At 70.2% G+C, this 114,878-nt stretch carries 113 protein-coding genes, 3 rRNA genes and 1 riboswitch (2 of these 117 cut by a window edge); of the genes, 108 read left to right on the forward strand and 8 right to left on the reverse strand.

Annotation, left to right across the window (positions count from 1 at the left end):
* The 20 genes from pgsA to Q9R13_RS01440 form a co-directional block, all read left to right on the forward strand.
* On the forward strand, positions 1–676 hold the 3' portion of the coding sequence (gene pgsA / locus Q9R13_RS01345; protein WP_310963239.1) for a phosphatidylinositol phosphate synthase. 11 nt of this gene lie to the left of the window's left edge; the window shows 676 of its 687 coding nt (coding positions 12–687); its start codon lies off the left edge, out of view; it ends in the stop codon at positions 674–676.
* Between the two features lie 32 nt (positions 677–708).
* Positions 709–1,626, forward strand: coding sequence for a pyridoxal 5'-phosphate synthase lyase subunit PdxS (gene pdxS / locus Q9R13_RS01350; protein WP_310963240.1), 918 nt, complete (start codon positions 709–711; stop codon positions 1,624–1,626).
* Positions 1,627–1,635: 9 nt separating this feature from the next.
* Entirely contained in the window at positions 1,636–2,175 is a 540-nt protein-coding gene (locus Q9R13_RS01355) for a DUF6891 domain-containing protein (RefSeq protein WP_310963241.1), read from the forward strand.
* Positions 2,176–2,293: 118 nt separating this feature from the next.
* Positions 2,294–3,274, forward strand: a complete 981-nt coding sequence (locus tag Q9R13_RS01360) for an AurF N-oxygenase family protein (protein ID WP_310963242.1) — start codon at positions 2,294–2,296, stop codon at positions 3,272–3,274.
* Positions 3,275–3,287: 13 nt separating this feature from the next.
* Positions 3,288–4,949 (forward strand): FAD-dependent oxidoreductase, encoded by a 1,662-nt coding sequence (locus tag Q9R13_RS01365; RefSeq protein WP_310963244.1) that lies wholly within the window; start codon positions 3,288–3,290, stop codon positions 4,947–4,949.
* A gap of 10 nt (positions 4,950–4,959) precedes the next feature.
* Positions 4,960–5,685, forward strand: a complete 726-nt coding sequence (locus Q9R13_RS01370) for a TetR/AcrR family transcriptional regulator (RefSeq protein ID WP_310963245.1) — start codon at positions 4,960–4,962, stop codon at positions 5,683–5,685.
* 162 nt (positions 5,686–5,847) lie between these two features.
* Positions 5,848–6,567 carry a COG1361 family protein gene (locus tag Q9R13_RS01375; protein WP_310963246.1) on the forward strand — a complete coding sequence of 240 codons (720 nt, stop codon included), beginning with the start codon at positions 5,848–5,850 and terminating at the stop codon, positions 6,565–6,567.
* Positions 6,568–6,648: 81 nt separating this feature from the next.
* Positions 6,649–7,350, forward strand: a complete 702-nt coding sequence (locus Q9R13_RS01380; RefSeq protein ID WP_310963247.1) for a hypothetical protein — start codon at positions 6,649–6,651, stop codon at positions 7,348–7,350.
* Between the two features lie 297 nt (positions 7,351–7,647).
* Positions 7,648–8,736: a hypothetical protein gene (locus Q9R13_RS01385; RefSeq protein WP_310963248.1), complete on the forward strand. Its 1,089-nt coding sequence runs from the start codon at positions 7,648–7,650 to the stop codon at positions 8,734–8,736.
* Positions 8,733–9,596 carry a S24/S26 family peptidase gene (locus Q9R13_RS01390; protein ID WP_310963249.1) on the forward strand — a complete coding sequence of 288 codons (864 nt, stop codon included), beginning with the start codon at positions 8,733–8,735 and terminating at the stop codon, positions 9,594–9,596. The genes Q9R13_RS01385 and Q9R13_RS01390 overlap by 4 nt, the downstream gene beginning before the upstream one ends.
* Before the next feature lie 76 nt (positions 9,597–9,672).
* Positions 9,673–10,278 carry a pyridoxal 5'-phosphate synthase glutaminase subunit PdxT gene (pdxT, locus tag Q9R13_RS01395; RefSeq protein WP_310963250.1) on the forward strand — a complete coding sequence of 202 codons (606 nt, stop codon included), beginning with the start codon at positions 9,673–9,675 and terminating at the stop codon, positions 10,276–10,278.
* Between the two features lie 34 nt (positions 10,279–10,312).
* Entirely contained in the window at positions 10,313–11,080 is a 768-nt protein-coding gene (locus Q9R13_RS01400) for a YebC/PmpR family DNA-binding transcriptional regulator (protein ID WP_310963251.1), read from the forward strand.
* Positions 11,081–11,171: 91 nt separating this feature from the next.
* On the forward strand, positions 11,172–11,690 hold the full coding sequence (gene ruvC / locus Q9R13_RS01405; protein ID WP_310963252.1) for a crossover junction endodeoxyribonuclease RuvC: 519 nt from the start codon (positions 11,172–11,174) through the stop codon (positions 11,688–11,690).
* On the forward strand, positions 11,690–12,292 hold the full coding sequence (gene ruvA / locus Q9R13_RS01410; RefSeq protein ID WP_310963253.1) for a Holliday junction branch migration protein RuvA: 603 nt from the start codon (positions 11,690–11,692) through the stop codon (positions 12,290–12,292). Before ruvC ends, ruvA begins: the two co-directional genes overlap by 1 nt.
* Positions 12,293–12,329: 37 nt before the next feature.
* Complete coding sequence (ruvB, locus tag Q9R13_RS01415; protein WP_310965006.1) at positions 12,330–13,436, forward strand: Holliday junction branch migration DNA helicase RuvB; 1,107 nt, start codon at positions 12,330–12,332, stop codon at positions 13,434–13,436.
* Positions 13,437–13,528: 92 nt separating this feature from the next.
* Complete coding sequence (yajC, locus tag Q9R13_RS01420) at positions 13,529–13,861, forward strand: preprotein translocase subunit YajC (protein WP_310963254.1); 333 nt, start codon at positions 13,529–13,531, stop codon at positions 13,859–13,861.
* Positions 13,858–15,777 carry a protein translocase subunit SecD gene (secD, locus tag Q9R13_RS01425; RefSeq protein ID WP_310963255.1) on the forward strand — a complete coding sequence of 640 codons (1,920 nt, stop codon included), beginning with the start codon at positions 13,858–13,860 and terminating at the stop codon, positions 15,775–15,777. The genes yajC and secD overlap by 4 nt, the downstream gene beginning before the upstream one ends.
* Positions 15,777–17,036 carry a protein translocase subunit SecF gene (secF, locus tag Q9R13_RS01430; protein WP_310963256.1) on the forward strand — a complete coding sequence of 420 codons (1,260 nt, stop codon included), beginning with the start codon at positions 15,777–15,779 and terminating at the stop codon, positions 17,034–17,036. The genes secD and secF overlap by 1 nt, the downstream gene beginning before the upstream one ends.
* A 7-nt stretch (positions 17,037–17,043) precedes the next feature.
* On the forward strand, positions 17,044–17,583 hold the full coding sequence (locus Q9R13_RS01435; RefSeq protein ID WP_310963257.1) for an adenine phosphoribosyltransferase: 540 nt from the start codon (positions 17,044–17,046) through the stop codon (positions 17,581–17,583).
* Positions 17,584–17,755: 172 nt separating this feature from the next.
* Positions 17,756–19,996: a RelA/SpoT family protein gene (locus Q9R13_RS01440; protein ID WP_310965008.1), complete on the forward strand. Its 2,241-nt coding sequence runs from the start codon at positions 17,756–17,758 to the stop codon at positions 19,994–19,996.
* A 132-nt stretch (positions 19,997–20,128) separates the two neighbouring features.
* Here Q9R13_RS01440 and Q9R13_RS01445 read toward each other — a convergent pair whose 3' ends face one another.
* A complete protein-coding gene (locus tag Q9R13_RS01445; RefSeq protein WP_310963258.1) occupies positions 20,129–21,391 on the reverse strand; it encodes a DUF349 domain-containing protein in 1,263 nt (420 codons plus the stop codon).
* Positions 21,392–21,539: 148 nt separating this feature from the next.
* Between Q9R13_RS01445 and Q9R13_RS01450 the strand changes: the two genes are divergently transcribed.
* The 8 genes from Q9R13_RS01450 to Q9R13_RS01485 all read left to right on the forward strand — a co-directional run bounded on the left by Q9R13_RS01450 (position 21,540) and on the right by Q9R13_RS01485 (position 31,799).
* The gene (locus Q9R13_RS01450; protein ID WP_310963259.1) at positions 21,540–22,250 is read left to right on the forward strand and encodes an MBL fold metallo-hydrolase; all 711 of its coding nucleotides are present in this window, start codon (positions 21,540–21,542) and stop codon (positions 22,248–22,250) included.
* Positions 22,251–22,261: 11 nt separating this feature from the next.
* On the forward strand, positions 22,262–23,533 hold the full coding sequence (hisS, locus tag Q9R13_RS01455; RefSeq protein ID WP_310963260.1) for a histidine--tRNA ligase: 1,272 nt from the start codon (positions 22,262–22,264) through the stop codon (positions 23,531–23,533).
* A complete protein-coding gene (gene aspS, locus Q9R13_RS01460; protein WP_310963261.1) occupies positions 23,530–25,338 on the forward strand; it encodes an aspartate--tRNA ligase in 1,809 nt (602 codons plus the stop codon). Before hisS ends, aspS begins: the two co-directional genes overlap by 4 nt.
* A 158-nt stretch (positions 25,339–25,496) precedes the next feature.
* Positions 25,497–26,498, forward strand: coding sequence for an ABC transporter permease (locus Q9R13_RS01465; protein ID WP_310963262.1), 1,002 nt, complete (start codon positions 25,497–25,499; stop codon positions 26,496–26,498).
* A gap of 91 nt (positions 26,499–26,589) precedes the next feature.
* Complete coding sequence (locus tag Q9R13_RS01470) at positions 26,590–28,335, forward strand: ABC transporter substrate-binding protein (RefSeq protein ID WP_310963263.1); 1,746 nt, start codon at positions 26,590–26,592, stop codon at positions 28,333–28,335.
* Between the two features lie 190 nt (positions 28,336–28,525).
* Entirely contained in the window at positions 28,526–29,542 is a 1,017-nt protein-coding gene (locus tag Q9R13_RS01475; protein WP_310963264.1) for an ABC transporter permease, read from the forward strand.
* 14 nt (positions 29,543–29,556) lie between these two features.
* Positions 29,557–30,609, forward strand: a complete 1,053-nt coding sequence (locus Q9R13_RS01480; RefSeq protein WP_310963265.1) for an ABC transporter ATP-binding protein — start codon at positions 29,557–29,559, stop codon at positions 30,607–30,609.
* Positions 30,606–31,799, forward strand: a complete 1,194-nt coding sequence (locus Q9R13_RS01485) for an ABC transporter ATP-binding protein (protein ID WP_310963266.1) — start codon at positions 30,606–30,608, stop codon at positions 31,797–31,799. Before Q9R13_RS01480 ends, Q9R13_RS01485 begins: the two co-directional genes overlap by 4 nt.
* A 69-nt stretch (positions 31,800–31,868) precedes the next feature.
* Here Q9R13_RS01485 and Q9R13_RS01490 read toward each other — a convergent pair whose 3' ends face one another.
* Positions 31,869–32,153 (reverse strand): GIY-YIG nuclease family protein, encoded by a 285-nt coding sequence (locus Q9R13_RS01490; RefSeq protein ID WP_310963267.1) that lies wholly within the window; start codon positions 32,151–32,153, stop codon positions 31,869–31,871.
* 143 nt (positions 32,154–32,296) lie between these two features.
* Here Q9R13_RS01490 and Q9R13_RS01495 point away from each other — a divergent pair, with 143 nt between their 5' ends.
* From Q9R13_RS01495 to Q9R13_RS01615, 25 genes are all read left to right on the forward strand, one after another.
* Positions 32,297–33,670 (forward strand): replication-associated recombination protein A, encoded by a 1,374-nt coding sequence (locus Q9R13_RS01495; RefSeq protein ID WP_310963268.1) that lies wholly within the window; start codon positions 32,297–32,299, stop codon positions 33,668–33,670.
* Positions 33,671–33,681: 11 nt separating this feature from the next.
* A complete protein-coding gene (locus Q9R13_RS01500) occupies positions 33,682–34,170 on the forward strand; it encodes a hypothetical protein (protein ID WP_310963269.1) in 489 nt (162 codons plus the stop codon).
* Between the two features lie 46 nt (positions 34,171–34,216).
* Positions 34,217–34,498 carry a DUF6167 family protein gene (locus tag Q9R13_RS01505; protein ID WP_310963270.1) on the forward strand — a complete coding sequence of 94 codons (282 nt, stop codon included), beginning with the start codon at positions 34,217–34,219 and terminating at the stop codon, positions 34,496–34,498.
* Positions 34,498–37,215: an alanine--tRNA ligase gene (gene alaS / locus Q9R13_RS01510; RefSeq protein ID WP_310963271.1), complete on the forward strand. Its 2,718-nt coding sequence runs from the start codon at positions 34,498–34,500 to the stop codon at positions 37,213–37,215. The genes Q9R13_RS01505 and alaS overlap by 1 nt, the downstream gene beginning before the upstream one ends.
* A 29-nt stretch (positions 37,216–37,244) precedes the next feature.
* Positions 37,245–37,718 (forward strand): Holliday junction resolvase RuvX, encoded by a 474-nt coding sequence (gene ruvX / locus Q9R13_RS01515; protein WP_310963273.1) that lies wholly within the window; start codon positions 37,245–37,247, stop codon positions 37,716–37,718.
* Positions 37,715–38,863, forward strand: coding sequence for an endolytic transglycosylase MltG (gene mltG / locus Q9R13_RS01520; RefSeq protein ID WP_310963274.1), 1,149 nt, complete (start codon positions 37,715–37,717; stop codon positions 38,861–38,863). The genes ruvX and mltG overlap by 4 nt, the downstream gene beginning before the upstream one ends.
* 11 nt (positions 38,864–38,874) lie before the next feature.
* Positions 38,875–39,696 carry a shikimate dehydrogenase gene (locus Q9R13_RS01525; protein ID WP_310963275.1) on the forward strand — a complete coding sequence of 274 codons (822 nt, stop codon included), beginning with the start codon at positions 38,875–38,877 and terminating at the stop codon, positions 39,694–39,696.
* 1 nt (position 39,697) lies between these two features.
* Complete coding sequence (locus Q9R13_RS01530; RefSeq protein WP_310963276.1) at positions 39,698–40,489, forward strand: A24 family peptidase; 792 nt, start codon at positions 39,698–39,700, stop codon at positions 40,487–40,489.
* Between the two features lie 44 nt (positions 40,490–40,533).
* The gene (gene aroC, locus Q9R13_RS01535; protein WP_310963277.1) at positions 40,534–41,712 is read left to right on the forward strand and encodes a chorismate synthase; all 1,179 of its coding nucleotides are present in this window, start codon (positions 40,534–40,536) and stop codon (positions 41,710–41,712) included.
* Positions 41,709–42,242 carry a shikimate kinase gene (locus tag Q9R13_RS01540; protein ID WP_310963278.1) on the forward strand — a complete coding sequence of 178 codons (534 nt, stop codon included), beginning with the start codon at positions 41,709–41,711 and terminating at the stop codon, positions 42,240–42,242. The genes aroC and Q9R13_RS01540 overlap by 4 nt, the downstream gene beginning before the upstream one ends.
* A complete protein-coding gene (aroB, locus tag Q9R13_RS01545; protein ID WP_310963279.1) occupies positions 42,235–43,383 on the forward strand; it encodes a 3-dehydroquinate synthase in 1,149 nt (382 codons plus the stop codon). Before Q9R13_RS01540 ends, aroB begins: the two co-directional genes overlap by 8 nt.
* Positions 43,380–43,826, forward strand: a complete 447-nt coding sequence (locus tag Q9R13_RS01550; RefSeq protein WP_310963281.1) for a type II 3-dehydroquinate dehydratase — start codon at positions 43,380–43,382, stop codon at positions 43,824–43,826. Before aroB ends, Q9R13_RS01550 begins: the two co-directional genes overlap by 4 nt.
* Before the next feature lie 93 nt (positions 43,827–43,919).
* The gene (locus Q9R13_RS01555) at positions 43,920–44,300 is read left to right on the forward strand and encodes a hypothetical protein (RefSeq protein ID WP_310963282.1); all 381 of its coding nucleotides are present in this window, start codon (positions 43,920–43,922) and stop codon (positions 44,298–44,300) included.
* Between the two features lie 10 nt (positions 44,301–44,310).
* Complete coding sequence (locus tag Q9R13_RS01560) at positions 44,311–44,874, forward strand: hypothetical protein (protein WP_310963284.1); 564 nt, start codon at positions 44,311–44,313, stop codon at positions 44,872–44,874.
* Between the two features lie 10 nt (positions 44,875–44,884).
* Positions 44,885–45,685 carry an SIMPL domain-containing protein gene (locus Q9R13_RS01565; RefSeq protein ID WP_310963285.1) on the forward strand — a complete coding sequence of 267 codons (801 nt, stop codon included), beginning with the start codon at positions 44,885–44,887 and terminating at the stop codon, positions 45,683–45,685.
* Positions 45,686–45,820: 135 nt separating this feature from the next.
* Complete coding sequence (efp, locus tag Q9R13_RS01570; RefSeq protein ID WP_310963286.1) at positions 45,821–46,384, forward strand: elongation factor P; 564 nt, start codon at positions 45,821–45,823, stop codon at positions 46,382–46,384.
* A gap of 11 nt (positions 46,385–46,395) precedes the next feature.
* Positions 46,396–46,815 carry a transcription antitermination factor NusB gene (gene nusB / locus Q9R13_RS01575; RefSeq protein ID WP_310963287.1) on the forward strand — a complete coding sequence of 140 codons (420 nt, stop codon included), beginning with the start codon at positions 46,396–46,398 and terminating at the stop codon, positions 46,813–46,815.
* 137 nt (positions 46,816–46,952) lie between these two features.
* On the forward strand, positions 46,953–47,123 hold the full coding sequence (locus Q9R13_RS01580) for a CsbD family protein (RefSeq protein WP_310963288.1): 171 nt from the start codon (positions 46,953–46,955) through the stop codon (positions 47,121–47,123).
* A 103-nt stretch (positions 47,124–47,226) separates the two neighbouring features.
* The gene (locus tag Q9R13_RS01585; protein ID WP_310963289.1) at positions 47,227–48,585 is read left to right on the forward strand and encodes a dihydrolipoyl dehydrogenase family protein; all 1,359 of its coding nucleotides are present in this window, start codon (positions 47,227–47,229) and stop codon (positions 48,583–48,585) included.
* 110 nt (positions 48,586–48,695) lie between these two features.
* The gene (pyrR, locus tag Q9R13_RS01590; protein WP_310963290.1) at positions 48,696–49,262 is read left to right on the forward strand and encodes a bifunctional pyr operon transcriptional regulator/uracil phosphoribosyltransferase PyrR; all 567 of its coding nucleotides are present in this window, start codon (positions 48,696–48,698) and stop codon (positions 49,260–49,262) included.
* Positions 49,259–50,236: an aspartate carbamoyltransferase catalytic subunit gene (locus Q9R13_RS01595; protein ID WP_310963291.1), complete on the forward strand. Its 978-nt coding sequence runs from the start codon at positions 49,259–49,261 to the stop codon at positions 50,234–50,236. Before pyrR ends, Q9R13_RS01595 begins: the two co-directional genes overlap by 4 nt.
* Positions 50,233–51,552 carry a dihydroorotase gene (locus tag Q9R13_RS01600; protein WP_310963292.1) on the forward strand — a complete coding sequence of 440 codons (1,320 nt, stop codon included), beginning with the start codon at positions 50,233–50,235 and terminating at the stop codon, positions 51,550–51,552. Before Q9R13_RS01595 ends, Q9R13_RS01600 begins: the two co-directional genes overlap by 4 nt.
* A 78-nt stretch (positions 51,553–51,630) precedes the next feature.
* The gene (locus Q9R13_RS01605) at positions 51,631–52,896 is read left to right on the forward strand and encodes an MFS transporter (protein ID WP_310963293.1); all 1,266 of its coding nucleotides are present in this window, start codon (positions 51,631–51,633) and stop codon (positions 52,894–52,896) included.
* A 36-nt stretch (positions 52,897–52,932) separates the two neighbouring features.
* Positions 52,933–54,513 carry a phospholipase D-like domain-containing protein gene (locus Q9R13_RS01610; RefSeq protein ID WP_310963294.1) on the forward strand — a complete coding sequence of 527 codons (1,581 nt, stop codon included), beginning with the start codon at positions 52,933–52,935 and terminating at the stop codon, positions 54,511–54,513.
* A 101-nt stretch (positions 54,514–54,614) separates the two neighbouring features.
* Positions 54,615–55,427, forward strand: a complete 813-nt coding sequence (locus tag Q9R13_RS01615; protein WP_310963295.1) for an alpha/beta fold hydrolase — start codon at positions 54,615–54,617, stop codon at positions 55,425–55,427.
* Here the strand turns inward: Q9R13_RS01615 and Q9R13_RS01620 are convergent.
* On the reverse strand, positions 55,405–56,496 hold the full coding sequence (locus tag Q9R13_RS01620) for a DNA glycosylase AlkZ-like family protein (protein WP_310963296.1): 1,092 nt from the start codon (positions 56,494–56,496) through the stop codon (positions 55,405–55,407). The two genes, Q9R13_RS01615 and Q9R13_RS01620, sit on opposite strands and share 23 nt — an antisense overlap.
* Positions 56,497–56,627: 131 nt before the next feature.
* Between Q9R13_RS01620 and carA the strand changes: the two genes are divergently transcribed.
* The 24 genes from carA (at position 56,628) to Q9R13_RS01740 (ending at position 80,873) form a co-directional block, all read left to right on the forward strand.
* Positions 56,628–57,824 carry a glutamine-hydrolyzing carbamoyl-phosphate synthase small subunit gene (gene carA, locus Q9R13_RS01625; protein WP_310963297.1) on the forward strand — a complete coding sequence of 399 codons (1,197 nt, stop codon included), beginning with the start codon at positions 56,628–56,630 and terminating at the stop codon, positions 57,822–57,824.
* Positions 57,824–61,135 carry a carbamoyl-phosphate synthase large subunit gene (carB, locus tag Q9R13_RS01630; RefSeq protein WP_310963299.1) on the forward strand — a complete coding sequence of 1,104 codons (3,312 nt, stop codon included), beginning with the start codon at positions 57,824–57,826 and terminating at the stop codon, positions 61,133–61,135. Before carA ends, carB begins: the two co-directional genes overlap by 1 nt.
* Positions 61,128–62,282, forward strand: coding sequence for a quinone-dependent dihydroorotate dehydrogenase (locus tag Q9R13_RS01635; RefSeq protein WP_310963300.1), 1,155 nt, complete (start codon positions 61,128–61,130; stop codon positions 62,280–62,282). The genes carB and Q9R13_RS01635 overlap by 8 nt, the downstream gene beginning before the upstream one ends.
* Positions 62,279–63,115 carry an orotidine-5'-phosphate decarboxylase gene (pyrF, locus tag Q9R13_RS01640; protein WP_458295160.1) on the forward strand — a complete coding sequence of 279 codons (837 nt, stop codon included), beginning with the start codon at positions 62,279–62,281 and terminating at the stop codon, positions 63,113–63,115. Before Q9R13_RS01635 ends, pyrF begins: the two co-directional genes overlap by 4 nt.
* Before the next feature lie 2 nt (positions 63,116–63,117).
* Complete coding sequence (locus Q9R13_RS01645; RefSeq protein WP_310963302.1) at positions 63,118–63,585, forward strand: hypothetical protein; 468 nt, start codon at positions 63,118–63,120, stop codon at positions 63,583–63,585.
* A 72-nt stretch (positions 63,586–63,657) separates the two neighbouring features.
* Positions 63,658–63,975 carry an integration host factor, actinobacterial type gene (gene mihF, locus Q9R13_RS01650; protein WP_310963303.1) on the forward strand — a complete coding sequence of 106 codons (318 nt, stop codon included), beginning with the start codon at positions 63,658–63,660 and terminating at the stop codon, positions 63,973–63,975.
* Positions 63,976–63,981: 6 nt separating this feature from the next.
* A complete protein-coding gene (gene gmk, locus Q9R13_RS01655; protein WP_310963304.1) occupies positions 63,982–64,530 on the forward strand; it encodes a guanylate kinase in 549 nt (182 codons plus the stop codon).
* Positions 64,531–64,602: 72 nt separating this feature from the next.
* On the forward strand, positions 64,603–64,944 hold the full coding sequence (gene rpoZ / locus Q9R13_RS01660; RefSeq protein WP_397218789.1) for a DNA-directed RNA polymerase subunit omega: 342 nt from the start codon (positions 64,603–64,605) through the stop codon (positions 64,942–64,944).
* A gap of 73 nt (positions 64,945–65,017) precedes the next feature.
* Entirely contained in the window at positions 65,018–66,259 is a 1,242-nt protein-coding gene (coaBC, locus tag Q9R13_RS01665; protein WP_310963305.1) for a bifunctional phosphopantothenoylcysteine decarboxylase/phosphopantothenate--cysteine ligase CoaBC, read from the forward strand.
* 132 nt (positions 66,260–66,391) lie between these two features.
* Complete coding sequence (metK, locus tag Q9R13_RS01670; RefSeq protein WP_310963306.1) at positions 66,392–67,588, forward strand: methionine adenosyltransferase; 1,197 nt, start codon at positions 66,392–66,394, stop codon at positions 67,586–67,588.
* Between the two features lie 93 nt (positions 67,589–67,681).
* A complete protein-coding gene (locus Q9R13_RS01675; RefSeq protein WP_310963307.1) occupies positions 67,682–69,769 on the forward strand; it encodes a primosomal protein N' in 2,088 nt (695 codons plus the stop codon).
* A gap of 48 nt (positions 69,770–69,817) precedes the next feature.
* Complete coding sequence (locus tag Q9R13_RS01680; protein ID WP_310963308.1) at positions 69,818–71,275, forward strand: flavin-containing monooxygenase; 1,458 nt, start codon at positions 69,818–69,820, stop codon at positions 71,273–71,275.
* A gap of 76 nt (positions 71,276–71,351) precedes the next feature.
* Complete coding sequence (def, locus tag Q9R13_RS01685) at positions 71,352–71,897, forward strand: peptide deformylase (RefSeq protein WP_310963309.1); 546 nt, start codon at positions 71,352–71,354, stop codon at positions 71,895–71,897.
* Between the two features lie 13 nt (positions 71,898–71,910).
* Positions 71,911–72,846 (forward strand): methionyl-tRNA formyltransferase, encoded by a 936-nt coding sequence (gene fmt, locus Q9R13_RS01690; RefSeq protein WP_310963311.1) that lies wholly within the window; start codon positions 71,911–71,913, stop codon positions 72,844–72,846.
* Positions 72,847–72,855: 9 nt separating this feature from the next.
* Positions 72,856–73,284 carry a hypothetical protein gene (locus Q9R13_RS01695; protein WP_310963312.1) on the forward strand — a complete coding sequence of 143 codons (429 nt, stop codon included), beginning with the start codon at positions 72,856–72,858 and terminating at the stop codon, positions 73,282–73,284.
* Positions 73,274–74,584 (forward strand): RsmB/NOP family class I SAM-dependent RNA methyltransferase, encoded by a 1,311-nt coding sequence (locus Q9R13_RS01700; RefSeq protein WP_310963313.1) that lies wholly within the window; start codon positions 73,274–73,276, stop codon positions 74,582–74,584. Before Q9R13_RS01695 ends, Q9R13_RS01700 begins: the two co-directional genes overlap by 11 nt.
* A gap of 76 nt (positions 74,585–74,660) precedes the next feature.
* Positions 74,661–75,323, forward strand: coding sequence for a ribulose-phosphate 3-epimerase (rpe, locus tag Q9R13_RS01705; protein WP_310963314.1), 663 nt, complete (start codon positions 74,661–74,663; stop codon positions 75,321–75,323).
* A gap of 107 nt (positions 75,324–75,430) precedes the next feature.
* A riboswitch (FMN riboswitch) is annotated at positions 75,431–75,576 on the forward strand.
* 80 nt (positions 75,577–75,656) lie between these two features.
* Complete coding sequence (gene ribD, locus Q9R13_RS01710; protein WP_310963315.1) at positions 75,657–76,721, forward strand: bifunctional diaminohydroxyphosphoribosylaminopyrimidine deaminase/5-amino-6-(5-phosphoribosylamino)uracil reductase RibD; 1,065 nt, start codon at positions 75,657–75,659, stop codon at positions 76,719–76,721.
* Position 76,722: 1 nt separating this feature from the next.
* Positions 76,723–77,313: a riboflavin synthase gene (locus Q9R13_RS01715; RefSeq protein ID WP_310963316.1), complete on the forward strand. Its 591-nt coding sequence runs from the start codon at positions 76,723–76,725 to the stop codon at positions 77,311–77,313.
* On the forward strand, positions 77,310–78,683 hold the full coding sequence (locus Q9R13_RS01720) for a bifunctional 3,4-dihydroxy-2-butanone-4-phosphate synthase/GTP cyclohydrolase II (RefSeq protein ID WP_310963317.1): 1,374 nt from the start codon (positions 77,310–77,312) through the stop codon (positions 78,681–78,683). Before Q9R13_RS01715 ends, Q9R13_RS01720 begins: the two co-directional genes overlap by 4 nt.
* On the forward strand, positions 78,680–79,171 hold the full coding sequence (gene ribH, locus Q9R13_RS01725) for a 6,7-dimethyl-8-ribityllumazine synthase (RefSeq protein WP_310963318.1): 492 nt from the start codon (positions 78,680–78,682) through the stop codon (positions 79,169–79,171). The genes Q9R13_RS01720 and ribH overlap by 4 nt, the downstream gene beginning before the upstream one ends.
* Positions 79,172–79,176: 5 nt before the next feature.
* A complete protein-coding gene (locus Q9R13_RS01730; RefSeq protein ID WP_310963319.1) occupies positions 79,177–79,440 on the forward strand; it encodes a phosphoribosyl-ATP diphosphatase in 264 nt (87 codons plus the stop codon).
* Positions 79,441–79,485: 45 nt separating this feature from the next.
* A complete protein-coding gene (gene hisG / locus Q9R13_RS01735; RefSeq protein ID WP_310965010.1) occupies positions 79,486–80,340 on the forward strand; it encodes an ATP phosphoribosyltransferase in 855 nt (284 codons plus the stop codon).
* A complete protein-coding gene (locus Q9R13_RS01740) occupies positions 80,337–80,873 on the forward strand; it encodes a PH domain-containing protein (RefSeq protein WP_310963320.1) in 537 nt (178 codons plus the stop codon). Before hisG ends, Q9R13_RS01740 begins: the two co-directional genes overlap by 4 nt.
* Here Q9R13_RS01740 and Q9R13_RS01745 read toward each other — a convergent pair.
* Genes Q9R13_RS01745 through Q9R13_RS01760 form a run of 4 tightly spaced genes read right to left on the reverse strand, consistent with a single transcriptional unit; the run spans position 80,845 to position 83,946 of the window.
* Complete coding sequence (locus Q9R13_RS01745) at positions 80,845–81,735, reverse strand: aldose 1-epimerase family protein (RefSeq protein ID WP_310963321.1); 891 nt, start codon at positions 81,733–81,735, stop codon at positions 80,845–80,847. The two genes, Q9R13_RS01740 and Q9R13_RS01745, sit on opposite strands and share 29 nt — an antisense overlap.
* Positions 81,732–82,259 (reverse strand): uridine kinase family protein, encoded by a 528-nt coding sequence (locus tag Q9R13_RS01750; RefSeq protein ID WP_310963322.1) that lies wholly within the window; start codon positions 82,257–82,259, stop codon positions 81,732–81,734. The genes Q9R13_RS01745 and Q9R13_RS01750 overlap by 4 nt, the downstream gene beginning before the upstream one ends.
* Positions 82,256–83,506 carry an alanine racemase gene (locus Q9R13_RS01755; RefSeq protein ID WP_310963324.1) on the reverse strand — a complete coding sequence of 417 codons (1,251 nt, stop codon included), beginning with the start codon at positions 83,504–83,506 and terminating at the stop codon, positions 82,256–82,258. The genes Q9R13_RS01750 and Q9R13_RS01755 overlap by 4 nt, the downstream gene beginning before the upstream one ends.
* On the reverse strand, positions 83,503–83,946 hold the full coding sequence (locus tag Q9R13_RS01760; RefSeq protein ID WP_310963325.1) for a hypothetical protein: 444 nt from the start codon (positions 83,944–83,946) through the stop codon (positions 83,503–83,505). The genes Q9R13_RS01755 and Q9R13_RS01760 overlap by 4 nt, the downstream gene beginning before the upstream one ends.
* A 20-nt stretch (positions 83,947–83,966) precedes the next feature.
* On the opposite strand from Q9R13_RS01760, the gene Q9R13_RS01765 reads away from it, so the two are divergent.
* From Q9R13_RS01765 to pheT, 8 genes are all read left to right on the forward strand, one after another.
* On the forward strand, positions 83,967–84,488 hold the full coding sequence (locus Q9R13_RS01765) for an SseB family protein (RefSeq protein WP_310963326.1): 522 nt from the start codon (positions 83,967–83,969) through the stop codon (positions 84,486–84,488).
* A 302-nt stretch (positions 84,489–84,790) separates the two neighbouring features.
* Positions 84,791–85,486 (forward strand): translation initiation factor IF-3, encoded by a 696-nt coding sequence (gene infC / locus Q9R13_RS01770; RefSeq protein ID WP_310965011.1) that lies wholly within the window; start codon positions 84,791–84,793, stop codon positions 85,484–85,486.
* Between the two features lie 86 nt (positions 85,487–85,572).
* Positions 85,573–85,767 (forward strand): 50S ribosomal protein L35, encoded by a 195-nt coding sequence (gene rpmI / locus Q9R13_RS01775; RefSeq protein WP_310963327.1) that lies wholly within the window; start codon positions 85,573–85,575, stop codon positions 85,765–85,767.
* Between the two features lie 73 nt (positions 85,768–85,840).
* Positions 85,841–86,224 (forward strand): 50S ribosomal protein L20, encoded by a 384-nt coding sequence (gene rplT, locus Q9R13_RS01780; protein WP_310963329.1) that lies wholly within the window; start codon positions 85,841–85,843, stop codon positions 86,222–86,224.
* A gap of 96 nt (positions 86,225–86,320) precedes the next feature.
* Positions 86,321–87,196 carry a TrmH family RNA methyltransferase gene (locus tag Q9R13_RS01785; protein ID WP_310963330.1) on the forward strand — a complete coding sequence of 292 codons (876 nt, stop codon included), beginning with the start codon at positions 86,321–86,323 and terminating at the stop codon, positions 87,194–87,196.
* Between the two features lie 10 nt (positions 87,197–87,206).
* The gene (locus Q9R13_RS01790) at positions 87,207–88,292 is read left to right on the forward strand and encodes a sensor histidine kinase (protein ID WP_310963332.1); all 1,086 of its coding nucleotides are present in this window, start codon (positions 87,207–87,209) and stop codon (positions 88,290–88,292) included.
* A gap of 59 nt (positions 88,293–88,351) precedes the next feature.
* Positions 88,352–89,455 (forward strand): phenylalanine--tRNA ligase subunit alpha, encoded by a 1,104-nt coding sequence (gene pheS / locus Q9R13_RS01795; RefSeq protein ID WP_310963334.1) that lies wholly within the window; start codon positions 88,352–88,354, stop codon positions 89,453–89,455.
* On the forward strand, positions 89,455–91,956 hold the full coding sequence (gene pheT, locus Q9R13_RS01800; protein WP_310963335.1) for a phenylalanine--tRNA ligase subunit beta: 2,502 nt from the start codon (positions 89,455–89,457) through the stop codon (positions 91,954–91,956). The genes pheS and pheT overlap by 1 nt, the downstream gene beginning before the upstream one ends.
* 9 nt (positions 91,957–91,965) lie before the next feature.
* On the opposite strand, the gene Q9R13_RS01805 is transcribed toward pheT, so the two are convergent.
* On the reverse strand, positions 91,966–92,703 hold the full coding sequence (locus Q9R13_RS01805) for a class F sortase (RefSeq protein WP_310963336.1): 738 nt from the start codon (positions 92,701–92,703) through the stop codon (positions 91,966–91,968).
* A 64-nt stretch (positions 92,704–92,767) separates the two neighbouring features.
* Here Q9R13_RS01805 and argC point away from each other — a divergent pair, with 64 nt between their 5' ends.
* From argC to recN, 23 genes are all read left to right on the forward strand, one after another.
* On the forward strand, positions 92,768–93,808 hold the full coding sequence (argC, locus tag Q9R13_RS01810) for an N-acetyl-gamma-glutamyl-phosphate reductase (protein WP_310963337.1): 1,041 nt from the start codon (positions 92,768–92,770) through the stop codon (positions 93,806–93,808).
* Positions 93,805–94,212, forward strand: coding sequence for an ACT domain-containing protein (locus Q9R13_RS01815; protein WP_310963339.1), 408 nt, complete (start codon positions 93,805–93,807; stop codon positions 94,210–94,212). The genes argC and Q9R13_RS01815 overlap by 4 nt, the downstream gene beginning before the upstream one ends.
* A 16-nt stretch (positions 94,213–94,228) precedes the next feature.
* A complete protein-coding gene (gene argJ / locus Q9R13_RS01820) occupies positions 94,229–95,380 on the forward strand; it encodes a bifunctional glutamate N-acetyltransferase/amino-acid acetyltransferase ArgJ (RefSeq protein WP_310963340.1) in 1,152 nt (383 codons plus the stop codon).
* The gene (gene argB, locus Q9R13_RS01825) at positions 95,377–96,321 is read left to right on the forward strand and encodes an acetylglutamate kinase (protein ID WP_310963341.1); all 945 of its coding nucleotides are present in this window, start codon (positions 95,377–95,379) and stop codon (positions 96,319–96,321) included. The genes argJ and argB overlap by 4 nt, the downstream gene beginning before the upstream one ends.
* Positions 96,314–97,492: an acetylornithine transaminase gene (locus Q9R13_RS01830; protein WP_310963342.1), complete on the forward strand. Its 1,179-nt coding sequence runs from the start codon at positions 96,314–96,316 to the stop codon at positions 97,490–97,492. Before argB ends, Q9R13_RS01830 begins: the two co-directional genes overlap by 8 nt.
* Positions 97,489–98,412, forward strand: coding sequence for an ornithine carbamoyltransferase (gene argF, locus Q9R13_RS01835; protein ID WP_310963343.1), 924 nt, complete (start codon positions 97,489–97,491; stop codon positions 98,410–98,412). The genes Q9R13_RS01830 and argF overlap by 4 nt, the downstream gene beginning before the upstream one ends.
* On the forward strand, positions 98,409–98,933 hold the full coding sequence (locus Q9R13_RS01840) for an arginine repressor (RefSeq protein WP_310963344.1): 525 nt from the start codon (positions 98,409–98,411) through the stop codon (positions 98,931–98,933). The genes argF and Q9R13_RS01840 overlap by 4 nt, the downstream gene beginning before the upstream one ends.
* Entirely contained in the window at positions 98,930–100,345 is a 1,416-nt protein-coding gene (gene argH / locus Q9R13_RS01845; protein WP_310963345.1) for an argininosuccinate lyase, read from the forward strand. The genes Q9R13_RS01840 and argH overlap by 4 nt, the downstream gene beginning before the upstream one ends.
* On the forward strand, positions 100,329–100,889 hold the full coding sequence (locus tag Q9R13_RS01850; RefSeq protein WP_310963346.1) for a DNA-3-methyladenine glycosylase: 561 nt from the start codon (positions 100,329–100,331) through the stop codon (positions 100,887–100,889). Before argH ends, Q9R13_RS01850 begins: the two co-directional genes overlap by 17 nt.
* Positions 100,890–100,979: 90 nt before the next feature.
* A complete protein-coding gene (locus tag Q9R13_RS01855) occupies positions 100,980–101,276 on the forward strand; it encodes an EthD family reductase (protein ID WP_310963347.1) in 297 nt (98 codons plus the stop codon).
* Positions 101,277–101,283: 7 nt separating this feature from the next.
* Positions 101,284–101,688 (forward strand): PaaI family thioesterase, encoded by a 405-nt coding sequence (locus Q9R13_RS01860; protein WP_310963348.1) that lies wholly within the window; start codon positions 101,284–101,286, stop codon positions 101,686–101,688.
* 68 nt (positions 101,689–101,756) lie between these two features.
* On the forward strand, positions 101,757–103,016 hold the full coding sequence (gene tyrS, locus Q9R13_RS01865; RefSeq protein WP_310963349.1) for a tyrosine--tRNA ligase: 1,260 nt from the start codon (positions 101,757–101,759) through the stop codon (positions 103,014–103,016).
* Between the two features lie 75 nt (positions 103,017–103,091).
* The gene (locus Q9R13_RS01870; RefSeq protein ID WP_397218807.1) at positions 103,092–104,081 is read left to right on the forward strand and encodes an alpha-hydroxy acid oxidase; all 990 of its coding nucleotides are present in this window, start codon (positions 103,092–103,094) and stop codon (positions 104,079–104,081) included.
* A gap of 535 nt (positions 104,082–104,616) precedes the next feature.
* Positions 104,617–106,138, forward strand: a 16S ribosomal RNA gene (locus tag Q9R13_RS01875).
* Positions 106,139–106,508: 370 nt separating this feature from the next.
* A 23S ribosomal RNA gene (locus tag Q9R13_RS01880) occupies positions 106,509–109,613 on the forward strand.
* 81 nt (positions 109,614–109,694) lie between these two features.
* Positions 109,695–109,811: ribosomal RNA gene (gene rrf / locus Q9R13_RS01885) — 5S ribosomal RNA — on the forward strand.
* The 16S, 23S and 5S rRNA genes sit together here, the layout of an rRNA operon.
* A 193-nt stretch (positions 109,812–110,004) precedes the next feature.
* Complete coding sequence (locus Q9R13_RS01890; RefSeq protein ID WP_310963350.1) at positions 110,005–110,856, forward strand: tetratricopeptide repeat protein; 852 nt, start codon at positions 110,005–110,007, stop codon at positions 110,854–110,856.
* 141 nt (positions 110,857–110,997) lie between these two features.
* Positions 110,998–111,411, forward strand: a complete 414-nt coding sequence (locus tag Q9R13_RS01895; RefSeq protein ID WP_310963351.1) for a single-stranded DNA-binding protein — start codon at positions 110,998–111,000, stop codon at positions 111,409–111,411.
* Positions 111,395–112,405 (forward strand): HAD-IIA family hydrolase, encoded by a 1,011-nt coding sequence (locus tag Q9R13_RS01900; RefSeq protein ID WP_310963352.1) that lies wholly within the window; start codon positions 111,395–111,397, stop codon positions 112,403–112,405. Before Q9R13_RS01895 ends, Q9R13_RS01900 begins: the two co-directional genes overlap by 17 nt.
* A 10-nt stretch (positions 112,406–112,415) precedes the next feature.
* Complete coding sequence (locus Q9R13_RS01905; RefSeq protein WP_310963353.1) at positions 112,416–112,727, forward strand: hypothetical protein; 312 nt, start codon at positions 112,416–112,418, stop codon at positions 112,725–112,727.
* Position 112,728: 1 nt separating this feature from the next.
* Positions 112,729–113,565, forward strand: coding sequence for a TlyA family RNA methyltransferase (locus tag Q9R13_RS01910; RefSeq protein ID WP_310963354.1), 837 nt, complete (start codon positions 112,729–112,731; stop codon positions 113,563–113,565).
* The gene (locus Q9R13_RS01915; protein ID WP_310963355.1) at positions 113,562–114,497 is read left to right on the forward strand and encodes an NAD kinase; all 936 of its coding nucleotides are present in this window, start codon (positions 113,562–113,564) and stop codon (positions 114,495–114,497) included. Before Q9R13_RS01910 ends, Q9R13_RS01915 begins: the two co-directional genes overlap by 4 nt.
* Positions 114,494–114,878, forward strand: partial view of a DNA repair protein RecN gene (gene recN, locus Q9R13_RS01920; RefSeq protein WP_310963356.1) — the start only. It continues 1,292 nt past the right edge of the window; 385 of the gene's 1,677 nt are visible here — the first part of the coding sequence; it begins with the start codon at positions 114,494–114,496; the stop codon falls past the right edge of the window. Before Q9R13_RS01915 ends, recN begins: the two co-directional genes overlap by 4 nt.

Genomic DNA, 114,878 nt, shown 5'->3' on the forward strand with positions numbered 1-114,878 from the left:
ATTCCGCCAGTTCTGGACCCGCTTCTGGGCCCCCGTCGCGCACCTGTTCATCAGGGCGGGGATCAGCCCCAACACGGTCACCTTCGTCGGCACCGTCGGCGTGGTCGCCGGTGCGCTGATCTTCTTCCCCCGCGGTGGCCTGATCTGGGGTGTCCTGGTCATCACTGCCTTCGTCTTCAGCGACATCATCGACGGCTACATGGCGCGGACGACCGGCCAGGTCTCGCCGTTCGGGGCCTTCTGGGACTCGACCCTGGATCGGATCGGGGACGCCGCGATCTTCGGTGGCCTGGCGATGTACTACGTCGGTCCCGGCGACAACCATTGGTTCGCGGCGCTGGCGATCTACTGCCTGAGCATGGGCTCGGTCACCTCCTATGCCCGGGCTCGGGCCGAGTCGCTGGGGATGCAGGCCAAGGTCGGGATCGCCGAGCGGGCCGACCGGCTGGTGTCGATCCTGGTCATCACCGGTCTGGCCGACATCGTCAACCGCGCCGGGGTGGGCAGGGACGCGCTCTACGCCATCCCGGTCACCCTCGGGGTACTCGCCATCGCCAGCACGATCACCGTGTTCCAGCGGGTCGTGGTCGTGCACCAGCAGGCCCTGGCGCTCGTCGCGCAGGTCCCCGATGACGGCGCCGCTCCGTCGACGTCCCGCGACGGTTCCCCCGGCTGAACGATCCGGCCGCACACCGTAGAATCGGGGATATGGCACAGACCCAGGAACAGACCCCCACCTCCACCCCCGGAACCGGCACCTCGCGCGTCAAGCGCGGCATGGCCGAGATGCTCAAGGGCGGTGTGATCATGGACGTGGTCACCTCCGAGCAGGCGAAGATCGCCGAGGACGCCGGTGCGGTCGCGGTGATGGCGCTGGAGCGGGTGCCCGCGGACATTCGGGCGCAGGGTGGCGTGTCCCGGATGAGCGACCCGGACATGATCGACTCGATCATCGAGGCGGTCTCGATCCCGGTGATGGCCAAGGCCCGGATCGGGCACTTCGCCGAGGCCCAGGTGCTGCAGAGCCTGGGCGTGGACTACATCGACGAGTCCGAGGTGCTGACTCCGGCCGACTATGTCAACCACATCGACAAGTGGGCGTTCACGGTGCCGTTCGTGTGCGGGGCCACCAACCTTGGTGAGGCCCTGCGGCGGATCTCCGAGGGCGCCGCGATGATCCGCTCCAAGGGCGAGGCGGGCACCGGTGACGTGTCCAACGCGGTCACCCACATGCGCACGATCCGCCGGGAGATCCGTCGGCTGACGGTGCTCAGCGAGGACGAGCTGTTCGTGGCGGCCAAGGAGCTGGCGGCGCCGTACGACCTGGTCAAGGAGGTCGCTGCGGCCGGGAAGCTGCCCGTGGTGCTGTTCACCGCGGGCGGGATCGCGACGCCGGCGGATGCGGCGATGATGATGCAACTGGGGGCCGAGGGTGTCTTCGTCGGCTCGGGCATCTTCAAGTCCGGCAATCCCGCACAGCGTGCCGAGGCGATCGTCAAGGCGACCACCTTCCACGACGACCCCGACGTGGTCGCCAAGGTGTCCCGCGGGCTGGGCGAGGCGATGGTCGGCATCAACGTCGACGAGATCCCGGCCCCGCACCGCCTCGCCGAGCGCGGCTGGTGACCCAGCTCCGTGACTGACCTCGCGCACACCCGTGGGTGGGTGCGCGACCTGGTGCGGTCGGGACTGATGTCTGCGCAGCAGCAGTACGACGAGGTCCGCGCCGCGATCGCCGAGGACCACCCCGACCTGCCCGCCGACGAGACCGCGCGCGCCTGGATCGCAGAGGCCGAGGCTGACTGGGCGTCCGACGCCTCGGCCTGGCCGGATCGCACCGACTTCGACCTGTTGCAGCGTGCCCTGACGCAGGTCCAGGCGCGCGGCCTCATGGTCCTGCAGGGCTGCCCCGACCACTGGTCGGCGAAGGCGGCGCTGGAGCACGCTCCGGAGTGCCGGGGGATCGTCTGGTTCACCCCGCCGGACGTCTGGCACGCGATCGACGAGGCGATGCTCGAGGTCAACCTCTGGCACCCGACCACCGCCAACGCGGCGCCCGGCGACGCCCTGCTGGACGAGGTCCTGGAGGTGTTCGCGGTCCAGGGGCTGCCGGCGCGCTTCGACGAGGGGCGGATCGAGGTGACCGCGCGGTGGCAACGCCGTCCCGGCGAGTGAGTCGGGTCACAGCCGCACGGTTGGTGTGACGCGGCGTCGCGGTTACCTATTTACATGTGACTGCGAGTCGCACTAACTTTGGTGACTTCAGGCAGACGACTCACCCGAGGGGTGCGAGATGACCGCGATCGAGACCGAACGACTCACCGCCGACAAGCTCACGTACGACGAGAAGCTCCGCACGCTGTCGGAGGGCTCGGTCCACCAGCACTTCGACCCGTGGACCGACATCGACTGGGATGCCGCCGGCTTCGTCGTCGACGCCAGCGACCCGCGCTGGGTGCTGCCGGAGACCGACGCGCTCGGCCGGCACCCTTGGTACCGGGCCCTCCCGCTCGAGCGACAGATCGAGGTCGGACTCTGGCGTCAGGCCAACGTCGCGAAGGTCGGGCTGCAGTTCGAGAACGTGCTGATCCGCGGGCTGATGGAGCACGTGATGACGCTGCCCAACGGGTCGGCCGAGTTCCGCTACTGCACCCATGAGGCCACCGAGGAGACCCACCACACCCAGATGTTCCAGGAGTTCGTCAACCGCACCGGGGCCGACGTACCCGGCGGGCCGGCGTACTTCCGTGCGCTGGCGACGTTCCTGCCGCTCGCCGCCCGCTACCTGCCGTCGGTGTTCTTCATCGGCGTGCTCGCCGGCGAGGAGCCGATCGACCACGTGCAGAAGGCGATCCTGCGCGCCGGGGACGAGATGCATCCGCTGCTGCAGCGGATCATGCAGATCCACGTCGCCGAGGAGGCCCGCCACATCTCCTTCGCCCACGAGTACCTCAAGCGTCGGGTGCCCCGCCAGGGCCGGCTCCAGCGTGCCGCGCTATCGGTGGTGTTCCCGGTGGTGATGCGGGTGCTGTGTGACGTGATCATGGTGCCGGGCAAGGAGATGACCCGCGACGTCGGCGTCCCGAAGGACGTCCTCGACGAGGTGTTCTGGGACAGCCCCGACGGGCACCGGCTGCTCCGTGAGCTGTTCTCCGACGTGCGGATGCTCGCCGAGGAGCTCGACCTGATGAACCCGGTCTCGCGCCGGGTGTGGCGGCTGCTGCGGATCGACGGGCGTCCGGCGCGCTACCGCAGCGAGCCCGCTGCGGCCTGAGGCGGGCTCCGTCGTGCCCTACGTCGTCACCCAGTCGTGCTGTGCGGACGCCTCCTGCGTGCTGGCCTGCCCGGTCAACTGCATCCATCCCGCGCCCGGTGAGCCCGGCTTCGGGTCCTCGGAGATGGTCTACGTCGACCCACGGTCATGCGTCGACTGCGGTGCGTGCACGACCGCGTGTCCGGTCGGCGCCATCAAGCCGCACACCAAGTTGACCGAGGAGGAGCTGCCGTTCCTGGCGCTCAACTCCGACTACTTCGTCGCCGAGCCGCACGCCGACCGCACGCCCCTCGCCGTCGTGCAGCGGCGCGAGCGGGTGCCCGAGGCCGCCGAGGTCCGGGTGGCGGTGGTGGGCGCCGGTCCTGCCGGGATGTACGCCGCGGACGAGCTGCTGCGCCACCCGGGTGTCCGCGTCGACGTGTTCGACCGACTGCCCACGCCGTACGGTCTGGTGCGCGCGGGCGTGGCGCCGGACCACCTGCGCACCAAGCAGGTCACGGACCTGTTCGCCAAGGTGGAGGCGGAGGACGGCTTTCGCTACTTCCTCAACGTCGAGGTCGGTCGACACGTGCGCCTCGATGAGCTGCGTCGGCACTACCACGGCGTGATCTTCGCCAGCGGGGCGGCGAGCGACCGGCTGCTGGGCATCCCGGGCGAGGATCTGCCCGGAAGCCAGTCCGCGACGGCGGTGGTCGGTTGGTACAACGGGCATCCCGACCATCAGGACGCCTACGTCGACCTCGGCGGCGAACGGGTCGTCGTCGTGGGCAATGGCAACGTGGCCCTCGACGTCGCGCGGATCCTGACCGCCGACCCGCACTCCCTGGCGGACACCGACGTCGCCGACCTGCCGCTGGCCACGCTGCGCGGGAGCAGGGTGCGCGAGGTCGTAGTCCTCGGTCGGCGGGGTCCTGCCGAGGCGGCCTTCACCGTGCCCGAGCTGATCGGGCTTGCCGGACTGCCCGACGTCGACGTGGTCATCGACAACGGCGGGGAGCCGATCGTGGCCGACGGGCCGCGGACGACGTTGCTCGCCGAGCTGGCAGAGCGTGCGCCGCGGCCGGGGCGTCGGCGGATCGTGCTGCGTTTCCGGACCGCACCCGTGCGGGTGCTGGGCGAGACCTGCGTGTCGGGGGTGGAGGTCGAGCGGACCGAGCTGCGCGTGGTCGACGGCGTACCTCGTGCCTTCCCGACGGGGCAGCGCGAGGTGCTGCCGGCGACGATGGTGCTGCGCTCGGTCGGGTATCGCGGTGTGCCCGTGCCCGACCTACCCTTCGACGAGGTGACAGGGACGGTGCCCCACCTCCGGGGTCGCGTGGAACCGGGGGTGTACGTCGCCGGATGGATCAAGCGCGGCCCGACGGGATTCATCGGCACCAACAAGTGGTGCGCCGAGGAGACCGTCGATGCGCTTCTCGAGGACCTGCGGGCTGGGATTCTCGACGAGCCGGGGGGCACCGTGGAGTCGTTCGACGCCGTACTCCGTGCCGCGCAGCCACACCTCGTCGACCTGGCTGGCTGGCGGGCCATCGACCGCACCGAGCGGGAGGCAGGCGCGATGGCGGGGCGGCCTCGGGCCAAGATCGTGGAGGTCGACTCCTTGCTCGCTGCGGCCCGGCCTCCAGAGGCTCCCCGACGGCGTCGCTTCGACGGAATGCCGCTCGTGCGCGGTTAGAGTGCTGCGCGTGAGCGAGCAGCGTGACAGTGGCCGACCTGACGGTCGCCAGTCGCGCTGGGAGGAGCACAACCTCGAGCGCCGGCGTCAGATCCTCGATGCCGCCGTGGTGGTGATCGAGCGAGAGCCTGTCGGGGCCGAGGTGCACGTGCGCCAGATCGCCGACGAGGCGGGCATCGGGCGGTCCGTGATCTACCGGCACTTCGCCGACCGTGCCGACCTCGATCGGGCTGTCCAGGCGCACGTCCTTGCAGGGCTGCGCGACCGACTTGTCCCGCAGGTCACGTTGAGCGGGACGGCGGAAGAGATCATCCTGCGCATCGTCGGCGCCTATGTTGACTGGGCGGCAGACCATCCGGCGCTGCACCGGCTCTCCGAGCGAGAGCTCGGTGGCCAGGGGGAGGCATCCTCGCTCGAGGTCGTGGTCAAGGAGATCGCTGACCAGATCGGCGAGGTCATCACGATGGCGGCGGCCGTCTTCGGGCTCGAGCTCTCCGACGACGACCGTGCCGCCCTGGACCCGCTCGTCTTCGGGTTGGTCGGACTGGTCTTCGGAGCGGTACGACGGTGGCTCTGGCGCCGAGACCGCGACCCCGCCCCCCGTGCCCTGGCGGCGCTGCTCGCCCAGTCGATCTGGTTCGCCATCGACGGCCACGCCCGCGCGCGGGGGTTGGAGCTGGATCCGGACGTGCCCCTCGAGGACCTCATCGCCCGCGCCCTGACGCCTGTGGACTAGACCAGTATGGGGCCGTTCGGCCCCTTCCGGTAGTCCGAACGGGTCATTTCAGCGTTCGCGCTGTCATGTTCCGCGCGTACCCGCGTCACCATGACATTGGAGGGCTGCGCGTGGAGGGCTCGCGCACGGTCATGAGACCGATGCTTGTGAGGAGCAAAGGACATGGAAAAGACGACGAAGGCTGCCGGGAAGCGGCGGCGCAAGGCCCCACTGCTGTGGGCCGGGGGCGCGCTCGGCGCGGCGATCCTCGTGCTGGGCGTGAACGGCACGCTGTCCAGCTGGACCAGCGCGATCATCAACAACGATCACAACTCCGTCGCTTCGGCCAAGGCGGTGGCGTTGGTCGAGACGGGGACCCAGTCCGACGGCACTGCGGTGACGACGCAGTGCGATACCGCGTCCGTCGCCGACGGAACCAACACCGTGACCTGTTCGCAGCTGAACAAGTATGGCGGCGTCACCGGCGGAACGTCAGAACTCGGTACGGCGGCTACGGACAACATCACCGCATTGTCGCCCGGGGATACCCGGGACTCGGCGGTGACGCTCACGAACGACGGCACCGGCACAGGCAATCTAACCCTTGCCGCAGGGTCCTGCGGGCACGTTGTCAACGACGCCGCTGGCGGAGACACCACGGGCAACTACGACCTCTGCACCCAGATCACGGTCTCGGTTGCCTGCACGGGTGATGCGACCTTGGCTGCCACGACCCCGGTCACTCTGTCGAATTTCAACGGTTCGGGCTTCGGCTCGTTGAGCCTGGCTCCGGGCAAGTCGAGTGCGTGCACCTTCACCGTCGCGCTTCCGGCGGACACCCCCGCAGGGTTTTCGAACCAGCTGGCCTCGCAGGCCCTGACCTGGACCCTGGCCGCGGCATGACGTTCTGACGGGGTGGCTCCAGACGCGTGAGCATCCGGAGCCGCCCCGCCCCCATAACACGACCAAGTTGGAGGGAGCGTCATGAGCCGGGTCTCGGGAAGGGCCCACCGGGCGGCACGACGTCGGGTCAAGCCGACCACGCCGCTGTGGGCAGCGTGCGGTGCGGCAGCGCTGGTGCTGACCCTTGGCGTCAGCGGCACCCTGTCCACCTGGACGACTGCGATCATCGGCAACACCAACAACACGGTGGCGACCGCAACTGCCGTGGTGCTGTCGGAGACCGACGGCAGCGCGACCTGCACGTCGGCCGATGGCGCCCAAGCCACGGTCAACAGCTCCAGCTGCACCACGATCAACAAGTACGGCGGGACGGCCATCCCACTGGTTCCCGGATCGACCCAGACTGCCGACGTCACCTTCAAGAACATCGGCGGTGCCAATGCGTCGAGCTTCCAGCTCTCGCCGGGATCCTGCGCGCAGACGCCCACGGCCGGATCGGGCACACCCGCTGCAGCGAACCTGTGCAGCATCGGTGACCTGACCGTCGCGGTGAGCTGCTCGCCCGGTTCTTCCTACAACTCCGGCACTGCATGGAGCGACCTGGCCTATCCGGCGGCTGCTCCGCCATCGACGAATAAGAGCCACGTCGCCGCGAGCGGAGACCTCAACGCGGGTTCGTCGTGGACCTGCCGCTTCAAGGTCGCCCTGGCAAGCACGGCCGGCGTCACGGATCAAGGGATCACGGTGACCCAGCCGCTGACCTGGACCCTCAACGGGGCGTAAGTGTCCCGCCACCGACGACCTACCTCACCACTGCGGCACGCCTTTGTCGCCGCGGTGGTCGTGCTCGGGGTCCTGGTGATGGGCAGCACGGGCACGCTTTCGAGCTGGACCACTGCATCGATCGAGAATGCGCCACCATCGCCAAGTGGCTCCGAGCTGCCGGCGGGGAGTTCGACGGTGACGGGCGCGCTGGAATTCACTCACAACTACGCCACTGAGAGTTGTGTCGGCGCCGTTCGCGTCACCTCGGTGGACTGTTCACCGAGTCTGGCACCGCAGTCCACACCGCCTGCCTCCGTGGCCGACGCGATCATCAACAACAGCACGGTCGGGGCAACCCAGACGGTGTCGGGTGCGTCCTGCGCTCCGGTTCGGCTGGCGAACTCCAACCAGTCCGGCGACCCGATGCTGCCGCGTTTCAGCGCCGAGTTCGCCCCCGAGGGGGGACCGGGGAGCGGGAATGGCGCAATCACGTTCGGCTCTGGCGGCTATGCGGCGGGGGTCACGAGTGAGACCCTCGGTGGTTCGCCTGGCGGCGTCAGCCTGGGAAAGACCTACTCCTACGGATATGGGGTGTGGTTCAGCACCACGGGGTCGACTGGGCGCCTCTTCGGCCTGGGGAGCGTCCCGACGAACTCTCCCGCCAGCGGCGGAGTCACCTTCGACCGAACGCTGAGCCTGGCGGCCGGGAAGTTGCAGTTCAGTGCAGCCGGCGCTGCCACGGCTACGACTACCCACACGTGGAACGACGGCGCGTGGCACTACGCCTATGTGTCCCTCACCTCCCAGAGCGTCAGCATCATCTTGCTCGGGGTCTCCACAACAACCAAGGTGACCATCTATGTGGATGGCGGGGCGGATGGGAGCAGCACGAACGGAGGACTGCTCGGCAGTCCGCTGGCCACGCCCGCCGGCTACTGGTACCTCGGGCCCACCTTCACCGGTTCACTGAGCAACTTCATGGTGTACAACGGCACCAGCTCGCCCACCAGCCCGCCGCCGGCGCCGTACTCCGGTGCGACGGAGTTGTGGCCGTTGAACGACGACGGCGTGACGACCTATGCCGGTTCGCTGCCGAGCGCGATTGCGACGCCGTGCGCGAAGGTCAATATCAGCCTGACCTTCACCAACCCGGCGGACACCAGCATCTCGAACATGCCCTTGTCCACGTTCGCGGATGGTTCGGCGCGGATCTTGGCTGCCCCCGCGACGGGACAGACGCAGGGTCTGACGATCGCTACCTCGAAGGGCACGGGCTACTCCTCCGACATCGCGGGCCTGCGCCTCTACGTGCCGATCACCTTCAGCTACCACGCTGGTTCCAGCCCAGGCTGGGCACAGACCCTGGTCTGGTCCGGCGACCCGGCGGACGTGTTCATCGCATGAGCCACGTCAACACTCACCGTGAGCCGCACCGCAGCCGCTGGGGGCGAGTCGCGTCGTGGGTGCTCCTTGCCTGCGTCATCGCCTTCATCGCCTTCTGCCTCGCCTGGCGCCTCGACGGGGGCCGCTGGGAGCGCGTCGAGACGCCGTCCATGGGGACAGTGGCGCCGGTCGGCTCGCTGCTTTGGGTCAAGCCGGTCGACTTCGGCTCGCTTCGGCCCGGCGACTTCATCACCTTCCACCCCCCGGGCGCAGGACAGACGACCTACAGTCACCGCGTCCACAAGATCAACGCCGATGGCACCCTCACCACCAAGGGCGTGATCCCGGCACCCGATCCGTGGCGGCTGACGGCGAGTGACGTCGTCGGCGAGGTGCGGATGACCTGGTGGGGGATGGGCTGGCTCGTGGCGATGGCTCCGGTGCTCCTCATCGGCGGCCTGGCCGTCGCCGGGATCCGGTCCCTGCTCGGCGAGCGCTGGAAGCTGCCGGCGACCCTGGTTCTCGGCTCCCTCGTGCTCAGCATCGCCTTCTCGATCTACCGCCCGTTCACCAACGCCCAGCAGCTGTCCTTCGCTCCCGACCAGCGTGGCGGCGCCACGGCGACGTACGTCGGCACCGGCCTGCTGCCGATCCGGCTCGAGGCCGCTGGGGGGGCGAGTGTGGTGATGAATGACGGCCAGCTCGGCACGGTCCACGTCACCAACGCAGACAGCGACCACAAGCTCCGCGTGGGGCTCAAGCCCGCGATCCCGACCTGGTGGTGGCTCGGCCTCGTGGGGATCTGCTTCCTGCCCGGGGCCTACTCCCTCGTGGTCGGCCTCCCACGTGATGACACCGAAGCCGAACCCGAGCCGGCCTGACCACGTTCCGCCGCGCTCGGGTGCCACCCGCTGGCACCTCAGCGCGGCAGAACGACGGCGCACCTAGAATTGAGCCATGTCCACCCCCACGATCGGCGTCTTCGCGCTCCAGGGAGACGTACGCGAGCACCTCGCAGCGTTGACCCGGCTGGGCGCCCGCGCGATCGCCGTACGGCGGGCTGCGGAGCTGGAGCAGTGCGACGGGCTGATCATCCCCGGTGGCGAGTCCACCACGATGGCCAAGCTGGCCCGCACCTTCGAGCTGTTCGAGCCGCTGCAGAAGCGGATCGGCCAGGGGATGCCCACCTTCGGCACCTGCGCCGGGATGATCATGCTCGCCGACCGGGTCGTCGACGGAACCGCGGACCAGGAGACCCTCAGCGGGCTCGACATCACCGTGCGTCGCAACGCCTTCGGTCGCCAGGTCGACAGCTTCGAGGGCGAGCTTGACTTCCAGGGTCTGACCGAGCCCGTGCACGCCGTCTTCATCCGGGCACCGTGGGTCGAGCAGATCGGCGCCGCCGTCGACGTGCTCGCCCGGGCACCGGGCGGCGAGGCCGTGGGTAGGATCGTCGCGGTCCGCCAAGGTGCGCTGATGGCGACGTCCTTCCATCCAGAGGTGAGCGAGGACGACCGCATCCACCGCACCTTCCTGGACCTCGTGAAGCAGATCGCGACCTAGCGTCGCCGAGAAGTCGTAGGGAAGGAACCGCCTGATGTCTGGCCACTCCAAGTGGGCGACGACCAAGCACAAGAAGGCCGTCATCGACGCCAAGCGCGGCAAGATGTTCGCCAAGCTGATCAAGAACATCGAGGTCGCGGCCCGGATGGGCGGGGGCGACCCGGCGGGCAACCCGACGCTGTACGACGCGATCCAGAAGGCCAAGAAGTCCAGCGTCCCGAACGACAACATCGACCGCGCGGTCAAGCGAGGATCCGGTGCGGAGGCCGGCGGCGCCGACTACGCGACGATCATGTACGAGGGCTACGGGCCCAACGGCGTGGCCATGCTCATCGAGTGCCTGACCGACAACCGCAACCGGGCTGCGATGGAGGTCCGCACCGCGATGACCCGCAACGGCGGCTCGCTCGCCGACCCGGGCTCGGTCTCCTATCTCTTCAACCGCAAGGGCGTCGTGATCGTCCCTGTCGATCAGGAGGCCAAGACCGTGACCGAGGACGACGTCCTCGAGGCGGCGCTGGACGCCGGCGCCGAGGAGGTCAACGACCTCGGTGACTCCTTCGAGGTGATCAGCGAGGCCACCGACCTCGTCACCGTGCGTACGGCGCTGCAGGCCGCCGGACTCGACTACGACTCCGCAGATGCATCCTTCGTCCCGTCGATGCAGGTCGCGCTGGAGGACGAGAAGTCGGCCGGGGCCGTGCTGAGGCTCGTCGACGCGCTCGAGGACCTCGACGACGTGCAGAACGTGTTCGCCAACTTCGATGTCCCCGACGACGTGATGGAGGCCCTCGAGGCCTGAGCCGGACCGGCGGCGTGTCGCTCGACGGCTCCTTCGGCGACGCCGGTTACGTTGGTGTCCGAACACCTGTTCGGACGACCTGAGGAGATCCATGCGTGTGCTCGGCATCGACCCGGGCCTGACCCGCTGTGGCCTGGGTGCTGTGGAGGGTGCGGTCGGCAAGCCGCTGCGTCTCATCGACGTGGGCGTGGTCCGCACGTCCCCTGACCTGCCATTGGCGCAGCGACTCGTGCAGATCGAGCAGGGGATCGAGGAGTGGCTCGACGCCGTACGACCCGACGCGGTGGCGGTCGAGCGGGTCTTCAGCCAGCACAACGTCCGCACCGTGATGGGCACCGCCCAGGCCAGCGGCATCGCCCTGGTCGCCGCGGCGCGTCGCGGTCTCCCGGTGGCCAGCCACACCCCCAGCGAGGTGAAGGCCGCGGTCACCGGAAGCGGTCGCGCCGACAAGGCGCAGGTCGGCGCCATGGTCACCCGGCTGTTGATGCTCGACGCCGTACCCAAGCCCGCCGACGCCGCTGACGCGCTCGCCCTGGCCATCTGCCACCTGTGGCGGGGAGGCGCTCAGGAGCGGATCGCCGCCGCGCTGGCCGGTCAGGGGGGTCGCTGATGATCGCCTTCGTGCGCGGCCGGGTCGACTCGGTCGGTCTCACCTCGGCCGTCGTCGAAGTGGGCGGGGTGGGGCTCGAGGTGCAGTGCACGCCCGACACGCTCGCCCGGCTGAGGTCGGGCAGCGAGGCGACGCTGCCCACCGCCCTGGTGGTCCGCGAGGAGTCCTTGACCCTCTACGGGTTCGCAGACGAGGACGAGCGGGCGATGTTCGAGCTCGTCCAGACCGCGAGTGGTGTCGGGCCCAAGCTCGCCCAGGCGATGTTGGCCTGCCACCGTCCCGAGACCCTGCGTCGTGCGGTCGCCGCCGACGACGTCAAGACCCTCACCACCGTCCCGGGCATCGGCCAGAAGGGCGCCCAGCGCATCATCCTGGAGCTCAAGGACCGGATCGGCCCGCCCGGATCTGCGACGACACCTTCGCCACGACCCAGCGGCGCGGACTGGCAGGCACAGGTCCAGTCCGGCCTGGTCGGCCTCGGCTGGTCGGCGAAGGAGGCCGACAGAGCGATCGCCGTGATCACCCCGGAGGCCGAGGCGACCGACACCCCCGACGTCGGCCAGCTGCTCCGCGCCGCGCTCCGCGCCCTGAGCAAGGCGTGACATGAGCGGCGACACGACCGGCGACATGACCGGCGACATGACCGGCGACCAGCGTCAGCAGGCAGCCCTGGAGGAGGCCGAGCTCGCGTACGTCGCCGGCCGCACCCTGACCGACGCGGACGCGGACGGCGACGACCGGGCGGTGGAGGCCGCTCTGCGCCCACGCACGCTCGCCGAGGTCATCGGCCAGGACCGGGTCTGCGAGCAGCTCTCCCTCGTGCTGCAGGCTGCCCGTGCCCGCGGCCGCGCCCCCGACCACGTGCTGCTGTCCGGGCCACCCGGACTCGGCAAGACCACCTTGGCGATGATCATCGCTGCCGAGATGGGGGCCCCGCTGCGCCTGACCAGCGGACCGGCGATCACGCATGCCGGCGATCTCGCGGCCATCCTGTCCGGGCTCAACGAGGGCGACGTCCTCTTCGTCGACGAGATCCATCGGATGTCCCGGCCGGCGGAGGAGATGCTCTACATGGCGATGGAGGACTTCCGGGTCGACGTCATCATCGGGAAGGGGCCCGGCGCCACCGCGATCCCGCTGGAGATCCCGCCATTCACCCTCGTCGGGGCGACCACTCGAGCCGGACTGCTTCCAAGCCCGCTTCGCGACCGGTTCGGCTTCACCGCCCATCTGGAGTTCTACGAGCCCACTGACCTCGACCGCATCGTCCGGCGGTCGGCGACCCTGCTGGACGTCGACGTCGTGGCGGAGGGCAGCCGGGAGATCGCGTCCCGCTCCCGTGGCACGCCGCGGATCGCCAACCGGCTGCTGCGCCGGGTCCGCGACTACGCGCAGGTCAAGGTCGACGGCGTGGTCACCCGCGAGGTGGCCCGCGCCGGTCTGGACCTCTACGAGGTTGATGCCTCGGGGCTGGACCGCCTCGACCGCGGCGTGCTCGATGCGCTGTGCCGGCGATTCGGTGGCGGCCCGGTCGGGATCTCCACGCTTGCCGTCGCGGTCGGGGAGGAACGCGAGACGGTCGAGGAGGTGGCCGAGCCGTTCCTGGTCCGTCTGGGTCTGCTGGCACGGACGCCGCGGGGCCGGGTCGCCACCGCCGCCGCCTGGCAGCACCTCGGCCTCACTGTGCCCGCCGATGCCCCTTTCGGAGCGGACGTCGCGCTCTTCGACGACGAGGTGGGGGAGTAGTCCGCTCCGTGCCGTGACGGCAGTTACACTTCTCCGTCGGCGGCATTTGTCGTCCGTCGCTACCTGTCCCCAACGCCTGGAGTGTCTTCGTCGTGCCTGCCGCCGTGCAGCTGCTCATCCTCGTGGCCGCCCTCCTGATCTTCTGGGCGGTCGTGATGCGCCCCGCGCGCAACCAGCAGCGCTCCATGCACCAGCTCCAGAGAGAGATCGTCGTCGGAGACGAGGTGATCATCTCCGCGGGGATCTTCGGCACCGTCCGGTCCGTTGACGAGACGAAGGTCGATCTGGAGATCGCGCCGGGCACGGTGATCACGGTCGCCCGCCAGGTCGTCGTACGGCGTGCTGAGACCGATCCTGCTCCGGCCGCCGATGAGCCGATCGACGAACCGGCCGACCGAACCGGTGCCGACGAAGAGAGCGAGTGAGCGTGGCCAAGCAGGCGCCCCGTGCGGGGCGGACCCTGATGATCTTCATCGTCGTCGTGGGCGTGCTCTACGGACTGGCCGCGCTCGGCGGGACCTGGCAGCCGCGCCTGGGCCTCGACCTCGAGGGCGGCACCCGCATCACACTCATCGCGGAGGGCAGCCCGGCCGCGGCCAAGCTCAAGCAGGCCTCCGACATCATCGACCAACGGGTCAACGGCAGCGGTGTCACCGAGGCCCAGGTGTCGACGCAGGGAAGCACCAACATCGTGGTGGAGATCCCCGGCAAGAGCCGCCAGGATCTCGTCGACTCGGTGAAGCGCACCGCACAGATGCGCTTCCGCGTCGTGGCCTACTGCACCCAGCTGACCGGCAGCTTCTGTGAGGCCTCCGGCCTGCCGCAGAAGCCGAGCGCTACGCCGAGCCCCGGTGCGTCGCCCAGCGCGAACCCGTCGTCGTCCCCCAGCGCGAATCCCAGCTCGAATCCCAGCGCCGCGCCCTCCTCGTCGCCGACGAGCAGCTCGAGCCCGTCCACGAACAGTCAGGGAGTCACCGCGACGCCCAAGCCGCGCCCGGCGCCGGCGTACGAGGTGAAGGCGACGACGCCGAAGGACAAGCACAAGCCCAAGAAGAAGAAGCAGCAGCAGAAGACGGCTGCCACCACCACGGCCCCCACGTCCTCGGCCAAGCCCGACCCGGGCGCGAAGGTCTCGGACTACCTCGCCTGGAGCAAGGACCCGGGCACCGCGTGGCAGCTGATCTTCGCGGTCTCCCAGTGCGACCCGAAGTCGCACCAGGCCTTGGTGCCGCCCATCGCGAACACCATGGATGTCACGAACCCGCCCACCCAGGCGGCCCTGGAGAAGAAGCTGAACAAGGTCAAGCGCGCCGATCTGGTCCATGCGGTCGACGAGCCCGGTCGTCCGCTGGTGGCCTGTCGGTCCGACGGCACGAAGGCGCTGCTGTCGGTGGCCGCGATCAACGGCCCGGAGCTGAAGTCGGCATCCTCGGGCGTGGACCCGCAGTCGCTGGGCTCCTACATCGTCCAGCTGAGCTTCAAGTCCTCGGGCCGCGACACGTTCGCGAAGCTGTCGCGGGCCATGTGGAGCGGTGCCACCGGGCCGTACGCCGGCGGCCGGTTCGCGATCGTCCTCGACGGTGAGCTGCTCTCCGACCCGGGCTTCGACGGCGTGATCGCCAACGGCAACGCCCAGATCAGCGGTGGGTTCACCGAGGCCAGCGCGCAGTCGCTGGCGAACTCGCTGAAGTTCGGCGCGCTGCCGGTGAAGTTCAAGAAGGATGTCTCGACACAGACGATCGGTCCGTCGCTTGCCGGCGACCAGCTCTCGGCCGGTCTCCTGGCCGGCGCGATCGGCCTGCTGATCGTGATGTTCTACTGCCTGCTCTACTACCGCGGGCTGGGCACCGTGGTGATCGCCTCGCTGGTCATCGCCGCCCTGATCACCTATGCGGTGGTGCTGGTGCTCGCCAAGACTGCCGGCTTCGCGCTGACCCTGCCCGGGATCGCGGGCCTGATCGTGGCCGTCGGGATCACCGCGGACTCGTTCATCGTGTACTTCGAACGGATCCGTGACGAGATGCGGGCGGGCAAGTCGATGCGGGTCGCGGTGCAGGCCGGCTGGAAACGAGCCCGGAACACCTGTCTGGCCGCAGACACCGTCTCGTTCCTGGCAGCGCTGGTGCTCTACATCTTCGCCATCGGCGTGGTTCGTGGATTCGCATTCGCGCTGGGCATCAGCACCGTCATCGACGTCGCGGTGTTCTTCTGGTTCACCCACCCGATGATGACGCTGCTGTCGGCTCGCAAGTTCTTCAGCTCCGGCAGCCGGTTCTCCGGACTGTCCAAGGAGACGCTCGGCATCGACCACGAGCCGGGCGTCGTGGGAGGGAGGCTGTAATGGGCAAGTTCTCCCGTCTCGGCAACGACCTGTACAACGGGCACAAGTCCATCGACTTCGTCGGCCGCCGCTGGCTCTGGTACGCCCTCTCCGGAGTGATCATCATCGCGGCGATCGTCGGGCTCTCCACCAAGGGACTCAACCTCGGGATCGAGTTCAAGGGCGGCACCGAGTACAACGTCACCGTCGCCCAGAGCAGCGAGGTCACCCAGGCGAACGTCGACAAGCTGATCAGCGTCGTCAAGGACACCGGCGTGCCGGCCGCAGCGACGCCCACCGGCATCACCAACGGTCGGCACGGCATCCTGATCACGGTCGAGCAGATGTCGCAGGACCAGAGCGACAAGGTGATCACCGCGATCGCCAACGCGATGCACATCGCGAAGGACAACGTCAGCGAGCAGGTGGTCGGTGCGAGCTGGGGCAGCCAGGTGGCCCAGAAGGCACTGACCGGCCTGATCGTCTTCCTGATCCTCGTGATGCTCTTCATCTGGGGCTACTTCCGAGAATGGAAGATGTCGGTCGGCGCTGTGGTGGCGCTGGCCCACGACATCGTGATCACCGTGGGCATCTACTCGTTGTCCGGTTTCCAGGTCACCCCGGCAACGGTCACCGGCCTGCTCACCATCCTCGGCTTCTCGCTCTACGACACCGTCGTGGTGTTCGACAAGGTCCGCGAGAACACCCGCAACCTGCACCGGCTGCGCCGTACCTACGCGCAGCAGGCCAACCTCGCGGTGAACCAGACCTTGGTGCGCTCGATCAACACCTCGATCGTGGCACTGCTGCCGGTGGCGGCGCTGCTCATCGTCGGCATCGTGGCGCTGGGATCGGGCGACCTCAAGGACCTCGCGCTGTCGCTGTTCGTCGGCATGGCTGCCGGCGCCTACTCGTCGATCTTCATCGCCACTCCGCTGGTCGTCCAGCTCAAGGAGCGCGAGAAGTCGATCTCCGAGCAGGACCGGCGGGCCCAGGCCCGGCAGCGCCGCGATGCCGATCGCTATGCCAACGTCCCGGTGTTCACCGAGGAGCTGGGCATCGACCGGGCGACGCTGGCCGGTACGCCCACCGAGCTTGCCGACGTCGACTACGACGACGAGGAGGTCGAGCCGAGCGTGCGGCCCAGCTCGCCCCCGCGCCGACCCGAGGCGACCGGCGCAGGTCGCGTCGTACCGGAGAGCAAGGCGCCGCTGCGCGAGTCCGGTTCCGCCAAGAGGGTGCAGCCGAGCCGACAGCCGCGCTCCAAGCGCGGCAAGTAGTGGTGTCGTGACCGAGCTCGCCACCCTGATCGAGAAGCGGATCCGGGACATCCCGGACTTTCCCAAGCCCGGCGTGATGTTCAAGGACATCACGCCGCTGCTCGACGACCACCTCGCGTTCACCGAGGTCGTCCGAGCCCTGGCCGCGGCCGGGCGTGACGCGACCGGCGCGGTCGCGGTCGACAAGGTGGTGGGGATGGAGGCGCGGGGCTTCATCCTGGCCGCTCCGGTCGCACTGGCCCTCGGGGTCGGGTTCATCCCCGTGCGCAAGCCGGGGAAGCTTCCCTGGCAGACCCACCGGGTCAGCTACGACCTCGAGTACGGCAGCGAGACCCTCGAGATGCACGTCGACGCCGTTGCCCCCGGCGAGCGGGTGCTGCTGGTCGACGACGTCCTGGCCACCGGCGGTACGGCGGCAGCCACCGCCGAGCTGGTCGAGACCTGTGGCGGGGCCGTGACCGCGCTGGCGGTGTTGATGGAGCTCTCCTTCCTCGACGGGCGCAGCAAGGTCGGCGATCTCCCGGTCACCGCGCTGTACACCGTCTGACCCTGCGCTGAGCCTGCGCGCCCGAGTCCACGCAGGCGGGGCTGCCTACACTTGGCCCATGGCAGAGGACGGCGTCTCGACGGGGACGGAGCAGGCCCCTGCCACCACGACGCCAGCGAGTCCCCCCGCGACGAAGCCCCCGACGGTCGGGGTGCCGCAGAGCGGACGCGGGATGCGTGCGCGGCTGGCCCGGATCGGCACCAGCCGTCAGGTGGGCAACCCGGTCCTCGAGCCGCTCTTCCGGGCGGTACGGGCCAACCACCCCAAGGCGGACCTTGCCCTGCTGGAGCGCGCCTACGACGTGGCCGAGCGGCACCACCGCGGGCAGATGCGCAAGAGCGGTGACCCCTACATCACCCACCCGCTCGCGGTCACCACCATCCTGGCCGACATCGGCATGACCGAGCCGACCCTGGTCGCCGCGCTGCTGCATGACACCGTCGAGGACACGCCGTACACGCTCGACGAACTGCGCACCGACTTCGGTGACGAGGTCGCCCAGCTGGTCGACGGCGTTACCAAGCTCGACAAGGTCAAGTACGGCGACTCCGCGCAGGCCGAGACCATCCGCAAGATGATCGTGGCGATGAGCCGGGACATCCGGGTGCTGGTCATCAAGCTCGCCGACCGGCTGCACAACATGCGCACGCTGCGCTACGTGAAGGCGGAGACCCAGGAACGCAAGTCCCGCGAGACGCTCGAGATCTACGCCCCGCTGGCTCACCGGCTCGGCATGAACACCCTGAAGTGGGAGCTGGAGGACCTCGCCTTCGCCACGCTGCACCCGAAGATCTACGACGAGATCGTGCGGTTGGTCGCCGAGCGGGCGCCCTCGCGTGACCAGTTCATGCGGCAGGTGATCGAGCAGGTCGAGTCGGACCTGAAGAGCGGTCGGATCAAGGCGCGCGTGACCGGGCGGCCGAAGCACTACTACTCGATCTACCAGAAGATGATCCACGGCGGTCGGGAGTTCTCCGACATCTACGACCTCGTCGGCATCCGGATCCTGGTCGACACCGACCAGGAGTGCTACGGCGTGCTCGGTCTGCTGCACAACCGCTGGAACCCGATCCCGGGGCGGTTCAAGGACTACGTCGCGATGCCGAAGTTCAACATGTACCAGTCGCTGCACACCACGGTCATCGGGCCGCAGGGCAAGCCGGTCGAGATGCAGATCCGCACGTTCGCGATGCACCGGCGCGCGGAGTACGGCGTCGCCGCGCACTGGAAGTACAAGGAGGACGTGGGCACCGGGGTCGAGAGCAGAGCTGCCGACACCGCTGCCTCCGGCGGCCAGAACGACATGGCGTGGGTGCGCCAGCTCCTGGACTGGCAGAACGAGATGGAGGACCCGGGGGAGTTCTTGGAGTCGCTGCGCTTCGAGATCAACGCCGCTGAGGTCTACGTCTTCACACCGCGCGGTGACGTGATCGGTCTGCCTACGGGCGCCACACCGGTCGACTTCGCCTACGCGATCCACACCGAGGTCGGCCACCACACCATCGGGGCCCGGGTGAACGGACGACTGGTGCCGCTGGAGTCGCAGCTCGAGCACGGCGACGTCGTCGAGGTGTTCACCTCCAAGGCCGTCAACGCGGGCCCGAGTCGCGACTGGCTCGGCTTCACCAAGTCGCCCCGCGCACGCAGCAAGATCCGGCAGTGGTTCACCAAGGAGCGCCGCGAGGAGGCGATCGAGCACGGCAAGGACGAGATCGCGCGGCTGATGCGCAAGGAGGGCGTCTCCCTCAAGCGCGTGATGACCCACGACTCATTGACCCAGGTCGCCCAGGAGTTGCGGCTGGCCGATGTGTCCGCGCTCTACGCCGCCGTCGGCGAGGGCAACCTCGGCGCGCGCACCGTCGTACGCAAGGTGATCGAGCTGTACGGCGGCCGCGAGGGGGCCGCCGAGGACCTGGCCGAGGCGGTCAGCATCACCCGGCCGCGCAAGGCACAAGCGGCGCCCACGGACTCCGGCGTGATCGTTCCGGGGGTGAGCGACCTCCTGGTCAAGCTGGCCCGTTGCTGCACGCCGGTCCCCGGCGACGAGATCATCGGCTTCGTCACCCGCGGCTCGGGGGTCTCGGTGCACCGCAAGGACTGCACCAACGCCGCGTCGCTGTCCAGCCAACCCGAGCGGCTGGTCGACGTCGAGTGGGCGCCGACCGCCCGGTCGACCTTCCTGGTGCAGATCATGGTCGAGGCCCTGGACCGGGCCAGGCTGCTCTCCGACGTCACGATGGTGCTCTCCGACCAGCACGTGAACATCCTGTCCGCCTCGCTGAGCACCAGCCGAGACCGTGTCGCCAAGAGTCGGTTCACCTTCGAGATGGCCGACCCCAAGCACCTCGGCGTCGTACTCAAGGCGGTGCGCAGCGTCGACGGTGTCTTCGACGCCTATCGCGTCACCCAGTGACGCAGCGCGCCTGACCTCCAGGTGAGAAACGCGGGACCGCCGTACTTCCCCCAGAAAGGTCCCTCCTCACACAGCGACTCTCCTGGGTGAAGGACGACTTTGGGTTCCTAACCTGGGAAAGGTCGCCCGAGCTCAGCCACCGAACTCGGCCGCCGCCCTCTCCGCCATCTCCAGGAAGGAGCGGCGGGAGGCCAGGTCGGACTCCAGAGCGCTGATTCGGGACTGGTCGCCGGCGGCGCGGGCTGAGGCGAGGTCGGACTCGAGGGCGGCGATGGCGTCGCGGAGCTTGCCGACCATGTCGTCGGCGCGGGCGGACTTCTCGGGGTCGCTTCGGCGCCACTGGTCGTCCTCGACGCCGCGGATGGCCTGCTCGATCTTGCGGATCCGGCCCTCGAGGTCGTTGATCTGGTCGCGCGGTACCTTGCCGGCCGCGTCCCAGCGCTCGGCGAGGTCGCGGAACGCGCGCTTGGCTGCGTCCAGGTCCCTGACGGGGAGCAGCGCCTCGGCCTCGACCAGCAGGGCGCGCTTCTTCTCCGCGTTGGCCCGGAACTCCTCGTCCTGAGCCGCGTTGGCGGCGTCGCGTGCGCCGAAGAACGTGTCCTGGGCCGCGCGGAACCGCTGCCACAGCTGGTCCTCGACGCCCCTGGGTGCCGGGCCGGCAGCCTTCCACTGCTGCATCAGCGTGCGGTAGCGGGCCGAGGTGGCGCCCCAGTCGGTGGAGTCGGCGATCGCCTCGGCCTCCTTCACCAGGCGCTCCTTGACCCCCCGCGCGGCCTCGCGGCTCTCGTCGAGCTGGGCGAAGTGCGCCTTGCGGGCCTTGGTGTACGCCGTCCGCGCGGCCGAGAACCGGTGCCAGAGGGCGTCGTCCGAGGCACGGTCGATCCGGGGGAGGGCCTTCCACTCGGTGAGCAGATCGCGCAACCGGTTGGCGCCGTTGCGCCAGTCGCGGCCACCGGCGACCTTCTCCGCCGCGGCGACGATCTGCTCCTTGCGCGCCTTCGCGTCCTCGGTACGGCGGACCTTGTCCTCGCGGCGCTGCTCGCGCTGCTGGCTGATCAACGGCCGCAGCGCGTCGAGCCGGGCGACCAGGGCGATGATGTCGCCCACGCAGTGCGGAGTGGCCAGCGAGGCGACCATCTGGTCGATCGAGCTGAGCGCCTCGTCCGGTGACAGCGCGCCCTTGTGGATCCGCTGCTCGAGCAGCTGCACCTCGAAGGCGACCGACTCGTAACGCCGGGTGAAGAAGGCGAGCGCCTCCTCCGGGGTGCCCTCGGGGTACTGGCCGACCTCGTGCTCGGTGTCGCCGACCCGGACGTAGACCGTGCCGTCCTCGGCCACCCGCCCGAAGGTGGCGGGCCCGGTCGGCTGCATCGGCGGTGTCGTCTGCTCGCTCATGTCCCCTGCTCGTCGGTGTCAGCCCGTCGGACGTCGCGGCCAATCGTACGCATGTCCGGTGCAGGAGCACGGGCCAGTAGGCTTGCTCCTCGTGGCGCCGCGACGATCCGGCCGCCGACCACCACCGAACGATGCAGGAGACGACGTCGTGCTGATCGCAGGCTTCCCGGCCGGTCCGTGGGGCACCAACTGCTACGTGGTGGCGACCGGCCCCGGGACGGAGTGCGTGGTCATCGATCCGGGCAAGGACTCGACCGACGGTGTGGCCCGGGTGGTGCGCGAACACCGGCTCAAGCCGGTCTCGGTACTGCTTACCCACGGCCATGTCGACCACATGTGGTGCGTCGCCCCGGTCGCGGGCACCTACGACGCCACCGCCTACATCCACCCCGACGACCGGCACCTCCTCACCGACCCGATGGCGGGGATGTCACGTGAGACCACGGCGATGTTGCTCGGCGGTGGCTACGAGTTCGCCGAGCCCGACCGGGTGGAGGAGCTCGCGGACGGACGCGACCTCGAGCTCGCCGGCCTGCGGTTCGTCATCGACCACACACCCGGTCACACCGAGGGCTCGGTGACCTTCCGTACGCCGTACGGTCAGCAGGACGTCTCCGAGGTGATGTTCTCCGGTGACCTGCTCTTCGAGGGCTCGATCGGTCGCACGGACCTCCCCGGTGGTGACCACGCGAAGATGCTGCGCAGCCTGCGCGAGAAGGTGCTGACGCTGCCCGACGACGTCGTGGTGCTGCCCGGCCACGGCGGCCAGACCGACATCGGGCGGGAGCGGGCGACCAACCCGTTCCTGCGCGAGCTCCTCGACGAGGGCCCGGTGGGCCGCGTCACCCGAGGCCTGTGACGGGACCGGGGATGAACGACGCGATCGCGGCACCGAAGGGTGTCCCGGAGTATCTCCCGCCGGAGTCGGCCACTTGGCTCGCAGTGCGCGAGGCCCTGTCCCGACCGGCGGTGCTAGCCGGCTACGGCTACATCGAGCTGCCCGTCTTCGAGGACACTTCGCTCTACGTGCGCGGCGTGGGCGAGTCGACCGACGTGGTCTCCAAGGAGATGTACACCTTCACCGACCGCGGCGACCGGTCGCTGACCCTGCGACCCGAGGGAACGGCCGGGGTGATGCGCAGTGTCATCGAGCACCACCTGGATCGTGGCCAACTGCCGGTCAAGCTCTGGTACGCAGGTCCATTCTTTCGTGCCGAGCGGCCGCAGAAGGGCCGCTACCGCCAGCTGCAGCAGCTCGGCGTCGAGGCGATCGGCTCGGACGACCCGGCACTGGACGCCGAGGTCGTCACGATCGCCGACCAGGGCTATCGGTCGCTCGGGCTGACTGGTTTCCGAACCGAGCTGACCTCGTTGGGCTGTGCGCGCTGCCGTCCGGCGTACCGCGAGCGGCTGACCACGTTCCTGTCCGGTCTCGACCTCGACGATGCGACCCGTGAGCGAGCGGTGCTCAACCCCCTGCGGGTGCTCGACGACAAGCGGCCCGAGGTGGTCGCCCAGCTGGCCGACGCCCCGCTGATGCTGGACCACCTGTGTTCGGAGTGCGCCGAGCACTTCCGGGAGGTGCGCGTGCTGCTCGAGGGCAGCGGCACGGCGTACGCGATCAACCCACGGATGGTCCGCGGCCTGGACTACTACACCCGCACGACGTTCGAGTTCGTCCACGATGGCCTCGGTGCCCAGTCCGGCATCGGTGGGGGCGGCCGCTACGACGGCCTGATGGCGGAGCTGGGCGGCCAGGAGCTCTCCGGCATCGGCTTCGGACTGGGTCTGGACCGCACGTACCTGGCCTGCCTGGCCGAGGGGTTGACCCCGGGGCCCGAGCACCGTCTGGACGTCTACGTCGTCCCCCTCGGTGCCGCCCGCGAGCGGGCGGCCCTGCTGACCGCCGAGCTGCGGCGGGCGGGGCTGCGCACGGACCAGTCCTTCGGTGGTCGCGGCCTGAAGGGCGCGATGAAGTCGGCCGACAGATCGGGGGCGCCGTACGTCGTCGTCCTCGGTGAGCGCGACCTTGCGGCCGGTGTGGCCCAGCTGAAGTCGATGGACACCGGCGACCAACGTGAAGTACCTCTTGACCAGATGGCCCGTGCCCTGACCGAACAGATCGAGGAGACCACCCAGTGATCCGCACCCACGACGCCGGCACCCTGGGGCCTGCGCACGTCGACAAGACCGTGACCCTCGCCGGCTGGGTGGCCCGCCGGCGCGATCACGGCGGGGTGGCGTTCATCGATCTGCGCGACGCCAGCGGCGTCGTGCAGGTGGTCATCCGCGACGAGGCGGTCGCGCACAACCTCCGCAGCGAGTTCTGCCTCAAGGTCGTCGGGCACGTCGCCCGACGTCCCGAGGGCAACCAGAACGCTCACCTGCCGACCGGCGAGATCGAGGTCATTGCCGACGAGGTGGATGTGCTCAGCGCGTCGGCCCCGCTGCCGTTCCCGGTCGACGACGCCGCGTCCCACCAGGGCGGCGACGTGGGGGAGGAGGCGCGGCTGCGGCACCGCTACCTCGACCTACGCCGTAGCGGCCCCAGCGCGGCGCTGCGGCTGCGCAGCAGGGCCAACAAGGCCGCCCGCGACGTCCTCGACGCGCACGACTTCGTCGAGATCGAGACCCCGACGCTGACCCGCTCGACGCCCGAGGGCGCCCGCGACTTCCTGGTGCCTGCGCGGCTGCAGCCGGGCAGCTGGTACGCCCTGCCGCAGAGCCCGCAGCTGTTCAAGCAGCTGCTGATGGTGGCCGGCATGGAGCGCTACTACCAGATCGCCCGCTGCTACCGCGACGAGGACTTCCGCGCTGACCGGCAGCCGGAGTTCACCCAGCTCGACATCGAGATGAGCTTCGTCGAGCAGGACGACGTCATCGCGCTGACCGAGGAGGTCCTCAAGGCGCTGTGGGGCCTGATCGAGGTCGAGGTGCCCGCACCCTTGCCGCGGCTGACGTACGCCGAGGCGATGGCCCGGTTCGGCTCGGACAAGCCCGACCTGCGGTTCGCTGCGGAGCTCGTCGACTGCACCGAGTTCTTCAAGGCCACACCGTTCCGGGTGTTCTCGCCCGACAACGCGGCGTACGTCGGCGCCGTGGTGATGCCCGGCGGGGCCAGCCAGCCGCGCAAGCAGCTCGACGCGTGGCAGGACTGGGCCAAGCAGCGCGGCGCTCGAGGCCTGGCCTACCTGCTGCTCAAGCAGTCCGAGGACGGCTCGGTGGAGATCGCCGGCCCGGTGGCGAAGAACATCTCGGACGCCGAGCGAGCCGGGATCGCTGCCCACGTCGGCGCCCAGCCGGGCGACTGCATCTTCTTCGCCGCGGGCCCGACCAAGCCGAGTCGCGCGCTGCTCGGCGCCGCACGCCTCGAGATCGGCCGGCGCTGCGGGCTGATCGACGAGGACGCGTGGAGCTTCCTGTGGGTCGTGGACGCGCCGCTGTTCGAGCCGGCCGACGAGGCCACCGCAGCAGGCGACGTGGCCGTCGGCGAGGGCGCCTGGACCGCGGTGCACCACGCGTTCACCAGCCCCAAGGATCTCGAGACATTCGACCGTGACCCGGCCAACGCGCTGGCGTGGGCCTACGACATCGTCTGCAACGGCAACGAGATCGGTGGCGGCTCGATCCGGATCCACCGGCGCGACATCCAGGAGCGGGTCTTCGAGGTGATGGGGATCAGTGAGGAGCAGGCGCGGGAGAAGTTCGGGTTCCTGCTCGACGCCTTCGCGTTCGGCGCCCCTCCCCACGGCGGCATCGCGCTGGGCTGGGACCGGATCGTCGCGCTCCTTGCGCATACCCCGTCGATCCGGGACGTGATCGCGTTCCCCAAGAGTGGCGGCGGCTTCGATCCGCTCACGTCCGCGCCCGCTCCGATCACGGCCCAGCAGCGCAAAGAGGCCGGTGTCGACGCCGTCCCGGCGAAGGATCTCCTGCCCGAGGACTGATTCTGCGGACCGCCTGCGGGGGCTGGTCGTGTTCAGATCGTTACCCGTAGGTGATCGTTCGTGCGCCCTGCGTCACATAGAGTCTCCGACGGCGCAAGCGCGACGATCTCGTGTCAGCGTCACCGAAATGTCCGACCGACGCAGTCGACGAGGTGTAGATGTCTCAGATCGAGAGCAGCCTGGAGACGCCGCTCGATCAGGTGGTGGCCGACGACAGCAAGGTCGCGGGGCAGTCCCCGACCCGGCTCGCACTCGGCAGGTTCCGCAAGGACGGGCTCTCGATGATCGCCTTTGTGGTGGTGGCGATCTACGTGATCCTGGCGCTGCTGGCGCCACTGCTGGTCAAGGTCGGTGTCATCGACCCGTTCACGTTCCACCAGAGCCTGCTCAACGCCAACCTCGGCGGGATCCCGAAGGGCTCGATCGGCGGGATCAGCATCCACCACCCACTCGGCGTCGAGCCGGGCACCGGCCGGGACGCGATGTCCCGGCTCTGGTACGGCATCACCTTCTCGCTGGCCATCGCGCTGTCCGGGACCATCGTGGCGATCGTGATCGGGGTCGTGCTCGGCATCATCTCCGGCTTCACCGGAGGGATGGTCGACGCGACCATCGGCCGGCTGATCGACCTGACGCTGTCCTTCCCCCAGACCCTGATGCTGCTGGCGCTGTCCGGCACCGGCGTCGCCCTGGTCGCCAAATATGCGCCCGGGAACGCCTCCGACCCGTTCCCGAACGGTGCCTACGTGATGCTGGTGCTGGGCATCTTCGGCTGGCCCTACATCGCCCGCGTCGTCCGCGGCCAGGTGCTCTCGATCCGCGAACGCGAGTTCGTCGATGCCGCCCGGCTGCTCGGTGCGTCCCGTCGCCGCCTCTACTTCAAGGAGATCCTGCCCAACCTGTGGGCGCCGGTGCTGGTGCTGTTCACCCTGATCATGCCGGCCTACATCTCCGCGGAGGCTGCGCTGAGCTTCCTCAGCGTCGGCATCCACCCGCCGACGCCGACGCTGGGCAACGTGCTGACGTCCTCGATCAACTACAGCCAGTCCGACTTCTTCTTCTTCTTCTTCCCAGCACTGCTGATCGCGATCATCGTGGTCAGCTTCAACCTGCTCGGTGACGGCATCCGGGACGCTCTCGACCCCAAGGGCGACCGATGAGCATGACCATGGGGGATCCCACAGGCTTCGGCAGCAGCGCGCTGCCGATTGTGCCGCCGATCTCGGCGCGACACAGAGAAGAGGAGAGGTAATGGCCAGCTATCGAAAGAAGACGCTAGCGGTTGCTGCTGCTGCGGCGATGTCGATCTCGCTTGCCGCGTGCGGAAGCAACGGCTCCAGCGGCACGACGAACAACGCCAGCGCGACGCGCGGTGGCACGCTGTACTACTACATCTACAAGCCGTTCGACCACAATGACCCGCAGCGGACCTACCTCGGTGTCGAGCTGTCGAACATGACCCGCCTGACGAACCGTCAGCTGGTCGCGTTCCCCATCTCGACGGACCCGGCCGTGTCGAACAAGCCGGTCGCCGACCTGGCGACGGACACCGGAACGTCCTCCGACCACGCCAAGACCTGGAAGTTCACGGTCAAGAACGGCGTGAAGTGGCAGGACGGCAAGCCGATCACCTGTGAGGACTTCAAGTACGGCGCCTCCCGCGTGTTCGCGACCGACGTGATCACCGGTGGGCCGAACTACCTGCTCTCCTACCTCGACATCCCGACCGACCCGAAGACGGGACTGCCGGCGTACAAGGGCCCCTACACCACGAAGAACAACGACGTGGCGGCCTTCAACAAGGCGATCACCTGCGATGGTCAGACGATCACCTACCACTTCAAGAAGCCGTGGCCCGACTTCCCGCTCGCGGTGGCGGCCCTGCACATGATGGACCCCTACCGCAAGGACAAGGACCAGGGCGACAAGTCGAACTACCAGATCTTCTCCAACGGGCCCTACGAGCTCCAGGGCGGCCCCGACTCGTGGTCGAAGGAGAAGGGTGGCACGTTCGTACGCAACCCCAACTACGACGCAAGCACGGACTCGACCAACATCCGCAAGGCGCTGCCGGACAAGATCGTGATGGACATCGGTCAGACCACCGAGACCATCTACGACCGCCTGATCAAGGACTCCGGCCAGGACCAGGACGCCGTGACGCTGCAGAGCGTGCCACCGTCCTACTACAGCCAGATCACCGGGCCCGTCGCGGCCCGCTCGGTGAACGTGATGTCGCCGTTCGTGGACTACCTGGTCCCGAACTTCGACAACATGAAGAACCCGAAGGTTCGTCGGGCACTGGCGCTGGCGACTGACGTCCAGGCGTGGATCAACGCCGGTGGTGGCTCGAAGGCGTACGCGCCGGCGAAGTCGATCGTGAACCCGGCAGTCGTGGGCTACAAGGCGAACCCGTCGTTCGCGAACATCCCCGAGGCCGGTGACCCGGCGGCGGCGAAGAAGCTGCTGCAGCAGGCCGGCGTGAAGATGCCGTACCCGATCACCTTCACCTACCCGAGCTCCGACACCATGGACAAGCAGGCCGCGGCGCTCAAGCAGGGCTGGGACAAGGCCGGGTTCAAGACCACGCTCGACGGTCTGGGCGACGTCTACTACTCGGTGATCCAGCAGCCGAAGAAGAAGAGCGACGTGATCTGGGGCGGTTGGGGATCTGACTGGCCGTCAGCCATCACGGTGACCCCGCCGCTGTTCGACTACCGCCCGAACGTCTCGTCGGCCTCGGTGGGTCAGGACTACGGCGACTACAAGAGTGCCGCCTTCAACAAGCTGGTCGACCAGGCACAGGGTGCCGCCAGCCTCGACCAGCAGACCCAGGCGCTTCAGCAGGCTGACGCGGTCCTCGGACAGGACACCGCGTACATCCCGCTGGAGATCCAGAAGTTCTACTTCGTGCACGGGTCGAAGGTGACCGGGTTCGAGACCACTCCCGCCTCGGCGATGTACCCGGACCTCGGTCCGATCGGTGTGCAGCACTGAGCAGGAGTAGCTGAAACAACCACGTGGCCGGGGTGGTCGTGACTCTCACGACCACCCCGGCACCGGGGTGGGGACGCGGCATGCGGCCCCGCCCCGGACACGCGTGACGGAGGTGGTGGGCGTGAACCGGCCACGACCTCCTGCCCATGCCCAGCCAGTGGCCGGACCGGCCTACGAGGTGGTTTGAGAAATGATCGCGTACGTCGTGCGACGAGTCTTCGTCGGCGTGGTGATGCTCATCGTGATGAGCTTCATCACCTACCTGCTCTTCTTCGCCTCGCCGATCGACCCCGCCCGCTTCGCCTGCGGCAAGAACTGCTCGCCTCAGCTGATCGAGCAGGTGCGCAAGGCGCTCGGCTACGACAAGCCGCCCGTCGTGCAGTGGAAGGAGTTCGCGGTCGGTGTGGTCCAGGGCCGCGACTATCCCGAGGACAAGGCACTCCAGAAGGAGGCGCCCCAGCTGGTCTCGCACTGCGGGGCACCCTGCATGGGCTACTCGGTGGTCAACACTGAGAACGTCACCACCGAGCTGAAACGGGCGTTCCCCATCTCCGCGTCCCTGGCAGTGGCCGCCTTCATCATGTGGATCATCGGTGGTGTTGCGCTCGGGGTGATAGCGGCCCTGAGGAAGGGCTCCATCATCGATCGCGGCCTGGTCGGCACGTCATTGATCTTCTATGCCTTCCCGACCTTCTGGATCGGGCTGTTCTTCCTCAAGTTCATCTCGATCAAATGGGGGCTGTTCCCGATCCCCAGCTACACCCCGATAGCCGAGGGCGGTGTGGGCAGCTGGGCGCTGAACCTCTTCCTGCCCGGTCTGACCCTCGCGCTGTTCTACATGGCCGGCTATGTCCGAATGACGCGTGGCTTCGTGCTGGAGTCGATGAGCGAGGACTACCTGCGCACGGCACGCGCGAAGGGCCTGGCGCCCCGGCGGGTGCTCGTCAAGCACACGATGCGCGCGGCCCTCACCCCCTTGGTGACGATGGCCGGCCTGGACTTCGCCGGCCTGCTGGGCGGCGCGATCATCACCGAGACCGTGTTCAACTACAACGGTCTCGGTAAACTGGCGGTCGATGCCAACCAGGCCTACGACCTGCCGACGCTGGTCGGTCTGGTGATCCTGTTGGGCTCGTTCGTGATCGTGGCCAACATCATCGTCGACGTCCTCTATGCGTTCATCGATCCGCGAGTGCGGCTCGGCTGAGCAGGAGATACCCCATGAGCAGCTTCCTCAGCGTGCGCGACCTGGTCGTGCACTTCCCCACGGTCGACGGTGTCGTCAAGGCGACCGAGGGCATGTCCTACGACCTCGAGCGCGGCAAGACCCTCGGCATCGTCGGCGAGTCCGGCTCGGGCAAATCGGTGTCGAGCTCGGCGATCCTCGGTCTGCACCGCGGCACCAGCGCCCAGGTCAGCGGCGAGATCTTCCTCGACGGCACCGACCTCCTCAAGCTGAGTAACGAGCAGATGCGCAAGCGGCGCGGCCGCGACGTGGCGATGATCTTCCAGGACCCGCTCTCGGCGATGCACCCGTACTACACCGTCGGCAACCAGATCGCCGAGGCGTACCTGGTGCACAACGACGTCAGCAAGAAGGCGGCCCGCAAGCGGGCGGTCGAGATGCTCGATCGGGTCGGCATCCCGCAGCCGGACCGCAGGGTCGATGACTACCCCCACCAGTTCTCCGGCGGCATGCGCCAGCGCGCGATGATCGCGATGGGGCTGATCAACAACCCTGGCCTGCTGATCGCCGACGAGCCGACCACCGCGCTCGACGTGACCGTGCAGGCGCAGATCCTGGACCTGCTCCAGGACCTGCAGCGGGAGTTCAACTCGGCGATCATCATCATCACCCACGACCTCGGCGTGGTGGCGGAGATGGCCGACGAGGTCTTGGTGATGTACGCCGGCCGGGTGGTCGAGTACGGACCCACCAAGGAGATCCTGGTGCGCCCGGAGATGCCTTACACGTGGGGGCTGCTGTCGAGCGTGCCCGACGTGCAGGGCGACACCGATGCGAAGCTGATCCCGATCCGGGGAAACCCGCCCAGCCTGCTCCGCCCGCCGTCGGGCTGTCCATTCCACCCGCGCTGCGATTACCAGGAGCACGTGCCGGACCCGCGGCGCTGCGTGGAGGAGCTTCCCGAGCTCACCGCGGCCTTCACTGGAGGCACCCACCTGAAGCGGTGCCACATCCCCAACTCCGGCGACGTCTTCACCTCCGAGGTGCTGCCGGAGATCGCCCCCGACTTCGTGGAGGGTGGAGCATGAGCGAGCCCAGTGCGACCCTGGCCAAGGGCGCGGACCCTGTGCCGGGTGCGAGCGCCGACTCGGTGCTGACGGTCGAGAACCTGCGGATGTACTTCCCGGTGAAGAGCAGCGGGGTGTTCCGGCGCACGGTCGGACACGTCCAGGCCGTCGACGGAATCTCGTTCGAGGTGCCGTCCGGCGGCTCGCTCGGACTGGTCGGCGAGTCCGGCTGTGGCAAGTCGACCACCGGCCGGCTGATCACCCGGCTCTACAGGCCGACCTCGGGGAGCATCCACTTCGAGGGCAAGGACATCGCGAAGTACAACGCGCGGCAGATGATGCCGCTGCGGCGCGAGATCCAGATGATCTTCCAGGACCCGGCGACGTCGCTGAACCCGCGGCACTCCGTGGGCGCGATCGTGGGTGCGCCGCTGCTGATCCACAAGGTCGTGCCGAGGAACAAGGTGCTCGACCGGGTCCAGGAGCTCCTGGAGGTGGTGGGGCTCAACCCCGAGCACTACAACCGCTATCCGCACGAGTTCTCCGGCGGTCAGCGCCAGCGCATCGGCATCGCCCGGGCTCTGACACTGCAGCCGAAGCTGCTGGTCGCAGATGAGCCGGTCTCGGCGCTGGACGTGTCGATCCAGGCGCAGGTGATCAACTTGCTCCAGGACCTGCAGCGCGAGTTCAACATCGCGTTCCTGTTCATCGCCCACGACCTCGCGGTGGTGCGGCACTTCTGTCCCGAGGTCGCCGTGATGTACCTCGGCAAGATCGTCGAGGTTGCCGATCGCGACACGCTCTACAACAGGCCGTACCACCCGTACACGCAGGCGCTCCTGTCCGCTGTGCCCGACGTCAAGCAGGCGGCGATCGGCGGCCGTCGCGAGCGCATCCGGCTCACCGGTGACGTGCCCAGTCCGATCAACCCGCCCTCGGGTTGCCGGTTCCGCACCCGGTGCTCGCTCGCGCAGGACATCTGCGCCCGGGTCGAGCCGCCGCTGATGCAGATCGGCCCGCGTCACAAGGTCGCTTGCCACTTCGCCGGCGAGCTGGGCAGGCACCCGTCGACCCCGGTGACCACGGGCATCCTGGGCATCGACGCCCAGGGCGCCCCGGTCGCCGGCGCGACGCCAGCCGAGAACGTCGACCACCCCGGCTTCGACTCGACGTGGTTCGACGTCACGACCCAGAAGCGAGTCAACGGCTGACCCGCACGGTCCCCGAACCCGCCGGTCCCTGAGCCTGTCGGTCCCTGAGCTTGTCGAAGGGCCGCCGGTTCAGCGATCCGCATCCCGGTGGGACAGTCGGGGTAGGTCGGCGTGCCGGCGCTCGATCAGGGCCAGCTTCTTCGCGCGCGACCAGCCATGAACCTGTCGCTCGAATCGCGCTGCATCGCTGATGCGGTCGAATTCTTGGAACCAGACGAGATGTACGGGTCGCCGCTTTCGGGTGTAGTTCGCGCCGACTCCGACGTTGTGCTCCATCACGCGCCGATCCAGGTCATGCGTGCTCCCGACGTAGTACGACCCGTCGGCGCACACAACGATGTAGGTGCAGGCCATCGGGCGATCATGGCTGGGACAGATGGCGTGCGCACTGTGCCGGCCGGTGCCTGTGGACTTTGGGCCCTTCGACAAGCTCAGGGACCGGTGGACTCAGGGGACCGCAGGCGGGGTCAGGGGGCGGGGGCGCCTACGCTGAGCCGGTGGACGAGGGACTGTTCGAGACGCCGGGCGCGCCGGCGCCGGCGAGGGGCGGGACCCTGGCCGGGAACACCCACGCGTCGGCACCGCTCGCGGTGCGGATGCGGCCGCGGACGCTCGACGAGCTGGTCGGTCAGCGTCACCTGCTCTCACCCGGCTCGCCGCTGCGCCGGCTGATCGAGGGCGACCAGCCGATGTCCCTGCTCCTGTGGGGACCGCCCGGGACTGGCAAGACCACGATCGCCTCGATCGTGTCGGGCCAGACCAATCGGGTGTTCGTGGAGGTCTCCGCGGTCGCTGCGGGGGTCAAGGAGGTCCGGGCCGCGATCGACGCCGCGCGGGCCCGGCTCGCGGGCAGCGGCCAGGAGACCGTTCTCTTCGTCGACGAGGTTCACCGCTTCACCAAGGCCCAGCAGGACGCTCTGCTCCCGGGTGTCGAGAACCGTTGGGTCACGCTGGTCGCGGCGACCACCGAGAATCCGTTCTTCTCGGTGATCTCGCCGCTGTTGTCCCGGTCGCTGCTGCTCACCCTGGAGCCGCTCACCGACGACGACGTGCGAGGCGTGATCGAATCGGCGCTGACCGACGAGCGCGGGCTGGCCGGCACGGCCGAGATCGACGACGATGCGCTCGATCACCTTGTTCGTCTGGCCGGGGGTGACGCGCGTCGTGCATTGACCTACCTCGAGGCTGCGGCAGGTGCTGGGCTGAGCCGCGCGTCCGGCCCGGGGGCCGGGCCGGTGCGGGTCGACCTGGCCACCACGGAGACCGCCGTGGACCGAGCCGCGGTGCGCTACGACCGGCAGGGCGATCAGCACTACGACGTGATCAGCGCGTTCATCAAGTCGGTGCGCGGCTCCGACGCCGACGCGGCGCTGCACTACCTCGCCCGGATGATCGAGGCGGGCGAGGACCCCCGGTTCATCGCGCGACGGTTGGTGATCCTCGCGAGCGAGGACATCGGACTGGCCGACCCGAACGCCCTGCCGACGGCGGTCGCGGCCGCACAGGCAGTCCAGCTCATCGGCATGCCCGAGGCCCGGCTCAACCTGGCGCAGGCCACGATCGCGCTGGCGGTGGCGCCGAAGTCGAACGCGGTGATCACGGCGATCGACGCCGCCGCTGCGGATGTCCGGTCCGGCAGGATCGGTCCGGTGCCCAGCCATCTGCGGGATGCGCACTACCAGGGGTCGAAGAGCCTGGGCCACGGCCAGGGCTACCGCTACGCCCACGATGAGCCCTACGGCATCGCGCAGCAGCAGTACGCCCCCGACGTGGTCCAGGACGCGACGTACTACCGGCCGACGAACCTCGGCGCCGAGGCGGCGATCCGGGAGCGTTGGGAGCGCATTCGCCGGATGATCCGCGGCAGGTAGGGTCGGGCCCCATGGGAACGACCACGCTGATCGCTCTGGTGGTGGCGGCCCTCGCGCTGCTGGCCGTGGCCGTGCTGGCAGTGCTGCTGTCCACCGAGCGGCGACGCACGACACGCGTGCTCGACGCGAGCCGCATGGAGCAGGATGAGCTGCGCAGCCGCGTCGACCAGCTCGCACGCTCGGTGGCGTCGCCGACGACGGAGTTCGTGATCACCGACGCCGGACCGCTCGGTGACGCAGCCGTGGACCGTGCGCGCGGTCTCGTCCCGGGCGAACCCGACCCGACCGTGATGAACCGCGTGGTGCTCAGCGCGACGGTCGGCGAGCCGCTGGTCCGGGCTGTGGCTTTCAGCCACGGCCTGCGCCGAGCTCTCTCTCCTGCTTCCCGCAATCGGATCCGGTTCGAGATCCGTCGTGAGGTCCGTCGAGCGCGCAAGCAGCGCCGGCAGGAGATGAGGGAGGCCTGGCGCCGGATGCGCGCCGAGGAGTCGGCCGCATGAGCCGCCTGGGACGTGGCTGCTGTCGTGCCTGCCCCGAGGACCGCGGATGAGGCGCGGATTCTGGTTCGTCGCCGGGGCCGGCGCGGGGGTCTACCTGACCGTGCGGGCACGGCGCGCCGCGCAGAGCCTCACCCCGGAGGGTCTGCGGGACCGTCTTGCCGGGCTCAGCCTGGGCGCCCAGCTCTTCGGCGAGGAGGTCCGTGCCGGGATGGCGGAGAAGGAAACCGAGTTGCGCGAGCGCCTCGGCCTGACGCTTGATGGGCCCGAGCACGCTGGCCGGCACCGAGCGCTGCAGACCAGCACCACCACCGAGAGGGAACTGACCTGATGGACACCGCCGAGGTACGCCGCCGCTTCATCGCGCACTTCGAGGACGGTGCCGGGTGGGGTGCGCACACCGCGGTCCCGTCCGCCTCGCTGATCCTGGACGACCCGAACCTGCTCTTCGTCAATGCCGGCATGGTGCAGTTCAAGCCCTACTTCCTGGGCCAGGAGTCTCCGCCGTACCCGCGCGCGACCAGCATCCAGAAGTGCGTGCGGACCCCCGACATCGAGGACGTCGGCAAGACCACCCGGCACGGCACGTTCTTCGAGATGTGCGGCAACTTCTCCTTCGGCGACTACTTCAAGGAGGGCGCGATCTCGCTCGCCTGGGACCTGGTCACCAAGTCGGTCGCGGACGGCGGCTGGGGTCTTGAGGAGAGTCGGCTGTGGCCCTCAATCCTGGACGGCGACGACGAGGCCCTCACGCTGTGGAAGAAGGTCACCGGGCTGCCCGATGAGCGGATCGTCCGGCTCGGCAAGAAGGAGAACTACTGGTCCATGGGGGTGCCAGGTCCCGGGGGTCCGTGCTCGGAGATCCTCTACGACCGCGGGCCGGCGTTCGGGCCGGAGGCGGACTTCACCCGGATGGGCACGGACATGCCCACCGAGCTGGAGGACCGCTACCTGGAGATCTGGAACCTCGTCTTCATGCAGGACGAGCTGAGCGCGGTGCGGTCCAAGGAGGACTTCGACATCGCCGGCGCGCTGCCCAGGAAGAACATCGACACCGGCATGGGTCTCGAGCGGGTTGCGTTCCTGTTGCAGGGCAAGGACAACATGTACGAGATCGACGTCATGTACCCCGTGATCGAGCGTGCCGAGCAGCTCTCCGGCCGTCGGTACGGCGCGCACACCGAATCAGGACACCGCGACGACGTGCTGTTCCGCATCGTCGCCGACCACGTGCGCTCGTCGATGATGCTGATCAACGACGGTGTCACCCCGGGCAACGAGTCGCGTGGCTACGTGCTGCGTCGGCTGCTGCGGCGTGCGGTGCGCTCAATGCGGCTCCTCGGCTATGAGGACCGCGCGCTTCCGGAGCTGATGCCGATCAGCCGGGACAAGATGGGGGAGACCTACACCGACCTGCTGCAGAACTGGGAGCGCATCTCCGCGGTGGCGTACGCCGAGGAGGACGCCTTCCGGCAGACCCTGAAGGCGGGGACCACGATCTTCGACCTCGCCGCGGGCGAGGTGCAGCAGTCCGGCGGCACCGTGCTGGCGGGATCGACCGCGTTCGCCCTCCACGACACCCACGGCTTCCCGATCGACCTGACCCTGGAGATGGCCGCGGAGAAGGGCCTCCAGGTTGACGAGGAGGGCTTCCGCCGGCTGATGGCCGAGCAGCGCGAGCGGGCGAAGGCGGACGCGAAGGCCAAGAAGGGCCAGCACCGCTCGGTCGGCGCGTTCAGGGAGATCGCCGACCAGCTCGGCGCCCCGGTCCGCTTCACCGGGTACGACGAGGTCGTCTCCGAGGGCACGGTCCGCGGCCTGGTCGACCACGAGGGGACGTCCATCCCCGCGGCTGCGGCGGGCGACGACGTCGAGCTGGTCCTGGACCGTACCCCCTTCTATGCCGAGGGTGGCGGCCAGCTCGCCGACCAGGGCGTCATCGAGCTGGACAACGGTGCCCGGCTCGAGGTGTACGACGTGCAGTCGCCGATCACCGGCCTGGTGGTGCACAAGGCGAAGGTGCTCACCGGGGAGGTGACGGTCGGTCTGCACGCCCAGCTGCTCGTCGACACCGAGCGCCGGCGCTCGATCAGCCGTTCGCACACCGCCACGCACATGGTGCACAAGGCGTTCCGCGAGGCCTTGGGCGATACCGCGACCCAGGCCGGCTCGGAGAACTCGCCAGGGCGGTTCCGCTTCGACTTCTCCGCGACCGGGGCGGTGCCGGCTTCGGCGATGGTCGACGTCGAGGCCAGGGTCAACGCCCTTGTGCTCGACGACCTGTCCGTGCACGCGGAGCTGATGAGCCAGGCCGACGCGGTGAAGTCGGGCGCGATGGCGCTCTTCGGGGAGAAGTACGGCGACCAGGTGCGGGTCATCTCCGTGGGCGACTGGGCCCGCGAGCTCTGCGGCGGCACTCACGCCCAGAGCTCGGGTCAACTCGGCGTGGTCAAGCTGCTCGGCGAGTCCTCGATCGGATCGGGCGTACGCCGGGTGGACGCGCTGGTCGGGGGCGACGCCTACCGCTTCCTGGCCCGCGAGCACCTGCTGGTGGCCCAGCTCAGCGAGACCCTCAAGGTCCGCCCCGAGCAGCTGCCTGAGCGGGTCAACGACCTCGTCGACCGCCTGCGCGCTGCTGAGAAGGACATCGAGAAGGTCCGGGTCCAGCAGCTGCTGGCTGCCGGCGGCGAGCTGGCTGCGGCTGCCGAGGACCTGCGCGGTACGTCGTACGTCGGCCACGTGGCGGACGGTGCCGGAGGGGGCGACGTACGCACGCTCGCGCTGGACATCCGAGGCCGGCTCGGCACCGACCGACCCGGCGTCGTCGCGATCGTGGGTGCCAGGGACGGCAAGCCCTCGGTCGTGGTCGCGGTCAACGACGCCGGCCGGGACGCAGGCATCTCTGCCAACGCCCTGGTCCGTGCCGCTGCCGAGGTGCTTGGCGGCAAGGGCGGAGGCAAGGACGACGTCGCTCAGGGTGGCGGCGCCGACGCCAGCCGCGCGGGCGAGGCCGTCGCGGCGGTCCGCCGAGCCCTGGAGGCGCGCTGAGCACGCCCGTCGGCGGTGGTGGTGTCCGCTTGGGCGTCGACCCCGGCGACGCTCGGATCGGCGTCGCCACGAGCGACCCGAGCGCGTTTCTGGCGACGCCGGTCGAGACCGTGCCGCGCGGACCCGGGGACCTCGACCGGCTGGCGGCCCTCGTCGCCGAGTCGGACGCGGTGCTCGTCTACGTGGGGCTGCCCAGGTCGCTGTCGGGCCGCGAGGGACCCGCTGCGGGTAAGGTGCGGGAGTTCGCCGCGCAGCTGGCCTCCCGGATCGGGCCGGTGCCGGTCAGGCTGTACGACGAACGGCTGAGCACGGTCTCGGCCGAGGCGATCCTGCGGGGGCAGGGCCGCAAGGGACAGAAGCGCAGGGCCGTGGTCGACCAGGCTGCGGCCGTGGTGATCCTGCAGGCCGCACTGGACGCCGAGCGCGGCACCGGCCGACTGCCGGGGGAGCCGGTCGAGGCGAGGACGGACAGGACCGGAGATGACCGAGGTGACCAGCAATGACTGAGCCGTACGAGCCGGTCACCCGAGGGGAGCAGCCCGAGCCGACGCTGTTCGACGAGGATGGGCTGGTCGACCACGAGCACCGCCCCCGCCGCGGCTGCCTTCCCCTGCTCCTGGTCGGTGTGCTGGTGGTGGCGCTGGTCGTCGCCGTCGGGTGGGTCGGCAAGAACCGGCTCGAGGGCCTGTTCCACGGACCGCCGGACTATCCCGGACCCGGCAGCGGCCATGTCGTCGTGCAGGTGCACACCGGCGACACCGCGACCGCGATCGGCCAGACGCTGAAGGCCGCCGGCGTGGTCAAGAGCATCGACGCATTCACCGCGGCGGCGCGCAACGACCCGAAGTCTGCGAGCATCCAGGTCGGCTACTACCGCCTGAAGAAGCAGATGAAGGCCTCTGCCGCCCTCGACGTCCTGATCAATCCGAAGAACCTCGTGCAGAGCGTCGTCGTGGTGCCGGAGGGCGCGCGGGTCCGTGACGTCATCGGCACGATCGTCGCCCACACGAAGATCAGCCGGCACGCCCTGGTCGCCGCGTTGTCCGACCCGTCCCGCATCGGCCTGCCGGCTGAGGCCGGCGGCAACCCCGAGGGTTATCTCTTCCCGGCCAGCTACACGGTCGCCCCCGGTGAGAGCGCGGTGAAGCTGCTGCGTCAGATGGTCGCCAAGACCGTCCAGGTGCAGCGACAGCTCGGTGTCGACGCGGGCGCACGGCGGCTCGGGCTCACTCCCGAGCAGCTGGTCACCGTGGCGAGCATCCTCGAGTACGAGGCCAAGCGGGACCAGGACTATCCCAAGGTCGCGCGGGCGATCTACAACCGGCTCAAGAAGGGGATGCCGCTGCAGTCCGACGCGACGGTGTCCTACGCCAACGGCATCTCCGGACAGATCTGGACGACGGCGAGCCAGCGTGCGAACGCCTCGCCGTACAACACCTATCAGCACACCGGGCTGCCACCGGGACCGATCGGCTCGCCCGGGGAGAAGACCCTGAAGGCGGCCATGCATCCCGCCAACGGCCCGTGGCTCTACTGGGTCGTGGTGAACCTGCGCACCGGGCAGACGGTCTTCTCCACCACGCTCGCCGAGCACAACGCCGCGGTGCAGCAGTTCCGTGACTACTGCAAGACCTCGAGCGCCTGCTGAGGGAGCGGACCGTGACCCGATGCGCCGTACTGGGCAGCCCGATCGCCCACTCGCTCTCGCCCGCCCTGCACCGGGCGGCGTACGCCGAGCTCGGCCTGGACTGGACCTATGACGCCATCGAGGTCGACGAGGCGAGCCTCCCCGACTTCTTGGACGGCCTCGACTCGACCTGGCGGGGGCTGTCGCTGACGATGCCGCTGAAGCGGTCGGTGGTCCCGCTGCTCGACCGGTACGACCCCATCGTGGACCGGACCGGAGTCGCCAACACCGTGCTAGTGGAAGAGGGGCACCTGGCAGGCAGGAACACCGACGTCCCCGGGGCGGTTGCCGCGCTGCGTGAGGGGCTCGGCTCGTCCCCGGTGGGCGACGCGACCGTGCTTGGCGGCGGGGCGACCGCGACGTCGATGATCTTCGCCCTGGCCGATCTCGGCTGCCGCGAGGTCAGACTGCTCGTCCGCTCCCGGGCCCGGGCGCAGGACGCCGTCGAGGCCGTCGCCCGGCACCCGCAGGCGCCCCGGGTCCTCGTCGAGGAGTTCCACGCCGTGCCGGCCACCGACGTGCTGGTCTCCACGATCCCGGCCGGTGCGCAGACCCCCGATCTGGTCGCGGGCCTCCACGCGGCCGTGGTCTTCGACGTCGTCTACGACCCGTGGCCGACGCCGTTGGCGGCCGCCGCGCTCGCCGACGGGGCACGGCTGGTCTCCGGGCTGGACCTGCTGGTCCACCAGGCGGTCGACCAGGTCGCGTTGATGACCCGAACGCCCCGCGCCGAGGTCCCGGTCGGTGCGATGCGCGCGGCGGGCGAGGCGGCCCTGACCGGACGGCGGGCCTGAGGTGGGTCTCGAGCTCGGCCTCGACGCGCTGCGCTCCGCGGTCGTGTTGGGCGCGGCCGGGGTGGCGGCCGGACTGCTCGGACCGACGTGGATGGCGCGGATACCGGAGCCCGCTGCCGATCCGGCCACGGATCCCGCCGAGAGCATCGACCTCGCGCGGCCGGCTCCGACCGAGCCGACGGCCTCCGCCGACCGCGAGCCGGAGGTTCCCAAGGAGCTCTACCGCGACATCGCCGTCCTGCCCGGCCTGCGCGTCGGTCTGGCACTGGTGACCGGAGCGGTCGCGGCGGTCGTCGGCGCCCGGATCGGGTGGGGCGGTGCACTGCTCCCGTGGGCGTTCCTGCTCGCCGTGGCCGTGCCGTTGGCGGTGGTCGACTGGCGGACCCGGCTGCTGCCGACGTACGTCATCGCGCCGTCGTACGGCGTCCTGGTGCTCCTCACCCTCGCTGCTGCCGCCGTCGACCGTGATGCGCACGCGTTGCTCGGTGCGCTGCTCGGCTGGGTCGCGCTCGGCGGGTTCTACGTGCTGATCTGGGTGGTCTACCCCCGCGGCATGGGGTACGGCGACGTACGGCTGTCCGGGCTGCTGGGGATCGCCCTGGGCTATCTCGGCTGGCCGGAGGTGCTCACCGGGGGGTACGCCGGGCTGCTGCTCGGCAGCCTGCTCGGCTTCGCGCTGGCGCGGGCGGGTCTCGTCGACCGGCGTCACGTGCCGTTCGGGCCGTTCATGGTGCTCGGCGCGGCGGTCGGTGCGGTCTTCGGGCCGCTGCTGGCGCACAGTCTCGGCTACTGACGCCACATCGTCGGGGGAGGAGCGGCGCGTGAAAGACTGACGCCATGCTGCGCTGGCTCACCGCCGGGGAGTCCCACGGACCCTCGCTCGTCGCGATCCTGGAGGGTCTGCCCGCCCACGTGCAGGTCACCTCGTCCGACATCGCCGACGCGCTGGCCCGGCGCCGGCTCGGCTACGGCCGCGGCGCCCGGATGAAGTTCGAGCAGGACCAGGTCCGGCTCACCGGGGGCATCCGGCACGGCGAGACCATGGGTGGCCCGGTCGCGATCGAGATCGGCAACACCGAGTGGCCCAAGTGGGACAAGGTGATGTCGGCCGACCCGGTCGACCCCGTGGAGCTGGAGGCGCTTGCCCGCAACGCGGCGCTGACCCGGCCACGGCCCGGGCATGCGGACCTGGTCGGCATGCAGAAGTACTCCTTCGACGAGGCTCGCCCGATCCTGGAGCGTGCCTCCGCCCGCGAGACGGCGGCTCGGGTGGCGCTCGGCCGGGTGGCCACGGCGTTCCTCGAGCAGGCGGTCGGCGCGCAGGTCGTCTCCCACGTCGTCGAACTGGGCGGTGTGTCCGCCCCGGCCGGTTCGGTCCCTGCGCCCACCGACGTGACCCTGATCGACGAGGATCCGGTCCGCTGCCTGGATCCGGACGCCTCGAAGCTGATGGCCGAGCGCATCGACCAGGCTCATCGTGACGGCGACACCCTGGGCGGTGTCGTCGAGGTGGTGGTGCACGGGCTGCCACCGGGTCTGGGCTCCCACGTGCACTGGGACCGTCGCCTGGACGCCCGGCTGGCCGGAGCGTTGATGGGCATCCAGGCGATCAAGGGCGTCGAGGTGGGCGACGGGTTCGGTCTCGCGGCCACGCCCGGGTCCCAGGCCCACGACGAGATCGTCTCCACCGAGGCAGGGATCCGGCGTGCCAGCGGACGGGCCGGCGGCACCGAGGGCGGGATGAGCACCGGCGAGGTGCTCCGGGTGCGGGCCGCGATGAAGCCCATCGCCACCGTGCCCCGGGCACTGCGCACCATCGACGTCGCCACCGGCGAGGCCTCGGTCGCACACCATCAGCGCTCGGACGTCTGTGCCGTCCCCGCGGCAGGCATCGTCGCCGAGGCGATGGTGGCGCTGGTCCTCGCCGACGCGGTGCTGGAGAAGTTCGGCGGCGACTCGGTCCAGGAGACCCGGCGCAATGTCGAGAGCTACCTGACCACGCTCAGATTCCGATGAGCACGACGTCGCAGACCCGGCCGCGGGTGGTGCTGGTCGGCCCGATGGGCGCGGGCAAGTCCACCGTCGGCCGGCTGCTCGCCGACGCCTGGGGAATCGACTTCCGCGACACCGACGCCGACGTCGAGGCCGCGGCCGGCCGGTCGGTGTCCGACATCTTCGTCGAGTCCGGCGAGGCCACCTTCCGGGCGCTGGAGCGCGACGCCGTGGCGGTGGCGCTGACCGAGCACGACGGCGTCCTCGCCCTCGGCGGCGGGGCCGTTCTCGACCCGGAGACCCGCGCACGCCTCGCCGGGCACCGGGTCGTCTTCTTGCGCGTCGGTCTCTCCGATGCGGCCAGCCGGGTGGGTCTCGGTGTCTCCCGGCCACTGCTGCTCGGCAACATCCGGGGCCGGATCAAGCAGCTGCTCGACGAGCGCACCCCGGTCTACGAGTCGGTGGCCGCGCACACCGTCGACACCAACGGATGCCCCGCCGAGGAGGTCGCCCGGGTGGTGCGCGCATGGGTCGAGGAGGAGATCGATGGCTGACCCGACCGAGCTGACCAGACCGACCCGGATCGCGGTGACCGGCGCCGCGCCGTACGACGTGGTGGTCGGTCACGGCCTGCTCGACCAGCTGCCGGAGGTTCTCGGGGACCGGGTCGAGCGGGTCGCGCTCATCTTCGACTCGTCGCTGGCCGAGCGGGCCCAGGAGGCGCTCCGGGTGCTCAACCCGCACTACGGCGTGCTCGTGCTCGGCGTCCCGAAGGGGGAGGCGGCCAAGACATCTGCCGTGGCGGACCAGTGCTGGGAGGCGCTCGGCGACGAGGGGTTCACCAGGTCGGACGCGGTCGTCACCTTCGGCGGCGGCGCGACCACCGACCTGGGCGGGTTCGTCGCGGCCACCTGGCTGCGCGGCGTCCGCGTGGTGCACGTGCCCACCAGTGTGCTGGCCATGGTCGACGCGGCGGTCGGCGGCAAGACCGGCATCGACACCGGTGCCGGGAAGAACCTGGTCGGAGCCTTCCACGAGCCCGCCGGGGTGCTCTGCGACCTGGACCTCCTCGACGGCCTGCCCGCCGAGGAGCTCGCCTCGGGGCTCGGCGAGGTGGTCAAGTGCGGGTTCATCGCCGACCCGGAGATCCTCCGGCTGGTGGAGGACGCCTCGGGTGACGACCTCCGTCCGGGTGCGCGAGTGCTGCGTGAGCTCGTCGAGCGGGCGGTCCGGGTGAAGGTCGACGTCGTCGTGGACGACCTCAAGGAGGTCCGCGGCACCACCGGCGCGGGACACCCGGGCCGCGAGGCGCTCAACTACGGCCACACCCTGGCGCACGCCCTCGAGCGGCTCACCGGCTACCGCGTCCGGCACGGCGAGGCGGTCGCCGTGGGCGCGGTCTTCGTCGCCGAGCTCGCCCGCGGGGAGGGCCTGCTGGGCGAGGACGTCGTACGCCGGCACCGCGCGGCGTTCGCCCGTGCCGGACTGCCCACCTCGGTGCCCGAGCTCGCGGGTGCTGACGACGTCGACCTCGGGTTCGAGACGGTCCGGTCGGCGATGGCCGTCGACAAGAAGGCCCGGGGCTCGCAGCTGCGGTTCGTGGTGCTCGACGGTCTCGGCTCGCCCCGGATTCTCGCCGGTCCCGACGACACGGCGCTGCAGGCGGCCTACGCGGCGATCGGAGGCAGCTGGTGACGCAGGTACGACGGGTCCTGGTGCTCAACGGGCCCAATCTGGGTCGGCTCGGGCGGCGACAGCCGGAGATCTACGGCAGCACCACCCACGCCGAGCTGGCGGACCAGTGCGTCGCCTGGGGCCGTGAGCTCGGGCTCGAGGTCGAGGTCCGGCAGACCAACCACGAGGGCGTGCTCCTGGACTGGCTCAACGACGCTGCGGACTCGGGCTGCGCTGTCGTGCTCAACGCGGGCGCCTGGACGCACTACTCACTGGCCCTGTACGACGCCTGCGCGCAGCTGACTGGCCCGCTGGTCGAGGTGCACATCTCCGACCCCAAGCAGCGGCCCGAGGGGTTCCGGCACACCTCCCTCGTCGAGCCGCACGCCGTACGCACCGTCGCTGGGCAGGGTGTCGACGGCTACCGGCAGGCGCTGGAGACCATCGCCGACCCGGCCAGCTGAGGTCCACGGCGGCCAGAAGCGGCCGCACCCTGGTTGTCCACAGATCCGAAAAACCCCTTCCCATCAGCGTTGACGGGGCGGAAAAATGGTGTCATGACAGTCGCACAGACGAGCGAATACAACGGCACCGCGCGACGGTCGGATGCCGTGGTGCTCGATGCTGTCGTAGACGCCCGGCGTCGCTCGATGCGCGCCGCGATCGATGAGCTGTCCGCGGGGATGGCTTGGGCGCATGCGCATCCGGGGAGCCGGGGCGAGTGTGCGGCGTGGGAGCCGGGGCTGATGCCGGCTGATGAGGATGGTCTGGATCATCTGGGCGGCGAAGGGACGCCGGCGGTGACCGAGTTCGCGGTGGAGCAGCTGGCGGTCCGGTTGGGGGTCTCGACCGGATCGGCGATGCAGCTGGTTGCTGATGTGCTCGATCTTGCGCATCGGCATCCGAGGTTGTGGTCACGGGTGCTGTCCGGGCGCTGACCGGGTCGGCGTGGTCGAGAAGATCGGCCCGGCCACCGTGGACCTTCTCGCCGACTGGCTCCGCCAGACGGACCTGACGATCAGGCCGGTCCTCGACCTGGGCCGGGCCGATGCCGTCGATCCCCCCGACCCGCCGGCCTGGATGCGGGAGCTCGTCATCCTCCGCGATGGCCATTGCGTGTTCCCACACTGTGGCCGCGACGCCCGGGCCTGCGACCTGGACCACATCGAGCCCTACGTCCCGATCGACGAGGGCGGGCCCCCCGGCCAGACTCGCCCGGACAACCTGGCGCCCCCTCTGTCGACGACACCACCGCTGCAAGACGTTCACCCGATGGCGCTACCACCCGCCTCTCCGACGGCAGCTACCAGTGGACCGACCCCCAGGGTCACCGCTACCACGTGCCTCTCTGAGGCCCGTCCAGACGCCGCCGCCGGCGGTTCCTCATTCCCGCTCGCCGCACCCGATGAGACCTGGCCTCATCGGGTCACCGGCACGCCCGGAGACACGGCGCCGCCGTGGTGGGGAACCGGCGCTGTCCTCGGCACGTCCCATGCGTGGGTATCCGACTGAGGGGTGGACGATGGCGACCGACAAGAAGGCCAAGAAGGCCAAGACGAGCAAGAGGAAGGCGACCGCCAGTGTGGCGAGCGCTGGGCTCGCGCTGGTGGCCGTCGTAGCGCTGCTGGCGGCCTACGCACTGGGCTCGGCGGGACGCAGCGACGCCACCGCGGACAAGCCGACGACCCCTTCGACGATGGTGCTCACCGGTCGGGGCACGGCCACCGGGGTGCCCGACCAGCTGGAGTTCACCCTCGGAGTGAGCGCGAAGCGCGACGACGTGGCCTCGGCGATGACCGACTCCAGCCGCACGATGAGGAGCACGCTCGCCGCGCTGCGCCGGTACGGCGTCGCCCGCAAGGACGTACAGACCACCGGGCTGTCGATCAACCCGGTCTACGACTACAGCGGCAACCAGCCGGTGCTCACCGGCTATTCGGTCAACCAGCGGGCCCGGGTGACCGTGCCCGACCTGAAGAAGGCCGGCGCTGCGATGAGCGCCGCGGCCAGCACCGGCGGGAACGCGGTGCGCATCCACTCGGTCTCCCTCGTGATCGGGAACCGGGACAAGCTGCTCGAGCAGGCGCGCCGGGCCGCAGTGGCCGACGCCACCACCAAGGCACGGGAGTACGCCGCGGCGGCCGGGCAACAGCTCGGTGCCGTGGTGTCCCTGACCGAGGTGCACGCACCCGCTCCGAAGCCGCAGACGGCGAACCTGCGCGCTCTCTACGCGGCGAGTGATCAGAGGAGCGCGATGGTCCCGATCCGGGCCGGTCGCCAGGGGCTGGACGTCCGGGTGCGGATCGTCTGGTCGCTGGGCTGAACCGCGTCGCCCCGATCGGTTGCTGGTGGGCGCCCCGGCCGTGGTCGCGGGGCGTCGCCGGTGATCGGTAGACTGTGCCGCTGCCCACTCGGCACGACAGTCACCCACACACCAGAGGCGAGGACACCCGCGCGCATGGCAACGACGAACGACCTGAAGAACGGCATGGTGCTCAACATCGACGGACAGCTGTGGTCCGTCGTGGAGTTCCAGCACGTCAAGCCGGGCAAGGGGCCCGCCTTCGTGCGGACCAAGCTGCGCAACGTCGAGTCGGGCAAGAACGTCGACCGGACCTTCAACGCCGGCACCAAGGTCGAGACAGCGAACGTGGACAAGCGGACGATGCAGTACCTCTACAACGACGGCACGTCGTACGTCTTCATGGACACCAGCACCTACGACCAGCTCGAGATCGCGCCGGAGATCGTGGGCAACGCAGCGAACTTCATGCTGGAGAACCAGGAGGCCATCGTCGCCACCAACGAGGGCCGGGTCCTCTTCGTCGAGCTGCCCGCCTCGGTAGAGCTGCAGATCACCTTCACCGAGCCCGGGCTGGCCGGCGACAGCGCCACCGGACGCACCAAGCCGGCCACCCTGGAGACCGGTCACGAGATCCAGGTCCCGCTGTTCATCAACCAGGGCGAGCGGGTGAAGGTCGACACGCGGGACTCGTCGTACCTCGGTCGCGTCAAGGGCTGATCCCCGCGCCGATGAGTGCACGGACGAAGGCCCGCAAGCGGGCGCTGGACCTGCTCTACGCCGCCCAGCTGCGCGGCCGGCCGGCCCTCGAGGAGCTGGCCGAGCACCGCGAGCAGCAGGGCACGGAGGGCAACCCCTACACCGCCCAGCTCGTGGCCGGCATCGCGGACCACGCGAACCGGATCGACGAGGTGATCTCGACGTATGCGGAGGGCTGGACGCTCGAGCGGATGCCGGCCGTCGACCTCAACCTGCTGCGGCTCGGCTCGTTCGAGATCTTGTACGTCGAGGACGTGCCCGATGCGGTGGCGATCAGTGAGGCAGTCAAGCTGGCGCGTGACCTGTCCACCGACGATTCGCCCGCCTTCGTCAACGGCGTGCTCGGCAACCTCGCGCGGGACAAGGCGGCGCTGCTCACCGAGGACGACTGATGCGCCGGGGTGGGACAAGCACGGACTGATCCCATTGAGACATCCCTCACCGTTTGGCGGGCGCTGACCCGGGCACTGCCGCAGTGAGGGCGACGGACCTCGCCGCCCGCTGCAGACCCGACGGATGGAGGATCTCCATGGGTGATCAGGACAAGCTCGAGAACATGGCCGACGAGAAACTCGGCGAGGCCAAGGAAGCCATGGGCAAGGCCAGTGGCGACCAGGACCTCGAGGGCGAGGGCAAGGTGGACCAGACCAAGGCCGATCTGAAGCAGGCCGGCGAGAAGGTCAAGGACGCCTTCAAGTAAGCGCATCCAACAACGGTGGGGGTACGGCGAGGTCGCCGTACCCCCACCGTTCGTCTGTACGCCGTCGGGTGCGCGGCCTTGACGAGTGCCGTTGACTGGAGCCATGGCTGCCAACGGTGACGTGACCGACTGTGACGTGGTGGTGCTCGGGCTGGGGCCCGGCGGCGAGCATGCGGCGACCAAGCTCGCGCAGGCGGGGCTGCAGGTCGTTGCCGTGGACCAGCGCCTGGTGGGAGGCGAGTGTCCGTACTTCGGCTGCGTGCCGAGCAAGATGATGATCCGCGCCGCGGACGCCCTCGGGGAGGCGCGACGGGTCCGCGATCTCGCCGGCGCCGCCGAGGTGCGTCCGGACTTCGCCCCCGTCGCCCGGCGGATCCGGGACGAGGCCACCGACGACTGGGACGACACCGTCGCGGTCGAGCGGCTCGAGGGCGCCGGGGTGAGGTTCGTGCGTGGGACCGGGAGGCTCGTCGGACCGGGCCGCGTCCGGGTGGGTGACACCGACTACGCCGCTCGCAGGGGCGTGGTGCTGAACACCGGCACCGAGCCCGCTGTCCCCCCGATCGACGGGCTTGCGGATACGCCGTACTGGACCAACAGGGACGCGGTTCGGGTCACCGACCTTCCGGCCACGCTCGCGGTGATCGGCGGCGGGGCGATCGGTGCTGAGCTCACCCAGGTCTTCTCCCGCTTCGGCGTGGAGGTCACGCTGCTCGAGGTGGCGGACCGGCTACTGGCGCCTGAGGAGCCCGAGGCGAGTGCGGCGATCGAGAAGGCGTTCGCGGGCGAGGGCATCCGGGTGGTCACCGGCGCGCAGATCCACCGCGTCAGCCACGACTCCGGCACGTTCACCGTGGATCTCGGCGACGAGCAGGTGAAGGTCGACAAGCTGCTCATCGCGGCCGGCCGGCGCAACAACCTCGCGGACATCGGCCTGGACACAGTCGGGCTGGACCCCTCCGCCGAGGTGATCGACACCGACGAGCGGATGCGGGCCGGCGAGAGGCTCTGGGCCGTCGGCGACATCACCGGCAAGGGCGCCTTCACCCACGTCTCGATGTACCAGGCGGCCGTCGCCGTACGCGACCTGCTCGGCGAGGACGGTCCGTGGGCCGACTACCGCGCGGTGTCCCGGGTCACCTTCACCGACCCCGAGGTCGGCTCCGTCGGGATGACCGAGAAGCAGGCTCAGGACGCCGGACTCGATGTCGCGACCGGCAGCGCCGACCTGGGCGCCCGCGGCTGGATCGCCGAGGCGGCGGGTCTGGTGAAGCTGGTCGCGGACGCGGGCCGCGGTGTCCTGGTCGGTGCCACCGCCGTCGGACCGTCCGGCGGGGAGATCCTGTCGATGCTGGCCACGGCGGTGCACGCGGAGGTGCCCGTCGACACGCTCAAGGGCATGCACTTCGCCTACCCGACGTACCACCGCGCCGTCGAGACCGCGCTCGGCGATCTGTCCTGAGCCGCGCCGCGGCGGTTGGCCAGCAGGTCACGGTCGCGGGTAGAGTGGCCGCGATCGACATCCTTTAACGAGCCGTCCGGTGAGGCGGAGAAGGAGGTCCGGCGAGCAGCATGCCTGCACCTGGAGCGGCCACGGAGGCCGAAGGACGCATCGTCCTGGACGCGCGTGACATCGACCGCGCACTGACTCGGATCTCCCACGAGATCCTCGAACGCAACAAGGGCGCAGAGTCGCTGGTCCTGCTCGGCATCCCGACGCGCGGTGCCCACCTCGCCCAGCGGATCGCCGCCAAGGTCTCCAAGGTCGAGGGCACCGATGTCCCGGTCGGCTCGCTCGACGTGACCATGTACCGCGACGACCTGCGGATGCGGCCCGCCCGTCCACTGCTGCCGACCGAGATCCCACCCGGCGGTCTGGACGGCCGCACCGTGGTGCTGGTCGATGACGTGCTGTTCTCGGGCCGGACGATCCGCGCCGCCCTGGACGCGATGAACGACATCGGCCGGCCGGGTTCGGTGCAGCTCGCGGTGCTCATCGACCGCGGTCACCGGCAGCTGCCCATCCGCGCCGACTTCGTCGGGAAGAACCTGCCCACGTCGCTGGTCGAGAACGTCTCGGTCCGGCTCGCCGAGTACGACGGCGAGGACTGCGTGCAGATCGGGGAGGGTCAGTCGTGAAGAAGCACCTGCTCAGCGCGGCCGACCTGACCCGTGACGACGCCGAGCTGATCCTGTCCACCGCGGCCGAGCTGCGGTCCCTTGCGGACCGGCCGATCAAGAAGCTGCCCGCGCTGCGCGGCCGGACCGTGGTGAACCTCTTCTTCGAGGACTCCACCCGCACCCGCATCTCCTTCGAGGCGGCCGCCAAGCGCCTCTCCGCGGACGTGATCAACTTCAGCGCCAAGGGCTCCTCGCTGAGCAAGGGGGAGTCGCTCAAGGACACTGCGCTGACTCTCGAGGCGATGGGTGCCGACGCGGTGGTCGTGCGGCACTGGGCCTCCGGGGCCCCGCACCTGCTCGCGCACGCGGGCTGGTCGCGGTCAAGCGTGGTCAATGCGGGCGACGGCACCCACGAGCACCCGACCCAGGCGCTGCTGGATGCGTTCACGATGACCCGCCACCTCACCCCGGAGGGCCGACACAGCCTCGATGGGCGTCGGGTGGCGATCGTCGGAGACGTGCTGCACAGCCGGGTCGCCCGTTCCAACGCGCTGCTGCTCAACACGCTCGGTGCCGAGGTCACCCTGGTCGCCCCGCCCACCCTGCTGCCGTACGGCGTGGAGACGTGGCCGGTCGAGACCAGCTACGACCTGGACGCCGTGCTCCCCAAGACCGACGTGGTGATGATGCTCCGGGTGCAGCGCGAACGGATGAACGCGTCGTTCTTCCCGACCGTGCGCGAGTACAGCCGCCGCTACGGCCTGGACTCGCGCCGGATGGCGACGCTCCAGGACCACGCGATCGTGATGCACCCCGGCCCGATGAACCGTGGCATGGAGATCACCGCCGACGTGGCCGACTCCGAGCGGTCGGTGATCGTCGAGCAGGTGACCAACGGCGTCGCGGTCCGGATGGCGGTGCTCTACCTGCTGCTGGGCGGCAACGAGCCCGCCATCGGCGGCGACACGACCACGATCGAGGAGGACAAGTGAGCAGCTACCTGATCCGAGGGGCCCGGATCCTCGGCGGGGAGCCGAGCGACATCGAGGTCGCGGACGGCGTGATCGCGGCGATCGACCCTTCGACAGGCCGGGCCACGCGGTCAGCGACCGAAGGATGCGATGTCGTCGACGCTGACGGACTGGTGGCGCTGCCCGGGCTGGTCGACCTGCACACCCACCTGCGTGAGCCGGGACGTGAGGACGCCGAGACCGTGGAGAGCGGGACGCGTGCGGCGGCGATCGGTGGCTTCACCGCGGTGCACGCGATGGCGAACACCGAGCCGGTCGCGGACACCGCGGGCGTCGTCGAGCAGGTCTGGCGCCTCGGACGTGAGGCCGGGTACGCCGACGTGTTTCCGGTGGGCGCCGTCACCGTCGGGTTGGCGGGTGAGCGGCTCGCTGAGCTCGGCGCGATGGCCGACTCCGCGGCCCGCGTCCGGGTGTTCTCCGACGACGGCAAGTGCGTGTCCGACCCGGTGCTGATGCGCCGCGCGCTGGAGTACGTCCGCGCCTTCGACGGGGTGATCGCCCAGCACGCCCAGGAGCCGCGGCTGACCGAGGACGCCCAGATGAACGAGGGCGAGCTGTCCGGCCGGCTCGGGTTGCGCGGCTGGCCCGCGGTCGCCGAGGAGGCGATCATCGCGCGTGACTGCCTGTTGGCCGAGCACGTCGGCTCGCGACTGCACATCTGCCATGTCTCGACCGCTGGGTCCGTCGAGATCGTCCGGTGGGCCAAGGCCAGGGCACAGAGGGCGGGCAGCTGGCAGGTGACCGCTGAGGTGTGCCCGCACCACCTTCTCCTGACCGACGAGCGGGCGACCACCTACGACCCGGTCTACAAGGTCAACCCTCCGCTGCGCACGGCCGTCGACGTCGAGGCGCTGCGCGCGGGCCTGGCCGACGGCACCATCGACGTGGTCGCCACCGATCATGCGCCGCACCCGCACGAGGACAAGGACTGCGAGTGGCAGGCGGCCGCCTTCGGGATGCTCGGCCTGGAGACCGCTCTGTCCATCGTGCAGGAGGCGATGGTCGACACCGGCCTTCTGGACTGGGCCGGAGTGGCGGAGCGGATGTCCTACGCACCGGCCCGGATCGGCGCGATCGGCGCTCACGGGCAGCCGCTGCAGGTCGGCGCTCCCGCGAACATCGTGCTCTACGACCCCGCGATACGCCGGGTGGTCGAGGCCGCCGGGCTGGCCTCGCTGTCGCGCAACACGCCGTACGCCGGCATGGAGCTGCCTGGTCAGGTGGTCGCCACCTTCCTGCGTGGGAAGCCGACGGTGTTCGAGGGCAAGCTCTGTTGATGCTCCCGGCGACCGCACTGCAGTAGCGGCGCCGAAATCCGGTGGAGCACCGTCGGCCCGCGATGGTTGACTCCACCCGTGATCTCGCGAGCCCTGGGCCGGCTGCTCCCGGAGACCAAGCTCGAGCGAGACCTCGCTGTGCAGTGTGTGCTGTCGGCGTTCGCGACCGGCTCCTTCCTGACCGGCACCGCAGTGTTCTTCACCCAGGTGGTCGGGCTCAGTGGCGCGCAGGTCGGCCTCGGCATGTCGATCGCGGGAGCCGTCACGCTCGCGCTCTCCCTTCCGCTCGGACGCCTCTCCGATCGGGTCGGCGCGAAGCCGCTCTGGGCGGTGGCTGCCCTGGTCGAGGCGGTGTTCTACTTCGCCTGGCCGCTCGCGCGGGGGATGGTCAGCTTCGTAGCGCTGCTGTCGGTCATCGCTGTGGTCTCGGTCGCGGGAAACACCGGCCGCAACGTCTACCGGCTGGCGATCTTCCCGCGTGGGGCCGCACGGGTGCGGGCGCTCGCCTACATGCGGGCGGCCCGCAATGTCGGCTACACCCTCGGTGCACTGGCCAGCGGGATCGCCTTGGCGATCGGCACCCGCGGGGCCATCACCGCCGTACCGATCCTCACCGGGGCGCTGCTGCTGCTCAACGCCGCCATGGTCGCGGCATTGCCGGGGCTGGACCGTCCGGCGCACGCCGCACATGAGGAGCCGGGCGCGCCGGCAGCCTCCCCAGCATGGCGCAACCGAGGCTGGGTCGCCCTCGCCGCATGCAATGGTGTGCTGACCTCCAACCAGGTGCTGCTCAACGTCGTGGTCCCGCTGTGGCTGGTCGAGCGCACCGACGCGCCGCGCGTCCTGCTGGCCTGGCTGTTCGGCACGAACACGGTGATGGCGGTGCTGTTGCAGGTGCGGGCGTCGCGGGGAGCGGAGACCGTCGACGGTGCGCTGCGCGCCGTACGCCGGTGTGCGCTGTCCTTCGTGCTGTCCTGCGTGGTCATCAGCATCACCCACGACACCGTCGGGTGGGTCTCGGTGGCGCTGATCTGGCTCGGGCACGTGACCATCACCGGGGCGGAGCTGTGGCAGTCGGCGTCGGACTGGGGCTTCCAGTCCGAGCTGTCCGACCCTCGCCGGCTGGGCGACTACCAGGGTGTGTGGAGCCTTGGCTACCAGGCCGGGCCGATCCTCTTCCCCGGCCTGTACACCTGGCTGGCGCTGCACTGGGGCGCGCCGGGCTGGGCGGTCATCGCAGGCCTGGCCGTCGCGGCGGCCGTCGTGGCGCATCCGGCCGCTCGAGCAGCACAGCGCTACCTCGCCACAGCAGCGCCGGGCACCACCGAGCACGCGCTGGCGTGACGTGTCGATGGGCGGATCGGTCATGCTGGGCCTGTGATGGATCCCTCCGAGTGGCTGCTCGGCAAGGCCGGCCGTGGCAATGCCCAGACCCGGATCGACGACCGACATCCCGGTGACATCGCCTGGTCCACCGGCAACCTGGTCCGGCCGCTGATCCACGGAGCGACGTACTTCGCGGAGCTTCAGGATGCGGTGTCCGGCGCCGGGCCGGGGGACCTGGTGCTGTTCACCGACTGGCAGGGCGACGCTGACGAGCGGCTGACCGGCGATCCGGGCAGCGAGGTGGTCGAGGTCTTCGCCGAGGCCGACGAGCGTGGCGTGGACGTGCGCGGGCTGGTGTGGCGCTCGCACCTCGACCAGACCGGGTTCTTCGCCACGGAGAACAGGCACCTCGGTGAGCAGCTGCAGCGCCGCGGTGCCGAGGTGCTGCTCGACATGCGGGTCCGCACGGGCGGGTCGCACCACCAGAAGTTCGTGGTGATCCGGCACCGCGACGACCCCACCCGCGACATCGCCTTCGTGGGTGGGATCGACCTCGCCCACAACCGCCGTGACGACGCCGACCACGCCGGCGATCCGCAGCCGCAGCCGCTCTCCGCGCCGTACGGCGACCACCCGCCCTGGCACGACGTCCAGGTGGCGATCCGGGGGCCTGCGGTCCATGACGTCGAGACCGTCTTCCGCGAGCGCTGGGAGGACCCCACACCGCTGTCTCGCAGCCCGGTCCGCCGGCTCGCCGATCTGCTCCGTCGAGAGGACACCTCGCCGGATCCGCTGCCCGCACAGTGGCCGGCGCCCCCGGCGGCAGGGACGCACGTCGTCCAGCTGCTGCGCACCTACCCGAACCTGCGACACGGTCGGGACTACCCGTTCGCCCGTGGGGGAGAGCGCAGTGTCGCTCGTGGCTACGCCAAGGCCATCGGCCGCGCGCGCGAACTGGCGTATGTGGAGGACCAGTACTTCTGGGGGCACGACGTCGCCGCGCCCTTCCTGGCCGCCCTGCGTGCACGGCCCGAGCTCCGGATCATCGTGGTGATCCCGATGCATCCCGACGTCTCCGGATGGTCGAAGGTGCGGCCCCAGCAGCTCGGCCGACTGCGCTCGCTGGAGCGACTGGTGCAAGCGGCGCCCGGCCGGGTGGCGGCGTACTGCCTGGAGAACCACGCCGGCACCCCTGTCTACGTGCATGCGAAGGTCACCGTGATCGACGACCAGTGGTCATCGGTCGGGTCGGACAACCTCAACCGACGGTCCTGGACCCACGACTCCGAGCTGTCCTGCGTCGTGCTCGACGACGGCTTCGCTCATACGCTGCGGCTGACCCTGGCCGCTGAGCACCTGGACCGGCTCGACGCGGTGCACAGCCAGGGGCTCGAGGTGGCGATGGCCGACTGCGCCGACCCTGCGGGGATGTACGACGCGTTCGCGGACTCGGCCGCCCGGTTGGAGGCCTGGCACGATTCGGGGTGCGGCGGGCCGCGTCCGCCGGGTCGGCTGCGTCCGCTGCCGGTGCCTCGGCTCTCGCTCCTCACCCGGGCCTGGGCGCGTTGGCCGCTGGACCTCGTCCACGATCCCGACGGCAGGCCCACCGCGCTGCGCCGTCAGGGGGAGTTCTGAGCCAGCGGCGTTCCCGGGGGGTCCCGGGCGCGCGGTGCTCTCGAGGCTCGGGCCGCTAAACCGGTTGGCGACACCCCGACTCGTGTGCTGGGCTCGCAGGCATGATCGTCAACCACGGACGTGCCCGTCTCGCTGCCCGCGAGCACGGCTCCGGGCAGCCCGACGTACTCCTGGTGCACGCCGGCGTCACCGACCAGCGCTCCTGGAGCCACCTGATCGGCCGGCTGTCCACCCACGCGCGGTGTCTCACCTTCGATGCGCGCGGCTTCGGCAGAACCGAGTACGAGCCCGAGGAGGGCTGGTCGCCGGTAGACGACGCGCTCGCGGTGCTGGACGGGTTCGGCTCCGCCCGCGCCGTCGTCGTCGGCGCGTCGATGGGTGGCCGGACCGCCCTGGATCTCACCCTGAGCCGTCCCGACCGGGTCAGCGGCCTGGTCCTGATCGGTGCGGCGATCAGTGGGGCGCCCGCCCCGACCGACCTCGATGACGCCGCACGGGCACTCGACGAGGCCGGAGACGCGGCCCTGGAGCGAGGTGACCTCGACGAGGTCAACCGCATCGAGGCGCACTTGTGGCTCGACGGTCCGTTGCAGGCGGAGGGACGCGTCGAGGGTGAGGCTCGCCGGCTGTTCCTCGAGATGAATGCGGCCGCGCTGGCCGCCGCGGATCCGGGAGGCCAAGCCGACCCGCCGGCCGCCTGGGACCGGCTCGACGAGGTGGGCGTGCCGACACTGGTGCTGGTCGGCGAACACGACCTGCGACACGTGCGCGCCAACGCCCGCCGGGTGGCCGAGAGCGTGCGTGCGGCCCGGCTCATCGAGCTCGACGGCGTAGCCCACCTGCCCCACCTCGAGGGCGACCAGCAGACGCTCGCCGCGATCGACGAGTTCGTCAGCGCTGCCGCGTCACGGTGAGTCCGAGCCAGTCGGCAAGGGCCTCGATCTCGGCGTCCACGTCGCGGTCCATGGCGCGGGTGAAGGGGACGTCCTGGTGCACCGCGTCGACGAACAGCCGACCGACCCTCCGGTCGGCGGTCGCGTCCAGCTTTCCGACCAGGCGGTCGCCGTACAGGATCGGCAGCGCGAAGTAGCCCCATCGCCGCGCGGCCTGCGGCTTGTACATCTCGAGCACGTAGTCGAAGTCGAACAGGTCCTCCATGCGCTTGCGGTCCCGCACGACGGCATCGAACGGCGAGAGCAGCGCCGTACGGCCGGTGAAGGGTCGCTCGAGCTGGGCGGGATCGACCCGCCACTGTCCCTTGGTGCCCTCGACCATCGCGGGCTCTCCAGCCCCGCCGACATGGATGGGCTCCCCGGGAATCCTCGTGCCCGTGGCGCGGGCGATGCCGAGTGCCCGGAGACGACGCTCGTCCCGCTCCGGGCCGGCCTCGTCGGTCGGTACGGCGACGACGCCCTCGGGGTAGACACGCTCGGCGAGGTCGTACTTCTTCTGGTTCCCCTCGCGGCCGTTCACCGCGACGACACCCTGGCCCAGCAGGAGCTCGAGCATCATCCGCACGTTGCGATCGGCGTTCCAGCCCGATGAGCGCCACGGCAGCTGCGCTGTCGCATGGACCAGCTTCGACGGCAGCGGGCCGTCGGCCTCGAGGATGTCGAGGACCTCGTCGCGGAAGAGCTCATTGGCCTCGAGCCAGTCCTGGGCTTCGGCCCACGGGGGCCACGCGGCCATGTCGGCCAGGTGGAGGCGCAGATCGGCCATCGGCCTGATGCCGTTGCCGTCGTCGTAGACGTCGCGGTCGGCCAGCAGGTCGTCGAGGTCGGACGGCTGGTACGACGAGCCCAGCCGGGACCAGCAGACCAGGTCGTAGCTGGGGGCGATGGCCGCGGTCGGCTCCACCGGGAGCGCGGTCAGGTGTGTCACCGTCGCCAGCAGGTCGCGGGGCCGATCCGCGAACGCGTCCGCGTCGAGCAGCTGGGCCCGGAGGGCGATCCGCCTGGCCTGTTCCCGGGAGAGGTGGTGCACGCCTGCGAGGCTAGCCCCGGCCGGCGACATGCCTCGGACGCCCGACAGGGAGGCGTGCGGGCGCTGGTAGGGTCGGCACTGCTCGAACATCCTTTAACCACCGTCCTGTGAGGCGGAGAAGGAGGCCCGAGGTGCACAGTCGTGCCACCAGCAGCCCCGCGCAGTCATCAGCTCGTCCCGCCGCGATCCTGGTCCTCGAGGACGGTCGCACCTTCCAGGGCGACGCGTACGGCGCCGCCGGCGAGACCTTCGGCGAGGCAGTTTTCTCCACCGGGATGACCGGCTACCAGGAGACGCTCACCGACCCGTCGTACCACCGCCAGGTGGTCGTGATGACCGCGCCGCACATCGGCAACACCGGCATGAACGACGACGACCGGGAGTCCCAGCGGATCTGGGTCAGCGGGTACGTCGTCCGCGACCCCGCACGGGTTCCGTCCAACTGGCGCTCGCAGCACTCGCTGGACGATGCCTTGCGCGAGCAGGGCGTGGTCGGGATCAGCGGCGTCGACACCCGGGCCCTCACCCGGCACCTCCGCGAGCGCGGGGCGATGCGGGTGGGCATCTCCACCACCGAGACCGACCCCGAGGCGCTGCTTGGTCGCGTCCGCGACTCAGGCCGCATGGCCGGAGCCAACCTGTCGGCCGAGGTGTCGACCGCAACCTCCTACGTGGCGCCGGCCAAGGGGCAGCGTCGTTTCACCGTCGCTGCCGTTGACCTCGGCATCAAGGCCAACACCCCGCGGATGATGACCGAGCGGGGCATCGAGGTGCACGTGCTGCCGGCGACCTCGACCATCGACGACGTGCTTGCCGTGGAGCCCGACGGGCTGTTCTTCAGCAACGGCCCCGGGGACCCCGCGGCCACCACCCAGCAGGTCGCGCTGCTACAGGCCGCTCTCGAGCGCGGGCTGCCCTACTTCGGTATCTGCTTCGGCAACCAGCTGTTCGGCCGCGCGCTCGGCCTGGGCACCTACAAGCTCAAGTACGGGCACCGCGGCATCAACCAGCCGGTGATGGATCGCACCACCGGCAAGGTCGAGGTCACCGCCCACAATCACGGTTTCGCGGTGCAGTGGCCCGAGGGCGTCGGACGCGATGAGTCGGTCCCGACGCCGTACGGCGCGGCCACGGTCTCGCACGTGTGCCTCAACGACGACGTGGTCGAGGGCCTGGAGCTGCGGGCTCCGGCGAGCTCCGGCGGCGAACCAGGCGAGCTGCTCTCGTTCTCCGTGCAGTACCACCCGGAGGCGGCCGCCGGTCCGCACGACGCGGCGTACCTGTTCGACCGGTTCTGCCAGCTGATGACCGAGCGGAAGGGGTCCTGATGCCCAGGCGCACCGACATCCAGAGCGTGATGGTGATCGGGTCCGGCCCGATCATCATCGGCCAGGCCTGCGAGTTCGACTACTCCGGCACCCAGGCCTGCCGGGTCCTGCGCGAGGAGGGCCTGCGGGTCATCCTGGTCAACTCCAACCCCGCCACGATCATGACCGATCCCGAGTTCGCCGACGCGACGTACATCGAGCCGATCACGCCCGAGTTCGTCGAGCTGGTCATCGAGAAGGAGCGCCCGGACGCGCTGCTGGCGACGCTGGGCGGCCAGACCGCGCTGAACACCGCGATGGCCCTGGACGCCAACGGCGTTCTGGAGAAGTACGGCGTCGAGCTGATCGGCGCCTCCATCGAGGCGATCGACCGAGGCGAGAACCGCGAGTCGTTCAAGCGGATCGTCGAGGAGCTCGGCGGCGAGGTGGCCCGGTCGGCGATCTGCCACTCCATGGAGGACTGCCTGGCTGCGGTCGAGGACCTCGGCTACCCGTGCGTGGTGCGACCGAGCTTCACCATGGGCGGCACCGGCTCCGGGATGGCCTACGACGAGTCCGACCTTCGCCGGATCGCCGGTGCTGGTCTCGCCGCCAGCCCCACGACCGAGGTGCTCCTCGAGGAGTCGATCATCGGCTGGAAGGAGTACGAGCTCGAGGTGATGCGCGATACGGCGGACAACGTGGTGATCGTGTGCTCGATCGAGAACCTCGACCCGATGGGCGTGCACACCGGCGACTCGATCACCGTCGCGCCGGCGATGACGTTGACCGACCGCGAATACCAGCAGCTGCGTGACCTGTCATTGGGCATCATCCGTGCCGTCGGCGTGGACACCGGCGGCTGCAACATCCAGTACGCCGTCAATCCCGACGACGGTCGCATCGTGGTGATCGAGATGAACCCCCGGGTGTCGCGGTCCAGCGCGCTGGCCTCGAAGGCGACCGGGTTCCCGATCGCCAAGATCGCGGCCAAGGTCGCGATCGGCTACACCCTCGACGAGATCCCCAATGACATCACCACCCGTGAGGACGGGCACAGCACGCCGGCGAGCTTCGAGCCGACGCTGGACTACATCGTGGTCAAGGTGCCGAGGTTCGCCTTCGAGAAGTTCCCGAGCGCGGACCCCGTGCTGACCACACACATGAAGTCGGTCGGCGAGGCGATGGCGATCGGCCGGAACTTCACCGAGGCGCTCCAGAAGGCGCTGCGCTCGCTCGAGAGCAGGTCCGCGCCCTTCGACTGGTCCCACAAGCACGAAGCGCTCGACAAGGCCGCGCTGCTGGACGCCGCGGCGGTCCCGCACGACGGCCGGCTGCGGGACGTGATGGATGCGATCCGGGCGGGTGCCACCCCGGCCGAGGTGCACGACGCGACCGGCATCGACCCGTGGTTCGTCGATCAGCTCTGCCTGCTCAACGAGATCGCCCAGGACGTGATCGGTGCTCCCGAGCTCAGCCCGGCGCTGCTGCGTCGGGCCAAGCGGCACGGGTTCTCGGACGCCCAGCTGGCCCGGATGCGGGACCTGCGCGAGGACGTCGTCCGCGGGGTCCGGCACGCGCTCGGCATCCGACCGGTCTACAAGACCGTCGACACCTGCGCCGCCGAGTTCGCCGCGGCCACGCCGTACCACTACTCGTCGTACGACGAGGAGACGGAGGTCCAGCCGCGCACCAAGGAGGCCGTGATCATCCTCGGCAGCGGGCCGAACCGGATCGGGCAGGGCATCGAGTTCGACTACTCGTGCGTGCATGCGTCGTTGGCGCTGCGGGCGGCCGGCTACGAGACGATCATGGTCAACTGCAATCCCGAGACCGTCTCGACCGACTACGACACCTCCGACCGGCTCTACTTCGAGCCGCTGACCCTCGAGGACGTGCTGGAGGTCGTGCACGCCGAGCGCGCGGCCGGGCCGTTGGCAGGGGTGATCTGCCAGCTCGGCGGCCAGACGCCGCTGGGGCTTGCCCGCGGGCTCGAGGAGGCGGGCGTACCCATCGTGGGCACGTCGCCGGCCGCGATCGACCTGGCCGAGGAGCGTGGCGCCTTCGGCAGGGTGCTGCACGAGGCCGGACTGGTGGCACCGAAGCACGGCATGGCCGTCTCGTTCACCGAGGCCAAGGAGATCGCCGCCGAGATCGGCTACCCCGTGCTGGTGCGGCCGTCGTACGTCCTGGGCGGGCGCGGCATGCAGATCGTGTACGACGACGCAGCGTTGCGCGACTACATCGAGGCGGCCACGGAGATCAGCCCCGACCGTCCGGTGCTGGTGGACCGGTTCATCGACGACGCCGTGGAGATCGACGTCGACGCGCTGTACGACGGCACCGACCTCTATCTCGGCGGCGTGATGGAGCACATCGAGGAGGCCGGCATCCACTCCGGCGACTCCTCGTGCGCGCTGCCGCCGATCACACTCGGTGCCTCGGAGATCCGTCGCATCCGCGAGGCCACCGCGGCGATCGCTCGGGGGATCGGGGTGCGCGGGCTGATCAACATCCAGTTCGCGCTCGGCTCCGACGTGCTCTACGTGCTCGAGGCCAACCCGCGCGCGAGCCGCACAGTGCCGTTCGTGTCCAAGGCGACCGCTCGGCCCCTGGCCAAGGCGGCCGCCCGGGTGATGCTCGGCGAGACGATCGCCAGCCTGCGCGCGGAAGGGCTGCTCGACCCCGACGGCGACGGCGGGGACCTGTCGCCGGACGCGCCGATCGCCGTCAAGGAGGCGGTGATGCCCTTCAACAGGTTCCGAACCCCCGACGGGCAGACCGTCGACACGGTGCTCGGTCCGGAGATGAAGTCGACCGGCGAGGTGATGGGGTTCGACGCGGTCTTCGGCACGGCGTTCGCGAAGTCGCAGGCTGCGGCGTACGGATCGCTGCCGACCACGGGCAAGGTGTTCTGCTCGATGGCCAACCGGGACAAGCGGACGATGATCTTCCCGATCAAGAGGCTGCACGACCTCGGCTTCGAGGTGCTTGCCACCCAGGGCACCGCGGAGGTGCTGCGCCGCAACGGCATCCCCGCGACCCTGGTGCGCAAGCACTTCGAGGGTGCTGGGCCCGACGGGGAGCCGACCGCCGTACAGCTGATCCTCGACGGCGGGATCGACCTGGTGGTGAACACCCCGCACGGCACCACCAGCGGGGGGTCGCCGCGGGTCGACGGCTACGAGATCCGCACCGCCGCGGTGATGGCGAACATCCCCTGCATCACCACCGTGCAGGGCCTTGCCGCCGCCGTCCAGGGCATCGAGGCCATGATCGCCGGCGACATAGGGGTGCGCTCGCTCCAGGAGTGGGCGGCGGCCGGTGCCTGAGGTGGGCATCGACCGGGCCGCGCGAGCCGACCCCTACCGCCTGCTGTTCGACCACGTCCTGACCCGCACCGACCCCGAGACCGCTCACCGGCTCGCCTTCGCCGCCATCCGTGCCGCCCGCCCGCTGACCGCCCCCTGGACGTCGAGGCGGCGCAACCTTGCAGCGAGAACGGGCCGAGGCGGCGCAACTTTGCAGGCCATGGGGCTGTCGTTCCCAGGCAGGCTCGGCCTGGCCGCGGGCTTCGACAAGAACGGGGTCGGCATCGATGCGCTGGCCGCGCTGGGCTTCGCCTTCGTGGAGATCGGCACCGTCACCGGCGAGCCCCAGCCGGGCAACCCTCGGCCGAGGCTCGCCCGGCTGGCCACCGACCGCGCGGTGGTGAACCGGATGGGGTTCAACAACGACGGCGCAGAGGCGGTGGCGCGTCGGTTGTCCGCACGCTCCGCTCGCACATCCGAGCCGCCTCGGCACGATGTCGCTGCAAAGTTGCGCCGCCTCGACGTACCGCTGGGCATCAACATCGGCAAGACGAAGGTGGTCCCCGAGGAGGAGGCGGTGGGCGACTACGAGAAGAGCGCGGGTCTGCTGGCGCCGTACGCCGACTACCTGGTGGTGAACGTGTCCTCACCGAACACGCCGGGACTGCGGGACCTCCAGTCGGTGGAGAGACTCGAGCCGCTGCTCGCCGCGGTACGCCGGCGCGCGGACCAGGTCACCGCCGAACGCGCGACCCGGGTGCCGCTGCTCGTCAAGATCGCGCCGGACCTCTCCGACGACGACGTGCTCGCGGTAGCGGACCTGGCCGTCGCCCTGGACCTCGACGGGATCGTCGCCACCAACACGACGGTCTCCCGGACCGGCCTGGCGTCCACAGCCGCCCAGGTGGAGGCGGCCGGCGGCGGCGGACTCTCCGGTGCGCCGCTGCGGGCACGCGCCGGTGAGGTGCTGCGCCTGCTGCGTGGCCGGGTCGGCCCGGACCTCACCCTCATCGGGGTCGGCGGCATCAGTACCCCCGACGACGCCCGGCAACGACTCGACGACGGGGCCGACCTGCTGCAGGCCTACACCGCCTTCATCTACGGCGGCCCATGGTGGCCGAGCCGGATCAACCAGACGCTGCAGGCGTCAGAAGGGGAAGCACGGTGACCTTCGGGAACAGGCTGCGCGCCGCCATGGACGACCGCGGGCCGCTCTGCGCGGGAATCGACCCGCACCCCTCGCTGCTGGCCGAGTGGGGCCTTGCGGACTCCGTGGACGGTCTGGAGCGGTTCGCGCTCGCCGCCGCCGAGGCACTCGCTCCGGTGGTCGCCGCGGTGAAGCCGCAGTCAGCCTTCTTCGAGCGCTTCGGCTCGCGTGGCATCGGTGTGCTCGAGCGGGTGCTCGAGGTGTCCCGCGAGGCGGGCGCCGTCGTCGTCCTCGACGTCAAGCGAGGTGACATCGGCTCCACCGCGCAGGGGTACGCCGACGCGTACCTCGACCCGCGCTCGCCCCTCGCGGCGGACGCGATCACGGCCTCGCCCTACCTCGGATTCGGCAGCCTGACGCCGATGCTGGACACCGCCCGGACGCACGGGGCCGGGGTCTTCGTGCTCGCCCTGACCTCCAACAAGGAGGGGCCGGAGGTGCAGTGGGCGCGCGGTGCCGACGGGGCGAGCGTCGCGGGCCATGTCCTGTCCGAGCTGCGCCGGCTCAATGCGGGCCAGCCCGGGCTGGGGTCCTTCGGTGCGGTCGTCGGCGCCACGATCGGAGGCGATCCGGCCGATCGGGGGGAGGACCTGGCCATCAACGGTCCCTTGTTGGTGCCAGGCTTCGGGGCGCAGGGTGGGACGGTGGACGACCTTCGGCGGATCTTCGGCTCGGTGCGGCACCAGGTGCTGGCGTCGAGCTCCCGCGCGATCCTCCGGGCTGGCCCGGACGGCACGGCGCTGGCCGACGCTGCCCGTCGTACCGCCGAGGAGATGGGCGGCATGCTCGGGTGAGGATGCGTACGGCGAGCGCCGCGGGGCTGGTGACCCTGGTGGCACTGACCGCCACCGGCTGCGGGAACCCGGTGCACCTCTTCACCGGCGACGACCCGGTGGCGACGTACTGCGCCGCCGTCCGGCACGACCGTCGGGCGTTCGCGAACCTGCTCGCCGTGGGCTCGCCGACCGCGCTGATCCGTGACCTTCCGATGCTGCAGGCCCTCGCGGCCAAGGCGCCCGACGACATCGCCGACGACTGGCAGGTGTTCCTCACCGCCGTCGAAGGGCTGCGCGACGCCCTGCGCGGCGCCGGTGTGGCACCCGGCGCCTACGTGGACGGCAAGCCGCCGGCAGGGCTCGATCGGGCCGCGCGCAGGTCGATCGCGCAGGCCGCGGACGCGCTCTCCTCGCAGGCGACGGTCGATGCGGCAGGGACGGTCGAGCAGGAGGCACGGGACGTCTGCAAGGTCAACCTGGGCATGTAGTGTGAGCCCGCCGGAACCGGCCCGGAGCCGGTACGACGACCGTTGGACACCGCAGTCGAAAGTAGGTCACCAGTGGCTCTGCCGCCGCTCACCCCCGAACAGCGCCAGGCAGCGTTGGCCAAGGCCGCCGCGTCGCGCCGGGAACGGGCCGAGGTGAAGAACCGGCTCAAGCACTCGGGTGCTTCGATCGCAGAGGTGCTCGCAGCCGGGCAGAGCAACGAGGTCATCGGCAAGATGCGGGTCAGCGAACTGCTCCAGGCGATGCCCGGACTGGGCAAGGTCCGCGCGAAGCAGGTGATGGATCGGCTCGGCATCTCCGAGAGCCGTCGGGTGCGCGGGCTCGGGGCCAAGCAGACCGCCGCCCTCGTGGCCGAGTTCAGCCAGAACTGAACGGCGTTGAGCAGACTGACGGTGCTCGCCGGCCCGACGGCGGTCGGCAAGGGCACCGTGGCGGCCTGGTTGCGTGAGCACTACCCCGACGTCTGGATCTCGATCTCGGCCACGACACGGCCGGCCCGGCCCGGCGAGGTCGACGGGGTGCACTACCACTTCGTCTCCGAGGCCGCGTTCGACCGGCTGGTCGCCGAGGACGCCCTGCTGGAGTGGGCCGTGGTGCACGGCCGCGCGCGCTACGGAACGCCGCGGACCCCGGTCGAGGAGGCGCTCGCCGCCGGCCGGCTGGCGCTGCTCGAGATCGACCTGCAGGGTGCCCGGCAGGTCCGCGAGCGGATGCCGGAGGCGCGGTTCGTCTTCCTCGCGCCCCCCAGCTGGGAGGAGCTGGTGCATCGACTGGTCGGGCGCGGCACCGAGAATGCGGCCGAGCGCGCCCGCCGCCTGGAGACCGCCCGCGAGGAGCTCGCCGCTGCGGCGGAGTTCGACGCCACCGTCGTCAACGTCTCGATTCCCGATGCGGCCGCCGAGTTGGTAGAGTTGATGCGTTCCTGAGCCGCAGCCCTGTTCGCGCGCGCCCGGAACCCACGGCACCACCCAAAACCACCCTGACGTCTGTGAGGCTCGATGAGCGTGTCCGGTACCCACCCCGCTGCCGAGGGGATCATCAACCCCCCGATCGACGAGCTGTTGACCAAGACCGACTCCAAGTACCGCCTGGTGCTCTACGGGGCCAAGCGTGCACGCCAGATCAACGCCTACTACTCCCAGCTCGGCGAGGGCCTGCTGGAGTACGTCGGCCCGCTCGTGGACACCCACGTGCAGGAGAAGCCGCTGTCGATCGCGCTGCGGGAGATCAACGAGGACCTGCTCACCTGCGAGGAGGTCGACCCGGAGGAGCTCGCGGCCGAGGAGGCCGCCAAGAAGGCTGCCGCAGAGGCCGCCCCGCTGCCCGAGTTCACCGAGTGAGCTGAGCCGCTCCGCGGTGAGGTGACTCACCCTGGCAGTGCGTGCCGGCCCGACTTGTGGCCACAATGGGCACGTGAACGACCAGACCCAGCGATCCCGTCCGCACGTCGTCCTCGGCGTGAGTGGCGGGATTGCGGCGTACAAGGCCTGTGAGCTGCTCCGCCTCTTCAAGGAGGCCGGCCCCGGCGCGTACGACGTGACCGTGGTGCCGACCGCGGCCGCGCTGGAGTTCGTCGGCGCCCCGACCTGGGCGGCGCTGTCGGGAAGCCCGGTCGCCACCGAGGTCTGGCAGCACGTCCACGACGTGCCGCACGTGCGGATCGGCCAGACCGCGGACCTGGTCGTCGTCGCCCCGGCCACCGCCGACCTGCTCGCCAAGGCGGCCCACGGGCTGGCCGGCGACCTGCTCACCAACACGCTGCTGACCGCGCGCTGTCCGGTCGTCTTCGCCCCGGCGATGCACACCGAGATGTGGGAGCACGCCGCGACGCAGGCGAACGTCGCGACCCTCCGTGGCCGCGGGTGCGTCGTCATCGAGCCCGCCGAGGGCCGGCTGACCGGCGCCGACACCGGCAAGGGCCGGCTGCCGGACCCCGGCGAGATCTTCGCGCTCGCCGTCGACGTGCTCGAGCGCGGGACGGCGCACAGCCAGGACCTCGCCGGTCGGCACGTGGTCGTCTCGGCAGGCGGCACCCGCGAGTACCTCGACCCGGTCCGGTTCATCGGCAACCGCTCCAGTGGCCTGCAGGGCTATGCCCTCGCCCGCACGGCGGCCGCGCGCGGGGCCGAGGTCACCTTGGTCGCGGCGAACACCGCGCTGCCCGACCCGGCGGGGGTCAAGGTCGTTCGCGTCGATACCACCGTGCAGATGCAGGAGCAGGTGCTCGCTGCGGCCGCAGCCGCCGATGCGGTGGTGATGGCGGCCGCACCCGCAGACTTCCGGCCGACCCACGTCGAGGGCGCGAAGATCAAGAAGGCAGAGGACGGCTCGGTGCGGCCGCTCGAGCTGGTGCAGAACCCCGACATCCTCGCGGGACTGGCGCAGCACCGTCCGCACGAGGGCCTGGTGGTCGTCGGGTTCGCGGCGGAGACCGGGGACGCCGCCGGGACCGTTCTCGACCATGCCCGGGTGAAGCTGACCCGCAAGGGCTGCGACCTGCTCGTGGTCAACGACGTCGGCGGCGGCAAGGTCTTCGGGGAGAACGACAACGAGGCCGTCGTGCTCGGTGCCGACGGCAGCCAGGTCGCCGTGCCGCGAGGCACCAAGGCGGCACTGGCCCAGGTGATCTGGGACCGCGTCGTCGCGCTCCTCTGAGCGGCTCGACGTAGCCGATCGGGCCGATTCGTCGTTGCATCCGGCGAGACGCGTGTCCACTGTTCAAGACGGCGGGTTAGGGTGGTCCGGACTGTCCGTCCGCCCCGCGGCGACCACGATGTAGGAGAGACCTTGACCGGACGCCTTTTCACCTCCGAGTCGGTGACCGAGGGTCACCCCGACAAGATCGCCGACGCGATCAGCGACACGGTCCTCGACGCGCTGCTCGCCGAGGACCCCACGAGCCGGGTGGCCTGCGAGACGCTGCTGACCACCGGTCTCGTCGTGGTCGCGGGGGAGGTCACCACCAAGACCTACGCACCCATCGCCCAGCTGGTCCGCGACAAGATCCTGGAGATCGGCTACGACTCGTCGGTCAAGGGCTTCGACGGCAACTCGTGCGGCGTGCAGATCGCGCTCGGCACCCAGTCGCCGGACATCGCCCAAGGCGTCGACGACGCCTACGAGGAGCGTGCCGAGAAGTCCACCGATGCCCTCGACAGGCAGGGCGCCGGTGACCAGGGACTGATGTTCGGCTACGCGTGCGACGACACCGATGTGCTGATGCCGTTGCCGATCACCATCGCCCAGCGGCTCGCCGAGAAGCTGACCGAGGTGCGCAAGAACGGGCTGTTGGGCTACCTCCGTCCCGACGGCAAGACCCAGGTCACCATCGAGTACGACGACGAGGCGCGACCCGTCCGGGTCGACACCATCGTGGTGTCGAGCCAGCACGAGGACGGCATCGACCTCGAGGGCAAGCTGGCCCCGGAGGTCCGCGAGCACGTCGTCGACCCGGTGCTCGCCACCTTCGACATCCCCTCCGACGGCTACCGCCTGCTGGTGAACCCGACCGGCAAGTTCGTCGTCGGCGGCCCGATGGGCGACGCCGGCCTGACCGGTCGCAAGATCATCGTCGACACCTACGGCGGGATGGCCCGCCACGGTGGCGGTGCCTTCTCCGGCAAGGACCCGTCGAAGGTGGACCGCTCCGCGGCGTACGCCATGCGCTGGGTGGCCAAGAACGTGGTCGCGGCCGGTTTGGCGCGACGCTGCGAGGCGCAGGTCGCCTACGCGATCGGCAAGGCCCAGCCGGTCGGTGTCTACATCGACACCTTCGGCACCGAGACCGTCCCGGTCGACGTGATCCAGAAGGCCGTCCTCGAGGTCTTCGACCTGCGCCCGGCCGCGATCATCCGCGACCTGGACCTGCTCCGGCCGATCTTCGCGAAGACCTCGGCGTACGGACACTTCGGGCGCGAGCTGCCCGAGTTCACCTGGGAGCGCACCGACCGTGTCGACGCGCTGAAGGCCGCCGCGGGCGTCTGATCCGACCCGAGCGCCCGGTCCGCCTCGTGCGGGCCGGGCGCTGGTGCGTCCCGCCCCCCTCGATCGTCGGACCGGGCTGGTTGAATCGCGGTCGTGCCAACCGAGGTCCCTGCCGACGACGCCGACGGGCAGCCCGCGCTGCTGCCGCGCGAGGCGGCCCGGGCCGAGCTGCGCCGGGCGAAGCCCCGCGCCGCGACCGCCGCGGACGCGGCGGTAGACCCGGTGGCCCAGGTCCTGGTCGACCTGCCGCTCGCGCACCTGGACCGGCCCTTCGACTACGCGGTTCCGCAGAAGTACGCCGACACGGCGGTGCCCGGCGCCCGGGTGAAGGTCCGGTTCGCCGGCCAGGACGTCGACGGCTTCGTGGTCGGGCGTACGCCGAGCAGCGACCACCCCGGACGTCTGCAGCAGCTGCGTCGCGTGGTGAGCGCCGAGCCGGTGCTCACCCCGGAGGTGGCCGAGCTCAGCGCGCTCGTCGCCGCGCGCCAGGCGGGGACCCGCGCCGACGTGCTCCGGCTGGCCGTGCCGCCCCGCCACGCCGCGACCGAGAGGCAGCCGAGCCCCCCGTCGCCCGCGGTCGAGGCGACTCCTGACACCGCCGTCTGGGAGCCCTACGCAGGCGGGTCGGCTCTCATCGAGGAGCTGGCAGCGGGCGGATCGCCGCGGGTGGTGTGCAGCGCGCTTCCCGGCGACCAGGGCGCGGTGCTGCTCGCCGAGGCGGTGGTGGCGACCGCGCGTGCGGGCCGCGGCGTGCTGGTCTGCGTCCCCGACAGGCGCGACGTCGCGCGCCTCGACAGGGTCCTCACCGGGCGCCTCGGGCCGGGACGGCACGTCGTCCTCACCGCGGACGCCGGCCCGGCAAAGCGCTATCGCTCCTTCCTCGCCGCGGCCCGAGGGGCGTCCCGGATCGTGATCGGCACCCGCGCGGCGGCGTTCGCCCCCGTGGCGGACCTGGGGCTGGTGGCCATCTGGGACGACGGCGACGACCTCCACGACGAGCCGCGTGCGCCGTACCCGCATGCGCGGGACGTGCTGCTGCTGCGGGCGCGACAGACCGGGTGCGCGGCGCTGGTGGGCGGGCACGCCCGAAGTGTCGAGGCGCAATACCTCGTCCGCACCGGGTGGGCGCGCGAGATTGCCGCACCGCGAGAGGTCGTGCGCAGCCGGGTCACCGTCGCGGTGACCGGTGACAGCGCCGGTGACCTGGCTCGGGACCCGCGGGCGCGGTCGGCGCGGCTGCCCCGGGAGGTCTTCGAGGTGATCCGCGCGGCGCTGACCCGCGGCCCGGTGCTCGTCCAGGCACCGCGCGCCGGCTATGCCACCAGGCTGCTCTGTGACCGCTGTCGGTGCAGCGCGGACTGCGCACGCTGTCGCGGCCCGCTGCGGATCACCGCGGCCGACCGACCCCCGGAGTGCGCCTGGTGCGGCACACCGGCGCCCGGCTGGGCGTGCTCGGAGTGCGGCGGACGCGGTCTGCGTGCCCCGGTGCTGGGCGACCGGCGGACCGCCGAGGAGCTCGGTAGGGCGTTCCCGAACGTCCCGGTCCGCACGTCCTCGGGCGACCACGTCCTCGACGAGGTGGCGAGCACTCCCGCGCTGGTGGTCGCGACACCGGGCGCGGAGCCGGTCGCGGACGGGGGCTACGCGGCCGTGCTGCTCCTGGACACCTGGCTGCCGCTGGGCCGCCCCGACCTGCGGGCCGCCGAGGAGGCGGTCCGGCGTTGGGCGAACGCCGCTGCGCTGGTGGCCGCGCCCGACCGCGGCCGGGTGCTGGCGGTCGGCGCGCCCTCCCACCCCGCGCTGCAGGCCCTGGTCCGCTGGGACCCTGCGGGATTCGCGGAGCGGGAGATCGCCGATCGCCAGTCCGCGCACCTGCCGCCGGCCTCCCGCGCCGCGACGGTCGCCGGGGATCCCGAGGAGGTGGCCGCCGCGCTCGAGGACCTGGCGCTGCCACCCGGGGCCGAGGTGCTGGGACCGGTCGCGGTCCCAGACCAGCCTCGCGGCCGTCGCGGTGGCCACCCCGAGGACGACGAGGCCGAGCAGGTGTGCCGTTACGTGGTGCGCGTCCCGCGCGCGGCCGGAGCCGACCTCGCCGCCGCGCTGCGGGTGATGCAGGGGACCCGGTCGGCTCGCAAGCTGGCGCACCTGAGGGTCGAGCTCGACCCCACCTCACTCGGCTGATCGCGCCGGCCTCTTTCCTTGTTGACGCCAGTTCAATATAATGGGCAGATGCCGAGAAGTGAGACCGCCACAGACCATGTCGACGTGCTGATCGTCGGAGCGGGGCTGTCGGGCGTGGGCGCCGCCGTACACCTGCACGAGGGTCTGCCCGAGCTGAGCTACGCGGTGCTCGAACGGCGGTCCGAGATGGGTGGCACCTGGGACCTGTTCCGCTACCCGGGCGTGCGCAGCGACTCCGACATGCACACGCTCGGCTACCGCTTCCGGCCGTGGCACGACGACAACGTGCTGGCCGACGGCGCTTCGATCAAGCGCTACGTCGAGGACACCGCCGCGGAGTACGGCGTCACCGAGCACATCCGCTTCGGTCACCGCGTCGTCTCGGCGGACTGGGACAGCGACGCCGGCGTGTGGACCGTCGGCTACGAGGTGGACGGCGTCCCGGGCACGCTCACCAGCCGGTTCGTGTGGGCGTGCAGCGGCTACTACAGCTACGACGAGGGGCACACCCCCGACTTCGCCGGTGTCGAGGACTTCCGCGGTCAGCTGGTGCACCCGCAGTTCTGGCCCGAGGACCTCGACTACGCGGGCAAGAAGGTCGTGGTCATCGGGTCGGGAGCCACCGCGGTCACCCTGGTCCCGTCGATGGCTGACGAGGTCGAGCGGATCACCATGCTGCAGCGCTCGCCGACGTACATCCTCTCGATCCCGCGCAAGGACCCCCTCGGCCCGGCGGTGCGCGCGGTCCTCCCGGAGAAGACGGCGGCGGGACTGGCCCGCTGGCGCAACGTGCTGCTCCAGGCCGGTCTCTTCCAGGCCAGCCAGCGTCGCCCCGACATGATCCGCAAGCTGATCCGCAGCGCCACGGAGCGCCAGCTGCCCGAGGGGTACGACGTGGACACGCACTTCAAGCCGTCCTACGACCCGTGGGATCAGCGGATGTGCATGGTGCCCAACGGCGACCTGTTCAAGGCGATCCGGGCGGGCAAGGCCGAGATCGCCACCGACAGGATCGACCGCTTCACCGAGAAGGGCATCCTGCTGGCCAGCGGCGAGGAGCTCGAGGCCGACATCGTGGTGACCGCGACCGGACTGAAGCTGCAGCTGTTCGGCGGGGTCGACGTCTCCGTGGACGGCGAGCGCGTCGAGCCCCACGAGCGGATCGTCTACAAGGGCTGCATGCTCGACGGCGTGCCCAACCTCTGGTTCGTGATCGGCTACACCAACGCGTCGTGGACGCTCAAGGCTGATCTGGTCTCGGAGTACGTCGTGCGGGTGCTGCAGAAGATGGGCCGGCACGGAGAGTCGGTGGTGCGTCCGGTGCGCGGCGACGACATCGAGACGGTGCCGCTGATGCCGCTGCAGTCCGGGTATGTCCAGCGCGCGGTGGGAGAGCTGCCACAGGCGGGGAGCCGGGCGCCGTGGCAGATGCCCAACAACTACCTGGTGGACATCGTCCGGCTGCGCCGCGGACGGCTGCGCGACGGCGCGCTGACCTTCAGCTGACGCCCCGGCGGCACGCTCCGGCCGTCCGCGATGCTCGATAGGGTGGCCGGAGTCGTCCACCGCGAGGAGTCCCTGCGTGTCCGTCCGTCCGATCCGGCTTTTCGGTGACCCGGTCCTGCGTGCCGCTGCGGCACCCGTGGTGGACTTCGACAAGGAGCTGCGGACGCTCGTCTCCGACCTCACCGACACCATGCGGGACGCACCCGGGTCGGGGCTGGCGGCACCGCAGATCGGGGTCGGGTTGCGGGTCTTCACGTGGTATGTCGACGGCGAGCTCGGCTACTTGGTCAATCCCTCGCTGGAGCTGTCGGCAGACCTCCAGGACGGGCCCGAGGGCTGCCTGTCCATCCCGGGCATCACCGTGGACTGCCAGCGCGCGCTGCACGTGGTGGCGCACGGGCTCGACATGCACGGCGAACCGAAGCTGGTGGAGGGGTCCGCCCTGCTCGCCCGGGCACTGCAGCACGAGACCGACCATCTCGACGGGATCCTCTTCATCGACCGGCTCGACCGCGACGCCCGTCGGGAGGCGATGCGGATGATCCGCGAGTCCGAGTGGTTCGGCGAGCCGACCCCCGCGGTCCGGCTCTCGCCCCACGCGACCAACGGGTTCGGTCTGTGAACGGGCGGGCCCGATGAGAGTCGTCTTCGCCGGGACCCCCGAGGTCGCCGTACCCGCACTGGAAGCCTTGCAGGCCAGCAGCCACGAGCTCGTCGGTGTCGTCACCCGGCCCGACGCGCCCGCGGGCCGCGGCCGGCACCTGGTCGCCTCACCGGTCGCGCAGTGGGTCGCCGAGCATCGGCCCGACGTCGCGCTGCTCAAGCCCGAGCACCCGCGCGACCCCGACTTCCAGCAGGTGCTCCGGGCGCTCGAGCCCGACTGCTGCCCGGTGGTGGCCTACGGCGCGCTGCTGCCGCAGTCCGCCCTCGACATCCCGCGACACGGCTGGGTCAACCTGCACTTCTCCGTGCTGCCGGCCTGGCGTGGCGCCGCGCCGGTGCAACACTCGATCTGGGCCGGCGACGAGGTCACCGGGGCCACCACGTTCCAGATCGTCAAGGAGCTCGACGCCGGTCCTGTGTATGGGCTGATGACCCAGACGATCCGACCGGACGACACCGCCGGGACCCTGCTCGCCAAGCTGGCCGAGGGCGGCGCGGGGCTGTTGGTCTCCACCCTCGACGGCATCGCGGACGGCTCGCTGGAGGCCCGCGCCCAGCAGTCCGAGGGTGTCAGCTTCGCTCCCAAGGTGCTGGTCGACGACGCGCGGGTCGACTGGCGACTTCCGGCCGCCGGCATCGAGCGGCAGATCCGGGCCTGTACGCCGAGTCCGGGAGCGTGGACGACCCTCGAGGGCGACCGGATGAAGCTCGGGCCGGTGTGGATCGACGACACCGCGGACCGGCTCGCGCCGGGCGAGCTGCGGATCGGCAGACGCGCCGTGCACGTCGGCACCGGGACCCATCCGGTCCGTCTCGGCGAGGTCAAGGCCTTCGGCAAGAAGCAGATGCCGGCCGCCGACTGGGCCCGGGGCGTCACCGTGCCAGCCGGCACGACCCTGGGGAAGTAGGGGGAAGCGATGGCCGCCGTACCCGCCCGACCTGAGGACGTCGACGAGATCTGCGCCGCCCTCCCTGAGACCTGGTTCGGCACCTCCTGGGGCGACGTCCCGACCTGGCTCGTGCATCATCGGTTCCGTGACGGCGAGCGGCAGGGTCGCGGCTTCGTGCTGTACCGCAGGCCCGGCCGGACCGCGATCGACCCCGCCACCGGTGAGCCGTTCACCGACCTGCTCGTGATCCGCACGGTGGACGAGGCCGACAAGACGGCCCTGGTGGAGGGCGACGGGCCGTTCTTCACCGTCGACCACTTCAACGGCTACAACGCCGTGCTCGTGCAGCTGTCCAGGCTCGGCGAGGTCAGCCGTGACGAGCTGGTCGAGGTGATCACCGACGCGTGGCGCGCCTGTGCCCCGAAGAGCCTGGTGAAGCGCCATCGTGGCGGTTGACCCCGCGCGCCGGTTGTCCTTCGACGTGCTCCGCGCCGTGGACGGCTCCGATGCCTACGCCAACCTCGAGCTCGCCAGGCTGATCCGCGAGCGACGCCTCGACGGACGCGACGCGGCGTTCGCCACCGAGCTCACCTCCGGCACGCTGCGGATGCGCGGCGCCTACGACGCGGTGATCGACGCACTGGTCACCCGGCCGCTCGACCCGCCGGTGCGTGACGCGCTACGGCTCGGCTGCCATCAGCTGCTCTCCATGCGGGTGCCCGCGCACGCGGCAGTGGCGACCACGGTCTCACTCGTGCGCACCGCGATCGGCCACCGCCCATCAGGCTTGGTCAACGCGGTGCTGCGCCGGGTCGGTGCCCGCACCTTGCCGGAGTGGATGGACCACCTGGACGCCACGCCGGCGGTGCGCGCCTCCCATCCGCAATGGGTCGTGGACCTGCTCGCCGAGGCACTCGGTGACGACCCGACCGCGTTGCTCGAGGCGGACAACGACGCCCCGCGGGTCACTCTGGTCGCGAGGCCGGGGCTGGCCACGGTCGAGGAGTTGGGCGGTCGGGCGCTTCCGGTCTCGCCGTACGCCGTGGAGCTGGAGAGCGGCGATCCCAGCGCCATCCCCGCGGTCCGCGAGGGCCGGGCCGGTGTGCAGGACGCCGGATCCCAGCTGGTGGCGCTGGCGCTCGCGGCTGCGCCCGTGGAGGGTCGTGACCGGCTCTGGCTGGATCTGTGCGCGGGTCCCGGCGGCAAGGCCGCGCTGCTCGGCGCGCTGGCCGCCGGACGAGGGGCGACGCTGATCGCCAACGAGCGACAGCCGCACCGGGCCGTCCTGGTCGCGTCCGGTGCCCGTGCGCTGCCGCCGGGAGCGCTGAAGGTCGTCGCCGGTGACGGCACTGCTCCCGCGTGGCGACCCGGGACCTTCGATCGCGTCCTCGTGGACGCGCCCTGCACCGGTCTGGGCGCGCTGCGCCGACGTCCCGAGGCGAGGTGGCGCCGCCGGCCCGAGGACCTCGACGCCCTGGTGCCCCTGCAGAATGCCCTGCTGCACGCGGCTCTGGACTCGGTGCGCCCCGGGGGTGTGGTCGGCTATGCGACCTGCTCGCCGGTGCCGGCGGAGACGGCCGAGGTGGTCCGAGCCGTTCTGGCCGTCCGAGACGACGTGCGCCTGCTGGAGGCGCCCCCGCTCGTCGGCTGGGTCGAGGCCGCCTCCAGCCGCACGCTGCCCGGCGCCGTACAGCTGTGGCCGCATCTGCACGGCACCGACGCGATGTTCCTCAGCCTCCTGCGCCGGGCCGGCTGACCTGGCCGGGTTCACGGCTGCATGCGTCGTGGGCCGGGTTCGGCCATGCCGCCGGGACCGTGCCAGACTTCGACGCGTGGCAGTCCAGATCACGCCGAGCATCCTCAACGCCGACCTGTCCCGCCTCGCCGACGAGGTCGCCAGGATCCCCAGCGCCGACTGGGTGCACGTCGACGTGATGGACGGGCACTTCGTGCCCAACCTGACCCTCGGTGCGCCGATGTTCGAGTCGCTCGCCCGGCACAGCAGCCTTCCCCTCGACGCCCACCTGATGATCGAGGACCCGGACCGGTGGGCTCCGGCGTACGTCGAGGCCGGCGCCGGCAGCGTCACGTTCCATGTCGAGGCGGCCGCGGCCCCGGTACGCCTGGCCCGGGAGATCCGCGCCCAGGGAGCGCGCGCATCGATGGCCCTGAAGCCGGCCACGCCCGTCGATCCCTACGAGGACCTGCTCGGCGAGCTGGACATGCTGCTGCTGATGACGGTCGAGCCGGGATTCGGCGGTCAGCGGTTCCTCGACCTGTGCCTGCCCAAGATCCGGCGGGCCCGCGAACTGATCGACAAGCACGGGCTCGAGTTGTGGCTCCAGGTCGATGGAGGCGTCTCCGCGGAGACGATCGAGCGGTGTGCCGAGGCCGGTGCCGACACGTTCGTGGCCGGGTCCGCGGTCTACTCCGCCGAGGACCCCGACGCCGTGGTCCAGCAGCTGCGCAGCCTCGCCACCGCCGCGGACGGCTGAGGCTCCGAGCGGCGCTTCCCTTGCCCGCGCCCAGGGCGCTGATGTGACGTGCGCAACGTAGGCGCCGGCGGGCGGGTGTGGCAGGCTGGTGCCTGACGAGCAGATGCTCGCGTGCTCTGGGGGCGGTGGAACTCCGCACCGGCGGTGAAAGTCCGCGACCCGGCTGCTGACCTTCATCCGAGGGCTGGTGACCGGTTGACCAGGTGGAACTCCTGGACCGACGGTCAAAGTCCGGATGGAAAGACGCACGCTGCGCTGGTCGCGTCCCCGGAGTGGGCCGCAGCCGGCGCCGTCGCCCCGGGGTCCGCGTGCCGCGGAACAGGAAGGGGCGAGATGGCCGGCAGCGCTGACGGCTTCAGTGCCGCCGAGGTGCGCGCGATGAGGCGTGCTCTCGAGCTGGCCGCCACCCCCGGCGTACCTCTGGGACCCAACCCCCGCGTCGGGTGCGTGCTGCTCGACGCCGACGGTCGCGAGGTTGCGGCGGGCTTCCACCGCGGCGCCGGGACGCCGCACGCCGAGGTCGCAGCGCTCGCCGAGGCGGGCGCCGACGCGCGGGGTACGACGGCCGTGGTCACCCTGGAGCCGTGCAACCACACCGGGCGGACCGGCCCCTGCTCGACGGCTCTCATCGAATCCGGCGTCGCCCGCGTGGTGTACGCGCAGCCCGACCCCAACCCGCTGGCTGCCGGGGGAGCCGAGGCGCTCCGGAGGGCCGGGGTGGCGATCGGCTCCGGACTGCTCGAGGCGGAGGCCCGGCGGCTCAATCGGGCATGGATCTTCGCCCTCGAGCACCAGCGGCCGTTCGTCACCTGGAAGTTCGCGACCAGCCTCGACGGGCGCAGCGCGGCCGCCGACGGGACCAGCAGATGGGTCAGCTCGCGACCGGCCCGCATCGACACCCATCGGCTCCGCGGGCAGTGCGACGTGATGCTGGTCGGCGCCAACACCGTCGCAGTCGACGACCCCGAGCTCACCGTGCGCGATGAGTACGACGTCCCCCTGGCGCGGCAGCCGCTCCGCGCGGTGATGGGGGAGCGGGACCTCCCCGACGACCGACGGATCTTCAATGACCGGGCGCCGACCGTCCGGCTGCGCACCCACGATCCACGCGCCGCGCTGGCGCAGCTGTTCGACCTCGACCGCAGGCACGTGTTCCTCGAGGGCGGCCCCACCCTGGCCGCGTCGTTCCTGGTGGCAGGGCTGGTCGACGAGGTGGTCACGTATGTGGCCCCGATCCTGCTCGGCGCCGGACGCAGCGCGGTGGGGGACCTGGGCATCAGCACGATCGCGGACGCGTTGCACCTGACGGTCACGGACGTGACGACGCTGGGGACCGGCGCAGATACCAACGTGCGCATCACCATGGAACCGGCGCCCGCGCCGGACGAGGAGGACTGACATGTTCACCGGAATCATCGAGGAGCTCGGCACCGTCGACGCGCTCGAGGAGCAGGCCGACGCGATCCGGCTCACCGTGCGCGGCCCGTTGGTCACGACCGATGCCGGCCTCGGGGACTCGATCGCGGTCAACGGCTGCTGCCTGACGGTGGCCGAGCGGTCGGGCGAGACCTTCACCGCTGACGTGATGCGCGAGACGCTCGAGAAGACGTCCCTGGGCGGGCTCGAGCCCGGCAGCCGGGTCAATCTCGAGCGCGCGGTCACCCCCGCCACCCGGCTGGGCGGTCACATCGTGCAGGGCCACGTCGACGGCACCGGCACCGTGCGTCGCCGTACCCCGAGCGAGAACTGGACGGTCGTCGAGATCACGATGCCGCCCGGGCTGGACCGCTATCTGGTGCCCAAGGGCTCGATCACCGTGGACGGCATCTCGTTGACCGTGGTCGAGACGGCCGCGGACACCTTCAGCGTCAGCCTGATCCCCGAGACGCTGGCCCGCACCACCCTGGGTCACAAAGAGCCAGGCGACGTCGTCAACCTCGAGGTTGACGTGATCGCCAAGTACGTCGAGAAGATGGTGAGCAGCTCATGAACGCAGCCGAACCCAACCTGCGCGGTCCCGTCCGCCTGGACGACGTGGAGGAGGCGATCGCCGACATCGCCGCCGGCAGGGCCGTCGTCGTCGTGGACGACGAGGACCGCGAGAACGAGGGCGACATCATCTTCGCGGCGTGCAAGGCGACGCCGGAGCTGATGGCGTTCACCATCCGCCACTCCAGCGGGGTGATCTGCGTGCCGATGCCTGCAGAGATGCTGGACCGTCTCGAGATCCCGCTGATGACCCCGCACAACAGGGACAAGCTGCGCACGGCGTACACGATCTCGGTCGACGCGAGGGACGACGTGACCACCGGCATCTCCGCCGCCGACCGGGCCCACACAGCGCGGGTGCTGGCCGACTCGGCGACCGAGCCGTGGGAGCTCACCCGACCCGGGCACGTCTTCCCGCTGCGCTATCGCGAGGGCGGCGTGCTGGTGCGTCGTGGCCACACCGAGGCGGCCGTGGACCTGGCCCGGATGGCCGGTCTGACCCCGGCCGGGGTCCTGGTCGAGGTCGTCAACGACGACGGCACCATGAAGCGCGGTCCCGAGCTGCGCGCATTCGCCGACGAGCACGGTCTGAAACTGATCTCGATCGAGCAGATGGTGCACTACCGCCGGCGTACCGAGCGGCACGTCGAGCGGCTGGCGTCGACCCGGCTGCCCACCAGGTACGGCGACTTCACCGCCTTCGGCTACCGGATCACCGTCGACGGCAGCGAGCACATCGCACTCGTCTTCGGCGACCCGGCGGACCTCGCCGGCGACGAGCCGGTGCTCACCCGGGTGCACAGCGAGTGCCTGACCGGCGACGTGTTCGGCTCGGCCCGTTGCGACTGCGGCCCCCAGCTGGAGGAGGCGCTCGAGAAGATCGCCGCGGAGGGTCGGGGCGTGGTGGTCTACCTGCGCGGTCATGAGGGGCGTGGCATCGGCCTGCTGGCCAAGCTGCAGGCCTACCAGCTCCAGGACGGCGGGCGCGACACGGTCGACGCGAACCTCGACCTGGGTCTGCCCGCCGACGCGAGGCACTACGGCGCCGCCACCCAGATCCTCAAGGACCTGGGCGTCCGGTCGGTCCGGCTGATGACCAACAACCCGGACAAGACGACCAGCCTGGAGAGCTACGGCGTACCCGTGGCCGAGCGGGTCCCGTTGACACCACGGCCCAACGACCACAACCTCGCCTATCTGCTGACCAAGCGTGACCGGATGGGCCACGAGCTTCCGGGTCTCGAGCCGTTCGCCGAGCAGATCCGGCAGTCCGAGCAGGTCGACCGGACCGACCGCAACCTGGTGGAGGTCGACCAGACAGTGCTCGACCAGACAGCGCTCGACCAGACAGTGAAGGAGGCTCGCCGATGAGTGGAGAGGGCGCACCGGGCCAGGCGCCGACGGACTGCCACGACCTGAGGGTGGCGGTCGTGGCGGCCTGCTGGCACGAGAAGGTGATGGACGGACTGATCGCCGGGGCGCAGGCCGCACTGGCCGAGCACCAGGTAGAGGCGCCGGTCGTCGTGCGGGTCCCGGGCTCGTTCGAGCTCGCGGTGGTCGCCAACGAGCTGGCCCAGAAGGGGTTCGACGCCGTCGTCGCGCTCGGCGTGGTGATCCGCGGAGGCACCCCGCACTTCGACTACGTCTGCTCGGCGGCGACCGACGGCCTGAACCGGGTGGCGCTGGGCACCGGCACCGCGATCGGCTTCGGTCTGCTCACCTGTGACGACGAAGCGCAGGCGCTGGATCGCGCCGGCCTGGAGAACAGCCGCGAGGACAAGGGCTACGAGGCTACGGCGGCGGCGCTTCTCACCGCACAGACCCTACGCAGGATCAGGCGGCGCGAGCACCTAGGCTAAGGGCGATGAAGACGTTCGAGGAGCTGTGGTCGGAGCTGAACCACAAAGCCGCCACTCGCCCCGCGGGCTCGGGCACGGTCGCGGCGCTGGACGCCGGTGTCCACTCGATCGGCAAGAAGCTCGTCGAGGAGGCCGCCGAGTCGTGGATGGCTGCCGAGCACGAGGGCCATGAGCGGGCGGCCGAGGAGATCAGCCAGCTGCTGTACCACGCGCAGGTGCTGATGCTCGCCGCCGGAATCTCCCTCGAAGACGTCTACACGCACCTCTAGGAACTCATCGTGACCAGCCCGACCACCGACCCGTCCGGCGGCGCCCTGCTGCGCATCGCCATCCCCAACAAGGGCTCACTGGCCACCTCGGCCTCCGAGATCCTGCGTGAGGCCGGCTACCGGCAGCGCTCGGACTCCAAGGAGCTCACCCTGCTCGACAGCGAGAACGGGGTCGAGTTCTTCTACCTGCGACCCCGCGACATCGCGCTGTACGTCGGATCGGGCACCCTCGACATCGGGATCACCGGCCGCGACCTGCTGCTCGACTCCGGCGCCAAGGCCGAGGAGGTCCGAAGCCTCGGGTTCGGGCGGTCGCGGTTCCGGTTCGCGGCCCGTCCCGGCACCCTGACCGGGCTGGCCGACCTGGCCGGCAAGCGCATCGCCACGTCGTACGTCGGCATCGTCCGTAGCTACCTCGAGCGCAACGGGATCGACACCGCGACCACCGAGGTGATTCGTCTCGACGGTGCCGTGGAGACCAGCATCCAGCTCGGCGTCGCCGACGTGATCGCCGACGTCGTCGAGACCGGCAGCACGCTCAAGCAGGCCGGGCTCGAGATCGTCGGCGACGTGGTGCTGGAGTCAGAGGCGGTGCTGATCACTCGCGCCGACGCTGCCGCGCCCACCGGCTTCGAGGTCTTCAAGCGGCGCCTCGACGGGGTGCTGGTGGCCCGGTCCTACGTGATGATGGACTACGACATCCCCGACTCACAGGTCGAGCGGGCCGTGGCGCTGACTCCCGGCATCGAGAGCCCCACCGTCTCGCCCCTTCATCGGGAGGGCTGGGTCGCGGTCCGGTCGATGGTGCCTCGCGACGGCGCCCAGCGACTGATGGACGACCTCTACGAGATCGGGGCGAGGGGCATCCTGCTCACCGACATCCACGCGTGCCGGCTGTGAGCGACACACCGGCACCACATCCGGTCGATGCCCAATCGCTGCCGCACACGTGGCGTCCGTTCGGTGCGCGGATCGCCGGCAGCGTCTTCGGCGGGATGCTGCTCGTCCTGCTCGTGGTGGTGTGGATCGCGTTCGGCGCGCAGGATCGCGCCCGGTTCGACACCTTCCAGCGGGCGACCCTGGTGTTCCTCGGCCTGCTCGGCTTCGCGACCTGGTTCGCGCTGGTGCGCTCGCGGGTGTCGGCGCAGGAGCGCGGCCTCACCGTCGTCAACGGCTACCGGCGACGCGACTTCGAGTGGGCCCAGGTCCTCGGGATCCAACTGCGCCGCGGTGCACCGTGGGCCAATCTCGACCTCTCTGACGGCACCTCGATCTCCGTGCTCGCGATCCAGGGCTCGGACGGGTCGCGCGCCATCGACGCCGTGCGGGCGCTGCGCGGGCTGATCGCCGAGCACTCCGCCGAGCCGCCCCGCCGCCGGGACGGCCCCACTGATCCGCCTGCGGCTAGCGACCCGGGGACTCCTCCCGACTGAGCCGGAACGAGCCGTGCCAGGTCTCGCCGGGCGCGAGCACGAGCAGATCGGTGCCGGAGTTGAACGCGTCCGCGGGCGCCGTCATCGGCTCGACCGCGAGCGCCTGCCGGCGGCCCTCCGAGAGCGTGTCGCCGGTGAAGACCTGGACCCAGCGCCACTGCGGCCCGAGGTCGAGACGTACGACGTACGCGCCCTCGACACGCACCTGCGCCCAGCCGCGCTCGTCGCGGTGCAGATCGGTCCAGGCGTCGTCGAGCTCGACGGCACCGATCCGACGGCCCATGGAGAAGTCGCGCTCGGCAGGAGTCGGCTCGAGGGTGGTCGGCAGGTGCCGTTCGTCGACGCGCAGGTGTCGGTCCGCCGCCACTGTGAGCACCGCTTCGTCGACGACCACACCGACGCGCAGGTAGGGGTGCATCCCGGCGGCGAACGGCGCCGGGGAGTCCGATCGGTTGGTCGCGCCGAGCCGCACGGTGAGGCCGTCGTCGGCCAGCGCATAGCGGGCGCGCAGATCGAGGGTCCAGGGATACCCGCTCTGCGCCACCAGCCGCATGCCGACCTCGATCGTGTCCTCGGCGGACTCGACCGGTGTCCACGCACACCAACGGGCCAGGCCGTGGCTGGCGTTGCCGAACGCGGGCTCGCTGATCGCCAACTGGCGCTCGGTGCCGGCGAACGTGTACCTGCCGTCGCGGATCCGGTTCGGCCAGGGGAGCAACAGCTGTCCTCGGCCGCCGCTGACCGGCTCGCCCGGGACATCGAGGAGGTCGGAGCCGTCGTACCGCAGCGAGGACAGCCCGCCACCCGCCTCCAGCACGGTGGCGGTGTACCTGCCGTGGCCGATCGTCCAGCTGCGGCTCACGTGGGCACCACCAGGTCGGCCCGAGCCCGGGTCCGCTCCCGGGCGAAGAGCTCTTGTTCGTCGACCATCCACTTCTCCCATCGTTCGCGAACCTTCTCGCCGTCCCGTGCGATGCCGCGCGCCAGCCGGGTGACGGGGTCGGACTCGACCCAGACGAGCACCGTGCATAGGGCCGCCCAGGCGCGGGTCCCCGCCCCGACACCCTCGATGACCAGCAGGGGCGCAGGCGCGACGAGATGCTCCTCTGCGGGAGCTGCAGTGATCCAGTCCCACCGCTGGTACCGCCCGGGCCGCCCGTGCATGAGGGGCTCGACGACGCCCCGCACTGTCGGATCGACGGTGGCCAATCCGTCCCAGCCACGGAAGAGGTCGTCCATGTGCACGGTCGGCGCGTCGATCGCCGCGGCCACGGTGGTCTTGCCGGACCCGGCCGGGCCGTCGATGCAGACCAGCCGGCCGTCGCCCAGGGTAGGTCCGCGGGAGTCGGCGAGCGCACGAATGCGGGCGGCGGTCGCGGCGATCACCAGGCGTGCCCCAGCCCACGGTAGGAGGGCACGGACACGACCTCGTCCCCGCGGTCGCCAGGGAGGTGCCCGAGGAGGTGCACCGTGTTGGTGTGCTCGGCGAGCTCGCCGGCCTTGGCGTGCCGGAACCACACCCAGTCGCCGATCTCGAGGGCGCCGGCACCGGGGCCGGTCAGGGGAGTTTGTACCTCGCCGGCGCCCTCGAGCGCGGTCAGCTGCAGGCCCGGCGGTGCCCACGGCTGGGGTGAGCGGTCCTTGCCGGTCGGTCCGCTGGCGATGAAGCCTCCGCCGGCGACCGTGACCACGGTGTCGCCGGGCCGCCTCACCACCGGGACACCGAACCAGGCCGCCGGGCGGGGGCGGAAGCTCTGATAGTGGTCGAACAGCGTGGGGACCAACAATCCGGAGCCGGCGGCGACCTCGGTGACCACGGGGTCGGCGACCGTGGTCTCGACCGATCCGGACCCGCCGCCGTTCCAGAACCGCAGATCGACGACGTCGGCCAGCGCGCGGGCGATCCGGGCGCGCCGGTCATCGAGTTGAGTGACGGACGCAGCCTTGAGCCGGCGTACCACCAGCGACTTGGCGCGCTGGCTGGGCACGTCGTCCGGCACCCCGGCGACCTGGCCCTCGTAGGTCATCACGCCGTCGACGACGAGCCCGCGGGCGAGGGCGTCGCGCGCGAGCGCCACGACGGCGGCCGGGTCGTGCAGGGGGGACCGCTTCGGTCCGACATGCAGCGGACCCCGGCGCAGCCCCGCATCGATGTCGATGGCCACCCGGACCTGCGTGCCCGGCGTGCGACAGGCCTCGATCAGGTCCAGGTGGGCACGGTCGTCGACCATCAGGGTGATCCGCGAGGCAAGCAGCGGATCACCGCCGAGTCGCTGCAGCGCGCCACGGTCCACGGTCGGGTAGCCGAGCACGATGTCGTCGGTGACGTCGTTCGCGGCCAGCCACAGCGCCTCACGAAGCGAGTAGGCGAGCACTCCCTCGAACCCTTCGTGGGAGAGGGCCCGCTCGATCAGGGCCGGGACGCGGACCGACTTGCTGGCCAGCCGGATCGGGGTGCCGGTGGCGCGCCGAGCCAGGTCTTCGGCGTTGGCATCGAAGGCGTCGAGGTCCACCACCACCATCGGAGTGCTCGGGTCCTCCAGCATCACCACCGCGGCGTCGAGCCGCCGGGCCAGCGCGATCCGAGCATCCCGATCGGCAGGATCGCCGGCCGGCTTCGGGCTGCGGGTCACGAGATGCCGTGCTTCTTCAGGATCGCCGAGATCTCGTCCATGTCGTCGTCCGCCGGGCCCTCAGGCCGGCGGGCCACGGACCGACGCTCCTTGCCCGGTCTCGTCGCCCGTCGGTCGCCGCGAGCGGGGCGGCCACCCGCGCGCCGCCGAAGTGCGCCGGAGACGCCGAACAGCACGGCCGAGACCCCGGCGAGACAGATGCCCAGCCAGACGGCGGGGCTGAACACCACCCGCGCCGCCCAGTCGCCCACGTCGCCGATCACCTCGGTGGCCAGCCGCAGCGTTCCGGTCAGCCAGGCGGCGACGGGCAACAGCGTCCAGGCCACCCCGCGGAGGGCCGCCCGAGGGCCGCGCCGCTGCCACGCGAGATAGGTGAGCACCGCGCCGAGTGCGCTGAGCGCGCAGGCGAGGGAACCCCAGACCGCGCCGTCGTACGTCATGGCGTCTAGCCTACGGTTCCGTGCCCGCCGAACCCTCCCGCGACCTTCCCGACCCCGGCTTCGCCGGCGACGGGGGCGAGGTCGCGCCGGAGGTGGGCGCCGCCCTGACGGCGTACGGCGCCAGCGGCGGGCCCGGCCACAGAGCGGCGCTGGCTGTTCTGCAGCACAGCAGGGTGCTGGTCCCGGTGGTCGCGGTGCTCGGCGAGGTCGAGCACGACGAGCACGGCCGCGCGCACGACAAGACCAGTGACATGGCGACCGTGCTGATGACCGGTCAGGACGGGCGGACCGGGCTGCTGGCCTTCACCGGGACCGGCCCGCTGCGAGCGTGGAACCCCGAGGCGCGGCCGGTGCCCGTCGGCTTCGCGGACGCCGCCCGGGCCGCCCGCCAGGATGGCGCTGACGTGCTGTTGGTCGACGTTGCCGGGCCGGTGCTCTTCGTCGTGGAGGGCGAGCAGCTGGCCGCGCTCGCCGACGGGCTCACCCTGGTCGACCTCGGCGACGGCTGGGGTTGGGTGCGGGCCCAGCGGCCGAACGACTGAGAGCCGACGGGTCGACGGCTCCACGTTTCGACACAGATGGGGTCACTGGCGTACTCTGGGTCCTGACCGATCGGACACACGCTGTCCGATCCGCAAGCGGGGACCAGCAGCATCGGTCTCCCACCCGCATCGGCCGCGAGGCCGTCGGGTCGGGTCCGGCAGGGCCGGTGGCGTGCGCAAGCACACCGTCGGGCCGGTCTGTGGGCTTCCGCTTGTGAGCGGAGGCCCTTTTTTGGTGGACGGCAAGCGTACGCCGGGACGGAGCCGAGGCGGTCGCCCAACCGTTCCACCCAGGAGGACACATCAGCACTGAGCTGCGCATCAACGACCGGATCCGGGTTCCCGAGGTCCGGCTCGTGGGACCCAACGGAGAGACCGTGGGCATCGTCCCCACGGAGCAGGCACTGAAGCTTGCCCAGGAGGCCGATCTCGACCTGGTCGAGATCGCACCGCAGGGACGACCGCCGGTCGCCAAGCTCATGGACTACGGGAAGTTCAAGTACGAGAACGCCCAGAAGGCCCGTGAGGCCCGTCGGAACCAGACGAACGTGATCATCAAGGAGATGAAGCTTCGTCCGAAGATCGACGCCCACGACTACGAGACGAAGAAGGGCCACGTGGTCCGCTTCCTCAAGGCCGGCGACAAGGTCAAGATCACGATCATGTTCCGGGGCCGTGAGCAGCACCGTCCCGAGCTCGGGTTCCGGCTGCTCCAGCGGCTCGCCGAGGACGTCGAGGAGCTCGGGTTCGTCGAGTCCTCGCCGAAGCAGGACGGCCGCAACATGGTCATGGTCCTGGGGCCGCACAAGAAGAAGGCCGAGGCCAAGGCGGAGATCAAGGCGGCCAAGCAGGAGCGGGCCGCCGAGCGAGCCGCTGCTGAGGCCGAGGAGCACGCCGAGCGCACCGCTGGGCGCGAGGCCGCCGAGAAGGCCGCGGCCACCACCCCCAAGAAGGAGCGACGGCGCTCCGAGAACCTCGATCCTGACATCGACGCCTGACACCGACAGCTGACTGGCCACGCCCGGTCGTCGAACCCGCGACGCGGACACCTCGCGACCAGCCAACGAGAAACGAGAGAGAACAGATGCCGAAGAACAAGACGCACTCCGGCGCGAGCAAGCGCTTCAAGGTCACCGGCTCGGGCAAGATCCTGCGCGAGAAGGCCGGCAAGCGTCACAACCTGGAGAAGAAGGCCTCGAAGGTCACCCGGCGGATGACCGGCACGGTCGAGGTGGCCAAGTCGGACGTCAAGACCGCGAAGAAGCTGCTCGGTCTCTGACCGCGCGCCCACCGACATCAACGGTGGCCGACCACGTCGGAACCACCAGCAACAGATCTTGAAGGAGTAGGAAATGGCACGCGTCAAGCGGTCAGTCAACGCCCAGAAGAAGCGCCGGGTCGTCCTCGAGCGCGCCTCCGGCTACCGCGGTCAGCGTTCGCGCCTCTACCGCAAGGCCAAGGAGCAGGTCACCCACTCGCTGGTATACAGCTACAACGACCGGCGCAAGAACAAGGGCAACTTCCGCAAGCTGTGGATCCAGCGGATCAACGCTGCCGCCCGCGCCGAGGGGATGACCTACAACCGGTTCATCCAGGGCCTCAAGGCCGCCGGTGTCGAGGTGGACCGCAAGATCCTCGCCGACCTGGCCGTCAACGACGCGCCCGCGTTCGCCACCCTCGTCGAGACCGCCAAGGCCGCCCTGCCCGAGGACGTCAACGCCCCGGTGTCGGCCTGAGGGTGCGACTTTCCCAGGTTCAGAGCTCAACGTCGCTCTTCACACATCGGAGTCGGTGTGTGAAGAGCGACTCTGCTGGGTGAAGCGCAGGTCGTGATGGCCGCCGAGCATCCGCCGACCTCGGGAACGGGGTCCGGCTCGCTGACCACCCGCAGCGGGCGGGTGAAGGCGGCCCGCAGGCTCACCCGGCGCGCCGTACGGCAGGGGCACCGACTGTTCCTGGCCGAGGGCGCCAAGGCGCTGGGAGAGGCGCTCGCGGTGCCGGGCTGCGTCGTCGAGGTGTTCGCCACCGCGGAGGCCAGCGCGTCCTGCGCCCCCCTCCGCGACGCCGTCGTGCAGGCGGGTCTGCGCTGGCAGTACGCCGACGAACCCGCGGTGGCCTCGCTCTCCGGAACGGTCACCCCGCAGGGTGTGGTGGCGGTCTGCCGGTACGTCGACGTCGCGCTCGAGACCTTGCTGCACGCCGACGACTCCGGCGACCCCGACCCCGACGGCACCGGACCGCGCACGATCGCGATCTGCGCGGACGTCCGTGACCCCGGGAACGCCGGGACGATCATCCGGACCGCGGACGCCGCGGGCGCACGCGCCGTCGTGCTCGCCGGTCACAGCGTCGATCCCTACAACGACAAGACCGTGCGCGCGACCGTCGGGAGCCTGTTCCACCTGCCACTGGTCGTCGAGGCAGAGCCGACCTCCGCCGTACGCGCGCTCCAGGGTGCCGGGTGGACCGTGCTGGCCGCCGACGGTCACGGCGAGGCCGACCTGTTCGACGCCGGTGACCTGCTCGACGGCAGGGTCGCGTGGCTGTTCGGCAACGAGGCGTGGGGCCTGCCCCCTGAGCTCGCTGCCCTCGCGGACCACCGGGTCGCGATCCCGATCCTCGGCCGTGCCGAGAGCCTCAACCTGGCCACGGCAGCGGCCGTGTGCCTCTATGCGTCGGCAGCGGCGGCGAGGGCTGCCGGTCGCTAGCGTGGGGTCCGTGATCCCGACCTCGGCCGACGCCTACGATCTGCTGCCCGACGGGGTGGTGCTCGCCGACGCCGACGGCGACGTCCTCGTGGTCAACGAGGTGGCGCGGCGGATGCTCGGTCCTGCAGCCAGACCCGGGGTGCCGCTGCGCGAGGCGATGACGCTGCAGGACCGCGAGGGCAACGCGTGGTTCGCCACGGTGGGCCCCTATCGCGGCCTCTCGACGCGCAGGGCGATCCCCGAGCAGGCGTGGTTCACCGAGGACGGCACCGAGCTGCTGGTGCACACCCGGATCCGGCGTACCGGCCGGGGCGGACCCGTCGACCACGTGGCCGTCGCGCTGCGATCCGCCCGCGGCCGGGAGAGGCTGGACCGTGAGCGCTCAGACCTCGTCGCGACCGTCGCTCATGAGCTGCGCTCGCCGCTGACGGGGGTGAAGGGCTTCGTCGGCACCCTGCTGAACAAGTGGGACCGGCTCAACGACGAGCAGAAGAGGCTCATGCTCACCACCGCCCACTCCGATGCGGAGCGCCTCTCGCGGCTGATCACCGAGCTCCTCGACGTGGCCCGCATCGACACCGGCCGGCTCCCGCTCTATCCGCGAGAGTTCGAGATCGGACCCTGTGTGGAACGCATCCTGAGCTCCGTGCGGGCCGGAACCAGCCGGACGGTGCTGCACACCGACGAAGACCCTCAGGCGACCGTCTTCGCGGATCCGGACAAGTTCATCCAGGTCGTCACCAACCTCGTGGAGAACGCGATCAGGCATGGCGAGGGAGAGGTCCGGGTGGCCACTCGGCCGCTCACCGAGCCCGTCCGGGGTGTGGAGATCCTCGTCGACGACGAGGGCGACGGGATCCCCGAGGGGATCCGCACGCGGGTGTTCACCAAGTTCTGGAAGTCCGGTGTCAGCGGGGGATCCGGCCTCGGCATGTACATCGTCAATGGCCTGACTCGGGTCCACGGCGGCACCGTCGAGATCCTCGACGGGCCTCGCGGTGGCGCACGGGTACGGGTGCTGTGGCCGACCGCCCCGGCCGACGACGAGGGGCCGGCCGACGAATCCGGTTCGCGGGCCGGGCGCCCGGCTTCCTAGACTGCCCCCTGCAGCCCGCCGGCGAACCGCGTCGGCACGCAAGCGTCGAAAGGCAGTCGATGTCGGGTCCCAACTCCGAGTACGACCCGGTCCAGGTGACCCCCCTCGAAGCGGTGGAGGTCGACCGGATGCGTGACGACGCCCTGGCTGCGATCGACGCTGCTGCCGACCTGGCTGCCCTCAAGCAGGTCCGCCAGGCCCACGCCGGTGATCGCTCGCCGCTCGCCCTGGCCAATCGCGAGATCGGCGCGCTTCCGCCCGCCGCGCGCAAGGAGGCCGGCCTGCGGGTCGGGCAGGCCCGCGGCGCGGTCGGCCAGGCCCTCGCCGCCCGGCAGGAGGTGCTCGAGGCCGCGGCCGAGGAGCAGATGCTGGTCGAGGAGACAGTCGACGTGACGCTGCCGTGGGACCGCCAGGCACGAGGCGCCCGGCACCCGATCACCACCTTCTCGGAGCGGATCGCCGACGTCTTCGTCGCGATGGGGTGGGAGGTAGCGGAGGGCCCGCTGATCGAGGCCGAGTGGCTCAACTTCGACGCGCTCAACCTCGGTCCGGACCACCCCGCCCGGACCATGCAGGACACCTTCTGGACCGAGCCGGCCGAGGACCACGTCGTGCTCCGCACGCACACCTCGCCGGTGCAGGCGCGCACGATGCTCACCCGGACCCCGCCGATCTACGTGGTCTGTCCGGGGCGCGTCTTCCGGACCGACGAGTACGACGCCACCCACAGCCCGGTCTTCCACCAGGTGGAGGGCCTCGTGATCGACGAAGGCATCACGATGGCCCACCTGCGAGGGTCCCTGGACCACATGCTTCAGGCTCTCTTCGGTCCGGGGATCACCACGCGGTTCCGGCCGTCGTACTTCCCGTTCACCGAGCCGTCCGCGGAGATGGACATGGTCTGCTTCGTCTGCCGTGGCGCGGCCCCGGCCGTCGACTCGTGCCGCACCTGCCGTGGCGAGGGCTGGATCGAGCTCGGCGGCTGCGGCGTGGTGAACCCGCGCGTGCTGACCGCCTGTGGGGTCGACGCCGAGCGCTACACCGGCTTCGCCTTCGGCTTCGGCATCGACCGGATGCTGATGTTCCGGCACGGCATCGAGGACCTCCGTGACCTCTTCGAGGGCGACGTCCGCTTCACCACTGCGTTCGGACAGGAGATCTGATGCGCGCCCCCGTCTCATGGATCCGCGAGTACGTCGACCTTCCGGACGACGTCACCGCCGCGGACCTGGCCGCCCGACTCACCGCACTCGGCCTCAAGCTCGAAGCGCTCGACCGGCCCGGCCACGACATCACCGGACCGCTGGTGATCGGCCGGGTGCTCAGCCGCGAGCCCGAGCCGCAGAAGAACGGCAAGACCATCAACTGGTGCCAGGTCGACGTCGGCGTCGCCAACGGCACCGGCGAGCCCCAGGGCATCGTCTGTGGAGCGCACAACTTCGAGGTCGGCGATCTCGTCGTCGTCGTGCTGCCCGGGGGCGTGCTGCCAGGGAGCCAAGGGTCGGGCCCGGTGGAGATCTCCGCGCGGAAGACCTACGGGCACCTCTCCGCGGGGATGATCTGCTCCGCGAAGGAGCTGGGCCTGGGTGATGACCACTCCGGCATCATCGTGCTCCCCGCCGACGCGGGTCAGCCCGGCGACGACGTCTTCGAGCTCCTGCAGCTGCGTGACGAGGTCATCGAGTTCGAGATCAACCCCGATCGCGCCTATGCGCTGTCGCTGCGGGGGATCGCCCGCGAGGCCGCCCTGGCGTACGACGTGCCCCTCCGCGACCCGGCCGAACGTGACACCCCGGCCGGCAACGACCAGGGGCAGCCCGTGGTCGTTGACGACCCCGGCGGCTGCCCCGTCTTCGTGACCCGCACCGTGACCGGCTTCGACCCCGCCGCGCCGACGCCCCGCTGGATGGCTCGTCGGGTCCAGCTCGCCGGGATGCGCCCGATCAGCCTCGCGGTGGACATCACCAACTACGTGATGCTGGAGATCGGACAGCCCATCCACGGCTACGACCGTGACCGGCTGACCGGCCCGATCCGGGTGCGGCGTGCCGGCGAGGGAGAGCGGCTGACCACCCTCGACGGGGTGGACCGGCGGCTGAGCGTCGAGGACCTGCTGATCACCGACGACACCGGGCCGATCGGGCTCGCCGGCGTGATGGGCGGTCGGACGACCGAGCTGTCCTCGACCACCACCAACATCGTGATCGAGGCCGCCCACTTCGAGCCGGTCAGCATCTTCCGGACCCAGAGGCGTCACAAGCTGCCGAGTGAGGCGTCCAAGCGATTCGAGCGTGGCGTCGACCCGACCGTGCCCCAGGCGGCGGCGGACCGGGTCGCCGAGCTGCTGGTCAGGTACGGCGGCGGCACGGTCGATCCTGGGGTGACCGTGGTCGGCGCTCCGCCGCCGGCGCGGACCGTCACCGCGACCACCGACCTTCCCGCCCGGGTGACCGGGATGCCGATCGACGCAGCCACCACGGTTGCTCACCTCGAGGCAGTCGGGTGCGCGGTCACCGTGGACGGTGCCGTGCTGACGGCCACCGTCCCACCGTGGCGGCCGGACCTGAGCGACCCCTTCGACCTGGTCGAGGAGGTCGCCCGGATCGTCGGGTACGACCAGGTGCCGTCGGTCGTCCCGCGGCCGACCGCGGGCAAGGGGCTCACCCGGGAGCAGCGACTGCGTCGTCGGGTCGGTCGGTTCCTGGCCGGGGCCGGCGCGGTCGAGGTGCTCAACTTCCCGTTCGTGGGCGAGGCGGCCCTGGACGCACTGGGCCTTCCAGAGGGCGACCCGTGGCGGCGGACGGTGCGGCTGGCCAACCCGATCTCGAGCGAGGAGCCGTCGTACACCTCGACGCTGCTGCCCGGCGTGCTGCGCACGGCGGCTCGCAACCTGGGTCGGGGCGCGGCCGGTGTGGCGCTGTTCGAGACCGGCACGGTCGCGGTTCCGGTGGACCGGGGACCAGCACCGATCTACGGAGTGCAGATCCGCCCCTCATACGCCGAGGTCGGCAAGCTCGAGGAGGCGCTGCCCAGTCAGCCCTTGCACCTCGCGGTCGTGCTCGCCGGCGAGCACGACCGGTCCGGCTGGTGGGGCGCGGGCCGGACGGCCGGATGGGCGGACGCTGTCGGACTGGTCCGCGACCTCGCGACCGAGCTCGGAGTCAGTGCGGCGACGCGGACCGCCTCACGGATGCCGTGGCACCCAGGCCGGTGTGCCGCGCTGGTGCTGGACGGCGGTGCTGAGCTCGGTCATGCGGGCGAGCTGCACCCACGGGTCTGCGCCGCCTTCGGCCTGCCACGCGGTACGGCGGCCCTGGAGATCGACCTCGACCTGCTCATGGCCGCAGCCGTCGACATCGTGCCCGCCCCGACGTTCTCCACCTATCCGCTGGCCAAGGAGGACGTCGCGCTCGTGGTCGCCGACGACGTCCCGGCCGCGGACGTGGCGGCGACGCTGCGGGCCGGTGCCGGTGCGCTCTGCGAGTCGGTGCGGCTCTTCGATGTGTTCACCGGAGAGCAGGTGGGCGAGGGGCGCAAGTCGCTGGCCTTCGCGCTTCGCTTCCGCGCCTCGGATCGCACGCTGACCGAGGCGGAGACGGCTGCCGCGCGCGACGCCGCGGTGGCGCTGGCCGCCGAGCGGCACGCAGCCGTCCAACGGGTCTGACCGGCGCGGTCAGGGCCGCTCGGAGACCGCCTTGATGAGCTGGGCGACGATCACCCGGTCGTCGCGCTCCCGGTCGCCGTGCCGGTAGTGGGCGACCACCAGCACCAGCCGGCCCGGATGGTGGGCGCGGACGTCGGCCAGGCCGAGGACGGTGTCGGGAGCGTGTGACGTCTCGGAGCGGACCGTGTAGGTCAGGGTGCCGCCGTACGTCTCCAGCCGGACCTCCTGGCCGACCCGGAGCCGGTCGAGATGGTTGAAGACGGCGATCGACGTGCTCGAGGCCGCGCCGACCACCACGACCGTGTCCGAGCCCGGGCTGCCGGGCAGCCCGCGGGTGGCGAGCCGCTGCACCTGGTCGGCCGTGTCTGGGATCAGCCGGCCGGTGGTGGTCTGCAGGGCGGCGGCGAATCCGGCGTCGACGAGGTTGCCGATCACCAGCCGGTGTGGTGGCTCGGCGGGAACGGGGGAGGGCGCAGTCGTCGGCGTGCCGCTCGCGCTGGGTCCTCTGCTGGCCTTCCCGCCCGGACTGCTGCTGGGGCTGGTGGTGGGGCTGTTGGGTGCCGTGCTCGTGGTCGGGCCGACGCCCGAGGTGGCGGGCGGCTTCGCCGTACCGTCTCCCGAGCTGGCGAGGAGCCGCGGCAGCAACACCGCGGCCACCACTACGACCAGCAGGATCGCAGCCGCGCCGAACAGCCAGCCCCGACTGCGCCCGGCTGTCGGGCCCTCCGCTCGATGGCTCCCCGGCATTCGCCGAGCGTATCCGCCGGCGAACCGATCCCTGTTTTGTGATCATGCATCGGCATGTATAGTCATGCAGATGAAGACGTATCGGGTCGCTGTCGCCGGGGCCAGCGGGTACGCCGGCGGCGAGGTGCTGCGGCTGCTGCTCGGCCATCCGCAGGTGGAGATCGGGAGCCTGACAGGTGCGTCGAACGCCGGCACCGCGCTGGGATCACTGCAGCCACACCTCGTGCCGCTCGCCGATCGGGTGCTCGCCGAGACGAGTGCGGAGACCCTGGCCGGACACGACGTGGTAGTCCTCGCCCTGCCGCACGGTCAGTCCGGCGAGATCGCGGCCCAGCTCGGTGAGGACGTGGTGGTCATCGACTGCGGCGCCGACCACCGGCTGACCGACGAGGGGGCTTGGCAGCAGTTCTACGGCTCGGCGTACGCCGGGAGCTGGCCCTACGGGCTGCCCGAGCTGCCCGGCCACCGGGAGCGGCTGGTCGGAGCATCCCGGATCGCGGTGCCCGGCTGCTACCCGACGGTGACGAGCCTGGCGCTGGCCCCCGCGGTGGCGGCGGGCCTGGTCGAGCCCGACGACCTCGTCGTGGTTGCCGCGTCCGGCACCAGCGGGGCCGGCAAGAAGCCCGCACCGCACCTGCTGGGCAGCGAGGTGATGGGCTCCACCTCGGCGTACGGCGTCGGCGGCACCCACCGACACACTCCTGAGATCCTGCAGAACCTCGGCGCGCTGACCGACCAGCCGGTGCGGCTCAGCTTCACGCCGGTGCTGGTGCCGATGCCGCGGGGGATCCTCGCGACGTGTACGGCGACCCTCGTCGCGGGCACCTCGATCGACGACCTCCGGGCCGCCTATGCCAAGGCGTACGACGACGAGCCCTTCGTGCACCTGCTGGCGGAAGGCAGCTGGCCGACCACGCAGGCGGTCCTCGGCTCGAACAGCGTGCACCTCCAGGTGGCCGTCGACGCCGCGGCCGGGCGCGCCGTCGTAGTGGGTGCCGTCGACAACCTGGCGAAGGGCACCGCGGGCGCGGCGGTGCAGTGCCTCAACCTGGCGCTCGGGTTGCCCGAGGACGCCGGACTGACCACGGTGGGAGTCGCCCCGTGAGCGCGCCGACGAACCACACGCTGCACCGCTATCCGGAGCGTCTCGTCGTCGCGGGCCTGCCGGCGGGCGCCGAGGTGCCCGCCTGGGCGGAGTCGTCGAGCGTCTTCGCGGTGATCGCCACCGCTGAGGAGACCACCGTGGTGTGCGCGGGGCGGTCGGTGCCGAAGAAGGTCCGCCAGCACGGCAGGTTCACCGCGTTCGCGGTGAAGGGGCCGTTGGACTTCGCCCTGACGGGTGTGCTGGCCGGGCTGTTGGAGCCGCTCGCCGCGGAGGACATCAGCGTGTTCACGCTGTCGACGTACTCCACGGACTGGATCCTCGTGCCTACCGAGCGCGCCGACGACGCCGAGGAGTGCTGGCGACGACGAGGCGACACCGTCGTCCCCGCCCCCGTCCACTCCTGAGCAGAAGGATCCATCGATGAGCATCACCCACCCCCGGGGCTTTCGGGCCGCCGGCGTCGCCGCCGGGCTGAAGGCCAGCGGAGCCCCCGACATGGCGTTGGTCGTCAACGACGGCCCGACCCACGACAACGCCACCGTCTTCACCAGCAACCGCTGCAAGGCCAACCCTGTGCTCTGGAGCGAGCAGGTCGTCAAGGACGGCACCGTGCGTGCGGTCGTGCTGAACTCCGGCGGGGCGAACTGCTATACGGGTCCGGACGGCTTCCAGACGACCCACGCCGTCGCCGAGCAGGTGGCCGGGGCCATCGGCGCAGGCGCGATCGACGTGGTCGTCTGCTCGACCGGCCTGATCGGCCTCGCCAACGACCGCAGCCGGCTGCTCGACGGGGTGACGGCCCTGCACGGCGCGTTGTCGGAGGACGGCGGTCACGACGCGGCCACCGCGATCATGACGACCGACACCGTGCCGAAGGAGGTCGTCGTCGAAGGCGCCGGCTGGTCGATCGGCGGGATGGCCAAGGGGGCCGGCATGCTGGCCCCGCAGCTGGCCACCATGTTGGTGGTGCTGACCACGGACGCCGTCGTACCCGCCGCGGACCTCGACACCGCGCTGCGGGCGGCCACCCGGGTCAGCTTCGACCGTCTGGACTCCGACGGCTGCATGTCGACCAACGACACGGTGACCCTGCTGGCCAGCGGGGCGAGCGGGATCACGCCCACGGTGGAGGACTTCACCCGGGCGCTGACCCAGACGTGCAGCGACCTGGCCATGCAGCTGCTCGGCGACGCCGAGGGCGCGGACCACGAGATCGCGATCACCGTGCTCAACGCGGCCAGCGAGCAGGATGCCGTCGACGTCGGCCGCAGCATCGCGCGCAGCAACCTGTTCAAGGCCGCGGTCTTCGGAAAGGACCCCAACTGGGGCCGCGTACTGGCCAGCATCGGGACCACGGCCGCCGCGTTCGACCCCGCCGACCTCGACGTCGCGATGAACGGTGTGTGGGTCTGCCGAAGCTCCACCCCGTACGCCGACCCGGCCGAGGTCGACCTCGCACCCCGTGAGGTGACGGTGACCGTCGACCTCAAGGCGGGCCAGGAGCGTGCGACCGTCTGGACCAACGACCTGACGCACGCCTACGTCCACGAGAACAGCGCGTACTCCTCATGACGACCTCACCAACGGGCGACGAGCCCGATCTGCGCCCGGCGGTCGACCCCACGAAGGCCGTCACGCTGGCGGCCGCGCTGCCGTGGCTGATGCGGTACCACGGCAAGGTCGTCGTGGTGAAGTACGGCGGCAACGCGATGACCGACGACGCTTTGAAGCGGGCGTTCGCCGAGGATGTCGTCTTCCTGCGGTACGCCGGCTTCAAGCCCGTCGTGGTGCACGGGGGAGGACCGCAGATCTCCCAGATGCTCGACCGCCTGGGCATCCACAGCGAGTTCAAGGGCGGCCTGCGCGTCACCACCGACGAGGCCATGGACGTGGTCCGGATGGTGCTGGTCGGTCAGGTCCAGCGGGAGCTGGTCGGCCTGATCAATGCGCACGGCCCGCTGGCGGTCGGACTGTCCGGCGAGGACGGCGGGCTGTTCACCGCTCGCCGTACGGGCACGGTCGTGGACGGCGAGGAGGTCGACCTCGGCCTGGTCGGCGAGGTCGCGTCCGTGCAGCCCGAGGCGGTGCTGGACGTGATCGAGGCGGGTCGGATCCCGGTGATCTCCTCGGTGGCCCCGGATCCGGGCGGAGCGGTGCACAACGTCAATGCCGACACGGCCGCCGCAGCCCTCGCGATCGCCCTGCGGGCCGAGAAGCTGCTGGTGCTCACCGACGTGGAGGGCCTCTACCGCGACTGGCCGGACAGCGAGGACGTCATCGGCGAGATCAGCCCGGAGGCACTGGCCGAGCTGATGCCGCGACTCGCCAGCGGGATGGTCCCGAAGATGCAGGCGTGCCTGAATGCAGTGACCGGCGGGGTGCCGCGCGCCACGGTCGTCGACGGCCGCGAGCCACACGCGGTGCTGCTGGAGATCTTCACCGACGAGGGCGTCGGCACCCAGGTCCTGCCCGGGGTGGACACCAAGATCAGGAAGGCCAAGGCCCATGACTGACCTGCAGGAGCGGTACGCCGCCTCGCTGATGAACACCTTCGGCCAGCCGCTGCTGGTGCTGGCCCGGGGCCGCGGAGCGCACGTCTGGGACACCGACGGCAAGGAGTACGTCGACCTGCTCGGCGGGATCGCCGTCAATGCGCTCGGGCACGCCCACCCGCGTCTCGTCGAGGCCGTCACCGGACAGCTGCAGACGCTCGGCCACGTCTCGAACTTCTTCACCACCGAGCCCCAGGTCGCGCTCGCCGAGAAGCTGATCGCACTGCTCGGCACCCCGGGCAAGGCGTTCTTCACCAACTCCGGCACCGAGGCCAACGAGGCCGCTCTCAAGCTGACCCGGCGGACCGGCCGCACCCATCTCGTCGCCGGCGAGGGCGCGTTCCACGGACGGACGATGGGCGCGCTGGCGCTGACCGCGAAGGCGGCGTACCGCGAGCCCTTCGAGCCGCTGCCTGGCGACGTCTCCTTCGTGCCGTACGGCGACGCCGAGGCGCTCGCCGGGGCGGTGACCGATCGCACCGCGGCTGTCGTCCTGGAGCCGATCCAGGGCGAGGCCGGTGTGGTCGTCCCACCCGACGGCTACCTCGCCGCCGCCCGGGAGCTCACGCGAGAGCGCGGCGCGCTGCTCTGGCTCGATGAGGTGCAGACCGGGATGGGCCGGACCGGCGGCTGGTTCGCCGCCGCAGACCAGCCGACCATCGCACCTGACGTGGTCACCCTGGCCAAGGGGCTGGCCGGCGGGTTCCCGATCGGCGCCTGCCTCGCCACCGGGGCAGCTGCCGACCTGCTCCAGCCCGGCAACCACGGCACCACCTTCGGCGGCAACCCGGTGGCCTGCGCGGCCGCGTTAGCGGTGATCGAGACCATCGAGGACGAGGGCCTGCTCGAGCACGCGGCGACCCTCGGTCACACGCTGACAGAGGGCCTCGCAGCCGACCCACGGGTGGCCGAGGTGCGCGGGGAGGGCCTGCTGATCGGGCTGGACCTGACCGAGTCGAGGTCGGCCGAGGTGACCGCCGCCGCACGGCAGGCGGGCTTCATCATCAACAACCCGACACCCGCGCGGATCCGGCTCGCGCCACCGTTGGTGCTCACCGAGCAGGACGTCGCGGACTTCCTCGCGGCCTGGCCCGGCATCCTCGACGCCGCGATAACGGAGGCCGGTCGATGAGGAGCTTCTTGCGCGACGACGACCTGACTCCGGAGGAGCAGCACGCCCTCCTCGACCTGGCCGTCCGGATGAAGTCCGCCCCCTTCGGCCATCGGCCGCTGGCCGGCCCGGAGACGGTCGCGATGATCTTCGACAAGCCGACCCTGCGCACCCAGGCGTCCTTCGCGGCGGGCATCGCCGAGCTCGGCGGCCACCCCATGCTGGTCGACGGCACCCTCGCCGGGATCGGGGTGCGGGAGTCGATCGCCGACGTCGCTCGTGTCCTGGGACGACAGGCCGGCATCATCGTCTGGCGCACCGGCGACCAGTCCCGGATCGACGAGATGGCGGCGTACGCCGGCGTCCCGGTCGTGAACGCGTTGACCGACCAATTCCATCCCTGCCAGCTGCTCGCGGACCTGCTCACCGTCCGCGAGCACCACGGGTCGCTCGAAGGGCGTTCGGTGGCCTTCGTGGGCGACGTCGGCTGCAACATGGGCCACTCCTGGCTGCTCGCCGGGGCGACCGCCGGCATGCATGTCCGGGTCAGCGGCCCCAGCGGCTACGAGCCCGACCCCGACGTGCTGGCGGCTGCGCAGCAGATCGCCGCGGGAACCGGGGGATCCGCGACCGTCGTCGCCGACCCCCGGGATGCCGCCGAGGCAGCCGACGTCCTCGTGACGGACACCTGGGTCTCGATGGGCAAGGAGGACGAGGCCGCCGCGCGGGCGGCGGCATTCGGGCCCTGGCAGCTCAACGCGGAGCTGCTGGCCCTGGCCGACCCGGCCGCCCTGGTGCTGCACTGCCTTCCCGCCTACCGGGGCAAGGAGATCACCGCGGAGGTGCTCGACGGTCCTCGAAGCGCGGTGTGGGACGAGGCCGAGAACCGTCGGCACGCCCAGAAGGCGGTGCTCGCCTGGCTCTCGGAGCAGCGCCGATGAACGGGCAGATCCCGCCGACCAAGAGCGCGCGGCAGCAGCGGATCGTGGAGCTGCTCGAGCACGCCGAGGTCCGCTCCCAGACCGAGCTGGCGGACCTGCTGGCGGCCAACGGCGTCTCGGTCACCCAGGCCACGCTGTCGCGGGACCTCGTCGAGCTCGACGCGATCAAGGTGCGGGCGGCCTCCGGTGCGCTGGTGTACGCCGTACCCAGCGAGGGCGGCGATCGGACGCCTCTGGTGGCGCGGGACTCCGTCGCCGGCGAGGCTCGACTCGCCCGTCTCTGCGCCGAGCTGCTCGTCTCCGCCGAGGCGAGCGCCAACCTCGTCGTGCTCCGCACCCCGCCCGGCGCGGCGAACTTCCTCGCCTCGGCGATGGACAAGGCGGAGATGATCGACGTGCTCGGCACGATCGCCGGTGACGACTCGGTGCTGGTGATCGCCCGCGACCCCTCCGGCGGCGATGCGCTCGTGCGACGATTCCTGGCCATGGCCAACCGCGGATCCCTGGGAGGGCCCTCGTGAACACCACCAACACCGGTGCCCTGTGGGGTGGCCGGTTCGCCGCCGGCCCGAGCCCCGAGCTCGAGGCCCTGTCGCGGTCCACGCACTTCGACTGGCGGCTGACGCCCTATGACCTGGCCGGGTCACGGGCGCACGCCCGGGTGCTGCACTCCGCCGGGCTGCTCACCGACGGTGAGTTGGACGGGCTGCTCACCGGTCTCGACCGACTGGGGGAGCGGTACGCCGACGGCAGCCTGCAGCCGGACCCGACCGACGAGGACGTCCACGGCGCCCTCGAGCGGCTGCTGCTCGACGAGGTCGGCCCCGAGCTCGGTGGCCGGCTACGGGCCGGACGGTCCCGCAACGACCAGATCGCCACCCTGTTCAAGGCCTTCCTGCGCGACCACGCCACATCGGTCGCGGGTCTGCTGCTGGACCTCGCCGGGGCGCTGGCCGACCAGGCCGAGGCGCACCTCGGCGCAATCATGCCGGGTCGCACGCACCTGCAGCACGCCCAGCCTGTGCTGCTCTCGCACCACCTGCTCGCTCACGCGTGGCCACTGCTGCGCGATGTCGACCGGCTGGCCGACTGGGACGATCGGGTCGCTGCGGACTCGCCGTACGGCGCGGGCGCGCTGGCCGGCTCCAGCCTCGGCCTGGATCCGGAGGCAGTGGCCCGCGAGCTGGGGTTCTCGGGCTCCACGGCGAACTCGATCGACGGCACCGCAAGTCGTGACTTCGTCGCGGAGTTCGCGTTCGTGACCGCGATGGCGGGCGTCGACGTGAGCCGTCTCGCCGAGGAGGTCTGCCTGTGGGCGACCCGGGAGTTCGGCTTCGTCGTACTCCACGACGGCTACTCGACAGGGTCGAGCATCATGCCGCAGAAGAAGAACCCCGACATCGCCGAGCTGGCTCGCGGCAAGAGCGGACGGCTGGTCGGCAACCTGTCCGGTCTGCTCGCCACCCTCAAGGGCCTGCCGCTCGCATACAACCGCGACCTGCAGGAGGACAAGGAGCCGGTCTTCGACTCCATCGACACCCTCGAGGTCCTGCTCCCGGCGTTCACGGGAATGGTCGCGACCTTGACGTTCGACACCGAGCGGATGGCGGTCCTGGCGCCGCAGGGCTTCTCGCTGGCCACCGATATCGCGGAGTGGCTGGTGCGAGCGCGGGTGCCGTTCCGCGAGGCGCACGAGCTCGCCGGCGCCTGCGTGCAGGCCTGCGAGCAGCGCGGCATCGAGCTGCACGAGCTCTCCGACGCCGACTTCGCCGCGATCGACCCGCGGCTGACCTCCCAGGTGCGCGACGTGCTCAGCGCGGAGGGGTCGGTCGCATCGCGGGAGGGCCGCGGAGGCACGGCGCCGGTGCGGGTGGCCGAGCAGCTCGCCGAGCTGCGTGCCGCGGTGGATCGGCACCGTGCCCGGCTGGGCTGAGGGCCGACCGCTGGAGGTGGCGCCGCGGTTGCTGAACGCGGTGCTGCGGCACGAGGATGTCGCCGTCCGGATCACCGAGGTCGAGGCGTACGACGGCGCCCACGACCCGGGTTCCCATGCGTTCCGGGGGAGGACCAACCGCAATGCAGTGATGTTCGGGCCGCCCGGGCACCTCTACGTGTACTTCACCTACGGCATGCACCACTGCGCGAACCTGGTCACCGGCGCCGATGGCGACCCGGGCGCGGTGCTGATCCGGGCCGGTGAGGTCGTCGATGGGCTCGACCTGGCCCGATCCAGACGGGGGAGGTCGACGGACCGCGACCTCGCACGCGGCCCGGCACGGCTGTGCCAGGCGCTCGGCCTGACCCTGACCGACAACGGGATCCCGGCCGATCTCGAGGCGGGAACGCCGCCGCCGTCGTACGCGACCGGCCCGCGGGTCGGACTGCGGCACGCCGCGGACCGCCCCTGGCGGTTCTGGATCCCCGGCGACCCGACGGTCTCCCGCTACGTCCCCGCGAAGAGGCTCGACCGGGGGTGACCCGGTCGACCGTGCACCGACCGGGCCTTGACGAGCCGCGGGCCGCACCCGAGGCTGATCGGGTCCGGCACGGCACTGGAAGGTGGCACCATGGCCCAGCTCATCGTCCTCTACGGGCATCCCACGGACCCGTCGGCCTTCGACGACCACTACACCGGTCACCACGTGCCGCTCGCGAAGACCGTTCCCGGTTGCCGGGCGATGAGCTGGGGCCATCTGACCACCCTCGACGGGAGCCGGCCGGACTACTACCTCAGTGCGGTGCTCACGTTCGACTCCGTGGAGTCGCTCAAGCGCTCGCTGGCCACTCCCGAGGGTCAGGCGGTCGCCGCCGACGTCGGGACGTTCGCTACCGGCGGGGCCACGGTCCTCGTCCAAGAGGACTGAGTACGCCGTGCCGCTCGACACCGCCAGCCTGAACCAGCTGATGCCGTTCGGTGCCCACCTGGGTCTCGACCTGGTCTCCGCTACGCCCGAGGAGGTGGTCGCCACGCTCTCGTGGCGTGCCGAGCTGTGCACTGCAGGAGGCCTCTTGCACGGAGGTGCGTTGATGGGCCTCACCGACTCCGTCGGTGGCGTGGTCGCGTTCCTCAACCTGCCCGAGGGCGTCACCACGTCCACCATCTCATCCAGCTCGGTGTTCCTCCGCGGTGCGCGCGAGGGGCTCGTCACGGCGACGGGCCGTCGACTGCACCGCGGACGCAGCACGATCGTCGTCGAGACCACAGTGACCGACGAGCAGGGGCGTGCGCTCGTCCGGACCACCCAGACCCAGGCCGTCCTCGTCCCCACCAGCTGAACCCGTTGGCCCGGCCCGCGGCCGATGGGTGAGGATGGGACGACAGCACTGACCCGGAAAGGCCCGATGTGTCCATCGACCCCCACCTCCTCGACGATCTCGAGTGGCGCGGACTGATCGCGCACGCGACGGACCGCGATGCCCTGCGCGAAGCGCTCACGACGGGCAGCGTGCGGTTCTACGTGGGGTTCGACCCGACCGCCCCGAGCCTGCACATGGGCCACCTCGTCCAGATCCTCACCGCAAAGCGGCTCCAGCAGGCGGGACACACGCCGTACGCACTGGTCGGCGGCGCCACCGGGATGATCGGCGACCCGAGGGAGTCGGGCGAACGGACCCTCAACGACCTCGACACGGTCAAGCAGTGGGTCGACCGCGTGCGCCACCAGATCGAGCCGTTCTTGTCCTTCGAGGGCGAGAACGCCGCGACGATGGTGAACAACTACGACTGGACGGCCAGCCTGTCGACGATCGACTTCCTGCGTGACATCGGCAAGCATTTCCCGGTCAACCGGATGCTGGCCCGAGACGTGGTGCGCAGCCGGCTGGAGGCGGGCATCAGCTACACCGAGTTCAGCTACGTCCTGCTGCAGTCGATGGACTTCTTGAACCTCTACCGCGACCACGGCGTACGGCTGCAGTTCGGCGGCTCCGACCAGTGGGGCAACCTCACCGCCGGCGTGGACCTGATCAGGCGGAGCGTCGGCGGGCAGGCGCACGCGATCGCCACACCGCTGATGACCCGGTCGGACGGCACGAAGTACGGCAAGACCGAGGGCGGCGCCCTGTGGCTGGACTCCGACATGATGTCGCCGTACGCCTTCCACCAGTTCTGGCTCAACGTCGAGGATGCCAAGGTCGGCGAGCTGCTCCGGGTGTTCACCTTCCTGCCCAGGGACGAGATCGAGTCGCTCGAGGCGCAGACGGACGAGAAGCCCTTCCTGCGGGCCGGCCAGAAGGCACTCGCGGACGAGGTCACCACCCTGGTCCACGGCGAGAAGGAGACGGCGCAGGCGAAGGCTGCGGCGTCCGCCCTCTTCGGTGGCGGTGAGCTCCGCGCGCTGAGCCCGACGACCCTGTCCGCCGCGCTCACCGAGGCCGGCGCTGCGGCCGCGCCACTGGGGACGCCGTACGTCGACCTGCTGGTGGCCGCCGGCCTGGCGAAGAGCAAGGGGGAGGCGCGTCGGACGATCAGCGAAGGCGGGGCCTACCTCAACAACGAGCGGGTGACCGACCCGGATCTCGTCCCCTGCGCCGACGACCTGATCGACGGCTGGGCAGTGCTGCGTCGCGGCAAGAAGCACCTCGCGGGCGTCAGACTGGGCTGATGGTCGGGACCTGGCAGGAGGACCTCGCCGCACGAGCACGGGCCACGCTGCCGGCCGCCCGCGTGGGAGTACGTCGTGACGGGCGCCCGGGAGGGCGTCACCGCCTCGGAGGCGCATGCCGCGTGGGCGTCGTACCGGCTCTGGCCGCGGATGCTCCGCGACGTGTCGGCAGTGGCCACCTCGACCACGCTGCTCGGCACCACCTACGGGATCCCCCTCGGGGTGGCCCCGACGTCGTTGCAGCGGTGCGCCGATCCGGAGGGCGAGCGGGCGATGGCGCGTGCCACCCGGACGGCCGGCGCACCCCACGTCGTGTCCAGCAACGCCGGCTTCCCCTTCGCCGCGATCGCCGCGGTCGGCGGTCCGTGGTGGCTGCAGGCCTACCTCACGACGGACCGCGCCGCCTGCTTGCCGATGCTCGAGGCCGCGGTGGCAGCCGGGGCGGAGGCCGTCGTGCTCACCGTCGACACTCCCTTCCCGGGCACCAAGTACGGCGTCGCGGACGCGGACTGGGTCGGCGTGGACCTGTCCTGGCACCGGTGCAACTACCCGAGCGGCACCGCTGCCGGGCAGCGCGGGGACTGGGCGCGGGACGTGGGGCCCGAGGACCTCGCGTGGCTCGCCGAGCAGACCGGTGTCCCCGTCGTGGTCAAGGGGATCCTGCGACCGGACGACGCGGACACCTGTGTCCAGGCCGGCGCGGCGGCGGTCTGGGTGTCCAACCACGGCGGTCGCCAGCTCGACCGGTCGGTCGCGACCGCGCACGTGCTGCCCACCGTCGTCGAGGCGGTCGACGGCCGTGCCGAGGTCTACGTCGACGGCGGCGTAGGTTCCGGTATCGATCTGGTCACGGCACTCGCCCTCGGCGCGGACGCGGCCTTCGTCGGGAGACTCCCCTGGCTGGCCCTGGCGGCCGGAGGCGAGTCCGAGGTACGGGCCGTTCTCGGCCGGCTGACCGAGGAACTGGTGGAGACGATGCGTCTCGCGGGCAGTGCGGACCCGGCCTCCTGCCGCGGCCTGACCGGGCCCGCAGAGGGGCCGTCCGAGGCCCGGATCGGCCGCTGACCTGCGTGAACAGGCACTGTGACCGGGGCCACCCCGGGCCGATTTGACGGCCGCCTCGGCGGCTGTCTAATGTTCTGCTCTGTCGCCACGGAGCGGCGGGACGCAAGGCCGAGAGGCCGGGCGGCCGGCCCGAGGCGAAACCCCCTTCACGACACCTCAGCCGAGGTGGTTCGAGTGCGCGCTCTGTCGGCCTCGGATCGGCTCGGAGCTTGGTCATGTGCGGGGAGCTGGGCAGGAAGCCCCGATTTGACTCGGGTTGGGTGGCCCGGTAAGTTTGCTCAGGTTGCCCCAGCGGGAAGGCCGAGAGGCCTGACTCTGGTGCGCGCTTGATCCTTGAGAACTCAACAGTGTGCCAAAAGTCGACGAATTAGTTTGACCCGTCCGACTCAGCCCCTCGATCCGCCTCGGCGGTGAGAGAAGAGTCGACGGTTCCTTTGGTAAGAAACGATGATTCTGACAACTATGTCAGTGTCTTCCTCTTGCCAGGACACTCCAAGAATTGGCGCGTGGCTCTCGAGTCGTGCGTCGCTAGATTTCAACGGAGAGTTTGATCCTGGCTCAGGACGAACGCTGGCGGCGTGCTTAACACATGCAAGTCGAGCGGTAAGGCTCCTTCGGGAGTACACGAGCGGCGAACGGGTGAGTAACACGTGAGCAATCTGCCCTTCACACTGGGATAACCCCCGGAAACGGGAGCTAATACCGGATACGACCACCTCGGACATCCGATGGTGGTGGAAAGCTCCGGCGGTGGAGGATGAGCTCGCGGCCTATCAGCTTGTTGGTGGGGTAACGGCCCACCAAGGCTTCGACGGGTAGCCGGCCTGAGAGGGTGACCGGCCACACTGGGACTGAGACACGGCCCAGACTCCTACGGGAGGCAGCAGTGGGGAATATTGGACAATGGGCGAAAGCCTGATCCAGCAACGCCGCGTGAGGGATGACGGCCTTCGGGTTGTAAACCTCTTTCAGCGGGGACGAAGCGCAAGTGACGGTACCCGCAGAAGAAGCACCGGCCAACTACGTGCCAGCAGCCGCGGTAATACGTAGGGTGCGAGCGTTGTCCGGAATTATTGGGCGTAAAGGGCTCGTAGGCGGTCTGTTACGTCGGGAGTGAAAACTCAGGGCTTAACCCTGAGCCTGCTTCCGATACGGGCAGACTAGAGGTATGCAGGGGAGAACGGAATTCCTGGTGTAGCGGTGAAATGCGCAGATATCAGGAGGAACACCGGTGGCGAAGGCGGTTCTCTGGGCATTACCTGACGCTGAGGAGCGAAAGTGTGGGGAGCGAACAGGATTAGATACCCTGGTAGTCCACACCGTAAACGTTGGGCGCTAGGTGTGGGGCTCATTCCACGAGTTCCGTGCCGCAGCTAACGCATTAAGCGCCCCGCCTGGGGAGTACGGCCGCAAGGCTAAAACTCAAAGGAATTGACGGGGGCCCGCACAAGCGGCGGAGCATGCGGATTAATTCGATGCAACGCGAAGAACCTTACCTAGGTTTGACATATGCGAGAAGCCTCCAGAGATGGAGGTCTCTTTGGACACTCGTATACAGGTGGTGCATGGCTGTCGTCAGCTCGTGTCGTGAGATGTTGGGTTAAGTCCCGCAACGAGCGCAACCCTCGTCCTATGTTGCCAGCGGGTAATGCCGGGGACTCATAGGAGACTGCCGGGGTCAACTCGGAGGAAGGTGGGGATGACGTCAAGTCATCATGCCCCTTATGCCTAGGGCTTCACGCATGCTACAATGGCCGGTACAAAGGGCTGCGATATCGCAAGATGGAGCGAATCCCAAAAAGCCGGTCTCAGTTCGGATTGGGGTCTGCAACTCGACCCCATGAAGTCGGAGTCGCTAGTAATCGCAGATCAGCAACGCTGCGGTGAATACGTTCCCGGGCCTTGTACACACCGCCCGTCACGTCACGAAAGTTGGCAACACCCGAAGCCAGTGGCCCAACCGTTTACGGAGGGAGCTGTCGAAGGTGGGGCGAGCGATTGGGACGAAGTCGTAACAAGGTAGCCGTACCGGAAGGTGCGGCTGGATCACCTCCTTTCTAAGGAGCATGACTGGCAGCCCCAGCAATGGGAATCACGCTGTCCAGGCTTTCTCTGTATCAGCCGGCGAATGTCCGGCGGCAGGGAATGCTCACTAGTGGAACGTCGACTATTTGGCGCGCGTCCGCCGCGATTCTCTCGTCAGTACAATCGCTACCCGCAAGGGTGGATCACGGAGTGGAACCTCGAGGGTTGAAACCGGAGACGCGTCAGGCACACTGTTGGGTCCTGAGGGATCGAGAGATCGAACCTCGGACGTAGGGCCTTCATCCCCTCGAACTGCCAGCCAGGCGGCTGGTAAGCGGGACCAGGATGGGGGACCGCCCGTATCTTGAGAACTACACAGTGGACGCGAGCATCTTTGTAGCAAGACAAGCTACTAAGGGCACATGGTGGATGCCTTGGCACCAAGAGCCGATGAAGGACGTAGGAGCCTGCGATAAGCCCCGGGAAGTTGGCAACCGAGCGTTGATCCGGGGATTTCCGAATGGGGAAACCCAGCTGGAGTCATGTCCAGTTACCTCTGCCTGAACACATAGGGCAGTTGGAGGGAACGTGGGGAAGTGAAACATCTCAGTACCCACAGGAAGAGAAAACAAAAGTGATTCCGAGAGTAGTGGCGAGCGAAATCGGAAGAGGCCAAACCACGTACGTGTGATAGCCGGCAGGCGTTGCGTATGTGGGGTTGTGGGGCCGCTTTGTTGGGTCTGCCGATCCAACACAGAGTAAGAAACCATCGTTGAAGTCGAAGCGGACTGGAAAGTCCCGGCATAGAGGGTGATACCCCCGTACACGTAAGACGATGGCTCTGAAGCGTCACCCCAAGTAACACGGAACCCCTGAAATTCCGTGTGAATCTGGCGGGACCACCCGTTAAGCCTAAATACTCCTTGGTGACCGATAGCGGACAAGTACCGTGAGGGAAAGGTGAAAAGTACCCCTGGCGGGGAGTGAAATAGTACCTGAAACCATGTGCCTACAAACCGTTGGAGCCTCGACTTGTCGGGGTGACAGCGTGCCTTTTGAAGAATGAGCCTGCGAGTTTGCGTTGTGTCGCAAGGTTAACCCGTGTGGGGTAGCCGTAGCGAAAGCGAGTCCGAATAGGGCGACTGAGTGGCACGATCAAGACCCGAAGCGAAGTGATCTATCCATGGGCAGGTTGAAGCGCGGGTAAGACCGCGTGGAGGACCGAACCCACTTAGGTTGAAAACTGAGGGGATGACCTGTGGATAGGGGTGAAAGGCCAATCAAACTTCGTGATAGCTGGTTCTCCCCGAAATGCATTTAGGTGCAGCGTTGCGTGTTTCTTGCCGGAGGTAGAGCACTGGATGGTCTAGGGGGCCCACAAGCTTACCGAAATCAACCAAACTCCGAATGCCGGTAAGTGAGAGCGCAGCAGTGAGACTGCGGGGGATAAGCTCCGTAGTCGAAAGGGAAACAGCCCAGACCATCAGCTAAGGTCCCTAAGCGATAACTAAGTGGAAAAGGATGTGAAGTCGCAGAGACAACCAGGAGGTTGGCTTAGAAGCAGCCACCCTTGAAAGAGTGCGTAATAGCTCACTGGTCAAGTGATTTCGCGCCGACAATGTAGCGGGGCTCAAGTTATCCACCGAAGCTATGGCATTCGCGTATGTACCAGGCCTTCGTGGTCCAGGTGCGCGGATGGGTAGGGGAGCGTCGTGTGGCGAGTGAAGCGGCGGAGTGATCCAGCCGTGGACGCCACACGAGTGAGAATGCAGGCATGAGTAGCGAATGAAGAGTGAGAAACTCTTCCGCCGAATGATCAAGGGTTCCAGGGTCAAGCTAATCTGCCCTGGGTAAGTCGGGACCTAAGGCGAGGCCGACAGGCGTAGTCGATGGACAACGGGTTGATATTCCCGTACCGGCAAAACAGCGCCCATGACGAACCCGGTGATGCTAAGTGCCCAAAACCTGGTGGAGTCCCTTCGGGGAACGATCCAGGCGGAGCGCACGACCCGAACCGGTAGTAGTCAAGCGATGGGGTGACGCAGGAAGGTAGTCGAACCGTGGCGATGGTTGTCCACGGCTAACCGTGTAGGACGCAACGTAGGCAAATCCGCGTTGCATATGTCTGAGACGGGACGGGGAGTCCTTATGGACGAAGTCGATGATCCTATGCTGTCGAGAAAAACCTCTAGCGAGCTGTGCGCCGCCCGTACCCCAAACCGACTCAGGTGATCAGGTAGAGAATACCAAGGCGATCGAGTGAACCATGGTTAAGGAACTCGGCAAAATGCCCCCGTAACTTCGGGAGAAGGGGGGCCGGATCCGTGAGCTGGCTTGCCCAGCAAAGCGGTGATGGCCGCAGAGACCAGGCCCAAGCGACTGTTTACTAAAAACACAGGTCCGTGCGAAGTCGTAAGACGATGTATACGGACTGACTCCTGCCCGGTGCTGGAAGGTTAAGGGGACGTGTTAGCTCTTCGGAGCGAAGCGCAGAACTTAAGCCCCAGTAAACGGCGGTGGTAACTATAACCATCCTAAGGTAGCGAAATTCCTTGTCGGGTAAGTTCCGACCTGCACGAATGGAGTAACGACTTGGGCGCTGTCTCAACCGTGGACTCGGCGAAATTGCAGTACGAGTAAAGATGCTCGTTACGCGCGGCAGGACGGAAAGACCCCGGGACCTTTACTACAACTTGGTATTGGTGTTTGGTTCGACTTGTGTAGGATAGGTGGGAGACTGTGAAACTCGGACGCCAGTTCGGGTGGAGTCAACGTTGAAATACCACTCTGGTCGTATTAGATATCTAACCTAGGTCCGTTATCCGGATCAGGGACAGTGCCTGGTGGGTAGTTTAACTGGGGCCGGTTGCCTCCTAAAATGTAACGGAGGCGCTCAAAGGTTCCCTCAGCCTGGTTGGCAATCAGGTTTCGAGTGTAAGTGCACAAGGGAGCTTGACTGTGAGAGTGACAACTCGAGCAGGGACGAAAGTCGGAACTAGTGATCCGGCGCTGGCATGTGGAAGCGGCGTCGCTCAACGGATAAAAGGTACCCCGGGGATAACAGGCTGATCTTCCCCAAGAGTCCATATCGACGGGATGGTTTGGCACCTCGATGTCGGCTCGTCGCATCCTGGGGCTGGAGTAGGTCCCAAGGGTTGGGCTGTTCGCCCATTAAAGCGGCACGCGAGCTGGGTTTAGAACGTCGTGAGACAGTTCGGTCCCTATCCGCCGCGCGCGCAGGAAACTTGAGAAAGGCTGTCCCTAGTACGAGAGGACCGGGATGGACGAACCTCTGGTGTGCCAGTTGTTCTGCCAAGAGCACGGCTGGTTAGCTACGTTCGGAAGTGATAACCGCTGAAAGCATCTAAGCGGGAAGCACGTTTCAAGATGAGGTTTCCCACCGGGTTAACCGGGTAAGGCCCCCAGTAGACGACTGGGTTGATAGGCCGGAGGTGTACAGCAGTAATGCCTAGCCGACCGGTACTAATAGGCCGAGGGCTTGTCCCTCAAAGATGTTGCGCGTCCACTGTGTGGTTCCCGAGTTACGGTCGGGAGCCTGATGGCTTTGATTTGATAACTCCATAGAGTTTCGGCGGCCATAGCGAAGGGGAAATACCCGGCTCCATTCCGAACCCGGAAGTCAAGCCCTTCAGCGCCGATGGTACTGCAACCGGGAGGTTGTGGGAGAGTAGGACGCCGCCGGACATAACTTTGATGACAAGGGCCGCTCCCGTGTGGAGCGGCCCTTGTTGCATTCTTGGCTGCATCGACGAACGGGTACGACGAAGCGGCGCGGCATGCGCCGGGTGAGGAGCAGGACGTGGCGGATCAGCGTGGTGGTGGGTCGCGGCCGGCCGGAGGGTCGAGTCGCGGCGGCGCCCGGAGCAGTGGCTCATCCGTGCCCGGGGCATCGCGGGACCGCGGCCGCGGTGCGGTCGGGCGTCCTGGCCGCGACACCCGCGGCGGCTCTGGCCGCGACACCCGCGGCGGGGGTCGTGATGCCGGTCGCCCTGCCAGGGCGCCGCGACGGGACGAGGCGGAGCGTTCCGCGGACCAGCAACGCTACGACGGCCCGCCGATCCCGGAGCACATCACCGGCAAGGAGCTGGACCGGGGGGTGGCCACCCAGCTGAAGTCGCTGCCGGAGAAGCTGGGCCTTCGGGTGGCCCGGCACCTGGTGGCTGCCGGCCTGACCCTGGAATCCGACCCGACGACGGCCTACCAGCACACGCTGGCGGCGCGGGCACGGGCGGGCCGGCTCGCGGTGGTCCGTGAGGCTGTCGGCGAGGCAGCGTATGCGGCGGGGGAGTACGCCGAGGCGCTCCAGGAGCTGCGTGCGGCACGCCGGATGAACGGCTCTCCGGACTACCTGGCGATCATGGCCGACTGCGAACGCGCCCTGAAGCGGCCCGACCGTGCCCTCCGACTGCTCAAGGACGCGCCGCGCGCCCGGCTCTCCTCCGACCAACAGGCTGAGCTGACCATCGTCGAGGCCGGTGCGCGGCGGGACCGTGGCGAGACCGATGCCGCTCTCCGCCTGCTCGAGCAGGCACCCATCGACTCCCGGTCGCGGGCCCCCTGGGTCGCTCGGCTCCGGTACGTGTACGCCGACACGCTCGTCGAGGCCGGCCGGACCGCGGACGCGCTGGAGTGGTTCCACCGCGCTGAAGCCGTGGACGGGGAGGGCCTGACGGACGCCGCCGACCGGGCCGCCGAGATCGAGGCACAGACCGCTCCCGAGGGCGAGTGACGCGAGGGTCGCGCGAGGCGCGTACGACCGACCCGTAGTCGTCCACAGGCCGCCCCCCGGGACGGCGTTCCACAGGCTCGCTCGCTCCGCCGCTCGGCCGGGGCCGGTCGACGCAACCCTGCCGTGCAGGAGGTGGTCGCCGTGACCCGACAAGGACAGCAGATCGATGAAGACGAGCGCGCCGAGGAGCCCGCACCGAACCAGGTGGTGCTCACCGGGCGGTTGACCCGTGCGCCGGAGCTGCGCGAACTGCCCAGCGGGGACAGCCTGGTGACCTTCCGGCTGAGCGTGCCGCGGTCCGCGCCGACGCGCACCGGGCGACGTGCCGCGGACTGGTTCGACTGTGCGGTGTGGACCGGACGACTGAGGACGAGCACGTCCCGGTGGCTTCCAGGCGATGAGGTGACCGTGAGCGGTGCGCTGCGGCGCCGGCACTTCCGGGTGGCTGGGGGAGTGCCACGGACCACGGTCGAGGTCGAGGTGCTCGCGGCCCGCAGGCTCACACGGGGCCGGCGGCCCGATCGGGCACAATCGGTGCGTGCTTCGCCCCAGTGAACAGCCGCTTTCCTCGGCGTACGACTTGGCCGTCCTCGACCTCGACGGTGTCGTCTACGTCGGTGGCACGGCGGTCGACCACGCAGCGGATGTGCTGGACCGCACCCGGTCGGCAGGGTTGCAGGTGGCCTTCGTGACCAACAACGCGGCCCGTACGCCGATGTCTGTGGCCGAGCACCTGGCCGAGCTGGGGATCAGGGCGGAGCCCGGCGACGTGGTGACCAGCGCCCAGGCGGCAGCGGGATTGCTCGCTCGCCAGCTCGACCCGGGCGCATCGGTGTTCGTGATCGGCGACGACGGGCTCAGCTGGGCGGTGCGCGAACGCGGACTGGTCCCGGTGACAGAGGCCGCGGAGCACATCGCCGCGGTCGTCCAGGGCTACGGGCCACAGATGCCGTGGCGCCGAGTGGTCGACGGCGCGCTGCTGGTCCGAGCCGGGCTGCCGTGGGTGGCGACCAACATGGATCTGACCCTTCCCACTCCCCGCGGACCGGGGCCGGGCAATGGAACCCTCGTGGAGCTCGTCGCGACGTATGCCGGACGGTCGCCGCAGGTCGCCGGCAAGCCCGAGCCGGCGCTGTTCGAGGAGACCGTCGAGCGCGTCGGCGGCGAGCACCCATTGGTGGTCGGTGACCGGCTCGACACCGACATCGCAGGTGCCACCCGGGTCGGCTGGGACAGCCTGCTGGTCCTGACCGGTGTGACCGGGCTTCCCGAGCTGGTCGGGGCCGGCACGGACGGGCGGCCGACCTTCCTGGGCAGCGACCTGCGGTCCCTGGAGCGTGCGCACGGTGTGCCGGAGCACGCCGAGGGCGCGTGGCGGCTCGGCGGTTGGAGCGCCTCGGTGGCGGACCGGAAGCTGACCGTGAGCGGAGCCGGCGAGGTCGACGACTGGTGGCGCGTAGTCGCCGTTGCCGCGTGGGAGCAGCTCGATCGCGGCACCGGGCCAGTCGAGACCGGGGACCTCCGTCCACCGGGGTCGGCATCCCGGTAGGTTGCTGGCCATGAGCGACGTCCAGGACGACACGCCACCGGTGGACCCGGCGGCCGAGCCGGCGGATCCGGAGTCGGACGTGGCAGCACGACCCGGCAGCCAGGTGTCTCCGCCCGACGGCGGGGTCGAGGTCCGCACGCCGGTCGACGAGGTTGACCCTGCCGAGCACCCCGCGGTGACCGCGGTGCTCAGCTCCCTGGACAGGCTTGCCGGCCTGCCCGTCGACGAGCACGTCACCGTGTTCGAGGAGAGCCACGAGGCGCTGCGCAAGGCGCTCTCAGAGGCTCGGAACGACCTGCCGGGCCCGGGCCCCGGAGCCTGACTTGTCGCCCCGGCGCCTTCGCCTCGACGCCGAGCTGGTCCGCCGGTCGATGGCACGTTCCCGCGAGCACGCCTCGCGGCTCATCGCCGAGGGCCGGGTGAGCGTGAACGGCCGACAGGCGACCAAGCCGGCGACCGCGGTCGGCACCGACGCCGACCTGGTCGTCCGGGCCGACCCCCGGGACACGACCGAGTATGCGAGCAGGGGTGGTCACAAGCTGGCGGGCGCGCTCGAGGTGTTCGGCGCGCGAGGGCTGAGCGTGCGCGGTCGCCGCTGCCTCGACGCCGGCGCGTCCACGGGTGGGTTCACCGACGTGCTGCTGCGGGCCGGGGCAGCCGAGGTCGTCGCGGTCGACGTGGGATACGGCCAGCTCGCGTGGCCGCTGCGCAACGACCCTCGTGTCGAGGTGCACGACCGCACCAACATCCGCAGCCTCACCCTGGAGCAGATCGGCCTGCCCGTCGATGTCGTGGTGGGGGACCTGTCGTTCATCTCCCTCCGGCTGGTGCTGGACGCGCTCATCGGGGTCACGGACCCGGAGGGCGACCTGGCGCTGATGGTCAAGCCGCAGTTCGAGGTCGGCAAGGATCGGCTCGGCAAGGGCGGGGTGGTGCGCGACCCCGGTCTTCGCGCGGAGGCGGTCACCTCCGTAGCGGAGGCGGCCGACGACCGGGGCTGGGGCGCCCGTGCGGTGACGACCAGCCCGCTGCCCGGCCCCTCGGGCAACGTCGAGTTCTTCCTCTGGCTGCGCCGCGGGCCCTCGAGGGTGACGTCGGCGGACATCCTCGCCGAGGCGGCCACCGCGGCGGGGGTGCCGGATGAGAGGCTGGATCGGTGACCAGCACCCGTCCGACCCGCCGCATCCTGGTCCTTGCCCACACCGGCCGGGACGAGGCCCGAGGCATCGCGCGCCAGGTCGTCGACGCCCTCCGGCAGCACGGTCTGTCGGTACGGCTTCTGGCCGACGAGGCGGCGGACCTCGGCCTCGCCGAGGGTGACGGGCTGGAGCTCGTCGACACCGACGCCGATCGCGACTGCGAGCTGGTCATCGTGCTGGGAGGCGACGGCACCATCCTGCGCGCTGCGGAGCTCACCCACGACTCCGGGATCCCGCTGCTCGGCGTCAACCTCGGGCACGTCGGCTTCCTCGCCGAGGCGGAGAGCGAGGACGTCGACTCGATGATCGACGCGGTGGTGTCCCGTCGCTACACGATCGAGGAGCGGCTGTCCCTCGACGTGATGGTCTACCGCGGCAAGGAGCTGGTCAAGGCGACCTGGGCGCTCAACGAGGCAAGCGTCGAGAAGGCCGCTCGGGAGCGGATGCTGCAGGTCGTGATCGGTGTGGACGGCCGCCCGCTGAGCCGGTTCGGCTGCGACGGCGTGGTCTGCGCCACGCCGACCGGCTCGACGGCGTACAACTTCTCCGCAGGTGGTCCGGTCGTCTGGCCGAGCGTGGAGGCCCTGCTGATGGTCCCGATCAGCGCGCATGCCCTGTTCGCCCGACCGCTCGTGGTGGCGCCCACCTCGGTGCTCGCCGTCGAGGTCCTCGAGGACAACGACGGGTCCGGCGTGCTCTGGTGCGACGGGCGGCGTCCGGTGGACCTGCCTCCGGGGGCGCATATCGAGGTGCGCCGCGGCCGCAGCCCGGTGAGGCTCATCAGGCTCCATCAGGCGCCCTTCACCGACCGACTGGTCGCGAAGTTCGACCTTCCCGTCGAGGGCTGGCGCGGCGCCCAGCAGCGCCGCCGTCGCAACGGGAGCAGCGCGTGATCGAGGAGATCAGGATCAGCTCGCTCGGCGTGATCGACGAGTCGGTCCTCGAGCTCGGCCCGGGGCTCAGCGTGATCACCGGCGAGACGGGCGCCGGCAAGACCATGCTGGTCACCGCCCTCGGCCTGCTCCTCGGCAACCGCGCCGACTCCGGCGCGGTCCGCACCGGCGCCCGCGCCGCCCGCGTCGACGGTGTTGTCCGGGTCGACGCGGCCGTCGTCCAGGCGGTCGAGGAGCTCGGCGGCGAGGTGGAGGACGGCGTCGTGCTGCTGGCCCGACAGATCACCGCGGAAGGGCGCTCGCGTGCATTCGTCGGGGGAGCCTCGGTGCCCGTCTCGGCGCTCTCCGGGCTCGCCGACGGGCTGGTCGCGGTGCACGGGC

Origin of the sequence: Nocardioides marmorisolisilvae, assembly GCF_031656915.1 — a bacterium.
GTDB lineage: Bacteria > Actinomycetota > Actinomycetes > Propionibacteriales > Nocardioidaceae > Marmoricola > Marmoricola terrisoli.

What these genes read in the sequence shown, in the direction of transcription:
- pdxS (WP_310963240.1), top strand. Translation starts at nt 709, where the DNA reads ATGGCACAGACCCAGGAACAGACCCCCACCTCCACCCCCGGAACCGGC.
- Q9R13_RS01360 (WP_310963242.1), top strand. Translation starts at nt 2,294, where the DNA reads ATGACCGCGATCGAGACCGAACGACTCACCGCCGACAAGCTCACGTAC.
- Q9R13_RS01375 (WP_310963246.1), top strand. Translation starts at nt 5,848, where the DNA reads ATGGAAAAGACGACGAAGGCTGCCGGGAAGCGGCGGCGCAAGGCCCCA.
- Q9R13_RS01380 (WP_310963247.1), top strand. Translation starts at nt 6,649, where the DNA reads ATGAGCCGGGTCTCGGGAAGGGCCCACCGGGCGGCACGACGTCGGGTC.
- Q9R13_RS01390 (WP_310963249.1), top strand. Translation starts at nt 8,733, where the DNA reads ATGAGCCACGTCAACACTCACCGTGAGCCGCACCGCAGCCGCTGGGGG.
- pdxT (WP_310963250.1), top strand. Translation starts at nt 9,673, where the DNA reads ATGTCCACCCCCACGATCGGCGTCTTCGCGCTCCAGGGAGACGTACGC.
- Q9R13_RS01400 (WP_310963251.1), top strand. Translation starts at nt 10,313, where the DNA reads ATGTCTGGCCACTCCAAGTGGGCGACGACCAAGCACAAGAAGGCCGTC.
- ruvC (WP_310963252.1), top strand. Translation starts at nt 11,172, where the DNA reads ATGCGTGTGCTCGGCATCGACCCGGGCCTGACCCGCTGTGGCCTGGGT.
- ruvA (WP_310963253.1), top strand. Translation starts at nt 11,690, where the DNA reads ATGATCGCCTTCGTGCGCGGCCGGGTCGACTCGGTCGGTCTCACCTCG.
- ruvB (WP_310965006.1), top strand. Translation starts at nt 12,330, where the DNA reads ATGACCGGCGACCAGCGTCAGCAGGCAGCCCTGGAGGAGGCCGAGCTC.
- secF (WP_310963256.1), top strand. Translation starts at nt 15,777, where the DNA reads ATGGGCAAGTTCTCCCGTCTCGGCAACGACCTGTACAACGGGCACAAG.
- Q9R13_RS01440 (WP_310965008.1), top strand. Translation starts at nt 17,756, where the DNA reads ATGCGTGCGCGGCTGGCCCGGATCGGCACCAGCCGTCAGGTGGGCAAC.
- Q9R13_RS01445 (WP_310963258.1), bottom strand. Translation starts at nt 21,391, where the DNA reads ATGAGCGAGCAGACGACACCGCCGATGCAGCCGACCGGGCCCGCCACC.
- hisS (WP_310963260.1), top strand. Translation starts at nt 22,262, where the DNA reads ATGAACGACGCGATCGCGGCACCGAAGGGTGTCCCGGAGTATCTCCCG.
- Q9R13_RS01465 (WP_310963262.1), top strand. Translation starts at nt 25,497, where the DNA reads ATGTCTCAGATCGAGAGCAGCCTGGAGACGCCGCTCGATCAGGTGGTG.
- Q9R13_RS01470 (WP_310963263.1), top strand. Translation starts at nt 26,590, where the DNA reads ATGGCCAGCTATCGAAAGAAGACGCTAGCGGTTGCTGCTGCTGCGGCG.
- Q9R13_RS01475 (WP_310963264.1), top strand. Translation starts at nt 28,526, where the DNA reads ATGATCGCGTACGTCGTGCGACGAGTCTTCGTCGGCGTGGTGATGCTC.
- Q9R13_RS01480 (WP_310963265.1), top strand. Translation starts at nt 29,557, where the DNA reads ATGAGCAGCTTCCTCAGCGTGCGCGACCTGGTCGTGCACTTCCCCACG.
- Q9R13_RS01485 (WP_310963266.1), top strand. Translation starts at nt 30,606, where the DNA reads ATGAGCGAGCCCAGTGCGACCCTGGCCAAGGGCGCGGACCCTGTGCCG.
- Q9R13_RS01490 (WP_310963267.1), bottom strand. Translation starts at nt 32,153, where the DNA reads ATGGCCTGCACCTACATCGTTGTGTGCGCCGACGGGTCGTACTACGTC.
- Q9R13_RS01500 (WP_310963269.1), top strand. Translation starts at nt 33,682, where the DNA reads ATGGGAACGACCACGCTGATCGCTCTGGTGGTGGCGGCCCTCGCGCTG.
- Q9R13_RS01505 (WP_310963270.1), top strand. Translation starts at nt 34,217, where the DNA reads ATGAGGCGCGGATTCTGGTTCGTCGCCGGGGCCGGCGCGGGGGTCTAC.
- alaS (WP_310963271.1), top strand. Translation starts at nt 34,498, where the DNA reads ATGGACACCGCCGAGGTACGCCGCCGCTTCATCGCGCACTTCGAGGAC.
- mltG (WP_310963274.1), top strand. Translation starts at nt 37,715, where the DNA reads ATGACTGAGCCGTACGAGCCGGTCACCCGAGGGGAGCAGCCCGAGCCG.
- aroC (WP_310963277.1), top strand. Translation starts at nt 40,534, where the DNA reads ATGCTGCGCTGGCTCACCGCCGGGGAGTCCCACGGACCCTCGCTCGTC.
- Q9R13_RS01540 (WP_310963278.1), top strand. Translation starts at nt 41,709, where the DNA reads ATGAGCACGACGTCGCAGACCCGGCCGCGGGTGGTGCTGGTCGGCCCG.
- aroB (WP_310963279.1), top strand. Translation starts at nt 42,235, where the DNA reads ATGGCTGACCCGACCGAGCTGACCAGACCGACCCGGATCGCGGTGACC.
- Q9R13_RS01555 (WP_310963282.1), top strand. Translation starts at nt 43,920, where the DNA reads ATGACAGTCGCACAGACGAGCGAATACAACGGCACCGCGCGACGGTCG.
- Q9R13_RS01565 (WP_310963285.1), top strand. Translation starts at nt 44,885, where the DNA reads ATGGCGACCGACAAGAAGGCCAAGAAGGCCAAGACGAGCAAGAGGAAG.
- efp (WP_310963286.1), top strand. Translation starts at nt 45,821, where the DNA reads ATGGCAACGACGAACGACCTGAAGAACGGCATGGTGCTCAACATCGAC.
- nusB (WP_310963287.1), top strand. Translation starts at nt 46,396, where the DNA reads ATGAGTGCACGGACGAAGGCCCGCAAGCGGGCGCTGGACCTGCTCTAC.
- Q9R13_RS01580 (WP_310963288.1), top strand. Translation starts at nt 46,953, where the DNA reads ATGGGTGATCAGGACAAGCTCGAGAACATGGCCGACGAGAAACTCGGC.
- Q9R13_RS01585 (WP_310963289.1), top strand. Translation starts at nt 47,227, where the DNA reads ATGGCTGCCAACGGTGACGTGACCGACTGTGACGTGGTGGTGCTCGGG.
- pyrR (WP_310963290.1), top strand. Translation starts at nt 48,696, where the DNA reads ATGCCTGCACCTGGAGCGGCCACGGAGGCCGAAGGACGCATCGTCCTG.
- Q9R13_RS01610 (WP_310963294.1), top strand. Translation starts at nt 52,933, where the DNA reads ATGGATCCCTCCGAGTGGCTGCTCGGCAAGGCCGGCCGTGGCAATGCC.
- Q9R13_RS01615 (WP_310963295.1), top strand. Translation starts at nt 54,615, where the DNA reads ATGATCGTCAACCACGGACGTGCCCGTCTCGCTGCCCGCGAGCACGGC.
- carB (WP_310963299.1), top strand. Translation starts at nt 57,824, where the DNA reads ATGCCCAGGCGCACCGACATCCAGAGCGTGATGGTGATCGGGTCCGGC.
- Q9R13_RS01645 (WP_310963302.1), top strand. Translation starts at nt 63,118, where the DNA reads ATGCGTACGGCGAGCGCCGCGGGGCTGGTGACCCTGGTGGCACTGACC.
- rpoZ (WP_397218789.1), top strand. Translation starts at nt 64,603, where the DNA reads ATGAGCGTGTCCGGTACCCACCCCGCTGCCGAGGGGATCATCAACCCC.
- Q9R13_RS01680 (WP_310963308.1), top strand. Translation starts at nt 69,818, where the DNA reads ATGCCGAGAAGTGAGACCGCCACAGACCATGTCGACGTGCTGATCGTC.
- fmt (WP_310963311.1), top strand. Translation starts at nt 71,911, where the DNA reads ATGAGAGTCGTCTTCGCCGGGACCCCCGAGGTCGCCGTACCCGCACTG.
- Q9R13_RS01695 (WP_310963312.1), top strand. Translation starts at nt 72,856, where the DNA reads ATGGCCGCCGTACCCGCCCGACCTGAGGACGTCGACGAGATCTGCGCC.
- ribD (WP_310963315.1), top strand. Translation starts at nt 75,657, where the DNA reads ATGGCCGGCAGCGCTGACGGCTTCAGTGCCGCCGAGGTGCGCGCGATG.
- Q9R13_RS01715 (WP_310963316.1), top strand. Translation starts at nt 76,723, where the DNA reads ATGTTCACCGGAATCATCGAGGAGCTCGGCACCGTCGACGCGCTCGAG.
- Q9R13_RS01720 (WP_310963317.1), top strand. Translation starts at nt 77,310, where the DNA reads ATGAACGCAGCCGAACCCAACCTGCGCGGTCCCGTCCGCCTGGACGAC.
- ribH (WP_310963318.1), top strand. Translation starts at nt 78,680, where the DNA reads ATGAGTGGAGAGGGCGCACCGGGCCAGGCGCCGACGGACTGCCACGAC.
- Q9R13_RS01730 (WP_310963319.1), top strand. Translation starts at nt 79,177, where the DNA reads ATGAAGACGTTCGAGGAGCTGTGGTCGGAGCTGAACCACAAAGCCGCC.
- Q9R13_RS01760 (WP_310963325.1), bottom strand. Translation starts at nt 83,946, where the DNA reads ATGACGTACGACGGCGCGGTCTGGGGTTCCCTCGCCTGCGCGCTCAGC.
- rpmI (WP_310963327.1), top strand. Translation starts at nt 85,573, where the DNA reads ATGCCGAAGAACAAGACGCACTCCGGCGCGAGCAAGCGCTTCAAGGTC.
- rplT (WP_310963329.1), top strand. Translation starts at nt 85,841, where the DNA reads ATGGCACGCGTCAAGCGGTCAGTCAACGCCCAGAAGAAGCGCCGGGTC.
- Q9R13_RS01785 (WP_310963330.1), top strand. Translation starts at nt 86,321, where the DNA reads ATGGCCGCCGAGCATCCGCCGACCTCGGGAACGGGGTCCGGCTCGCTG.
- pheS (WP_310963334.1), top strand. Translation starts at nt 88,352, where the DNA reads ATGTCGGGTCCCAACTCCGAGTACGACCCGGTCCAGGTGACCCCCCTC.
- pheT (WP_310963335.1), top strand. Translation starts at nt 89,455, where the DNA reads ATGCGCGCCCCCGTCTCATGGATCCGCGAGTACGTCGACCTTCCGGAC.
- Q9R13_RS01805 (WP_310963336.1), bottom strand. Translation starts at nt 92,703, where the DNA reads ATGCCGGGGAGCCATCGAGCGGAGGGCCCGACAGCCGGGCGCAGTCGG.
- argC (WP_310963337.1), top strand. Translation starts at nt 92,768, where the DNA reads ATGCAGATGAAGACGTATCGGGTCGCTGTCGCCGGGGCCAGCGGGTAC.
- argJ (WP_310963340.1), top strand. Translation starts at nt 94,229, where the DNA reads ATGAGCATCACCCACCCCCGGGGCTTTCGGGCCGCCGGCGTCGCCGCC.
- argB (WP_310963341.1), top strand. Translation starts at nt 95,377, where the DNA reads ATGACGACCTCACCAACGGGCGACGAGCCCGATCTGCGCCCGGCGGTC.
- Q9R13_RS01830 (WP_310963342.1), top strand. Translation starts at nt 96,314, where the DNA reads ATGACTGACCTGCAGGAGCGGTACGCCGCCTCGCTGATGAACACCTTC.
- argF (WP_310963343.1), top strand. Translation starts at nt 97,489, where the DNA reads ATGAGGAGCTTCTTGCGCGACGACGACCTGACTCCGGAGGAGCAGCAC.
- Q9R13_RS01840 (WP_310963344.1), top strand. Translation starts at nt 98,409, where the DNA reads ATGAACGGGCAGATCCCGCCGACCAAGAGCGCGCGGCAGCAGCGGATC.
- Q9R13_RS01855 (WP_310963347.1), top strand. Translation starts at nt 100,980, where the DNA reads ATGGCCCAGCTCATCGTCCTCTACGGGCATCCCACGGACCCGTCGGCC.
- Q9R13_RS01905 (WP_310963353.1), top strand. Translation starts at nt 112,416, where the DNA reads ATGAGCGACGTCCAGGACGACACGCCACCGGTGGACCCGGCGGCCGAG.